Annotated in this window: 97 protein-coding genes, 1 tRNA gene and 4 pseudogenes (1 of these 102 only partly in view); 50 read left to right on the top strand and 52 right to left on the bottom strand. The window is 64.3% G+C overall.

Features of this window, described 5'->3' with window-relative positions:
* Both CupriaWKF_RS03175 and CupriaWKF_RS03170 read left to right on the top strand, forming a co-directional pair.
* Positions 1–147 carry the 3' portion of a hypothetical protein gene (locus tag CupriaWKF_RS03175; RefSeq protein ID WP_276099588.1) on the top strand. 396 nt of this gene lie to the left of the window's left edge, so only the last 147 of its 543 coding nucleotides appear in the window; its start codon lies beyond the left edge, outside the window; it ends in the stop codon at positions 145–147.
* A gap of 104 nt (positions 148–251) precedes the next feature.
* Positions 252–1,043, top strand: a complete 792-nt coding sequence (locus CupriaWKF_RS03170; protein ID WP_276099587.1) for an abortive infection family protein — start codon at positions 252–254, stop codon at positions 1,041–1,043.
* A 337-nt stretch (positions 1,044–1,380) separates the two neighbouring features.
* Here the strand turns inward: CupriaWKF_RS03170 and CupriaWKF_RS03165 are convergent, their stop codons facing one another.
* Positions 1,381–2,172: a hypothetical protein gene (locus CupriaWKF_RS03165; protein WP_276099586.1), complete on the bottom strand. Its 792-nt coding sequence runs from the start codon at positions 2,170–2,172 to the stop codon at positions 1,381–1,383.
* Between the two features lie 467 nt (positions 2,173–2,639).
* Positions 2,640–3,368, bottom strand: coding sequence for an SDR family NAD(P)-dependent oxidoreductase (locus CupriaWKF_RS03160; RefSeq protein ID WP_276099585.1), 729 nt, complete (start codon positions 3,366–3,368; stop codon positions 2,640–2,642).
* Between the two features lie 192 nt (positions 3,369–3,560).
* Between CupriaWKF_RS03160 and CupriaWKF_RS03155 the strand changes: the two are divergent.
* Positions 3,561–3,743: pseudogene (locus CupriaWKF_RS03155) on the top strand (alcohol dehydrogenase catalytic domain-containing protein); the annotation flags it as partial.
* A gap of 7 nt (positions 3,744–3,750) precedes the next feature.
* On the opposite strand, the gene CupriaWKF_RS03150 reads toward CupriaWKF_RS03155, so the two are convergent.
* From CupriaWKF_RS03150 to CupriaWKF_RS03085, 14 genes and pseudogenes are all read right to left on the bottom strand, one after another.
* Complete coding sequence (locus CupriaWKF_RS03150; RefSeq protein ID WP_276099584.1) at positions 3,751–4,818, bottom strand: phosphotransferase family protein; 1,068 nt, start codon at positions 4,816–4,818, stop codon at positions 3,751–3,753.
* 31 nt (positions 4,819–4,849) lie between these two features.
* A complete protein-coding gene (locus CupriaWKF_RS03145; RefSeq protein WP_276099583.1) occupies positions 4,850–5,662 on the bottom strand; it encodes an SDR family oxidoreductase in 813 nt (270 codons plus the stop codon).
* A gap of 17 nt (positions 5,663–5,679) precedes the next feature.
* Positions 5,680–7,149: an NAD(P)(+) transhydrogenase (Re/Si-specific) subunit beta gene (locus tag CupriaWKF_RS03140; RefSeq protein WP_276099582.1), complete on the bottom strand. Its 1,470-nt coding sequence runs from the start codon at positions 7,147–7,149 to the stop codon at positions 5,680–5,682.
* On the bottom strand, positions 7,149–7,460 hold the full coding sequence (locus CupriaWKF_RS03135; RefSeq protein ID WP_276099581.1) for an NAD(P) transhydrogenase subunit alpha: 312 nt from the start codon (positions 7,458–7,460) through the stop codon (positions 7,149–7,151). Before CupriaWKF_RS03135 ends, CupriaWKF_RS03140 begins: the two co-directional genes overlap by 1 nt.
* Positions 7,461–7,470: 10 nt before the next feature.
* The gene (locus CupriaWKF_RS03130; protein ID WP_276099580.1) at positions 7,471–8,589 is read right to left on the bottom strand and encodes a Re/Si-specific NAD(P)(+) transhydrogenase subunit alpha; all 1,119 of its coding nucleotides are present in this window, start codon (positions 8,587–8,589) and stop codon (positions 7,471–7,473) included.
* A gap of 102 nt (positions 8,590–8,691) precedes the next feature.
* A pseudogene (locus CupriaWKF_RS03125) lies at positions 8,692–9,070 on the bottom strand (TauD/TfdA family dioxygenase); the annotation flags it as partial.
* Between the two features lie 276 nt (positions 9,071–9,346).
* Positions 9,347–10,228 (bottom strand): SDR family NAD(P)-dependent oxidoreductase, encoded by an 882-nt coding sequence (locus CupriaWKF_RS03120; RefSeq protein ID WP_276099579.1) that lies wholly within the window; start codon positions 10,226–10,228, stop codon positions 9,347–9,349.
* 28 nt (positions 10,229–10,256) lie between these two features.
* Positions 10,257–11,276 (bottom strand): NADP-dependent oxidoreductase, encoded by a 1,020-nt coding sequence (locus CupriaWKF_RS03115; protein ID WP_276100651.1) that lies wholly within the window; start codon positions 11,274–11,276, stop codon positions 10,257–10,259.
* Between the two features lie 63 nt (positions 11,277–11,339).
* Entirely contained in the window at positions 11,340–12,605 is a 1,266-nt protein-coding gene (locus tag CupriaWKF_RS03110) for a serine hydrolase domain-containing protein (protein WP_276099578.1), read from the bottom strand.
* 97 nt (positions 12,606–12,702) lie between these two features.
* Positions 12,703–12,901: pseudogene (locus CupriaWKF_RS03105) on the bottom strand (TauD/TfdA family dioxygenase); the annotation flags it as partial.
* Positions 12,902–12,934: 33 nt separating this feature from the next.
* Positions 12,935–13,906 (bottom strand): zinc-binding dehydrogenase, encoded by a 972-nt coding sequence (locus tag CupriaWKF_RS03100; protein WP_276099577.1) that lies wholly within the window; start codon positions 13,904–13,906, stop codon positions 12,935–12,937.
* Positions 13,907–14,006: 100 nt separating this feature from the next.
* A complete protein-coding gene (locus CupriaWKF_RS03095) occupies positions 14,007–14,198 on the bottom strand; it encodes a hypothetical protein (protein ID WP_276099576.1) in 192 nt (63 codons plus the stop codon).
* A gap of 113 nt (positions 14,199–14,311) precedes the next feature.
* Positions 14,312–14,590, bottom strand: a complete 279-nt coding sequence (locus CupriaWKF_RS03090; protein WP_276099575.1) for an AraC family transcriptional regulator ligand-binding domain-containing protein — start codon at positions 14,588–14,590, stop codon at positions 14,312–14,314.
* A 388-nt stretch (positions 14,591–14,978) separates the two neighbouring features.
* Complete coding sequence (locus CupriaWKF_RS03085) at positions 14,979–15,146, bottom strand: hypothetical protein (RefSeq protein ID WP_276099574.1); 168 nt, start codon at positions 15,144–15,146, stop codon at positions 14,979–14,981.
* Positions 15,147–15,520: 374 nt separating this feature from the next.
* On the opposite strand from CupriaWKF_RS03085, the gene CupriaWKF_RS03080 reads away from it, so the two are divergent.
* Positions 15,521–16,489: a PDR/VanB family oxidoreductase gene (locus CupriaWKF_RS03080; RefSeq protein ID WP_276099573.1), complete on the top strand. Its 969-nt coding sequence runs from the start codon at positions 15,521–15,523 to the stop codon at positions 16,487–16,489.
* 295 nt (positions 16,490–16,784) lie between these two features.
* Positions 16,785–17,957 carry a porin gene (locus CupriaWKF_RS03075; protein ID WP_276099572.1) on the top strand — a complete coding sequence of 391 codons (1,173 nt, stop codon included), beginning with the start codon at positions 16,785–16,787 and terminating at the stop codon, positions 17,955–17,957.
* A gap of 697 nt (positions 17,958–18,654) precedes the next feature.
* Here CupriaWKF_RS03075 and CupriaWKF_RS03070 read toward each other — a convergent pair.
* The 10 genes from CupriaWKF_RS03070 to CupriaWKF_RS03025 form a co-directional block, all read right to left on the bottom strand.
* Positions 18,655–22,209, bottom strand: a complete 3,555-nt coding sequence (locus CupriaWKF_RS03070; RefSeq protein ID WP_276099571.1) for an indolepyruvate ferredoxin oxidoreductase family protein — start codon at positions 22,207–22,209, stop codon at positions 18,655–18,657.
* A gap of 193 nt (positions 22,210–22,402) precedes the next feature.
* Positions 22,403–24,148 (bottom strand): dihydroxy-acid dehydratase, encoded by a 1,746-nt coding sequence (locus CupriaWKF_RS03065; protein ID WP_276100650.1) that lies wholly within the window; start codon positions 24,146–24,148, stop codon positions 22,403–22,405.
* A gap of 178 nt (positions 24,149–24,326) precedes the next feature.
* On the bottom strand, positions 24,327–25,268 hold the full coding sequence (locus tag CupriaWKF_RS03060; RefSeq protein WP_276099570.1) for a 2-hydroxyacid dehydrogenase: 942 nt from the start codon (positions 25,266–25,268) through the stop codon (positions 24,327–24,329).
* A gap of 98 nt (positions 25,269–25,366) precedes the next feature.
* A complete protein-coding gene (gene fahA, locus CupriaWKF_RS03055) occupies positions 25,367–26,674 on the bottom strand; it encodes a fumarylacetoacetase (RefSeq protein WP_276100649.1) in 1,308 nt (435 codons plus the stop codon).
* A gap of 117 nt (positions 26,675–26,791) precedes the next feature.
* A complete protein-coding gene (locus CupriaWKF_RS03050; RefSeq protein WP_276099569.1) occupies positions 26,792–27,733 on the bottom strand; it encodes a tripartite tricarboxylate transporter substrate binding protein in 942 nt (313 codons plus the stop codon).
* 103 nt (positions 27,734–27,836) lie between these two features.
* A complete protein-coding gene (locus CupriaWKF_RS03045) occupies positions 27,837–28,301 on the bottom strand; it encodes a hemerythrin domain-containing protein (protein ID WP_276099568.1) in 465 nt (154 codons plus the stop codon).
* Positions 28,302–28,412: 111 nt separating this feature from the next.
* Positions 28,413–29,714 (bottom strand): Rieske 2Fe-2S domain-containing protein, encoded by a 1,302-nt coding sequence (locus tag CupriaWKF_RS03040; protein ID WP_276099567.1) that lies wholly within the window; start codon positions 29,712–29,714, stop codon positions 28,413–28,415.
* A gap of 472 nt (positions 29,715–30,186) precedes the next feature.
* Entirely contained in the window at positions 30,187–30,909 is a 723-nt protein-coding gene (locus CupriaWKF_RS03035; RefSeq protein WP_276099566.1) for a Crp/Fnr family transcriptional regulator, read from the bottom strand.
* Positions 30,910–31,626: 717 nt separating this feature from the next.
* Positions 31,627–32,835 (bottom strand): IS91 family transposase, encoded by a 1,209-nt coding sequence (locus CupriaWKF_RS03030; RefSeq protein ID WP_276099565.1) that lies wholly within the window; start codon positions 32,833–32,835, stop codon positions 31,627–31,629.
* Positions 32,836–32,843: 8 nt separating this feature from the next.
* Entirely contained in the window at positions 32,844–33,722 is an 879-nt protein-coding gene (locus CupriaWKF_RS03025; RefSeq protein WP_276099564.1) for a site-specific integrase, read from the bottom strand.
* A 1,464-nt stretch (positions 33,723–35,186) separates the two neighbouring features.
* On the opposite strand from CupriaWKF_RS03025, the gene ybaK reads away from it, so the two are divergent.
* The gene (gene ybaK / locus CupriaWKF_RS03020; protein WP_276099563.1) at positions 35,187–35,675 is read left to right on the top strand and encodes a Cys-tRNA(Pro) deacylase; all 489 of its coding nucleotides are present in this window, start codon (positions 35,187–35,189) and stop codon (positions 35,673–35,675) included.
* A 22-nt stretch (positions 35,676–35,697) separates the two neighbouring features.
* Here the strand turns inward: ybaK and CupriaWKF_RS03015 are convergent, their stop codons facing one another.
* The 4 genes from CupriaWKF_RS03015 to CupriaWKF_RS03000 are packed head-to-tail and all read right to left on the bottom strand — an operon-like array spanning position 35,698 to position 41,086.
* Complete coding sequence (locus tag CupriaWKF_RS03015; protein WP_276099562.1) at positions 35,698–36,108, bottom strand: hypothetical protein; 411 nt, start codon at positions 36,106–36,108, stop codon at positions 35,698–35,700.
* A gap of 1 nt (position 36,109) precedes the next feature.
* Complete coding sequence (locus tag CupriaWKF_RS03010) at positions 36,110–38,098, bottom strand: hypothetical protein (protein ID WP_276099561.1); 1,989 nt, start codon at positions 38,096–38,098, stop codon at positions 36,110–36,112.
* On the bottom strand, positions 38,095–39,822 hold the full coding sequence (locus tag CupriaWKF_RS03005; RefSeq protein ID WP_276099560.1) for a hypothetical protein: 1,728 nt from the start codon (positions 39,820–39,822) through the stop codon (positions 38,095–38,097). The genes CupriaWKF_RS03010 and CupriaWKF_RS03005 overlap by 4 nt, the downstream gene beginning before the upstream one ends.
* The gene (locus CupriaWKF_RS03000) at positions 39,812–41,086 is read right to left on the bottom strand and encodes a site-specific integrase (RefSeq protein WP_276099559.1); all 1,275 of its coding nucleotides are present in this window, start codon (positions 41,084–41,086) and stop codon (positions 39,812–39,814) included. The genes CupriaWKF_RS03005 and CupriaWKF_RS03000 overlap by 11 nt, the downstream gene beginning before the upstream one ends.
* 146 nt (positions 41,087–41,232) lie before the next feature.
* On the opposite strand from CupriaWKF_RS03000, the pseudogene CupriaWKF_RS02995 reads away from it, so the two are divergent.
* Positions 41,233–41,583 (top strand): annotated as a pseudogene (locus CupriaWKF_RS02995) (YbaK/EbsC family protein); the annotation flags it as partial.
* Positions 41,584–41,692: 109 nt separating this feature from the next.
* Positions 41,693–42,301, top strand: coding sequence for a glycerol-3-phosphate 1-O-acyltransferase PlsY (plsY, locus tag CupriaWKF_RS02990; RefSeq protein ID WP_276099558.1), 609 nt, complete (start codon positions 41,693–41,695; stop codon positions 42,299–42,301).
* Between the two features lie 398 nt (positions 42,302–42,699).
* On the opposite strand, the gene CupriaWKF_RS02985 is transcribed toward plsY, so the two are convergent.
* On the bottom strand, positions 42,700–43,968 hold the full coding sequence (locus CupriaWKF_RS02985) for an ATP-binding protein (RefSeq protein ID WP_276099557.1): 1,269 nt from the start codon (positions 43,966–43,968) through the stop codon (positions 42,700–42,702).
* Positions 43,969–44,025: 57 nt separating this feature from the next.
* Positions 44,026–44,757: a response regulator gene (locus tag CupriaWKF_RS02980; protein ID WP_276099556.1), complete on the bottom strand. Its 732-nt coding sequence runs from the start codon at positions 44,755–44,757 to the stop codon at positions 44,026–44,028.
* 324 nt (positions 44,758–45,081) lie between these two features.
* On the opposite strand from CupriaWKF_RS02980, the gene CupriaWKF_RS02975 reads away from it, so the two are divergent.
* The 5 genes from CupriaWKF_RS02975 (at position 45,082) to CupriaWKF_RS02955 (ending at position 56,089) form a co-directional block, all read left to right on the top strand.
* Entirely contained in the window at positions 45,082–46,539 is a 1,458-nt protein-coding gene (locus CupriaWKF_RS02975; protein ID WP_276099555.1) for an MdtA/MuxA family multidrug efflux RND transporter periplasmic adaptor subunit, read from the top strand.
* Between the two features lie 9 nt (positions 46,540–46,548).
* Positions 46,549–49,686: an MdtB/MuxB family multidrug efflux RND transporter permease subunit gene (locus CupriaWKF_RS02970; protein WP_276099554.1), complete on the top strand. Its 3,138-nt coding sequence runs from the start codon at positions 46,549–46,551 to the stop codon at positions 49,684–49,686.
* A complete protein-coding gene (locus CupriaWKF_RS02965; protein WP_276099553.1) occupies positions 49,683–52,991 on the top strand; it encodes an efflux RND transporter permease subunit in 3,309 nt (1,102 codons plus the stop codon). Before CupriaWKF_RS02970 ends, CupriaWKF_RS02965 begins: the two co-directional genes overlap by 4 nt.
* Before the next feature lie 11 nt (positions 52,992–53,002).
* Positions 53,003–54,472 carry an efflux transporter outer membrane subunit gene (locus tag CupriaWKF_RS02960; RefSeq protein WP_276100648.1) on the top strand — a complete coding sequence of 490 codons (1,470 nt, stop codon included), beginning with the start codon at positions 53,003–53,005 and terminating at the stop codon, positions 54,470–54,472.
* A gap of 348 nt (positions 54,473–54,820) precedes the next feature.
* Entirely contained in the window at positions 54,821–56,089 is a 1,269-nt protein-coding gene (locus CupriaWKF_RS02955; RefSeq protein ID WP_276098122.1) for an IS256 family transposase, read from the top strand.
* Positions 56,090–56,095: 6 nt separating this feature from the next.
* Here CupriaWKF_RS02955 and CupriaWKF_RS02950 read toward each other — a convergent pair whose 3' ends face one another.
* Positions 56,096–57,019, bottom strand: coding sequence for a LysR family transcriptional regulator (locus CupriaWKF_RS02950; protein WP_276100647.1), 924 nt, complete (start codon positions 57,017–57,019; stop codon positions 56,096–56,098).
* A gap of 106 nt (positions 57,020–57,125) precedes the next feature.
* On the opposite strand from CupriaWKF_RS02950, the gene CupriaWKF_RS02945 reads away from it, so the two are divergent.
* From CupriaWKF_RS02945 to CupriaWKF_RS02925, 5 genes are all read left to right on the top strand, one after another.
* A complete protein-coding gene (locus tag CupriaWKF_RS02945; RefSeq protein ID WP_276099552.1) occupies positions 57,126–57,593 on the top strand; it encodes a PACE efflux transporter in 468 nt (155 codons plus the stop codon).
* A gap of 122 nt (positions 57,594–57,715) precedes the next feature.
* Positions 57,716–58,327, top strand: coding sequence for a MarR family transcriptional regulator (locus tag CupriaWKF_RS02940; RefSeq protein ID WP_276099551.1), 612 nt, complete (start codon positions 57,716–57,718; stop codon positions 58,325–58,327).
* 63 nt (positions 58,328–58,390) lie between these two features.
* Positions 58,391–59,920, top strand: coding sequence for a D-alanyl-D-alanine carboxypeptidase/D-alanyl-D-alanine-endopeptidase (dacB, locus tag CupriaWKF_RS02935; RefSeq protein ID WP_276099550.1), 1,530 nt, complete (start codon positions 58,391–58,393; stop codon positions 59,918–59,920).
* Positions 59,921–60,088: 168 nt separating this feature from the next.
* Positions 60,089–60,907: an AzlC family ABC transporter permease gene (locus CupriaWKF_RS02930; protein ID WP_276099549.1), complete on the top strand. Its 819-nt coding sequence runs from the start codon at positions 60,089–60,091 to the stop codon at positions 60,905–60,907.
* Complete coding sequence (locus tag CupriaWKF_RS02925; protein WP_276099548.1) at positions 60,904–61,227, top strand: AzlD domain-containing protein; 324 nt, start codon at positions 60,904–60,906, stop codon at positions 61,225–61,227. Before CupriaWKF_RS02930 ends, CupriaWKF_RS02925 begins: the two co-directional genes overlap by 4 nt.
* On the opposite strand, the gene CupriaWKF_RS02920 is transcribed toward CupriaWKF_RS02925, so the two are convergent.
* Both CupriaWKF_RS02920 and CupriaWKF_RS02915 read right to left on the bottom strand, forming a co-directional pair.
* The gene (locus CupriaWKF_RS02920) at positions 61,210–62,373 is read right to left on the bottom strand and encodes a helix-turn-helix transcriptional regulator (protein ID WP_276099547.1); all 1,164 of its coding nucleotides are present in this window, start codon (positions 62,371–62,373) and stop codon (positions 61,210–61,212) included. The genes CupriaWKF_RS02925 and CupriaWKF_RS02920 overlap by 18 nt on opposite strands.
* A gap of 46 nt (positions 62,374–62,419) precedes the next feature.
* Complete coding sequence (locus CupriaWKF_RS02915; RefSeq protein ID WP_276099546.1) at positions 62,420–63,526, bottom strand: helix-turn-helix transcriptional regulator; 1,107 nt, start codon at positions 63,524–63,526, stop codon at positions 62,420–62,422.
* Positions 63,527–63,867: 341 nt separating this feature from the next.
* On the opposite strand from CupriaWKF_RS02915, the gene CupriaWKF_RS02910 reads away from it, so the two are divergent.
* Positions 63,868–65,064, top strand: coding sequence for a phosphoglycerate kinase (locus CupriaWKF_RS02910; protein ID WP_276099545.1), 1,197 nt, complete (start codon positions 63,868–63,870; stop codon positions 65,062–65,064).
* A gap of 38 nt (positions 65,065–65,102) precedes the next feature.
* Entirely contained in the window at positions 65,103–66,539 is a 1,437-nt protein-coding gene (gene pyk / locus CupriaWKF_RS02905) for a pyruvate kinase (protein WP_276099544.1), read from the top strand.
* Positions 66,540–66,544: 5 nt separating this feature from the next.
* Here the strand turns inward: pyk and CupriaWKF_RS02900 are convergent, their stop codons facing one another.
* On the bottom strand, positions 66,545–66,679 hold the full coding sequence (locus tag CupriaWKF_RS02900) for a hypothetical protein (RefSeq protein WP_276099543.1): 135 nt from the start codon (positions 66,677–66,679) through the stop codon (positions 66,545–66,547).
* Here CupriaWKF_RS02900 and fba point away from each other — a divergent pair.
* From fba to CupriaWKF_RS02860, 8 genes are all read left to right on the top strand, one after another.
* Positions 66,678–67,742 carry a class II fructose-bisphosphate aldolase gene (fba, locus tag CupriaWKF_RS02895; RefSeq protein WP_276099542.1) on the top strand — a complete coding sequence of 355 codons (1,065 nt, stop codon included), beginning with the start codon at positions 66,678–66,680 and terminating at the stop codon, positions 67,740–67,742. The two genes, CupriaWKF_RS02900 and fba, sit on opposite strands and share 2 nt — an antisense overlap.
* A 102-nt stretch (positions 67,743–67,844) precedes the next feature.
* Positions 67,845–68,753, top strand: a complete 909-nt coding sequence (locus CupriaWKF_RS02890; protein WP_276099541.1) for a phosphoribosylaminoimidazolesuccinocarboxamide synthase — start codon at positions 67,845–67,847, stop codon at positions 68,751–68,753.
* Between the two features lie 16 nt (positions 68,754–68,769).
* On the top strand, positions 68,770–69,267 hold the full coding sequence (purE, locus tag CupriaWKF_RS02885; protein WP_276099540.1) for a 5-(carboxyamino)imidazole ribonucleotide mutase: 498 nt from the start codon (positions 68,770–68,772) through the stop codon (positions 69,265–69,267).
* A gap of 39 nt (positions 69,268–69,306) precedes the next feature.
* Complete coding sequence (locus tag CupriaWKF_RS02880) at positions 69,307–70,551, top strand: 5-(carboxyamino)imidazole ribonucleotide synthase (RefSeq protein WP_276099539.1); 1,245 nt, start codon at positions 69,307–69,309, stop codon at positions 70,549–70,551.
* A gap of 39 nt (positions 70,552–70,590) precedes the next feature.
* Positions 70,591–71,577, top strand: a complete 987-nt coding sequence (locus tag CupriaWKF_RS02875; protein ID WP_276099538.1) for an L-threonylcarbamoyladenylate synthase — start codon at positions 70,591–70,593, stop codon at positions 71,575–71,577.
* A gap of 214 nt (positions 71,578–71,791) precedes the next feature.
* The gene (locus tag CupriaWKF_RS02870) at positions 71,792–72,292 is read left to right on the top strand and encodes a PAAR domain-containing protein (RefSeq protein WP_276099537.1); all 501 of its coding nucleotides are present in this window, start codon (positions 71,792–71,794) and stop codon (positions 72,290–72,292) included.
* Between the two features lie 2 nt (positions 72,293–72,294).
* The gene (locus tag CupriaWKF_RS02865; RefSeq protein WP_276099536.1) at positions 72,295–72,930 is read left to right on the top strand and encodes a type VI secretion system amidase effector protein Tae4; all 636 of its coding nucleotides are present in this window, start codon (positions 72,295–72,297) and stop codon (positions 72,928–72,930) included.
* Positions 72,931–72,940: 10 nt separating this feature from the next.
* Positions 72,941–73,255: a hypothetical protein gene (locus tag CupriaWKF_RS02860; RefSeq protein ID WP_276099535.1), complete on the top strand. Its 315-nt coding sequence runs from the start codon at positions 72,941–72,943 to the stop codon at positions 73,253–73,255.
* A 60-nt stretch (positions 73,256–73,315) separates the two neighbouring features.
* Here the strand turns inward: CupriaWKF_RS02860 and CupriaWKF_RS02855 are convergent, their stop codons facing one another.
* Together CupriaWKF_RS02855 and CupriaWKF_RS02850 are read right to left on the bottom strand one after the other, a co-directional pair.
* A complete protein-coding gene (locus tag CupriaWKF_RS02855; protein ID WP_276099534.1) occupies positions 73,316–74,320 on the bottom strand; it encodes a tripartite tricarboxylate transporter substrate binding protein in 1,005 nt (334 codons plus the stop codon).
* Positions 74,321–74,501: 181 nt separating this feature from the next.
* A complete protein-coding gene (locus CupriaWKF_RS02850; RefSeq protein WP_276099533.1) occupies positions 74,502–77,468 on the bottom strand; it encodes a DEAD/DEAH box helicase in 2,967 nt (988 codons plus the stop codon).
* Positions 77,469–77,705: 237 nt separating this feature from the next.
* Here CupriaWKF_RS02850 and CupriaWKF_RS02845 point away from each other — a divergent pair, with 237 nt between their 5' ends.
* From CupriaWKF_RS02845 to CupriaWKF_RS02825, 5 genes are all read left to right on the top strand, one after another.
* Entirely contained in the window at positions 77,706–77,900 is a 195-nt protein-coding gene (locus CupriaWKF_RS02845; protein ID WP_211948900.1) for a zinc-finger domain-containing protein, read from the top strand.
* 112 nt (positions 77,901–78,012) lie between these two features.
* Positions 78,013–79,035 carry a lipopolysaccharide heptosyltransferase II gene (waaF, locus tag CupriaWKF_RS02840; protein WP_276099532.1) on the top strand — a complete coding sequence of 341 codons (1,023 nt, stop codon included), beginning with the start codon at positions 78,013–78,015 and terminating at the stop codon, positions 79,033–79,035.
* Positions 79,036–79,052: 17 nt separating this feature from the next.
* The gene (locus tag CupriaWKF_RS02835) at positions 79,053–79,493 is read left to right on the top strand and encodes a nuclear transport factor 2 family protein (RefSeq protein WP_276099531.1); all 441 of its coding nucleotides are present in this window, start codon (positions 79,053–79,055) and stop codon (positions 79,491–79,493) included.
* A gap of 55 nt (positions 79,494–79,548) precedes the next feature.
* Entirely contained in the window at positions 79,549–80,616 is a 1,068-nt protein-coding gene (locus CupriaWKF_RS02830; RefSeq protein WP_276099530.1) for a hydrolase, read from the top strand.
* Between the two features lie 32 nt (positions 80,617–80,648).
* The gene (locus tag CupriaWKF_RS02825; protein WP_276099529.1) at positions 80,649–81,227 is read left to right on the top strand and encodes a DUF2946 family protein; all 579 of its coding nucleotides are present in this window, start codon (positions 80,649–80,651) and stop codon (positions 81,225–81,227) included.
* A gap of 24 nt (positions 81,228–81,251) precedes the next feature.
* Here the strand turns inward: CupriaWKF_RS02825 and CupriaWKF_RS02820 are convergent, their stop codons facing one another.
* Positions 81,252–82,889, bottom strand: coding sequence for a M48 family metalloprotease (locus tag CupriaWKF_RS02820; protein ID WP_276100645.1), 1,638 nt, complete (start codon positions 82,887–82,889; stop codon positions 81,252–81,254).
* Positions 82,890–83,108: 219 nt separating this feature from the next.
* On the opposite strand from CupriaWKF_RS02820, the gene moaC reads away from it, so the two are divergent.
* Positions 83,109–83,588, top strand: coding sequence for a cyclic pyranopterin monophosphate synthase MoaC (moaC, locus tag CupriaWKF_RS02815; RefSeq protein ID WP_276099528.1), 480 nt, complete (start codon positions 83,109–83,111; stop codon positions 83,586–83,588).
* 31 nt (positions 83,589–83,619) lie between these two features.
* On the opposite strand, the gene CupriaWKF_RS02810 is transcribed toward moaC, so the two are convergent.
* Complete coding sequence (locus CupriaWKF_RS02810) at positions 83,620–84,879, bottom strand: GGDEF domain-containing protein (RefSeq protein WP_276099527.1); 1,260 nt, start codon at positions 84,877–84,879, stop codon at positions 83,620–83,622.
* A 314-nt stretch (positions 84,880–85,193) separates the two neighbouring features.
* On the opposite strand from CupriaWKF_RS02810, the gene CupriaWKF_RS02805 reads away from it, so the two are divergent.
* Together CupriaWKF_RS02805 and CupriaWKF_RS02800 are read left to right on the top strand one after the other, a co-directional pair.
* Positions 85,194–85,649, top strand: coding sequence for a hypothetical protein (locus CupriaWKF_RS02805; RefSeq protein WP_276100644.1), 456 nt, complete (start codon positions 85,194–85,196; stop codon positions 85,647–85,649).
* Complete coding sequence (locus CupriaWKF_RS02800; RefSeq protein ID WP_276099526.1) at positions 85,646–86,176, top strand: YMGG-like glycine zipper-containing protein; 531 nt, start codon at positions 85,646–85,648, stop codon at positions 86,174–86,176. The genes CupriaWKF_RS02805 and CupriaWKF_RS02800 overlap by 4 nt, the downstream gene beginning before the upstream one ends.
* A gap of 9 nt (positions 86,177–86,185) precedes the next feature.
* Here the strand turns inward: CupriaWKF_RS02800 and CupriaWKF_RS02795 are convergent, their stop codons facing one another.
* The 8 genes from CupriaWKF_RS02795 to recA form a co-directional block, all read right to left on the bottom strand.
* Positions 86,186–87,982 carry a Wzy polymerase domain-containing protein gene (locus tag CupriaWKF_RS02795; protein ID WP_276099525.1) on the bottom strand — a complete coding sequence of 599 codons (1,797 nt, stop codon included), beginning with the start codon at positions 87,980–87,982 and terminating at the stop codon, positions 86,186–86,188.
* Between the two features lie 86 nt (positions 87,983–88,068).
* Positions 88,069–88,536: a prepilin-type N-terminal cleavage/methylation domain-containing protein gene (locus tag CupriaWKF_RS02790; RefSeq protein WP_276099524.1), complete on the bottom strand. Its 468-nt coding sequence runs from the start codon at positions 88,534–88,536 to the stop codon at positions 88,069–88,071.
* Positions 88,537–88,851: 315 nt separating this feature from the next.
* On the bottom strand, positions 88,852–89,547 hold the full coding sequence (locus tag CupriaWKF_RS02785; RefSeq protein ID WP_276099523.1) for a TerC family protein: 696 nt from the start codon (positions 89,545–89,547) through the stop codon (positions 88,852–88,854).
* 270 nt (positions 89,548–89,817) lie between these two features.
* Entirely contained in the window at positions 89,818–90,699 is an 882-nt protein-coding gene (gene sucD / locus CupriaWKF_RS02780; protein WP_276099522.1) for a succinate--CoA ligase subunit alpha, read from the bottom strand.
* A gap of 87 nt (positions 90,700–90,786) precedes the next feature.
* On the bottom strand, positions 90,787–91,956 hold the full coding sequence (gene sucC, locus CupriaWKF_RS02775) for an ADP-forming succinate--CoA ligase subunit beta (RefSeq protein ID WP_276099521.1): 1,170 nt from the start codon (positions 91,954–91,956) through the stop codon (positions 90,787–90,789).
* Positions 91,957–92,043: 87 nt separating this feature from the next.
* On the bottom strand, positions 92,044–92,718 hold the full coding sequence (locus CupriaWKF_RS02770) for a DUF2889 domain-containing protein (protein WP_276099520.1): 675 nt from the start codon (positions 92,716–92,718) through the stop codon (positions 92,044–92,046).
* A 283-nt stretch (positions 92,719–93,001) separates the two neighbouring features.
* Complete coding sequence (gene recX / locus CupriaWKF_RS02765; protein WP_276099519.1) at positions 93,002–93,472, bottom strand: recombination regulator RecX; 471 nt, start codon at positions 93,470–93,472, stop codon at positions 93,002–93,004.
* Positions 93,473–93,560: 88 nt separating this feature from the next.
* On the bottom strand, positions 93,561–94,619 hold the full coding sequence (gene recA / locus CupriaWKF_RS02760; protein ID WP_276099518.1) for a recombinase RecA: 1,059 nt from the start codon (positions 94,617–94,619) through the stop codon (positions 93,561–93,563).
* Between the two features lie 275 nt (positions 94,620–94,894).
* On the opposite strand from recA, the gene CupriaWKF_RS02755 reads away from it, so the two are divergent.
* The 6 genes from CupriaWKF_RS02755 (at position 94,895) to CupriaWKF_RS02730 (ending at position 101,283) form a co-directional block, all read left to right on the top strand.
* Positions 94,895–95,584, top strand: coding sequence for a response regulator transcription factor (locus CupriaWKF_RS02755; protein ID WP_276099517.1), 690 nt, complete (start codon positions 94,895–94,897; stop codon positions 95,582–95,584).
* A 70-nt stretch (positions 95,585–95,654) separates the two neighbouring features.
* Complete coding sequence (locus CupriaWKF_RS02750; RefSeq protein ID WP_276099516.1) at positions 95,655–97,208, top strand: sensor histidine kinase; 1,554 nt, start codon at positions 95,655–95,657, stop codon at positions 97,206–97,208.
* A complete protein-coding gene (locus tag CupriaWKF_RS02745; RefSeq protein ID WP_276099515.1) occupies positions 97,205–97,549 on the top strand; it encodes a DUF4212 domain-containing protein in 345 nt (114 codons plus the stop codon). Before CupriaWKF_RS02750 ends, CupriaWKF_RS02745 begins: the two co-directional genes overlap by 4 nt.
* A 240-nt stretch (positions 97,550–97,789) precedes the next feature.
* Complete coding sequence (locus tag CupriaWKF_RS02740) at positions 97,790–99,490, top strand: MFS transporter (protein WP_276099514.1); 1,701 nt, start codon at positions 97,790–97,792, stop codon at positions 99,488–99,490.
* 153 nt (positions 99,491–99,643) lie between these two features.
* Positions 99,644–99,720: transfer RNA gene (locus tag CupriaWKF_RS02735), tRNA-Met, on the top strand.
* Positions 99,721–100,077: 357 nt separating this feature from the next.
* Entirely contained in the window at positions 100,078–101,283 is a 1,206-nt protein-coding gene (locus CupriaWKF_RS02730) for a porin (protein WP_276099513.1), read from the top strand.
* Positions 101,284–101,346: 63 nt separating this feature from the next.
* Here the strand turns inward: CupriaWKF_RS02730 and CupriaWKF_RS02725 are convergent, their stop codons facing one another.
* Both CupriaWKF_RS02725 and CupriaWKF_RS02720 read right to left on the bottom strand, forming a co-directional pair.
* A complete protein-coding gene (locus tag CupriaWKF_RS02725; RefSeq protein WP_276099512.1) occupies positions 101,347–101,985 on the bottom strand; it encodes a response regulator transcription factor in 639 nt (212 codons plus the stop codon).
* 154 nt (positions 101,986–102,139) lie between these two features.
* Complete coding sequence (locus CupriaWKF_RS02720; protein ID WP_276099511.1) at positions 102,140–103,207, bottom strand: CaiB/BaiF CoA-transferase family protein; 1,068 nt, start codon at positions 103,205–103,207, stop codon at positions 102,140–102,142.
* Positions 103,208–103,573: 366 nt separating this feature from the next.
* On the opposite strand from CupriaWKF_RS02720, the gene CupriaWKF_RS02715 reads away from it, so the two are divergent.
* Complete coding sequence (locus tag CupriaWKF_RS02715; protein ID WP_276099510.1) at positions 103,574–104,011, top strand: universal stress protein; 438 nt, start codon at positions 103,574–103,576, stop codon at positions 104,009–104,011.
* 44 nt (positions 104,012–104,055) lie between these two features.
* Here the strand turns inward: CupriaWKF_RS02715 and CupriaWKF_RS02710 are convergent, their stop codons facing one another.
* Positions 104,056–105,105: a serine/threonine protein kinase gene (locus CupriaWKF_RS02710; protein WP_276099509.1), complete on the bottom strand. Its 1,050-nt coding sequence runs from the start codon at positions 105,103–105,105 to the stop codon at positions 104,056–104,058.
* Between the two features lie 20 nt (positions 105,106–105,125).
* Positions 105,126–106,631 carry a DEAD/DEAH box helicase gene (locus CupriaWKF_RS02705; RefSeq protein WP_276099508.1) on the bottom strand — a complete coding sequence of 502 codons (1,506 nt, stop codon included), beginning with the start codon at positions 106,629–106,631 and terminating at the stop codon, positions 105,126–105,128.
* Positions 106,632–106,915: 284 nt separating this feature from the next.
* Here CupriaWKF_RS02705 and CupriaWKF_RS02700 point away from each other — a divergent pair, with 284 nt between their 5' ends.
* From CupriaWKF_RS02700 to lnt, 7 genes are all read left to right on the top strand, one after another.
* Positions 106,916–108,607, top strand: coding sequence for a ClcB-like voltage-gated chloride channel protein (locus CupriaWKF_RS02700; RefSeq protein ID WP_276099507.1), 1,692 nt, complete (start codon positions 106,916–106,918; stop codon positions 108,605–108,607).
* Between the two features lie 175 nt (positions 108,608–108,782).
* Positions 108,783–109,172, top strand: coding sequence for a hypothetical protein (locus CupriaWKF_RS02695; RefSeq protein WP_276099506.1), 390 nt, complete (start codon positions 108,783–108,785; stop codon positions 109,170–109,172).
* Positions 109,173–109,255: 83 nt separating this feature from the next.
* Positions 109,256–110,608 carry a tRNA (N6-isopentenyl adenosine(37)-C2)-methylthiotransferase MiaB gene (gene miaB, locus CupriaWKF_RS02690; RefSeq protein ID WP_276099505.1) on the top strand — a complete coding sequence of 451 codons (1,353 nt, stop codon included), beginning with the start codon at positions 109,256–109,258 and terminating at the stop codon, positions 110,606–110,608.
* A gap of 23 nt (positions 110,609–110,631) precedes the next feature.
* The gene (locus tag CupriaWKF_RS02685; RefSeq protein WP_276099504.1) at positions 110,632–111,630 is read left to right on the top strand and encodes a PhoH family protein; all 999 of its coding nucleotides are present in this window, start codon (positions 110,632–110,634) and stop codon (positions 111,628–111,630) included.
* Positions 111,631–112,392 (top strand): rRNA maturation RNase YbeY, encoded by a 762-nt coding sequence (ybeY, locus tag CupriaWKF_RS02680; protein ID WP_276099503.1) that lies wholly within the window; start codon positions 111,631–111,633, stop codon positions 112,390–112,392.
* Positions 112,393–112,521: 129 nt separating this feature from the next.
* Positions 112,522–113,403, top strand: a complete 882-nt coding sequence (locus CupriaWKF_RS02675; RefSeq protein WP_276099502.1) for a transporter associated domain-containing protein — start codon at positions 112,522–112,524, stop codon at positions 113,401–113,403.
* Positions 113,400–114,974, top strand: coding sequence for an apolipoprotein N-acyltransferase (lnt, locus tag CupriaWKF_RS02670; RefSeq protein WP_276099501.1), 1,575 nt, complete (start codon positions 113,400–113,402; stop codon positions 114,972–114,974). The genes CupriaWKF_RS02675 and lnt overlap by 4 nt, the downstream gene beginning before the upstream one ends.
* Positions 114,975–115,343 lie beyond the last annotated feature (369 nt).

Genomic DNA, 115,343 nt, shown 5'->3' with positions numbered 1-115,343 from the left:
CGGTGGATCGTGTCGTACAACGAACACCCGGAGAAGATGACGACGTTCGTGCAGCGCTACGACCGTGTTGTGTCCGACGACCGTCGGGCCATCATTCCGATGCCATCCAAAGATTCATCCCGGCAAGACGCAGTTGAAGCCGGATGACCGCAGCCTTTGGCTCCATTCGGGGTCGCCGTTGCCAGATGCCAAGCCGAGCTACTGCTCCTCGGTACAATCGCTGACAGACCGACCTACCCAGAGCGAACAACATGGCAACCCTGTCCTCGATTGAAAAACGAAAACTCGAACGTCTGCTCGGCATGAACAACGGCTATGTTCTCGACTTCTCCGACCGCACGTTTTCCATTTTCTTCGAAGAGCACACAGGGCTCGACATTGACGAAGCCAAATACCGGACGAATATGAGTTCTGGTTCCAAAGCCAACCGAATGCGCGGCTTTTGGATGATTGAGCCGGACCACGTCGTCGCCAAAGTGCTCGTCGCGATGATCGAGCACGCGAGCGAGTATGAATGCTTGCCGGCGGACATGGACAACTCCCTGCTCGTCGACGTTCAAAAGATCGTCGACCGGCTCCACCAGAATTCGGCGAGCCCGCTCCCGGAAGTCGACGCGTTCACGGCCAGCGTCAACGACCTAGACTTTGAAGCCGCGGCGAAGCACATCCGGACGGCGATCGACCAAAACGAGCCGGCCACTGCGCTCGATCGACTGCATGTGTTCACGATCAAGTTTTTGCGTACACACTGCGAGCGCCGCGGCATCGAGGTGAACAGGGACAAGCCGCTGCACAGCCTGATGGGCGAGTACGTCAAAGCGGTTCGGGCGGCCGGTCTGCTCGAGTCCGAGATGACCGACCGCATCTTGCGCAGCAGCATCAGTGTCCTGGAGGCGTTCAACGACGTACGTAACAACAAGAGCCTGGCGCACGATAACCCGATCCTGAACCACAGCGAAGCAGTTCTGATCTTCAGCCACGTTGGCGCGTCAATCCGGTTCATCCGCGCACTGGAAGGTCGGGCGACCGCACGACAGCGCTAAATGGCATCGAACAGACTGTGGTTCGGCGAGGCCCATGATCGGTCGGTCGAATCATGTGTCATGATCTGACCGAGCCGAGAGCCGTTGTATCTTGGAAGCGGTCGTTGACGGACACCGGGTCAACGGGCAGAAATGGGTCGTTCAGAGAGACTGCGGTGCCCTGATGCCGGCCATGACCGAGGCCGGCTGCTTGAGACACTGTCCGATGTCACGTTAGCTACGGGGAGACCGTGAACACCGGCGAGGCGGCTTTTCTCAGGTCATAGTGGCCAGAGCTGCCGCTTTTCACGCGTCGTCGCAACGTGGGACTACCCCATTCATCGGGGAAAAGTCGATGCTATGGCTTGAACGAGCAAGCCACATTGAACCATCGACATATGCGATTGCGCTCCACGGTGGAGTCAATTGCCTGAGACGTCATCCTGACCTGTTCCCACGGATGAAACTTTGCGCTGCCGGCTGCCTCCTTCACCAAGATTCCCTTATCTAGCTGGCGTAGGATGGTGACTGGAATGACTTGCGATGAATCGGTCAAAATTAGTTGAACATTTGGTTTTTGTGCGAGTTGTTCGATTCCTTTTCCATACCCAAAGAAGTACATAAAGAAACTTATTGGTAACACCACGACAAGTGCGCGACGGAATTCCGGATGAAAACTGTCTGCCACTGCCGTATGAGAAAATGCCCACCGAATAATTTCAAATGTCATTATCGGCGCGGCAAACCACATACCTTTTGCGAAAGCATCGCCGAAAAGTGAGTGAGCGAATATTATTGCAATTGCAATGATCACAAAAAACTTATAGGGCAACCTCCGGAACCTAGCAACACGCTCCGGGTTCTTTGATGTCCTAACTATCTCTTCCTCAGTAAGTCCACCTTCGATACGACGAGTGAACAACTCCATATAGATGTATGTGATGAAAGCTGTGAGAGCCAAAGGGACCCAAAGCAACGCATCTCGGACATGGTCAGCCATCGTGGTCGGCACATCAGCGAAGTTAAGACCGAGTGCCTGTAGATAGCCGTAATCAAACAAGACAGATAGGCAGAATATTCCTGCGGTTAGAGACGCCACCGTTCCGCCAAGATCGTTCAGCGCGATCTTCGAGATTTCACTGCTTTTCATTCTTTGACCCCGGAGTTCCCGATCTCGCAGTGTACGCGATAGCAAACCGCCTCTCTAGCAAGCGGCTAAAGTACTCCCCGCACAAACGGCCACACTTTCCGGCTGTGTGGGTGATCCACAAGAGAAAGTTGTGACCAGATGACTGCTACAGCAAGGATTTGCTAGTGACCAGTCATCTCGAATGGCTGTAGTACTTTTGCTACCGGCCTATTGGTCAACGGTGGCACGGAGGGCCGCAACGGGTCGACTACGGCCCCACGTGGACAGGTCCGGGGCGAGCACCTGAGGGGGGCAGTGTCAGGCCGTAGTCGGCCAGTTTCGGCCATCCAGCCTTACACCGTCGGACGACCGAGTCGGCCGAAGCGCGGTCATTGGCTCAGGAAGGGTCAACGGCCGAAGCCGGCGCTGAACTGCCGTCTAGTTAGGGGATCCTCTCGATCTTGTGTAAGCGCGACTAATCCGCTCCCTCAGGCACGCCGCATCAGGCTGAAGCTCTGAGCACTCGGACCCCGATCGGGCAAGCTCGCCAGGAACAATGCAAGCGGGGCGACGTCTTCGGGCTCCTTGACCCATTCGTTTGGTATTAGAGCGAGGCCACTCGTCAAGTCTGTCTTGACCGGCCCGGGAATCAATTCATTGACGCTGATGTTGTCCTCCTCCAGTTCCACCGCCAAGGACTCAATCAACATCCACAGTCCGCTCTTCGAGCACGAGTATGCCGAAGAGTTAGGCCGAGGCCGCTTCCTGTGGCCGGAGCCGATCATGATGATCTTTCCCCCGCCACGCCGCCGCAGGTAAGGAATGGCGGCGTGCGCAGTATGGTAGGCGCCGATCAGATTGACATCGATGGTCTTGCGCCACAGCGCGGGGTCACTATCGGCAATCTTGCCCTGTCCCAAGGCTACACCCGCGCTCCCGACGACAATATCGACCCCGCCGAAGGCTTCCTCGGCCCGACAGAAAAGGACTGAGACGGAGGCGTAGTCCGCCACATCGGCGACATGAGCAATAGCCCGGCCGCCCGCTGCTTGAATCAACGCGGCGGTTTCTTGAATATCCGCTTCGCGTCGAGCACTGCAAACCACTGCCGCGCCGGCCCGGGCATAGGCCAGCGCAATGGCGCACCCGATGCCGCGGCCCGCTCCAGTGATCACTGCGACCTTGCCCTGCAGGAATTTGCCTTCGATCTGGCTCACTTAAGCTCTCCTTTAGGTTGCAATCTGGCTTGTCAAAGTTGGAAACACGTTCAGATCAGGGTTGAATATTGAACGTCTTACGATGTTGGCACGGCGGCCGAATTCGGCTTTCAGCGCGTGGCTAAGTTGCGGCAAGGTCTGGGACGGTACGGGTTCCATGCCCTGCATCACGAACCGCTTCTGCACCTGATCGTGGCGGTTGGCCTGAACTATTCCGACACCTATTTCCGCAACTGCGCGTACCCAGTACCGCTTCCCAATGGCATGGGCGTGGAAGCGTCCGGCATTGTCCATGCCGTCGCTCAGGATGTGACCAATGTGGCGGTCGGTGACCGCGTGACCTATACCGGCTTCATCAACACGCTGGGCCATTTTCGATTCGTCAGGCGAGGGATGCGCTAGCTTGGCGCATCGCGTACTTCCATCCGAGCTCCGCCAGTGGGATCGCCTTGCGGCCGGTTTCCACCGCGTCGGCTGCGGCAGCATTGCCGCTCCTTGCCCGCTGGGCAATGCCATGCATAATGGCGGCGAGCCGGAACAGGTTGTAGGCGAGGTAGAAGTCCCAATGCTCGATGCCTTGGGCGCCACAGCCGCGCCCGTACCATTGCAGGTAGGTCGCCTCGTCGGGAATACCCAGCGCCTGCAGGTCGAGGCCTCCGATGCCGCGCCAGAGGTCGGCGGGGATGTGCCAACTAATGCAGTGATAGGCGAGGTCCGCGAGGGGATGCCCGAGCGTCGAGAGTTCCCAGTCCAGCACGCCGAGCACGAGCGGCTCGGTGGGATGGAAGACGAGATTGTCGAGCCGGTAGTCGCCATGCACCAAGGAGGTTGGATCGTCCTCCGGAATGTGGTGTGGCAGCCAGTCGACCAGCGCCGCCAGCGCAGGATTGCCGTCCATGCCGGTCTCCCGGCATTGGTTCGTCCATCGCCGCACCTGTCGCGCAATATAGCCGCCGGTCTTGCCATAGTCGCCGAGCCCAGCGGCCCGATAGTCGACCCTGTGCAGGGCAGCGATGACGCGGTTCATCTCGCGGTACACATCGGCGCGCTGCGCGGAGGACAGGCCGGGCAGGGATTGGTCGAACATCACCCGTCCCTGCAGGAACTCCATAACATAGAACGGGCTGCCGACGAGGGACGCATCCTCGCAATAGAGGAACGTGCGTGGCACCGGCACGTCGCTGCCCTGCAGCGCTTCCATGACACGGTACTCGCGGTCGATGGCATGCGCCGACGATACCAGGTGACCTTGCGGCTTCGTCCGCAGGACATATTGGCGCGGACCGCAGGCGATCCGGTAGGTCGGATTGGACTGCCCACCGGCGAAGCGTTCGACACTCAGCACGGGACGGTCGATCAGACCGTGGGCGAGTAGGTAGTGAGCCAGGGCGCTGCTGTCGAATTGGGTCGGGCCGCCGGCATTCGCCGCCGGCGGGTCGGTGACTTGCATGGTCATTTCCTCGTAAAGGCGTGGGCGGCGCTCAGATTGAGCTGATGGAGTGGCCGCCATCGACGGCCAGGACAGTGCCGGTCATGTAGTCCGAGGCGCTGGAGGCGAGCAGCAGCAGGGCCCCGTCGAGCTGGGACGGACGCCCGAGACGGCGCTGCGGAATCCGCTTAATCCGCGCCTGACCCCTGTCGGTCTCGAAGAAGCTCCGGTTGATGTCCGTCTCGAAGTAACCAGGCGCCAGCGCGTTGATGCGGATGTCATGGCGCGCCCATTCCAGCGCCAGCGAGCGCGTCAGGTGAATAAGTCCCGCCTTGGCCGCCGTGTAAGCCGGCACCTGCTGGGCGACGCGCAGTCCGAGGATGGACGCGATATTGACGATGCTGCCGCCGGTGCCCGCCTCGCGCATCATCCTGGCGGCGCATTGCGCGACCCGCCAAGCGCCGTTGAGGTTGGTGTCGATGACGGTTTGCCAGTCGTCCTCGCTCACCTCCAGTGCCGGCGCGGTTGACGCGATGCCGGCGCTGTTGATAACGATCCCGATGGGTCCCAGCTCGCGCTGCGCAGCCTCGAAGGCGGCCTGTACCGATGCTGGGTTTCGCACGTCGAGTGCGACGACGCAGCCTATCGCGCCCTGCTCGCGCAGTTCTGCCAGCAGGGTTTCGCCCTCCGCTACGCGCCGGCCGGCCAGCGTGACATGGCAGCCGGCACGCGCCAGCGTCTTCGCGAAGTGCTTGCCGAGTCCACCAAATGCGCCGGTGACGAGGGCGACCTTGCCTTGGAGGTCGGCAAACGGATGGGGCGGGGTTGCGGGGCGCAGCATGTTGTCTCCCTGAATGTTTGGCATGAATTTCGGTTCCGTTGTCAAGCGGCCTTGAGCATGTCCTCGACTACCTTCTTGGCGTCGCCGAACACCATCATGGTCTTGTCCATGTAGAACAGTTCGTTGTCCAGCCCGGCGTAGCCGGCGGCCATCGAGCGCTTGTTCACGATGATGGTCTTGGCCTTGTAGGCTTCCAGGATCGGCATGCCGGCGATCGGCGAGTTCGGATCGGTCTTGGCCGCCGGGTTCACCACGTCGTTGGCGCCCAGCACCAGCACCACGTCGGCCTGGCCGAACTCGCTGTTGATGTCTTCCATCTCGAAGACCATGTCGTACGGCACTTCGGCTTCGGCCAGCAGCACGTTCATGTGGCCCGGCATGCGGCCCGCCACCGGGTGGATCGCGTACTTCACCGTCACGCCCTTCTCGTGCAGCTTCTCGGTCAGTTCCTTGAGTGCGTGTTGGGCGCGCGCTACGGCCAGGCCATAGCCCGGCACGATGATCACGGTCTCGGCGTTGCCCATCAGGAAGGCCGCGTCGTCGGCGGAGCCCGACTTGACCGGGCGCTGCTGCTGATCGCCCGCGCTCGCCGCCGCTGTCGCGCCGCCGAAGCCACCCAGCAGGACGTTGAAGAACGAGCGGTTCATCGCCTTGCACATGATGTACGAGAGGATGGCACCGCTTGAGCCCACCAGCGAGCCGGCGATGATCAGCATCGGGTTGTTCAGCGAGAAACCGATGCCGGCCGCCGCCCAGCCCGAGTACGAGTTCAGCATCGACACCACCACCGGCATGTCGGCACCGCCGATCGGGATGATGATCAACACGCCCAGCACGAAGGCAATGGCCAGCATCACCAGGAACGGCAGCCAGTCCTGCGTCATGAAGAACGCAATGCCGAAGCCGAGCATCGCCACCGCCAGCGCCAGGTTCAGCATGTGCTGGCCGGCGAACACCACCGGCGCACCCTGGAACAGGCGGAACTTGTAGCGCCCGGCCAGCTTGCCGAAGGCGATCACGGAGCCCGAGAACGTGATGGCACCGACGAAGCAGCCGATGAACAGTTCGATACGGTTGCCCGTCGGGATCTCATGCGAGCCCGCCGGCGCGATGCCGAAGGCCGAAGGCTCCGCCACGGCGGCCACGGCGATGAACACCGCGGCCAGACCGATCAGCGAGTGCATGGCCGCGACCAGTTCCGGCATCTTGGTCATCTCGACCTTCTTCGCCACGTAGGCGCCGATGCCGCCGCCGACCACCAGCGCGCCGAAGATCAGCGCCAGGCCCGAACCGACCGAGGACTGCGCCGTGCCGGCCGCCAGGAACTCGTTCTTGAGCTTGATGATCAGCACCAGCGTGGTGACCACGGCAATGGCCATGCCGATCATGCCGAAGGCATTGCCCTTGCGGGCCGAAGCCGGGTGCGAGAGCCCCTTGAGCGCCTGGATGAAGCAGACCGAGGCGACCAGGTAGAGCAGGGTGACAAGGTTCATGCTGACGAGTTCGGTCATCACGCACCTCCCTTGGTCTTGGGCTCTTTCTTCTTGAACATCTCCAGCATGCGCTGCGTCACCAGGAAGCCGCCGAACACGTTGACGGCGGCCAGGGCGACTGCCAGCGTGCCCATGATGCGGCCCGTGGCGCCCTCGGTCAGGCCGGCCGCCAGCATGGCGCCGACGATGATGATGGCCGAGATTGCATTGGTCACGGCCATCAGCGGGGTGTGCAGCGCGGGCGTGACCGTCCACACCACGTGGTAACCCACGTAGATCGCCAGCACAAAGATGATCAGGTTGATCACCGTGTGGTTCACCATTTCCATCGATCTCTCCTTAGCAGGCCAAGGCCTCTTCTTCGCGCCGCGTCATCAGGCAGGCCGCGACGATGTCGTCTTCGAGGTTGAGCGTGAACTGGCCTTCCTTGTCGATGATGAGCTTGAGGAAGTCCAGCACGTTGCGGGCATAGAGCGCCGAGGCGTCGGCCGCGACCATGCTGGCGAGGTTGGTGTGCCCGACCAGAATCACGCCATGGCGCTCGACCACTTCGTCGGCCACGGTCAGCGGACAGTTGCCGCCCTGCGCGGCGGCCAGGTCGACCACTACCGAACCAGGCTTCATTTGCTGCACGGTCGCTTCCTGCAGCAGCACCGGCGCCTTGCGGCCCGGGATCAGCGCGGTGGTGATGATGATGTCGGCCTGCTTGGCGCGCTCGTGGACCAGTTCGGCCTGGCGGCGCATCCAGTCCGGCGGCATCGGGCGGGCATAGCCGCCTACGCCCTGCGCGATCTCGCGCTCTTCGTCGGTGATAAACGGCACGTCCAGGAACTTGCCGCCGAGCGATTCGATCTGCTCCTTCACGGCCGGGCGCACGTCCGAGGCCTCGATCACCGCGCCCAGGCGCTTGGCCGTGGCGATGGCCTGCAGGCCGGCCACGCCGGCGCCGAGGATCAGCACGCGCGCGGCCTTGACGGTGCCTGCGGCGGTCATCAGCATCGGCATAAAGCGCTGGTAGTGGTGCGCGGCCACCAGCACGGCCTTGTAGCCGGCGATATTGGCCTGCGAGGAGAGCACGTCCATGCTCTGCGCGCGCGTGGTGCGCGGTACGGCTTCGAGCGCGAAGGCGGTGATGCCCGCAGCGAACATGCGCGCCTTGTTTTCAGTGTCGAAGGGATTGAGCATGCCCGCCAGCACGGCGCCGCGCCGGATTCGCGGCAGTTCCTCGACGTCGGGCGCGTGCACCTTAAGGACGAGGTCAGCACCCAGCGCTTGGGCGGCGGTGCCGATGCGGGCGCCCGCGGCTTCGTAGGCATTATCAGGCTGGCTGGCGCGCACGCCGGCGCCGGCCTGTACGATCACCTGGTGGCCCTGTGCGACATATTTCTTGACCGTTTCCGGGGTGGCGGCAACACGCGCCTCCCCCGGCCGGATCTCAGTCGGGATCCCTATCTGCATTGTCCAGTCTCCGATTGGCCCGGCCGGTCCCGCTGCGGGAACCCGGGCAGGTGGTCACATGCCAGCGCCCGAGCCAGCACGCGTTGTCATGCCATGGCGCGCTCAGACCGACACTTCGCCTTCGAGGGTGACGCGGTTCAGCACGCGCACGGCGTTGCCGTAGTCGTGCACGGGGTAGTGCATGGTGCAACGGTTGTCCCACATCAACAGCGCCTTCCTGCCACATGTGGCGGTAGACGATGTCGGGCGAGGTCGAGTGCTCGTACAGGAAGTCGAGCAGCGGACGGTTTTCGGCTTTGGTCATGCCTTCGATGCACTGCGCCCTGTGCAGGCGGCCGACATAAAGCGCCTTGCGGTTCGTTTCCCGGTCCGTGTGCGCGATCAAGTGAATCGCCGAGTGCACCTTGTCGTTGCCCGTCATCTTGGCTAGGCGGCCACCGCTGAAGCGGGCTCGCAGGCCCTCGATCATGCGTTGCATGGCGATCTACACCCCGGCGCCGCAAGATCCCGATCTTGTTACCTGTACCTGCCAGTGCAGACCTGCTGTAAGCCCCGCTGTGCATCAAGCGGTCGACAGCAGCCGCATCGTTAATCCAGATCTCGTCCACGCTGTCGTACTGCGGAGCTAGGCAGGGCACAGGTAACACGGTGTTCTGGACGTAGCGGCGCACGCCCGGCAGGCCTGCCGCCAACGGCGAGTGCAGGGACGCCTGGAGGTCCACATCGGCGCGCCGCTTGCACAGGAAGATGAGGTGAATCATGACGTGGCAGGTCCGTTGGTCATGGAGGGGGCGCGCTCCAGCGCATCGAGAATGCGCGCGAAACGTGCTTCCACGCGCGGCCGCATGCGCGTCGGCGTGAAGATGTAGAACTCGCCAGAACCGATCGCCTCCAGCGTCTGGCTGGCCACCAACTCCGGGGCTGCGCCTGCGGCAACACTGGCCTTGAACTGTTCGCTCGTATGACTTGAGCGTTCGGCGATGGGGGTCTTCACCGGGCCCGGGCAAAGTACCGAAACTCCGATGCCAGTGCCGCGGAGCTCCTGTTCGAGGGCTTCGGAAAGGGCCAGCACGCTGTATTTCGTGGCCGCGTAGGCACCCATCGGAAACGCGTGGTTCACCCAGAAGCCAGCGCCTGACGCCGTGTTGACGAAATGGGCTGGCTCGGCGTGGCGGCGCAGCAGCGGCAGGAAATGACGGATGCCATGAACTACGCCGAACACGTTGACTCCGAACACGCGCATCCAGTCCTGCTCGGATAGCGACGCCAGTTCGCCACTCATATCGATGCCAGCATTATTGAAGACAAGATGGACACGACCCAGCTTTGCTTCGAATTCCACTGCCGCGTCACGCACGTCCGCATCGGACGACACGTCGAGGACGCGCGTGCAGACGCGCCTGCCGGTCGGTGCGAGCCGGGCGCGCGCTGCTTCGAGCCCCCGCGCGTCGATGTCGGCAAGCGCGAGATCAGCACCGCGCGCCGCCAGTGCCTTGGCAAGTGCCAGGCCGATGCCCGACGCGGCGCCGGTAATGATTGCCGCCTTGCCCCGGAAATCGTGCAGGCGAGGCCGGGCGCCGCGATCGGCCTTACCGGTTGTGTCTTGCGAGTCGTGACTGTTGAGATCTGGGTGGATCATGGACGTTGGCATGTAAGGGTAGCCACACTCAGCCGATGATGGGTTCCGGCGACAAGCGCACGAGCTGCTTGCCAATGTTCTTGCCCGTGAACAGGCGGTTCAGGGCGGCAGGCGCCTGCTCGATGCCGTCGACAATGTCGACCCGGTATTTGAGCAGCCCGTCCCTGATCCATTGCGCCATGACTTCCAGGGCTTCCGGAAATCTCGAACGGTAGTCGGCGATGAGGAATCCCTCGATCCGGGCCCGTTTCATGATGACGTTGCGGAACATCTTCGGGCTCCACCAGTCACCACTTGCGTTATAGGTCGAGATCATGCCGCAAAGCGCGATGCGTGCGCCCGGATTGATGAGCGCCAGCACGGCGTCCATGGTGTCCCCGCCTACGTTCTCAAAATCGACGTCGATGCCGTTCGGGCAGGCCGTGCGAAGCCTGGCAAGCAGGTTGTCGCCCTTGTAGTCGATGCAAGCATCCAGGCCGAACTCTTCTGTGACGAGCCGACATTTTTCCTGCCCGCCTGCAATGCCCACAACGCGGCATCCGAGTATCTTGCCGATCTGGCCGGCGATCGAGCCGACGCCGCCCGCAGCGGCCGACACCACGATGGTGTCGCCGGCTTTCGGCCTGGCAATATCGAGCATGCCGAAGTAGGCGGTCATGCCGGAGTTGCCCATTGCGCTCGCGAATGCGTGCAGGGGCAGCCCGTACTCCACCGGGACGCGCCTGGCGGTCTTCGTCACCGAGTACTCTTCCCAGGCCATGCCACCTTCGACGATGTCGCCGGGCCTGAAGTCCGGATGGCGGGACTCGACGACCATCCCCATGGTGACGCCTCGCATCACCTCGCCCAGTGCCACCGGCGCCATGTACTGGTCGATTTCGCTCATCCAGACACGGTTGGTCGGCGCCACCATGAGGTAGATGTTGCGCACCAGGATCTCGCCGTCTTGCGGCTCTGCGATCGGGGCTTCAACAAGCTGAAGGTCGTCGTCGCCGATATCGCCGAGGGGACGCTGCTTGAGGATCCAGCGCCGGTTCATTTGCTTCATACGTGCTTCTCCAGAAATTGCGACCGGCGCCGCGCTGCCGGTCACCACAATGCGGCCGTACGCTCAGTCTTCGAGCGCACCGTAAACAACGTTGCGCAGCAGGGCCCGGTAGCCGACGCGTGTCGCGGGGTCGTTTGCCTGCAGCATCAGGATGGCGACCAATTGCTCCTTTGGGTCTGCCCAGAAATAGGTCCCAAGCGCGCCGCCCCAGTAAAAATCGCCGACCGAACCTGGCACCGGGCACAAGCCCAGCTCGGTGCGCACACCCACGGCCAGGCCGTGACCCTGACCCAGTTCAGGCAACGGCGCGTTGAGGCCAAGCCCTCTCGTTCTACTGCCGTAGTCCACGGTCGGGGGCAGGTGGCTGCTCAGCATCAGCTCGACGCTCTTTCGTGAGAGCAGGCGTACGCCATCGAGCACACCGCCATTCAGCAGCATCTGGCAGAAGCGCGCGTAGTCGCCGGCCGTAGACAGCAGGCCGGCACCGCCGGAGTGCCACCGGGGCGGATTGCTCTCGTCATAGTCGAACACCGGGTTGGGCGCGCCGGAATCGCAGAACGGCAACGCCAGGCCCGCACCGTCCTGCCGGACCAGCCGGAAGTCGGTCGCATGCATACGCAGCGGTCGCGTCACGCGCTCGGCCACGAAGCGGTCGAGATCCATGCCGGAGACGATCTCAATGACGCGGCCAAGCACGTCGGTGGACATGCCATACTCGAATACCGCACCTGGCTGGCATTGCAGTGGGATGGCCGCGAGCTTGGCGACCATCTCGGCGTTGGTCTGTCCGGGGTCCATTAATCTGTTTTCGCGATACTGGCGCTTCACCAGCGAATCGCCAAACTGCCCGTAGGTCAGGCCGGACGTGTGCCGGAACAGGTCGTGCACAGTCATGGCGCGGCGCACGGGCTCGAGCGCAAGGCGGCTCTCGCCAGTTTTTCCATCGACCGACTCGACGCCGACCTGCAGGCGGGCGAACTCGGGAATGTAACGTTCGACCGGATCATTCAGGGCTAGTCGGCCTTCTTCCAACAACGTCAGCGCCGCCACGCCGACGACCGGCCGGGTTAGCGCGGCAATGCGGAAGACCGAATGACGCTGCATCGGACGAGACGGCGCATCCGCCTGCTCGAATCCAATAGCTTCGAACCAGGCAATCCGTCCGCTACGCGCCACCAGTACCACAGCCCCTGGGATCTTGCGCCGGTCGACATCGGCGTTGAGCAACGACGAGAAAGCCTGCAGATGCCGCGTGGAAAGTCCCACCTCTTCGGGCGTGTCCGCATGGTCCAAGGGGTAGGTTGTAAGATGCAATGCAGGCTCCTTCATATCTCGATGGGATAGCACCCGGGAATCAGGTATTCAGCGATTGGCGCGGTGCCCCGTGCTGCGAGGGGCTTTGTACCAACTCTAAGCAAATGAGCGGCATAGTGCAGCGGTTGTCCCACATCGCGACATCGCCTTCCTGCCACATATGGCGGCACACGTTGTCGGGGCTGTTCAAGTGCTCGTACAGGAAGTCGAGCAGCAGGCGGCTCTCCGCCCCGGTCATGCCTTCGACGCCATTGGGCGGTATCCGGGTGGCCGACATAGAGCGCCTTGCGACCCATCTCCTGATTTGGATGGTCATGTTGACTTTAGGAGCTCTATACGAAGCATTAGTCGAGGGTCAACACGATCTTGCCGACGTGTTGGTCCTGGTTCATATAGGCATGCGCGGCGTGGATGTCCGTCATGGCAAAGGTGCGGTCGATCGGCAGGCGGATGCGTCCGGCGCGCAGGAAGGGGAGCATGTCGCGGGCGCAGGCCTGGATGCAGTCGAGGCGCTCCTGCGCCGAGCGCGTGCGGAAGGTGACCCCGATTAGGTGCAGGCGCTTCATCCATAGATGGGTCAGGTCGATCTGGGCGGTGGGAGCGCCAAGACGCGCGATGTTGACCAGCCGGCCCTGCACGGCGAGGCTCTTCAGGTTGGCCTCGAAGACCGGGCCGCCAACGGTGTCGATGATGATGTCGACGCCGCGCCCGTCCGTCGCGCGCATGATGGTCTCGACCTGGTCGTCACGGGACGAATCAATGGCCACGTCGATGCCATACTGGCTGATCTTGTCCAGCTTCGCAGCCGAGCGCGACTGAGCGAACACCGGCTTGGCGCCCATCAGCGAGGCGATCTGGATGGCCGCCATCGCCACGCCGCCCGAGGCGCCATTGACCAGCACCGACTCGCCGCCCTTGAGCCGGCCGTTGACCACCAGTGCGTCATGTGCGGTGATGAATACGTTGGGGAAGGCAGCGGCCTCAATCCAGGACAGGTCGACAGGAATCGGCATAAGTGCCATGGGGTCGGCCAGGACGAACTCGGCCTGGCAGCGGCGCCCGCGCCCCATCACGCGGTCGCCCTCGTGCCAGCCGGTCACGCCGTCGCCAACCACAGCGATCTCCCCGGCGAACTCGACACCGGTGGTGATGGTGTTGCCAGTACGCAGTTCCTTCGCCTGGATGACCTCGCCCCGGTTCAGCCCGGCGGCATGCACACGCACCAGTACCTGGCCGGGCCCGGCTACGGGCGCGGGGATATCCTCGATGACGACTTGCCCGCCATCCGGGCTTGAAATCACTCGCACTGCCTTCACGTCGTTCTCCTTGTTCGGTGGAGTGTGTTTGGGTGGTCGCCGCCCCGCAGGGCGGCGGGGGGCCGGCAGATCAAATTGAAACGTCATATGTCGTGCGAACTCACGCAACCTGCTTAAGTTCGAAGACTGCGCGGCTCGAAAGCTGTGCCACCGCATCATTCCATTTGGAATCCACTGCCTTGAAAATGCACTCCTTTACGTGACCGTATCCCCAAATCCTCTCGGCAATCGAAGCCGCACGCAGTACCGCTGCATAGTTGCGGGCGTTCCCTTGCGTGATGATCTCTTCCACAGCGCGGCCCCGGGTTCGACGTCAGTGAAGCGACCAGGCTTCACGCCGTGAAGGGGATCGGTTCCTGTAGCGGAATGCGCCTTCGCATGCTGTGGAAAAGCGCTGGGGCAATCTTACGGGAGGGCATAAATTAGTTCTGTCATAAAGACGACAGAAGCCCCCGCCCGCTCCGCAGATCCGCCGCGCACGCCAGCCAGTCCCGCACCGCCAATGCGCAAGCCTAAGTCTTCGACGCCGGATGCCGCCGCCGATACTTCGAGCAGCCGGTAGACAGCACTCGCCGAGACCGGCTTATTGCCGGCGTCCAGGCAGCTTCTGGGCAGCCCGACTTCGGCCAGGATCCGATGTGGATCCAGTCCCACCGAGCGGGCAACCTCGGTATAACCAGTCATGCGGGGCACTGCGGACTAAACGGCCCATAGTCCCTCCTTGCGCGGGCAGTGGCTGCAAGGCTTTTGCAGCCGTCGGTTATCGCTGGACCTGTATCTCTGCCCGGCCTGGCCTCAGGCGCGGCGCATCAGGCTGAAGCTCTGGGAGCTCAGGCCCCGATCCGGCACGCTGGCCAGGAACAGTGCAAGGGATGGCAGCGTGTGCAGCATGGTAGGCGCCGATCAAATTGAAATCGATGGTCTTACGCCAAAGCGCAGGGTCGCTGTCGGCGATCTTGCTCTGTCCCAATGCGACACTCGCACTGCCGACGACAATACCCACGCCACAAAAGGCTTCGCCGGCCTGACAGAAGAGATTCGTGCCCGACGCATAGTTCACTAAGTGCGGCATTCATGGCCCGCCCGCCGCCTCGATGAGCGCGGCGGTCTCGCGGATATCGGCTTCACGTCGGGCGCTGCACACCACGGTGGCACCGAGCCAGCGCAATGGCACGCCCGATGCCACGACCCGCCCCCGTGATGACCTCGACTTTGTCCTGAAGCAATCTTGCCTGTACATGGCTCACTGTGACTCTCCTATAACGTTGCAGCCAGTCATGAAAAGTTGGTCACTAGGATGCCGGCAACTTCTACGCGTCCCACCATCGACGACGATCAACTCACCACCGCAAAGTTCCTGACACCGTAGGACAGCGCACGCATTGGTTCTGTCAAAAAGACAAACATCTCGCGCTCTCTCCTGAAGACCGGAAGGCCCCGTCCCCGCATGTCACAGCGAAGCCACATGCGTGGCAGCTTCCGATTACTGTCACAAATATGACAGACACGCTCTGGGGCGCGACATATCCTCCGCTCATTACGACAGAGGCGCCTCCCACTTGCCCTGGCGACAGCGCTCCCCAGTCGAGTCAATTTCAGATTTCTCATTGGATCATGAAGAAACTCAACGCAATCCTGCACGCAATTGAACAGCTTGCCGACGGCATTCTGGGTTTCGAATTCCGTCCGACAGATGGTCAGGAATGGCCCATGCCCACCGCGGGCGCGCACGTTGACGTGCACCTGCCAAATGGCCTTGTGCGGAGCTATTCCCTGACCAATCGACCGGGCGATTCAAAGCGCTACCTGATTGCCGTCAATCGGGAAGCCTCGGGTACCGGTGGCTCACGATATATGCACGACTTGCTCAGAGTCGGCCAAAAGGTCCAGCTGTCCGAGCCTCGCAATAACTTTCCGCTTAGTGAATCGGGTGCTCCCTCTGTTTTCATCGCTGGTGGCATTGGCATCACGCCCATCTGGAGCATGGTGCAGCGTCTTTCAGAGATCGGCGCACCCTGGTGCGTGCACTACTCAGCACGAACAAGAGAGGGGGCCGCATTTGTGGATGAGTTCCTCCTGCTTGCATCCCGGTCGGGAGGAACTGTTCATTTGAATTTTGATGGTGGCATGAAGGAAAAGATGCTGGACTTGCAGGCCATCGTCGAGTCCAGCTCGCCGGACTGCGACTTCTACTGCTGCGGACCGGTTCCCATGCTCCGGTCTTTTACCGAAGCCTGCAAAGATCTGGACCAGGACAAAGTGCACCTCGAATACTTTGCCGCCCCCATTGCGCCAGCAGCAGAGGGCTGCGCAAACGACACCTTCAGCGTCGTTCTGTCGAAGTCCGACAAGGTTGTGGAAGTCGGGCCGGACAGCACCATCCTCGAGGCATTACTCGCTGCCGGCGTGGATGCACCTTACTCATGTATGGGCGGCGTGTGCCGGGCCTGCGAAACCGGGGTGATCGCCGGCACTCCGGACCATCGCGACTTTGTCCTCTCGGACGCCGAAAAGCTGGCCGGGGACAAGATCATTATCTGCTGCTCGCGCGCCAAGTCCCAGGACCTGGTGCTCGACCTGTAAGCGAGAGCGAGCGCATGGACACGCCGGTCCTCAAGCACATCATTGGATCGGGGAGTCCAACACACAGTATCGCTGTGTCGTCATCAACGCCGTACGCTCCGTCATTGCACCCCTCCTGTAGTCCTCGGCAACCAGATTCAGCAGCCTCCCGGACGCGTTCACACCGATCCGTCGCAGGAGTCTGCCTGCATAGCATCGCGTCCGTTATGGGCGCACGAATTGTCTCGGCGAAAAGGCCGGGGCGAAACCCCAATGACTTCCCAAAAAAATGAAAGGGACGAGGAGGAACTTGAATATGAGGATAAAACAAGTTGTCGCTGCTTCACTGCTGGCGTGCGCTGGTACCGCTTGGGCGGAGTCGAGCGTCACGGTGTATGGGGTAGCAGATGTGCCGGTTGAATTTGTCAATCATATGGCAATTGGCGCTCCGACAATCAACCCCACGACTGGCGTAATCACGCAGCAGGCTGGCGGCAACAGGTTCTCCTTGGCCAGCAGTGGCGGCTTGTCGGGGTCCCGCTTTGGACTGCGGGGGACAGAAGACCTGGGCACAGGCCTGAAGGCTCTGTTTGTACTGGAAAGCGGCTTCGGACTGGATACCGGGGCGCTTCAGCAAGGGGGGCGTCTTTTCGGTCGTCAGGCATTCGTCGGTGTGCAGAGTGACAGCGTCGGCAAGCTTACCTTCGGCCGCCAGTATTCCTCCATGTTTGATATGTTCGCCCACGCCTCGCCGCTTAGCTACGGATCAATGTATGAGCCGGTATTCCTTCAACTTGGCCCTAACGGTCGCGCTGATAACACAGTCAAGTACACCGGTGTATTCGGCGGCCTCACCGCAGTTGCCCACTACAGTTTTGGCGTAGGCGTGGCTGCTCTGGGCGTCACACCGCTAGCGAACGGAGGTGCCGGCGAGGTGCCGGGTCACTTTCGTGACAACACGGCCTATGGCGGGGGCCTGATGTACAGCTCGAATGGGCTCGGCTTGTCCCTCGCCTATGACCAGTGGAACGCCGCGGTAACGGCCGGCAGCCCAGGGACAGCGAAAAAGGCTGGCATCGCGGCAAGCTATGTCGTGGGCCCGGCCAAATTCGTGGCCGGCTACCGCTGGGGAAATGGCAAGAGCAATACCGACGCCACGCTTCTACGCGATGATTATTATTGGGTGGGGATAAACTACCAGGCCACCTCTGCCCTCGGTCTTACGCTCGCTTACTACTATGACGACCTGAAGACGCTGCGTGTCAGCTCGGTGGCTCCGTCGACCAATCCGGCCAATCCCTGGCAAATCAGCTTCGTAGCGGACTACAGCCTTTCCAAGCGCACGGATGTCTACCTGACCACCGCCTATGCCAAGAACTCCGGACTGAATTTCGACTCCTCGGCGAACGGCTTCGCCAGCAGCTACTTCCTGGCAAGCGGTAACACCAACCAGTTTGGCGCCGCCATCGGCATCCGTCATAAGTTCTGAGGTCCTTCGCCAGTCCGGCAGGCACCGCGCAATCGGCTACTCGGGCAGCATTGGGCCCGAGTAGCTCCTCCCCCTACTCCCACAGCCGACGCACCTTCGTGCAGGTGCGCGTCATCCCGCCTCTGCTGGGCACTCCATTGAGCCCGAGTACCCATTAGGCAAGTCCCCGTAAAAAACCCTGGCTGCAAGTTCAGTCCGACAGGAGCGCCGCAATCTCGCTCTCGGCGTAGCGAGCCACTCCCCGCGCGTACTGATCTCGCCGGTTCTGATACGCAACGCTCATAACGATCAGCCCAGCCCTCGTCCTCGACTGCAGTCTCCAATGCCACGCGCAGCCGCCTGCCCAGCAGCCTGGCCTTAGGCGAACGGATGGTGGCGAAACCAGCCAAGGGGTCCCCGGTCAATGGCTGTTCGCCCACGCTGGCCTTGCATTGACGGCTATCGGTAAACTCGTCACACCGTAGTCGGCATAGCCGGTCGGCCGCCTCAAACAGGTCCTGTCTGATTGCAGGCAGTTCAAGCGATTTTCATCTCGGAGTTGTCATCAAGACAACATCGCCGGGGGCGCAGGGTCGTCGGGTTGCCAGGCGCCACGCCGCGAGGGCAAAAAAAATGGCCGCCAGCGGTGTTTCCGCTGGCGGCCAAGTCCGGGTGATTCCCCCGGGCGCGGAGCCAAGTGCTATCCCTTGAATACCCCTCAGGAACTGGATCTCGATCCCGCCGCTGTACGCCACTGGCCCATGAGGCTATCCAGGCGCGGCAGGGCCGTCGCGAGGTGGCGCTCCTTCACGTGACCAAAGCCCCGGATTTCATCGGGCAGGTTCGCAATCTCGACAGCGACGGACAGGTTGTTCTTGCCAAGTGCCGCCAGGACTTCTTCGATCGTGGCCTGATAGCGGGTGATCAGCGCCCTCTCCATCTTGCGTTCGGCGGTGTAGCCGAACAGATCCAGCGGCGTGCCGCGCAAGCTCCTCATCCGCGCCAGCGCCTTCATTGCCGTGCGAACCCAGGGACCATACGCGCGCTTCACCAGTTCGCCTTTCGCGTTGCGCCGGGACAGCAGCGGCGGTGCCATGTGGTGGACCACGCGGTACTCGCCTTCGAAAGTCTGCGCAATCTGGTCAAGGAAGGCGCGGCCCGTGTGCAGCCTGGCGACTTCGTACTCGTCCTTGTAGGCCATCAGCTTGAAGAGATTGCGTGCGACCGCTTCACTCAGTCGCGTGCCGGCATTCAAGGACGCCTCGGCGTGCCGCACCTTCGCCACAAAGACGCGATAGCGGTCTGCGTACGCGGCATTCTGGTAGTCGGTCAGGAACTTGGCACGCGTGTCGACCAGGGCGTCAAGCGACGGCTTCCTGGTGAACGTGATCGTCTGGGCCGCCGTGTCGCCCGATTGCGCCCAGGCCGGGTCATGCGCGCAGCGCCGGCCCAGTTCAAATGCGGCCTTGTTTTCCTTCACCTTGACGCCGTTCATTTCCACAGCGCGCAGGATCGCCTCGCGTGGGAGCGGAATGCGGCCGCTTTGCCAGGCGTGGCCGAGCAGCAGCATGTTCGTGTACACCGACGAACCCAGCATGCGCGTGGCAATCGATTCCGCATCGAAGGCCGCCACTGCTTCCTTTCCGACGACGGACTCGAGCATCTGCTGGCATTCCGCATGGGGCGACTGCCAGTCGGGATTGCGCACGAAGGCCGCAGTCGGCGTTGCATGCGTGTTGAGTACCACAAAGCTGCGCGACGGGGCCAGCGTGGTCAGCGAAGTCTTGTGTCCGGCAACGATGGCATCGCACCCGATGAGCAGGTCCGCGTTTGCCATGGCAACGCATGCCCCATGGATCGCGTCCGGTTCGTCTGCGATCTGTACGTGGCTCCATGTCGCGCCCCCCATCTGGGCCATGCCGGTCGTATCCTGCGTGACGACGCCCTTGCCTTCCAGGTGCGCGGCCATGCCGAGCACCTGCCCGATGGTCACCACACCGGTGCCACCCACGCCGGCAATGAGGATGCCCCATGCACTCCGGGCAAGCGGCAGCGTCGGCTCAGGCAACGAGACCGGCGAGGCTTTGGCGCTGGCAGGCTTAGTGGGCTGCTTGAGGCTGCCGCCTTCGATCGTCACGAAGCTTGGGCAGAATCCATTGACGCAAGACAGGTCCTTGTTGCAGGTGCTCTGGTTAACCTGCCGCTTGCGGCCCAGCTCGGTCTCGCGCGGCTGTACTGCCACGCAGTTGCTTTGCTTCGAGCAATCGCCACAGCCTTCGCAAACGAGGTCATTGATGAAGACATGCTGCGTCGCGTCGGCACGGGTTCCGCGCTTGCGTTCGCGTCGCTTCTTGGTGGCGCACACCTGGTCGTAGATTAGCGCGGTCACGCCTTCCACTTCGCGCAGCTCACGCTGCACGGCGTCGAGCTCGCTACGGTGGTGGACCTTGACCCCGGGCGCGAGCCGCGTGGCATTTGCGTAGTTTTCCGGCGCATCGGTCACGACGTCGATGCGGCGCACCCCTTCCGCCTCAAGCTCGCGCGTCATCGAGGCGACGTCGAGACCACCGTCGATCGGCTGGCCACCGGTCATGGCGACGGCACTGTTGAAGAGGATCTTGTAGGTAATGTTCGCCTTGGCCGATACCGCCTGCCGGATGGCGAGGAAGCCGGAATGGTTATAGGTGCCATCGCCAAGGTTGGCGAACATGTGGCGGCGCGTACTGAACGGTGCCTGGCCGATCCACGGAGCGCCTTCTCCGCCCATCTGCGCCCAGGCGGTGGCGCGGTCCATCCACGCAGCCATGCCGTGGCAGCCGATGCCGGCCATCGCCTGCGAGCCCTCGGGCACATTGGTGCTGGTGTTGTGGGGGCAGCCAGGGCAGAACCAGGGCTGACGCTGCGCACCTGTGCCCTGCGGGACATTCAGCGCGCTTTCCTTCGCGGCGATGATCGCCAGCCGGACATCCATGCGCGCCGCAATGTCGGCCGGAACACCCAGTTGTTTCAGGCGGCGGGCAATGGCCTTGGCGATCAAGGCGGGGGTCAGGTCAGCGGGCGCGCGCAGCAGCCAATCCTGGTGCGCGTGGCTATGGCGCCATTCGCCACCCACATCGCCATCTCCGCTGGCAAGGTCAAACTTGCCGGCAACGCGGGGGCGAAGGTTGGGCGGGCAGTGATAGAGCTCGTCCTTGACCTGTGACTCGATGATGGGACGCTTTTCCTCGACCACAAGCACTTCACGCAGGCCCAGGGCGAATTCACGCAGGCCTTGCGGCTCGAGCGGCCATGGCACATTGACCTTGTGGAGGCGCAGGCCGATTTGCCGGCAGGTGGCATCATCGAGGCCAAGGTCCAGCAACGCCCGTCGGACGTCGGCAAAGGCCTTGCCAGAAGCAATGATCCCCACGCGGTCCGCGCGGCCTTCGATGACATTGTGATTGAGGCGGTTGGCCCGCACGTAGGCAAGCGCGGCGGGCCACTTCGCTTGCATCAGCCGCGCTTCCTGCTCCAGCGGATCGTCGGGCCAGCGGATGTGGATGCCGCCGTCCGGCATGCGAAAGTCTTCCGGTAGCGCGATCCGGACGCGCAGCGGATCGAGGTCGACCGAGGTGGCCGACTCCACCACTTCCTGGACGGTCTTCATGCCAGTCCAGATGCCCGCGAACCGGCTCATCGCAAATGCGTGCAACCCGAGATCGAGGATGTCCTGTACGTACGCCGGCGCGATCACGGGGATCCCTGCCGCGATGAACGTCTGGTCGCTCTGGTGGGCCAGCGTGCTGCTCTTGGAGACGTGATCGTCACCGGCCACCGCCATGACGCCGCCCAGCGCCGCCGTCCCGCTCAGGTTGGCATGCTTGAGGGCGTCCAGGCTACGGTCCACGCCCGGCCCCTTGCCATACCAGATGCCGAACACCCCGTCGAACTTGCTATGCTTGGCGTCATAGCTCAGTTGCTGCGTGCCCCACACCGCGTCCGCGGCGAGCTCCTCGTTCAGCCCGGGCTGGAAGACAATGTCGTGGGCCTTGAGCTCGACGCTGGCATTCCACAGCGCCTGATCATAGGTGCCCAGCGGCGACCCGCGATAGCCGGAAATAAAGCCCGCGGTGCGCCGGCCCGCCAGGGCATCGCGCTTTTGCTGCAGGAGCGGCAGGCGTACGAGTGCCTGCACGCCATTGAAAAAGGTGAAGGAGCTGGTTTCCCCAGATTGCCGGGTGTCTTCTGCAGACGGGGAGATATCGCGCACAGGTGTAGATGTCAGGACGCTCATTGCAATTCGTGTCGTCGTTAGGATCGATCAGGCGTGAGCGTCCGCTGCCACATGCACGCATGCGGCGGACAGTACGCCGAACTCGCCGGGTAATTTATGTTTGTGGGGTCGCGAGGCACCTGCCATCGCGGAGATACCACAGGAACACCCCCTCAGGGGCATGTTCCCGTGGCATCAGCCAGGCGGATCCGACTCAGCCCAGCGGCCACTCCATGGCGCCGGAGTGAGTCACTGCGCCGCGGCTGGAAGGGCCGACAAGCCGGACATACTTCTCGGTGACGCCTGCCAGGCGCACCGGCCGTTCGACGGGCTTCCATTCGGCGCGGCGACGCCGCAATTCCGCCTCTTCAACGAGCAATTCGATCTCTCCCGTACCAGCATCAATGCGGATACGATCCCCGCTCTTCACCAGTGCCAACGGACCACCTTGAGAGGCCTCGGGGGAAACGTGTCCCACGCACAGCCCGCGCGTGCCACCCGAGAAGCGACCGTCGGTCACCAGGGCCACGGACTGTCCCCGGCCCTGACCAACGATGGCCGAGGTCACCGACAGCATCTCCCGCATTCCTGGGCCGCCGTGTGGACCCTCGTTGCGGACGACCAGGACGTCGCCTTCATCGTAGGCCAATTGCTTGACCGCGGCGAGTGCATCATCCTCGCTTTCGAAGACCCTGGCCGGCCCTTCAATCGACAGCTTGGTCAGGCCGGCGATCTTGATAATGGCGCCATCTGGCGCCAGATTCCCGGTGAGCACTACCAGTCCACCACTTTCACGGAACGGCTGCAGGTGACTCCGCACGATGGTGCCATCCGGGTCCGCTACATCTTGAAGTGCCTCCTCAAGCGTGCGGCCATCCAGGGTCGGTACATCGCCATGCAGGTAGCCGCCCTTCAGCAGCGCCTTGAGCACCACGGGCACGCCGCCAATCCGATGCAGATCGTAGGGTACATGCGGCCCGCCGGGCATCAGGCTGGCCAATGTCGGCGTGCGGCGCAGGATCTCTTGCATATCGCGCAGACCAAAGGCAATGCCCGCTTCATGCGCGATCGCCGGCAGGTGCAAGCTCGCATTGGTCGATCCACCTGTCGCGGCAACGACCGCCACCGCATTTTCCAGACCCTTTCGTGTCACCAGATCGCGGGGCAATGGTCCTCCACCACTCTTGACGTTCCGCATCAGTTGCTCGGAGGCCCTGCGAGCCACGGCCTGACGAACAGAGAACGCAGCGGGAATGCTTGTAGATCCGAGCGGAGTGAAGCCAAGCACTTCCGCTATGCTTCCGGCAGTACCGGAAGAGAATTGCCCTGGGCACGCGCCACTCGTCGTCACGATATCGGTGCCCATCTGCTCCAGTTCTTGCGCGGTCATTTCACCAGCGTGAACCTTGCCCACACCTTCGAACATGCGTAGCGGGTTGACCTGCTCACCCTTGTGCCAGCCCACCAGCATCTGCCCACCGTGGAGGAGCAGGCTGGGCACGTTCAGGCGAACCATGGCCATGAGAAGGCCAGGAAGGGTCTTGTCGCAAGCACCGATACCAACCAGGGCGTCGTAGCCTTGCGCACGAACTACCACCTCCACGGAATCGGCGATGACTTCACGTGACATCAGGCTGTAACGCATGCCATCGTGCTGCTGCGCCAGGACATCCGAGACGGAAATCGTGGAGAACTCCCGGGCGGTACCGCCACCGACTTCAACGCCCAGTTTCGCGGCCTGGATCTGTGGCAGCAGTGACTGCGAGCAGGGACTTACCTCCCCGAATGTGTGCGCCACTGCTACAAAGGGTTGGTCGATGGCGGCATCGTCCAGTCCGGTCGCGCGCAGTTGCCATCGATGTGGAGCACGTTCCAGGCCGTGCTTCACAAGCCTTGAACGCTGCGAGGAATCAAAGTCCTCGCCACCGTGCTTTTCATCACTCAATTCATCGGGCTGCATCATGCTACTGCCTTGAATGTCATTCAATTTATGGAACGGGGAAACGGAGACACCATGTTAAAAGCCAACAATGCCACCCCGAAGTCATCTATCTGACAGTTCGCGCGTTTTTACCGGTTCTCTATCAGATGAAGCGTGTGCCGGGTCACGTCCGGTTGTGGCTGCCCCCTCGACCCGGCTAATCCAATGCCGATGCTTTCGGTCGTCCCGAGGAGAAAAAGCTGGCTAGGTTCTCGAGAAACAACTCGCCCATCGCCTGGCGCGTCTCCTCGGTAGCGCTGGCGACATGCGGCAGCAGTACTACATTGTCGAGCCCGAACAAGGCCTCCGGCACGTGTGGCTCGTTCGCGAACACATCCAGGCCGGCGCCGGCGATGCGACCGCTCTGCAGCGCGTCGATGAGGGCCGCGTCGTCGACCACGGTGCCACGCGCGATGTTGATGAGATAGCCCTTCTGGCCAAGCGCATCGAGCACACCGGCGTTGACGAGATGCTCCGTCTCCGGCCCGCCTGCGGTGGCAATCACCAGGAAGTCGGCCCACTCCGCAAGCTCCACGAGGGATGCCAAGTACTGGTAGGGAACATCGGTCACCGGTCGGCGGCTGTGATAGCGCACCGACATGTCGAAGCCGGTGCCGCGCCGGGCAATCACGCGTCCGATACGGCCCATGCCGACCAGGCCGATCCGCTTGCCACTGACCCGCGTGGAGAGCGGGAACGGACGGTTCGGCCATTCTCCTTTCCGGACGAAGCGGTCACCCGCGCTGATACGGCGCGCCACGTCCATCAGTAGTGCGAACGCCGTGTCCGCGACGCAGTCGTTGAGCCCGTCGGGGGTGTACCCAACGGCGATACCACGCTTGCGTGCGGCCTCGAGGTCGATCTTGTCCAAGCCCACACCCAGGCTCGAGATCACCCCCAGTGACGGCAGCGCGACCATCAAGGCTTCGCTGACGCCGCTGATCGCGCTGGTTGTCAGCGCCGTGAACTCGCCCCCACGCTCGGCGAGAAAGTCCTGTGGATCGGTCTCGGCCCACAACGGGTGGACGTCGTAGGCCTGAGCCAGCCTGGATTCGAGTGCAGGCGGCAACCGGCCGTGCTGAAGCAGCTTTGGTCTCATGGCAACGCTGAAATCCTGTGGAGGTGAAAATCAAGGCCGGCCGGATACCAGCCATGAGGGGACAGTCTGCGCACCGGGGTGCGGACTGCCGGTGTGGCTCAGGTGTTGGGCAGCACGGTGGAGCCGGCATCGCCGAAACCGATCTTGCGGAAGCCATCGGCCTTGCAGTACGCGCGGACAATCAGGGTATCGCCGTCTTCCACGAAGCCGCGGCGTTCGCCCGTCGGCATGTCGACCTCTGCCTGGCCGCCCAGCGTGAGCTCGAACATGCAGCCGGATTCTTCGCGTGCAGGGCCAGAGATGGTTCCCGTGCCGATCAGGTCGCCCTGCTCAAGGTTGCAGCCCGCCGACGTCTGATGAGCGACGAGCTGGGAGACAGTCCAGTACATGTCGCGCGTGTTGCTGAGGGAAAGCGATACGGGGCTGAAACCGCTTGCTTCGCCCTTTTCTGTCTGGAGCAGTACCTCGACATGCACATCGAGCGCACCGCGCTCCCGGTTCTGCGCCGAGTCCAGGTTCGGCAAGGGATCGGGATAGGGAGCCGAACGCACCGACGCGCGGCGGAATGGTTCGAGGGCTTCCATGGTCACGACCCACGGTGAAACCGTCGTGTCGAAGCTCTTCGACAGGAACGGACCGAGCGGCAGGCGTTCCCAAAACATGATATCCCGCGCCGTCCAGTCGTTCAGGACGGTCAGGCCGAAGATGGCCTCCTCAGCCTCATCAAGGCTCAAGGCCTTGCCGAAATCGGTGGTCTTGGCGATATAGATGCCCAGTTCGGCCTCGTAATCCATCTTTTCCGACGGGCCAAACACCGGCTTGCCATCCTTGAAATGCCCGAGCTGGCCCTTCGGACGCAGAAAGCCGTGCCCGTGCGGCCTAATGGTGGAAGGACGGTGGTGGTAGGCAATGGGGCTCCAAACCAGATTCGGGTCAAGCTCGGGGTTCTCGGGACGCGCAATCTTCGTGACCTTGGAGACGTGATGCAGCGACGCCGCGTAGTCCGAGAAGTTGCCGATCTTCGCGGGCAAGCCGAACTCGGCGTCGCGGATTGGAGTCAGGCATGCATTGATGGCGGTCACGTACTGGCTGTCATCCCGCAGGATGCGCGAAAGGCCCAGGCGCAAGGCGGACCAGTGCGACGGACCCAGGTCCATCAATGCATTCATGGAAGGCTCGCCGCACGCTCTGGCCGCTTCGCGCGCACTGCCATCGAACAGTTCCTGAACCGCCGCAATGTCGAGAACCTGATCGCCGATACCCGTGCCAACGCGAAATGGCTCATTGGCACCCCTGCGGCGGAATATAGCAAGCGGCAGGTTCTGAATCGGGAACTCCGTGGCTGGATCGTTCGCCGAGCTCACAAAAGACCTGAGGTCCGGGCCATGCGTTTCGTTAAGGCGCATCGCGCCAGCGCGATCATTAGATTGCGTATGTTTTTCCACGATTGAAATTCCAGAGATTTATCGAAGCGGTCTATCCATGTTCAGGGCGCAATGCCCCCCGGATCGCCACCGACCGAATTATTGAAGAGGCACTTTCGCCAGCCGAACGGCATCGCGCCACCTGGTCACCTGGCCTTCCATCAGGCGTTGGGCATCTGCCGGCTTCGTGCCCGCTGCTGGTGTGGCACCGCGACCGCGCAGCGCCTCCTGGACGTCACGCTGGCTCAGCGCCTGGTTCACTGCATTGTTCAGCTTGGCGATCACGGCAGGAGGCGTTCCGGCTGGTGTGGCGATCATGCTCAGGGTCGTCATTTCCGCGTTCGGGACGCCCGACTCCGCCAGGGTGGGGACATTCGGCAGGTCACTGTTTCTCTGGCTTCCCGCAGTGGCCAGGGCACGCACCTCGCCACCTTTGACCTGCGGCAGCATACCGGGGAGCAGCTCGAATGCTGCGTCAACCTCTCCGGATCGGACCGCCACTGTTAGCTTTGAGATTGAACCGTAAGGAACGATCAGGAAGTTTCCCTGTATCGAAGCTTTCAGCAATTCAGCGCCCAGATGCTGAATGCCGCCAACCGTGTCGCCAACGCCCACGGTCACCTGACCTGGCTTGGCCTTGACGGCCGCGACCAGATCCGCAACCGTCTTCAGCGGCGATTTTCGATCCACAACGAGGGCCAGATCGGTGAAGCCGATAAGCGCTACGGGAGTCAGATCCTTCGTCAGGTTATAGGGACGTGTCTTGAACAGGGATTCAGCGATGGCAGCCTTCGTTCCATAGACGAGAAGCGTATAGCCGTCCGGGTTCGCGTGAATGACTCGCCTCGTGGCCACAATGCCACCCGCTGCCGGCATATTTTCGACCACGACCGGAACACCAAGGAGAACGCCGAGCTTCTGGCCGACAATGCGCGCCGGCAGATCTGCTGCTCCGCCTGCCGCTGCCTGCACAACGAGGGTAATTGGCTTTTCCGGGAATTCGCCAGCTGAGGCGGTTCCGGCGCCGATGACAGCGGACACCAGCACGGTGGAAAGAAAACTTAGGAATCGTCTTCTATACGGGGGCACGTTGAGACCTCTTTAGATTAGTTTCGTACAGCCAATGAGTAGCTGCGCCTTCATGTTAGCCATCGAACTGCATGTTGCGACGCACGACAATGGGGGGGCCACCGTGGCTACGCTTGACGATCCATTGCGCAAGCGCGGCGTCGAGATAGTCCGCATGTGCGGGAAACCACCGAGCCAGTTCGGCGGCGAGCCGGCGTGCCACCTCAAGCGCCCCGCCACTCCGCAGTAGCGCCTGAACCTCTCGCACCGAAGCCACGACGGCTTCGTGCTCCTTGACATGGCAGTCCATGCTTGGGAATCCGCTCGTCTGCATCCACATCTCCTCTTGCAAAAAATGCGCCTCTGCATGCCTTTCGAACAGGTCCAGGCAGCGTGCTACGTCCTCGTCGGCGCAGGTGAGCATCTCATTGACGATCTCGACGAACTCCTCATGTGTGTCGTCCATGGCTGCCAGGCCCAGCTTCAGTTTGTCGTTCCATGCCAACGTTACTTCGTGGGCTTTTGCGTGTGCGAATGTCATGTGCTTGGTCGCCTGAAGGAGTGGGCCGCCGGGCCCGGGCCGCAAAAGCCCGGGCGTGCGAGCCAGTCGTCTGAATGCCTTGTCCGCCGCGGGATCGCACGGATTCCCGGATTATTTGGTTTCCATTGCCGCAAGGAACGCCTCGCGGGCAGCCGCGCGCTCTTCCCGGAGAACCCGATTGTGAAAATCCTTGGGATCCGTATCCGAAGAGATGAGCTCCGCAGTGCCTCGCATATCGGCGTACGGAATCCCGCTACCATCGCCTCGCGGCCCAAGACCCAGCGCCGGGCCGCCATTCTCGAACGCTTCCAGCCCCCGGAAGAACTGTTGACGCATCCGGGCGATCACGAGATCGCTGGCGCCAAGATTTTCCTTGGTTCGGTCGACCATCGGGACGCTGTCCGACACGGCCGCATCCTCTGCGCGCAGATGCTTGAATCCGGACCAGTGCCCTTGGGCCATGGCTTCGCGATCCTGGTCATAGTTCTCTTTGGTCCGGTCAAAGACATTGGCAAGGAAATCGTCAGGGTCCTCGAAGAACAACTCCTCCATGCCTTCGGCCTTTGCCTGCTCCACCCAATAGTCCTGCGTGTGGTTCAGATCCCATTCCATGCGCCAAAATGCAGCGCGCCGGTTATTGATCGGGACCATGTACAGGAGGCGTCCTTCCTCTTCCCGGGTGGCGCCATTGAGCACTGTGAATGGTGCCACGAATTCCGTCACCCGAAGCGAGACCGTGCCGTCGCCCCTATCACGCAGGGCATAGCCTTGAAGGCCATACGGCGTTTCCACAACTGAAAGCTTTGGCGTGTTGATACCAGCAGCCTGCTTGATGTTTGGGGCCTGGGTGGCTGCGCCGCTGGCGTGCAGGAGACCTATGTGAGAGGAGTCCAGCAAGGTCTCGAGGTTCTGCGTCCAGTTGGAATGGCAATAACCAACCCGCGCGCGGCGGTACTCGGGTGGGGCCTTGAAGTACTCGTAATCCGGGAAAACAGGCGGCTCGCCTTCGCCGAGGTACACCCAGCATACGCCGCCCGCTTCGCGCACAGGATAGGTCTTCACCTTGACGGTCTTGCAGAAGTTCGGATTGGCCTCGGAAGGCGTCTCCACACACTTGCCGCTGACATCGAACTTCCAGCCGTGGAAGATGCAGGTCAATGCGTTGTCGCCGCTGCGTGCCAACACAAGGGAAGCGCCACGATGAGGACACTGCTCGTCAAGGAATCCAAGCGTGCCATCCGCCGCTCGGAACGAGATGTAGGTCTCGCCCAGCAGTTCAACCTTTCTGGACTTGCCATTGGCCTCCAACGCCTCGGCACGTAGGTACGGCAACCAGTACCGTTTGGCCATTGAATGGAGAGCAGCCCCGGGTTCGACTTCGGTGAAGCGGATGTTATCTTCCTTCGAAAGCATAGTCTTTCCTCGATTTAACTCAGATTAGCCGGACCGCCTTTCCTTTAGCGCCGCGTGGCGTACGCGGCTCTCTGCCAGCGAGGTGCCGGAAGCAATGGAGAATGAGGGTTCCCTCCCGCGCGAGAATGGGTTCCGGTGCCGGAACCTGCTTTCTCTGGCCGTGGAAAAGCGATGGGGCAATCTTAGGGAAGGACACCAATTAGTTCTGTCATAAAGGCGACAGATCCCCCGTTCCCGAGCAGGGATTACCTGGAGGACACGCACTGCGGAGCCGGGAACTCAGCGCGTGATGGATGTACGTTGCGCCAGAGCGTCACGCACTGGGCCGCACGCCTGCGCAGAGCTTCTGCAAGCGATAGTCCCGTTGGGAGGCGGTTTCGAAGGGAATAGCCAGCCCTGACTCTGGCTAAGGGGTCTATCCGGGGCGGTCCGTCGCGCACGCCGGGAAATCGGTATGCCAGCGTCGAGGCGATCAGCTGGCAGCAATCCTGGCGAGGCGATCCGGGTCCAGGATAGTCAAGCTAGAACGCCCGAGGCAGATAATGCCATCTTTCTCGAGTTGCTTCAGGTGAGGATTAAGGTGTTGCCGGCTGACTCCCAGCCAATCGGCAATGTCGCCTTGTGACAGCTTCACATCGAGCACGATTTTCTCGCCGCGCCGCAGCCCATACAGGGTTGCCATTGTTTGCAGTGCCCATGCGAGCCGTATCGGCAATGGCACGCCCGGATCCAGGGTCACACGGCTATATTTGATCCTGGTACGGGGAGCCAGTTGACGCAACAATGCCAGGCAAAGTTGCGGCTGGTCCTGCATTTCCCGCATGATTGCCGCATTGGGAATCGCCAAGAGTACCGTCGGGACGCGAGCAATATGGTCGACTATGTGCTCGCCGCCGTCCATCAGGGATATTATGCCGCTGCAATCGCCCTGTCTCAGAAACCCGAATAGGTGTCGATGGCCTGATACGTAGGTGGCGCTGTGCTCCAACTCTCCTCTGACCACAAGCAGGAAATTTGTAGCGTGGGTGCCTCTCCGCACGACATACTCGCCTGCAGCGTAGGTGCGCAGAGTACCGGCGTCAAGTATCCTGTCGATCACATCTACCGGGCAATCGTGGAATGTGCGTCCCAACATGGCACGTGCAAGCAACTTGCTTGTGTGCTCATCTGCAAAGACAGGATCGTTGCTGGTCATGGGATCGTTCATTCTGTGAGTAGCAACCCGCCTTTGTTCCTTGACGTTGGGCGATTTGGCACTTGCTTTTTGTATCCTAGCATTGTTCGCTGTTCGCGCTCAGCGCGCCTCCGCCCATGCGATGGACACGCCGGTAGTGTCTGCACGACCTGGCCCCTTGTTCCCTTGTATCACCGTGGTACCGATAAAGTGACCCCGCTGGTTTGTGGAACTAGAGAATCGACTTGAGGTGGCCCCGGATGTACCCGCGCAGCCTGGCTAGCCTGCAGGCACTGCACGGCGCTGATGTCCGTTGTTCCTGGAAAGCCGCCGTAGGGTTGGCGGACTCGAATGGCCCAAATGGGTCGATATGTAAACCTCTGCAGAGCAGAGATTTTTTTGGTTGGCGATCGCGGCTACTGACGCGTGACCAGGCCGGTCTGGTCAGCCTGCGATCGGTAATCAAAAAAATGTTTGTGCTAAACCGCTCCGCAGGCGCTGGCGTTTATGGGCATTGAATGATCGTCACGGTGATTTGCGTTACCCGGGGCGTGGCCATGGCACGCCGGAAGCGGGCGGTCTGACCGAGCCGGTCGCGCGAAGATCGGGAGAATAGGGTTAGTAGGCAGATAGTGCTCTGTTTCGCGGCATTTTGATGGTGTGATGACGCAAAAGCATGAGTGGATTCGCATTGGCCGTGGGGAAAGACCAACGTACTCGGGGTGGTGGTGATGCTGGTCAGTGTCCATGGCTGGGGTCTGGCGGACCACGCGGAAGGACGCCAGGCATACCGCCTTCGATGCGGACCATGTGGCCCTTGCCGCAGACGGGGCAATCGCGCAGTGACTTGCCGGTGAGCCGCTGGTAACAGTCACGGTAATCTTCAGCAATGGGGGGGGACGCAGCGGCGGGCGGCTCGACACCGAGCAGCCGCCGGCAGGTGGCCAGGCGCGCCGCCAGGTGGCAGTTCGCGAGCCACCCGTAGCTGCGGATGCGCTTAAAACCGTCGGGCAGCACATGCAGCAGGAAGCGGCGGATGAACTCGTCGGCCGTGAGCGTCATGGTCTTGTGGCGGGCTTCGTGACGGTAGTCCTTCCACTGGAACAGGACCGAATCGCCATCAAATCGCAGCAACCGGTTATTCGAGATGGCGACGCGATGCGTGTAGCGACCCAGGTAATCGAGCACCTGTGCAGCGCCACCAAACGGTGGTTTCGCGTAGACGACCCACTCCGCGCGGGCAGCGGGCGCGAGCCAGGCGGCAAACGATGGCGGGTCACGCAACGGCTCGAGCTGGCCATAAAAACGCAGCGCGCCGGCGGCGAACGCGCGACGCAGCCGGTCGAGAAAGAGTCGCCGGAAGAGCCGCGAGAGGACCCGCACGGGCAGGAAGAAGCCTGGTCGACAGGCGATCCAGTGCTCGCGGTCCGGTGCAATGCCGCCGCCCGGTATCACGCAGTGCACGTGCGGATGGTGCAGCAGATTCTGCCCCCACGTGTGCAGGACCGAGAGGAAGCCGATCTCCGCGCCCAGGTGCTTCGGGTCGGCGGCGATCGTGTGCAGCGTTTCCGCGCTGGTGCGAAACAGGATGTCATAGAGCACCTTCTTGTTCTGGTACGCGAGCGCGGCGACGGGCTCGGGCAGCGTGAAGACGACGTGGAAGTATTCGATTGAAGGGAGCAGCTCGGCGCGCCGGCGTTCGAGCCATTGCGCGCGGGCGAGCGACTGGCACTTCGGACAGCAGCGATGGCGACACGAGTCGTAGGCAATGCGCTGATGTCCGCAGGCATCGCACTGCTCGACATGACCGCCGAGCGCGGCGGTGCGGCATAGCTCGATGGCGCTCATCGCACGGCGCTGGGCACGACTGAGAGAATCGGCATGGGTCTGCCGGTAGTGAGGGCCGCAGCGGCGGAAGATATCCGCCACCTCGAGCGCCGGCCGCATCGCAGGCTTCAGAAGTACTGGGGCGCAGGCGGCTGGGGTGGAACGGGTGCGGGATGTGGCAGCAGGTCGAAGGGACTGGTGGTGGCGCACACCGTGCTCGTCGCCAGCTTGAGGTACCGTGCCGTCGTAGCCATGCTGCGATGTCCCATGAGCAGTTGGATCCTGCGTACATCAGCACCGGTCTCCAGCAGATGAGTGGCAAATGCGTGCCTCAAAGAATGTGGTGTAACGGGTTTCGTGATACCGCTGCGGTCACGTGCAAGCTGGCATGCGTCGCCCACGGCATGGCGGCTGATGGGCCGCCCCGGAATGCTGCCTGGAAAAAGCCAATCCCTCGGGTGGGCGTCATGCCAGTACAGTCGCAGGACCTCGAGCAGCCTCGGCGAGAGCATTACGTAGCGATCCTTACGGTTCTTGCCCTGGCGCACGCGGATCATCATCCGCTGGCTGTCGATATCGGTGACCTTCAGATGCACGACTTCGGAGACACGCAGGCCGGCCGCATAGGCGGTCATCAGGATGGTGCGATGCTTCAGGCTGGGAATCGACTCGAAGAATCGCGTGACCTCCTCGAAGCTCAGGATGACCGGGAGCTTCATGGGCCGCTTGGGCAGCGGAAAGTCCTCGTCGGTCCAATCGCGCCTGAGCGTGATGCGGTACAGGAAGCGCAGCGCGCCGACGGACAGTTGCACACTCGCTGGCGCGAGCTTACGTTCGTTGGTCAGGTGAATGATCCAGGCACGGATCTCTTCAGGGCCGAGTACCTCTGGTGAACGCCGGAAGTACCGGGCAAAACTGGAAACCTGCAGGAGATAGGTCTTCTGCGTGTTGACTGCAAGGTTGCGGATCTGCATGTCGTGCAGCATGCGTTGGCGCAGTGGCGTCATGGCGAGCCTCCTGGAAGCAGTGGGTGGAATGCCCAACCGGGCGTTCACATACTGCTCCTGGCTTCACCGCTGCCCACCTCGGGGTCCAGCGCCAGACAACCTTCCTTATGAAACGTCAGCCACGGACCTGTGCCCACCTCCCACTACCGCGTCAGCGGTTTAGTACAACGACCCCTATGCTCAGGTCACAACTATGTGTAGGTCGCGGTGGAGCGTATGGTCGAGTCCGCCGGCGGCGCGGGTTTTGGGATGGTTAATCCTTGCAACCTGCGCATAGTTTCCGCTGCGGATCGACGGGGTGTCGCCACTGGGAGACGCTACGATGGCGGCCGAGGTTTGGCGTGCCGAACAAGGGCATTACACTCGCGCCCGGCCAGCAGAACACCACGGCTGCGTCACCGTTATGTTGATTCCAAACTTGGGAAAGGGACCACGGCCGTTGCCTGAATGAAGACTGCCGACACCACGATGCATCGATTATGGGCATGGGATACGCGCAGGCGGCTCAGACGGACGTTATAACTATGCGCATGCAGTATCGCGGCAAGTTCCCATCAGAGTGGCTCCAGCACCAAGGATTGCACGCCATCTGCGCATAGTTGTGACCTGAGCATAGGGGTCGTCTTCGGCCCTATGTGAACCGATCCTGAACGAGCACTCGGTCGTTTCAGCGTCGGGCCGCAGTCGGCCAGACGGACGCAGGTTTTGATGCTCAGGGCGGCAAGTTAACACACCGCTCGGCCATTCCAGCCTTTTCACCCTAAGCGTCATCTGCAATGAACAAAACCCGTGCAAGCCTTCCAGCCTGCAGGGGTTTCGCCGGCGTCGACGGTGCGGCCGCTGAGTTGGTTCATCAGGGAACAGGTATGAAGCCGCCCGTGATGCTCTTGGTCGAACTTCCCGAACAAGTCACCTCGATCGCGATAACGTCCGTCTTCCGCCGGTAGCCGTTCCGTTGATAGCGATTGCTTTCAACATACGCCGAGTCCATTTCCGATCGAAACTTAGCGTACCGTCGGAACTCAGTTGCAACCGCCCGGCACGAGTGGTATGCCCCTTGCGTAAGTCAAGCCTAATGCAACTCTTCGACACGGGCAGGTGCCACGACCTTGCTTTTCTCCGTCGTACGCGCATGTTCGGCGCACAGCTTCTTCCTGGCGACCCGAGTGACTTTATGGGCCATTTACGTCCCATCGAACGCGGTTATGTCCGTGGGATGCGGGGATCCACCTGTCCCAAATCGTCTTGTATTCTATACAATAAGAATTTGTAGCTCGCTCTCCAGTTTATCGTGCAGGGATGGCGGGCTTAATGCGTCGATGACGATCTGCCCGTCCAAGTCGACCGCATATATCAATTTGAAAAATGGTTTGAACGGATACTGCTACGCGCAAGTACTGTTCCCCCAACCGCAGATCCATGGCGGACCTAGCAGTTAGCCCCAGAGCAGCAGGAATACCGTTGATGTCATCCAATCTAACCACCGAAACTCCAGCCACCGCATTCCTACGCCAGCATAATATCAACTACACGAGCCATTTTTACAAATACGAGGAGCATGGTGGCACATCCGTCTCATCTCGTGAACTACAAGTATCAGAGCATGAGGTCATAAAAACCCTCATTATGCAAGATGAGAAAAAGCAGCCCCTTGTCGTTTTGATGCACGGGGACTGTCAAGTCTCCACCAAAGAGCTGGCTCGGCAACTCGGACGTAAAAAAATCGAGATCTGCGACCCGAGCGTTGCCAACCGTCACTCCGGATTTTTGGTAGGCGGAACGAGCCCATTTGGCACCCGAAAGAAAATGCCAGTGTGCATCGAAGAGTCTATACTGGCTCTTCCTTGGATATACATAAATGGTGGCCGTAGAGGTTTTCTCGTTTGCCTTGATCCTGCCGACATAGTGAAATCATTGGCCCCGGAAATTGTCAAGGCAGCGATAGTTTCGTGATCTCAAGATTATTTCCCATGGCTCAATTTCTGATTATTGGCGTAACATTCTGAACCGTCTTTACTGCACGGAGAGTCTCGAGTTCGGCAGTCAGTTCGAGAATAATGCGATCGGCCTCAACGAGAAGGGACAGCGCATTGTCTCTTTGAACCTGTAAGGTTTTTATCTTATCCCTTAACTCCTTATTTCGCGCACCTTGAATTAGTTCCGTCTGTCGAGCACTTGGTTTTTTCTCAATCGCGGACTGCGCCAACCACTGTTGTATCTCCGCGATGAATGTGGGGAATCTAGATTTCCGAAGAGCTGAAGGATCGTAACCCGCTTCTCTTGCAATATTGTTCTGGGAGACGACCGTGCCCTTTGGCAATCGTTGAGGCTGATCGGTCTGAAGCCTCTTAAAGGCATCTCGAAAGGCTGATTCTGCTCGATTCATACTACTCCTTTTGCAGATCGATAACACTCAATGCTGCTTCGGCTGCGGCTAACTGAGCGCTCAGTGCTGCCGCGTATGGACTTTCTGACTCGGCCGCCGCGAGTCGCATTTTAATTTGCGCTCGAAGTATTTCGATTTTGTCGCGTCGCCCTCTGTCAAAGAGCGCATCGGCGCACGCCGGTTTCCCATCTCCCCCGGCACATCGGACGATATTTTCCACGCCCCCGAAAGAGCAAGGACCTCGCTTAGTGCACCCACCGAGTAGCGTCTCCCGCCAAGCAACTTTCCCCTGTTTTCCCGCTTCCACTAGTTTAGCGTGGTCCTTCGTTTGAACCATTCGAATAATCTCGGACTTCCGCTTCTCCCCATGTGGGCTCACATAGCGCTCATCCAGCAATTTCGTGAACTCTAACGCCAAGGTCTCATACATCGTCCTGATAAAAGTCTTTTCAGCATCTTTGTCCAGACGCACGTGTGAATACCCTCGACCATAGTAATGGGTCATGGCCCGTCGAGAGTGCTTCAATAAGTATTGCATTGACCCGTCGGATACTATGCCGGACGCATGCATATTGACCGCTCCGGTCCGTCTAAGCTGATGCCAGGCCAGGGGCCATAGCGCCCCAACGCCAAATTGCTCGGCGTTGAGGCTTGGAGTCACTAGTCGCGCGATGTTGAAGTCTTCTTGAGTGACGCGTAATTCTTCTCGATCGAAAAGCAAAGGAAAGGATTCTGAAACCTGGCGGTACGTTAGGCCCTGTGGACGCACTGACATGGATTCCTGCAACTCCGCATGTGTCATAGACGACCAAGGAGCGTAGCTTCGCGATAAAAGGTAAGGGTTAGAGAGCGCCGCTTTATCTAGCGGCGTTCGGTTCGTATGCTTGACCCACTCCATACGAAGCCGAGACACAGATGCCATAGCGTCCACGGCCAATTTCACCGACGGCGCGGTCGGCCACACCGTGGAGAGACCTCGGTTCGCTTTGTTTGCCTTCCCCCTGATCATGTGAAACGTACCGAACCGGTCGTCATACTCGGTTTCCCAGCAATTCGCTTGCAGGCTCCAAGCCTCGCCAACCCGAAGCAACGAAAAGTTAAGGATATACGCCAGACCTACGTAGCTAATCAAGGAAGCATACGTTCCCAAGTTCTTAATCGACTGACGATTCAGATAGGTCTCATCCCCTATCCATTTCTTGAATAACCCCGCCGCATCATATCGGCGAGCAAAATCCATAAATTGTTCAGACAAACGAGATTCAGATGCAGCTATGCTTGGATTTTCGACATAAATTCGAACACAATCCCGATACATAGAATCAAAGCCGTTCTGATGGATTTGAAAATCATCGAGACATTCCCGCAAACGCAGAACTTGATACTTCCATATTCGCGGCGGAATATAAGGAGTTTGCCGATCGGATGTATCACCGACAGCAGCTCGCAAACGCATTAATCCAGGCCCATCCAATAAGATGAACCCAATTTCACTACTACCCTCTAAGAGTGCATGTCCTATATTAAGCAACCGCTCCTTCGCTCCCGTAGACATGATGGAAAAAATCTCGTCCTGAAGCGCTGGATACTTATAGAGCTCAGAAATTAGTAGATTGTACTTTGCACAAGTAACACCAATTCTCCTCCACTCGTAGAATCTATCTCGCAGAGATTTGACTGTTTCGATCGTCCTAGACTTAAATATCCACCATGCGCAGACTTGCCGAAGAAGCTGCGCATTGGCCTCGCTTAGCTGGCCCCGAGCTTTTGCACGCCCCTTTGGCTCGCCGAAATTCAAAATGACTGGATGATTTTCCCAACACCGAAAATCCCAAATCGAATCACCGTATCTACTGACGACGGCTCCCGCAGCATCGACAACGATCGGGAAATCTGGAGGTGGTGGCCACGTCGGAGGTTGGTGAGCGCGACGAAACGCAACGAATCCGTCATGGACGGTCGTATCGTCATGTTTGCGACTGTTCTTCACGAAGCTCCTTCCATGAGTTGTATGAATCCGTCCCACTTCGGATGAAAATCCTCTTCGTCAACACGGGCTAACGCCTCCCGTACCCAGTCGGCGCGCTTCACGCTACTAGCGGCAATTTGCCCAATTTTGAGACTAAGCCGCTCAATTGCCAGATGGGCCGGATGTACCGCCGAATCCCTCCTAGGATTCCTATATGAGCGAAACTCAAGAGCTTTGAGATATCTGTAACTAACGAGCGACCAGACGTGCTCTTCGCTATCGATATCCCGTTGTTGATTACAGAAAAGACAGCCGGCAGCATTGGTGCAATCTGGTTCTGAGGCCCCGATAGGTGTGCCAGGCATTTTTTCTGGAGCGCTCTGTGCGCAGCCGCCTGGGCCCGGGCATTCTGCCAAAGATTCCGCCGAGTTGTGATAGCGGCAAATTTCCACGAGCGCGATTTGTCGACTTGGTATCACATAAGATTCATTGAGAGTCCCTTCGGCGTGCCCATGCATTCTCGCTGTGAGCCTCGGGTCTTTGCTCTCCCGTAGAATCCAATTTATTCTCGCCTTGCGCAAGACTCGGCTGGCAAAATACTTGACCCCCACTTTACTGCAGAAGTCTTTTAAATTCTCGAATGCCACGACATTATGAGCCGCACGACCTTTTGTAATAAACGGGAAAAGCCGACCATCCTCTGGAAAATTACAATCGCGCCATTTCAAATACCTCTCAAATATCTCCCTATATTCTCTAAATATTTGAAACTCAACATCTCCATGCCGCCTATCTTTGTACGTTCGATAAACTTCGAAGTCTTCTCCTGCGGCGCGAAATTTGAATTTCCCAACAGGGAGCACGTGGGCTTGCTGTAGATTTATCCCAGTTTGAGCGATAAAAATCGAAAGTTCCGCGCCTATGCGCAAATTAAATATTGGCGCCCTAGCCTCCCGAGAGGTATCTGCTTCATAGGCTCGTCGTTTTTGAAGCGTTGACAAAATAATGCTTGGCTTGCGATCCGCACGAAGAGTTCTAAGTTCCTCCGCCGGCCCCCAAAGCTTCAACCAATTCTCGTATGTTTCACCGGTTCGCAGCGTTACCCTTATCGGGAGCTTCCCGAAAATAACCTCATCGGTAAGAGTACCAACGAGATCGACCAAAGCACGGCCATAGCGAAAAATATCCTCCAGATTTATATCTTCTCGTTCTTTTGCGGAACATAACCTATCCCATCGGCCTCGAGGCCTTCGAAGACGACTCTTTCTCAGAAGGCTTGTTTGTAGATCAAGCGCACTATCAATCACCTTCGCAACGGCGACAGCGCACTGGTATGCGTGTAGCTCACTGATACTGTGGATTCTGGAGGACTTGTATATCAGATACTCCGTCCACATCAAATACCCTTCCGCCAGATTTCTCAAGCATATGTTAGGAAAATAATCATCTACCCAGGAAAAAAATTCCTTTATTCGGCGGATGCTGGTATCCGCGGACCCACGGCTACCCCCGCGGGTCAAATTTGCCAGGATATACTCGTGCACCCTCTCTATTATCGCGACGCGATCCATCAGGGGTTTACCCAATTCCCCCGCCTCAATAAGACGCCCCACCTCTCGCGAATTTGCATGCGCGCCGCCCAAATAGAGAAATACTTTCAAATCCCATGGGATTTCATGTACACCAAACGCCACCATGGGAAAGGTGAAATTCGGGATCCGCGAACTAGGCCGATTACTTTTCATGACTGCGTTTTCGAATGATGCCTGTGAACTGCAAAGCGAACGCATTCCCCATCTTCACCCTAATGGAGTTCTCTTTAAGAAATCTAATATATTTTAGCGATGTAGATTCATTAGCATGAAGTAACGCCTCTTTTATAAATGAAATGGCAATTATCTCACCACCAACATTCATTGCGATTTCCGCAAGCGCTGTCGCGAAGCTACAGCGCGATTGGTGGAAATTGAAGTCGCCCAAACAACTCACCCCATTCTTCACACCGATCTGCCGCAGTCGATTCATCTCCACATTGATGGCATTACCGGAATTAGCCCCAAACCTTGCATAGCGGTTACCATATTTGGTCAGGAATACAAGATCCTTGTTCTCTGCTCGAGCCAAAGCCTCTCGATGAAGGCGGTGTGTATTACTCGCATAGGCACGAACTTCGTCGAGAAGGACCTTTGGAATTCGCACCTGTCCATTTACGCCAAATTTGGTGTGAACTGGAGGATCGGCATTTGGCCCCACTGATATTAGGTGAATTTCCTGAGAATAAGGATCAGGCACGGCTCTGTCCAAAGAGGAAATTTTAAGATCGCAGATAGTGCCGATCCTCATTCCAGTATAAAATCCAAGAGAAAGCATCAGAAAGATTTCATCACTACAAAAATTCCTGGCAATCATTAATATCCGATCTCTTTCCTCACTGCTAACCGGAAGAAGTCCGTCTTCGAGCAGCAGTCTATCGACTCTCCTGTTTGGGATTGCTAATTCTGAGCTTTGGACGGAAATCGATCGCTCGAAACCAGATTGATCTACTTTGGTAATTCGAATATTTTTATCCTTCCACATCGTTATTGCTGGATCGATTAACGCATTGGCGAGAATCCAGCGGTAAAACTGAATCACAGAGGCCATGTAATGCGAAGTTGTTGATGGCCGAAGCACGCCTTCCCTCCTCGCCTTAATTAGTGCACCTCTAAATCTATCAAGACACCGATCCGCCCGCCTTCTGGGAAAATGCCGCCAATCACATTTGGACTCCTCAAGCCACCTCGCATACCAAAGGAGTCCAGCAAAATTCGAACGAACGGTTTGGATGTCTATCCTGCCGTTTCCCAGCGCACGCTCTAATGCCCACAGATTGGCCTCTCGCCATGGCGTGCCATCTGCCCAGACTATCTGCGGCAATGTCTCGACGACCTCGCCGACAGCAGAGCGCAGCTTCTTGTCATCACCCTGGAGCCGCCGTGGGACGTACCGAATGAGTTCCAGCGTTGCCATGCATCCCCCTCGAAACCGTTCGCAAGCACGTGGGCTCGGCCCGCACCTTTCCCTCTGTGGCCGAGAAAAATAGCCAACCCACTAACGACCTTCGTCCATAAGCTAGTCCATGGAATGTGGATGTCAATAACCCCAAACTAACGTGTAATGACGTGGTCAAGACCCTGGTCATGGAAGACGAGCGCGCGCAGCCGCTGGTGGTGCTGATGCACGGCGACTGCTCCGTTTCCACCAAGAACCTGGCGCGCCAGATCGGCTGCAAGAGCGTGCAGCCGTGCAAGCCCGAGGTCGCGCAGCGGCACAGCGGCTACATGGTCGGCGGCACTTCGCCGTTCGGCACGAAGAAGCGCATGCCCGTGTACGTGGAAGCGACGGTGCTGGACCTGGAGCGGATCTATATCAACGGCGGGCGGCGCGGCTACCTGGTCAGCCTGGATCCGAAGCTGCTGACCGCGCTGGTCGATGCCAGGCCCGTGGAATGCGCGCTGCCTGACTGAGGCGGCCCGGTCCAGGCGGTATTGGGGAAGTCACGGTCGTGATGAGTCCGCCGCCGCGCTACAATCCCGCCAATTCCAGACAAGGCAGCCACTGCCCGCGCATCCCCTCATGGCCAACCTGCTATTCGCTCTCGCCGCCTACCTGATCGGGTCGGTTTCCTTTGCCGTCGCCGTCAGCAAGGTCATGGGCCTGCCCGATCCGCACAGCTACGGCTCCGGCAACCCGGGCGCGACCAATGTGCTGCGCACGGGCAACAAGAAGGCGGCCATCTTCACGCTGCTCGGCGACGCGCTCAAGGGCTGGCTGGCGGTGTGGCTGGCAACCCGCTTCGGGCCCGCCTACGGCGTCGATGACAACGGCCTGGCGATGGTGGCGCTGGCCGTGTTCCTCGGCCACCTGTTCCCGGTGTTCCACCGCTTTGCCGGCGGCAAGGGCGTTGCCACGGCGGCGGGCATCCTGCTGGCCATCGACCCGATCCTGGGCCTGGCCACGCTGGCCACCTGGCTGATCATCGCGTTCTTCTTCCGCTACTCGTCGCTAGCCGCGCTGGTCGCGGCGATTTTCGCGCCCTTCTTCCATGTGCTCATGGATGGCATCGACGCCATGGCCGGCGCCATCCTGGTGATCGCCATCCTGCTGATCGCGCGCCACCGCCAGAATATCGCCAAGCTGCTCGCCGGCAAGGAAAGCCGCATCGGCGAGAAGAAGAAGGTCTAAATGCAGCGCGGCACGCGCGCGGACGAGCAGAAAAACCAATAAGAGAAGCGCGCGCGCCCGCGACGTTGATGACAGGTGCCCTGCCCACTAGTGCGCCGCGCCGCAGCCGAAGGCGATGATGCGATACCGGTGTTAGCAGGCGGCCACCGCCCTACATGGGGATCGTACTAAAGCCGGTTATCGGAGGCACTGGTTCTGACTCACTATGCGTAGCAGGGTCGAACGGGCAACCACGTTTTGCGAGACCAAAGCCGCTTGAACACAAGGAGCGCATCGTTGATGGCCAGCCGCCAGGCGACGCGCTTTTCTGCTTACTTTTGTCGCTCGGACAAAAGAGTAAGTCGCCGGCTACGCCGGCGAAACAGCAGCGCCTGCCAAGCACGACGACCACCAAATCCCTACGCCCCCACCGCCCCCCCAAACAACATCTCAACCCGAAACCCACCCTGATCCGCATTCACCAGGTTGAGCTTGCCCCCAGCCTGCCGCACCAGCCGATCCACAATCGCCAGCCCCAACCCCGAATGCGCATTGCCGCCGCGCGCCGGATCCAGCCGCACGAACGGCAGCGTGACGCGTTCCTTGTCCGCCTCGGGAATCCCCGCGCCCTGGTCTTCAACCACCAGCAGGTAGCCATCCGCCGTGCGCGTAGTCGCGATGCACACCGGCGGTTTGCCGTAGACGTAGGCATTGTCGACCAGGTTGCCGATGATCCGGTCCAGCTGCGTGGCGATCATGCGGAATCCATCGCCCGCGCCAAGCGACAACACCACCTGCCGCTCCTGCTCCGCGAGCGAGGCGGCCAGCTCATTGACGCGGCGGTCCACCGACACCGGCCGCGCGGTGGGCTCGCTGGTTTGCGCAAAACTCAGGAACTGCTCGACGATGGCCGCCATGGAGTCGACATCGCGCGTCACGCCCGCCGCGGCCTTGGGGTCCGACAGCATCTCGGCGCGCAGGCGCAGCCGCGCCAGCGGCGTCTTCAAATCGTGCGCAATGCCGGCCAGCATGGTGTTTCGCTCCTGGTCGATGCGCGTCAGATCCGCCACCATGCGGTTGAAACGCTCGATCAGCTGGCGCAGCTCATGCGGGCCGCGTTCGCGCAGCGGCGCCACCGGCTGCTGCCGCGACAGTTGCTCGGCGGCCGCGGCCATGTCGCGCACCGGCCGCTGGATCTGCCACGCGATCAGCAAGGCAAAGATGATGGCCACCCCCACCACCAGCATCACGCCCGGCACCAGCCGGTTGTCGGGGGGCGGATTGTGGACCCACAGGATCGGCATCGCGATCCAGTCGGCGCGCGTCGGCAGCTTGATCCAGAGCCGCGGCGTGGCCTCGTCCTCGATACGGATCTGCGTGCCTTGCGGCAGGCGCGTGATGAACTGCTCCACCAGCCGCCGCGAGCGGCCCTTGGGCACGATGGTGTGTTCTTCGGCACTGGCCGCGCTGGCCACCTCGACCAGGCTCGGCAGCGGCACGGGCGGACGCGCATCGAGCGCCCGCTGGATGCTGGCGAACTGGAACAGCATCTGCTCGACCGAGTAGTCCACCTGCTGCTGGCGCCGGTCCATCCGCAGGATGGCCAGCCAGGAGAAATGGCTGATCACCAGCACGGCGGCAATCAGCAGCGCCATGCGGCCGAACAGGGTATCGATACGCAACTTCATGTCGGGACTCGTCGTTGCCACCCTGCCGTCAGACGGACAGCCCGGGCGGCATGGGCGTCACTGCGGAATATCTTCGGCTTCGTCGGGCACGAACGTGTAGCCGCGCCCACGCACGGTCTGGATGTAGCGCGGACGCTGCGCGTCTTCGTCGAGCAGCCGGCGCAGGCGCCAGATCTGCACGTCGATGCCACGGTCGCTGATGCCGCTGGCGGTGCCATACATCAGCTCGACAATGCGCTCGCGCGACAGCACCTCTAGCGGATGCATCAGCAGCAGCTTGAGCAGCGCGAACTCGGTGTCGCTGATCGACAGCACCTGGTCCGCGCGCTGCAGCGAGCGCTGGCGGAAATTCACGCGGAACGGCCCGAACGCGACCGCTTCGCGGTCTTCGGGCGCGGCCGCGGGGCGCGCCAGCTTGCGGCGCAGCACGGCATTGATGCGCGCCAGCAGCTCGCGCGGCGAAAATGGCTTGCCGAGATAATCGTCGGCCCCGATCTCCAGGCCGACGATGCGGTCGATCTCGTCGCTGCGCGCGGTCAGCAGGATCACCGGGATATCGTCGTTCTTCGCACGCAGGTTGCGCAGCGCCGTCAGGCCATCGACCTTGGGCATCATCAGGTCCAGCACGATCAGCGCCGGACGCTCGCGCTCCAGGCGTGCCTGCAGGCCGTCGCCGTCGTGCAGCACGGAAACGGCAAAGCCTTGCTGGGTCAGGTACTCGCGCAGCAGATCGCGCAGTTCAGGGTCGTCGTCGACGACAAGGATCTGGGTGGGCTGGTTCGTTCGCATAGGCACATGATAGTCAGGCTGGCCGCTCTGCTGCCGGATCTGGCTGGCGGCTTTGTTTCCGGAGGTTACACGGGCGGCGCTGGTAATCCTCTGTAATAAACCGGCGCCCCGCGGAAACACGTGCATCCGGCGTCTCACATTATCCTTGCGCCATGGCATGCCCTTGCGCTGCCCGGCCAAACCCACAGGCCGCTGCCCGCTAGGGCAGAACCCCACGCCAGATGGGGCTAGTGCCGCACCTGATGCGGCATACTGAAGCATCGCCGCGCCCGAGACCGCGCGAAGAACGCCGGCGCAAACCGCGCCGCTCCCAGGATTCCGGACATGTCCAACCCCGAACAAGGCCAACCACCCAACCCGCCGTCCCGCCCTCCTCAGGGACCCGCCCGCTCCCCGCGCCGCAAGCTGATTGCGGGGGCCCTCGTCGTGCTGCTTGCAGGAGGCGGCTGGTACTGGTACAGCCACCGCGGCGCCAAGCCGGACGTGCAGGCGGCCCGCGGTCCCGGTGGCGGTGCCAGCGGTCCGGGCGCCCCCGGGCGCGGCGGCCCCGGTGGCCCCGGCGCGCCGCGCTCGCCGGTGGTGGTGTCCACGGTCGCGCAGCGCGACATGGACGTGGTCCTGAACGGCCTGGGCAACGTCACGCCGGTGTCCAACGTCACCGTGCGCGCCCAGGTGTCGGGCCCGCTGCTCAAGGTGCTGTTCAAGGAGGGCCAGATGGTCAAGGCCGGCGACGTGCTGGCCGAGATCGACCCGCGCCCGTTCCAGGCCGCGCTGGACCAGGCCGTCGGCCAGCTGGCGCGCGACCAGGCGCTGCTGCAGAACGCGCGGCTCGACCAGAAGCGCTACCGGACCCTGCTGCAGCAGGATTCGATCTCCAGCCAGCAAGTCGATACGCAGGACGCGCTGGTGCGCCAGTATGATGGCGTGGTCAAGACCGACCAGGGCAATGTGGACAACGCGCGGCTGCAGCTGGGCTACACCAGGATCGTGGCGCCGGTGTCGGGCCGCATCGGCCTGCGCCAGGTCGACCCGGGCAATATCGTCAATACGTCCGACACCAACGGCATTGCGCTGATCACGCAGATCCAGCCGATTGCCGTGCTCTACACCATCCCCGAAGACAACCTGCCCGCCGTGCTGAAGAAGCTCAATACGGGCGAAAAGATGCCGGTGCAGGCTTGGGACCGCCAGATGCGCAACCAGCTTGGCGACGGCGCGCTGCTGACCACCGACAACCAGATCGACACCACCACCGGCACGGTCAAGCTCAAGGCGATCTTCCCCAACGCCGACGGCATGCTGTTCCCGAACCAGTTCGTCAATGTGCGCACGCGCATCGACACGCTGAAGGACGCCACGGTCATCCCGGTGGCCGCCGTCCAGCGCGGCCAGCAAGGCACCTTCGTCTACGTGGTCGACGACAGCAGCAAGGTCAAGGTGCAGGTGGTCACGCTCGGCCCCGGCGACGGCACCCGCATCGCCGTGCTCAAGGGCGTGGAGCCCGGCCAGCGCGTGGTGGTCGATGGCGCCGACCGGCTCAAGGAAGGCATGACCGTGGAAGCCGTAGACCCGGCGGCACGCGCGGCCCAGCTGGTGCCCGCCAGCCAGCCGCGCGGGCGCGGCCGGCGCCGCGACGGCAGCGGCTGGGGTGGCGCCAGCGGCGCCCATGCCGAGGGCGGCGCCAGCGCGCCGCAAGGCGAACACCGCCGCCAGCGCGAAGGCGCCGGCGCCGGCGCCAGCGGCGCCGCGGCCGAAGCCCCCGCCCCGCGCCGCCAGCAGTAAGGAATCCGCATGAACCCGTCTCGCCTCTTCATCGAGCGCCCGGTAGCCACGGCGCTGCTGATGCTGGCCATCCTGCTCTCGGGGCTGGTGGCCTACCGGCTGCTGCCGCTGTCCGCGCTGCCCGAGGTGGACTACCCCACCATCCAGGTCACCACGCTGTATCCGGGCGCCAGCCCCGACGTGATGACCTCGTCGATCACCGCGCCGCTCGAGCGCCAGTTCGGCCAGATGCCGGGGCTCAAGCAGATGTCGTCGTCCTCGTCGGGCGGCGCGTCGGTGATCACGCTGCAGTTCGAGCTGAGCCTGCCGCTCGATGTGGCCGAGCAGGAGGTGCAGGCGGCCATCAATGCCGGCAGCAACCTGCTGCCGTCCGACCTGCCGATGCCGCCGGTCTACAGCAAGGTCAACCCGGCCGACGCGCCGATCATGACGATTGCCATGACTTCGGACACGCTGCCGCTGCCCAAGCTGCAGGACATGGTGGACACGCGCGTGGCGGCCAAGATCTCGCAGATCCAGGGCGTGGGCCTGGTCACCATCAGCGGCGGCCAGCGCCCCGCGGTGCGCATCCAGGCCAACCCGGCCGCGCTGGCGTCGCTCGGCATGTCGATCGACGACCTGCGCACCGCCATCGGCGCGGCCAACGTGAACGGCGCCAAGGGCAGCTTCGACGGCCCGGCGCGCGCGTCGACCATCGACGCCAACGACCAGCTGCGTTCGGCCGACGAGTACAAGCAGATCATCATCGGCTACCAGAACGGCGCGCCGATCCGCATCACCGACGTGGCCGAGATCGTCGACGGCCCCGAGAACAGCCGCCTGGCCGCCTGGGCCAATGCCAACCCCGCCATCATCCTCAATATCCAGCGCCAGCCCGGCGCCAACGTGATCGAGGTGGTGGACCGCATCAAGTCGCTGCTGCCGCAGCTGCAGGTCGCGCTGCCGGCCTCGGTGCACGTGCAGCTCATGACGGACCGCACCACCACCATCCGCGCGTCGGTGCACGACGTGGAATTCGAGTTGTTCCTGGCCATTGCGCTGGTGGTGATGGTCATCTTCGTGTTCCTGCGCAATGTCTCGGCCACGGTGATCCCCGGCGTGGCCGTGCCGCTGTCGCTGGTCGGCACGTTCGGCGTGATGTATCTCGCCGGCTTCTCGATCAACAACCTGACGCTGATGGCGCTGACCATCGCCACCGGCTTCGTGGTCGATGACGCCATCGTCATGATCGAGAACATCATGCGCTACATCGAGGAAGGCGACTCCCCGATGGAAGCCGCGCTCAAGGGCTCCAAGCAGATCGGCTTCACCATCATCTCGCTGACGTTCTCGCTGGTGGCCGTGCTGATCCCGCTGCTGTTCATGGGCGATGTGGTCGGGCGCCTGTTCCGCGAGTTCGCCATTACGCTGGCGGTATCGATCCTGATCTCGGCCGTGGTCTCGCTGACGCTCACGCCGATGATGTGCGCGCGCTTGCTGCGCCATGTGCCCGAGGCAGAGCAGTCGCGCTTCCACAAGACTACCGGCCGCTTCTTCGACAACGTGATCCACCGCTACGGCGTCGCGCTCGAATGGGTGCTCGACCGCCAGAGGGCCACGCTGGTGGTGGCCATCGCCACGCTGGTGCTGACCGGGCTGCTGTATCTGCTGGTGCCCAAGGGCTTCTTCCCGGTCCAGGACACCGGCCTGATCCAGGGCATCACCGAGGCCGCGCAAACCACGTCGTTCCAGGCCATGGGCCTCAAGCAGCAGGCCGCGGCCAAGGTCGTGGCGCAAGACCCGGCGGTGGCCAGCGTGTCCTCGTTCATCGGCGTGGACGGCTCCAACACCACGCTCAACGCCGGGCGCATGCTGATCAACCTCAAGCCCAAGGGCGAGCGCGATCCGATCGACGTGGTCACGCAGCGGCTGCAGCACGCGGTGGAAAAGCTTGGCGGCATCTCGCTGTACACGCAGCCGGTGCAGGACCTGACGATCGAAGACCGCGTGTCGCGCACGCAATACCAGTTCACGGTGGAAGATCCCGATCCGCAGAACCTGGCAACCTGGGTGCCGCGGCTGGTCGAGCGCCTGCGCCAGGAGCCCGAACTGCGCGACGTGGTCAGCGACCAGCAGAACAACGGCCTGCGCGCCTATGTCGACATCGACCGCGATGCGGCCGCGCGTTTCGGCATCACCACCGCGGTGATCGACAGCGCGCTGTACAGCGCCTTCGGCCAGCGCCTGGTGTCGACCATCTTCACGCAGTCGAGCCAGTACCGCGTGGTGCTCGAAACCATGCCCGAGTTCCGCAAGGACCCGCAGTCGCTCGCGGAGCTGCGCCTGCCCTCTTCGTCCGGCGGACAGGTGCCGCTGGGCGCGTTTGCGCGCATCAGCGAGCGCACCGGCCCGCTCGTCATCAACCACCAGGGCCAGTTCCCGGCCGCGACCATCTCGTTCAACCTGGCCCCGGGCGAATCGCTGGGCGCCGCGGTCGACAAGATCAGCGAGGTCGAACAGGAACTGGGCCTGCCGATCTCGATGCAGACCGAGTTCCAGGGCGCCGCGCTGGCGTTCCGCGCGTCGCTGTCGAACACGCTGTGGCTGATCCTGGCCGCGGTGGTGACGATGTACATCGTGCTGGGCGTGCTGTATGAGAGCACCATCCACCCGGTGACCATCCTGTCCACGCTGCCGTCGGCGGGCGTCGGCGCGCTGCTGGCGCTGCTGCTCGCGGGGCAGGACCTGGGCATCATCGCGATCATCGGCATCATCCTGCTGATCGGCATCGTCAAGAAGAACGCCATCATGATGATCGACTTTGCGCTCGAGGCCGAGCGCGAAGGCGGCATGGCCCCGCGCGAGGCCATCTTCCAGGCTTGCCTGCTGCGTTTCCGCCCGATCCTGATGACCACCATGGCGGCACTGCTGGCGGCGCTGCCGATGATGCTCGGCACCGGCATCGGCTCGGAACTGCGCCGCCCGCTGGGCGTGACCATGGTCGGCGGCCTGCTGCTCAGCCAGGTGCTCACGCTGTTCACCACGCCGGTGATCTACCTGGCCTTCGACCGCATCGCCTATCGCCTCAAGGACTGGCGCAAGCGCCGCTTCGGCGACCCCGAAGAAGGCGGCGATGAAGGCGATGCGTCGGCAGCGGGGCCGCGATGAACCTGTCCGCCACCTTCATCCACCGGCCGGTCGCGACGGCGCTGCTCACCATCGGCATCCTGCTGGCGGGGCTGGCGGCGCTGCGCCTGCTGCCGGTGTCGCCGCTGCCGCAGGTGGACTTCCCGACCATCTCGGTATCGGCTTCGCTGCCCGGTGCCAGCCCCGAGACCATGGCTGCCACGGTGGCCACGCCGCTGGAGCGCGCGCTGGGCACCATTGCCGGCGTGACGGAGATCACCTCCAGCAGCTCGCTCGGCTCGACCCGCGTGACACTGCAGTTCGACCTGTCGCGCGATATCGACGGCGCCGCGCGCGACGTGCAGGCGGCCATCAACGCCTCGCGCGCGACGCTGCCGACCAGCCTGCCGAACAACCCCACCTATCGCAAGGTGAACCCGGCCGACGCGCCGATCATGATCATCGCGCTGACGTCGCCGACCATGTCGCGCGGCCAGCTCTATGACGCGGCCTCGACCATCCTTTCGCAGAAGCTGTCGCAGGTGGAAGGCGTCGGCCAGGTGACGATCGGCGGCTCGTCATTGCCGGCGGTGCGCGTTGAGCTGAACCCGACCGCGCTGAACAAGTACGGCATCTCGCTTGAGGATGTGCGCAATACCATCAGCGCCACCAACGCCAACCGGCCACTGGGCACGCTGGAGAACCGCACGAACAACTGGCAGGTGTATGCCAACGACCAGGCGATGAAGGCGAGCGACTACATGCCGCTCGTCATCCGCTACGCCACGCCGGGCACCTTCTCGTCGGCGTCGGCCGGCGCGCTGATCGCCAGCACCGCCAACGCCGCCGCCATGGGCGGCGTCAGCACCAAGGTGGTCAACGGCGTGACCGTGACCACCATCACGACCAGCAGCGGCACGACCACCGTCACCAGCGGCGCGACCGGCGGCAACAAGGCCACCAGCGGACCGAATTCATTCTCCGTGCCGGTACGCCTGCAGGACGTGGCCAGCGTGGTCGATTCCGTACAGGACATCCGCAACGCTGGCTCCGCCAACGGCAAGCCGTCGGTGCTGCTGGTGCTCAACCGCTCGCCGGGCGCCAACATCATCGAGACCGTCGACCGCGTGCGCGACATGCTGCCGACGCTGCAGAAGATGATTCCCGCGGCCATCTCGATGGACGTGATGATGGACCGCACCCCGACCATCCGTGCGTCGCTGCGCGAGGTGGAGCACACGCTGATGATCTCGGTGGCGCTGGTGATCATGGTGGTGTTCCTGTTCCTGCGCAATGTGCGCGCCACGTTCATCCCGAGCGTGGCGGTGCCAGTGTCGCTGATCGGCACGTTCTCGGTGATGTACCTGGCCGGGTTCTCGCTGAACAACCTGTCGCTGATGGCGCTGACGATTGCCACCGGCTTCGTGGTGGACGATGCCATCGTGGTGCTGGAAAACATCTCGCGCCATATCGAGGAAGGCATGAAGCCGCTCGCCGCCGCGCTGCGCGGCGCGCGCGAAGTCGGCTTTACCGTGCTGTCGATGAGCCTGTCGCTGATCGCCGTGTTCATCCCGCTGCTGATGATGGGCGGCATCGTCGGGCGCCTGTTCCAGGAGTTCGCCATCACGCTGTCGGTAGCCATCCTGGTGTCCCTGGTGGTGTCGCTGACCACCACGCCGATGATGTGCGCGCGCCTGCTGCGCCCGGCCGTGCCCGAGGAAGAGCGGGGCCGCTTCTTCCGCGCCAGCGAGCATGCGTTCCGCTGGCTGCATGATGGCTATGCGCGCACGCTGGCCGTGGCGCTGCGCTACAGCGCGGTGGTGTGGCTGGTCCTGCTGGCCACGGTGGCGCTCAACGTCTGGCTGTACGTGATCGTGCCCAAGGGCTTCTTCCCACAGCAGGACACGGGCCGCCTGATCGGCTTCATCCGCGCCGACCAGGCCACCTCATTCCAGGCCATGCGGCCCAAGCTGGACAGCTTCATCAGGATTGTCCAGTCGGATCCGGCTGTGGAGAACGTCACCGGCTTCACCGGCGGTTCGCAGCGCAACACCGGGCAGATGTTCGTCACGCTCAAGCCGCTGTCGCAGCGCAAGGAAAGCGCGGACGCGATCATCGCGCGGCTGCGCGTCAAGCTGTCCAAGGAGCCGGGCGCAAGCCTGTTCCTGCAGGCCGTGCAGGACATCCGCGTCGGCGGCCGGCAGAGCAGCTCGCAGTACCAGTTCACGCTGCAGTCCGACGACCTGCAGGTGCTGCGCGACTGGGAGCCGAAGGTGCGCGCGGCCATCTCCAATATCAAGGGGATCGAGGACGTCGACACCGACACCAACGACAAGGGCCTGCAGACTTCGATCATCATCGACCGCGACGCGGCGTCGCGCCTGGGCGTGACCGCGCAGCAGGTCGATGCGGTGCTCAACGACGCCTTTGGCCAGCGCCTGGTGTCGACCATCTACAACCCGCTCAACCAGTACCGGGTGGTGATGGAATTGAGCCAGGAATACCTGGAGGGTCCGCACGCGCTGCAGGACATCTACGTGGTCACGGGCAACGGCCGCCGCGTGCCCCTGTCGGCATTCGCCACGGTCATGCCGAGCAGCACGCCGCTGGGCGTGAACCACCAGGGGCAGTTTGCGGCGTCGACGATCTCGTTCAACCTCGCGGAAGGGTTCTCGCTGTCGCAGGCCACCGACGCGATCAAGCGCGCCATGGCCCAGATCGGCGCGCCCGAGACGCTGCAGGCCAACTTCCAGGGCGGCGCCAAGGCGTTCCAGGACTCGCTCAAGAGCCAGCCGATCCTGATCCTGGCGGCCATCATCACGATCTACATCGTGCTGGGCGTGCTGTATGAGAGCTATGTGCACCCGCTGACGATCCTGTCGACGCTGCCGTCGGCGGGCGTGGGCGCGCTGCTGGCCCTGCTGGCCTTCAAGACGGAGTTCAGCATCATCGCGCTGATCGGCGTGATCCTGCTGATCGGCATCGTGAAGAAGAACGCGATCATGATGATCGACTTCGCCATCGATGCCGAGCGGCGCGACGGGCTGTCGCCGCGCGACGCCATCCACCGCGCCTGCCTGCTGCGCTTCCGCCCGATCCTGATGACTACCATGGCGGCGCTGCTCGGCGCGGTGCCGCTGGCCATCGGCCGCGGCGACGGCGCCGAGCTGCGCGCGCCGCTGGGGATCTCGATCGTGGGCGGGCTGGCGGTGAGCCAGCTGCTGACCTTGTACACCACGCCGGTGGTCTACCTGACGCTGGACCGCTGGCGCCTGAAAGTGAAGGCCTGGCGTGAACGCCGCCGCGGCGCCCCGCACGGCTCCGCGCCGGCTGCCGGCACCGAATGATGAAGACGATGATGAATTCCCTCTCCCGCCTCCTCGCCCTTGGCGCGCCCGTGCCGCTCGCCTGCGCGCTGCTGCTGGCCGGCTGCGCCGTCGGCCCCGACTACAAGCGGCCCGATGCGCCGGTCTCGCCCGCGTTCAAGGAAGCGCCTGCCGATGCCGAAGCCTGGACCGGCGAGTGGAAGACCGCCGAACCGCGGGACACCCATGCCAGGCCGGAATGGTGGCAGGTGTTCGGCGACAGCCAGCTCGACGCGCTGATGTCGCAGGTGCAGATCTCGAACCAGAACATCAAGGCCGCCGAGGCGCAGTACCGACAGGCGCTGGCCTCGCTGCAGGCCGCGCGCGCCGGCTTCTTCCCGACGGTGGACGCGCAGGCCGGTGTGTCGCGCGCACGCGGCGCAAGCGGCAACACCATCAGCGGCCAGAGTGTCACCCTGAGCGCGAACTGGGAACTGGACGTCTGGGGCCGCGTGCGGCGCCAGGTGGAAAGCAGCGAAGCCAGCGCGCAGGCGAGCCAGGCGGATCTCGCCTCGACCCTGCTGTCCGCGCAGGCGACGCTCGCCCAGAGCTATTTCCTGCTGCGCGTGGCCGATGCGCAGAAGGCGCTGCTGGACCGCACGGTGGCCGATTACGCCAAATCGCTGCAGCTCGTGCAGAACCAGTACAAGGCCGGCACCGCCCAGCGCTCCGACGTGCTGCAGTCCGAAACGCAGCTCAAGAGCGCGCAGGCGCAGCAAATCGATATCCAGATCACGCGCGCGCAGCTTGAACATGCGATTGCGGTGCTGGTAGGCAAGCCGCCCTCGGAATTGACGCTCGGCCAGGCCGAATTCTCCAGCTCGCCGCCGCGCGTGCCGGTAGCCGTGCCTTCGCAGCTGCTGGAACGGCGGCCCGACATCGGCGCCGCGGAGCGCCGCATGGCATCGGCAAACGCGCAGATCGGCGTGGCGCAGGCCGCCTACTATCCCACGCTGTCGCTGTCGGCCAGCGGCGGCCTGACGGCGAGCACGCTGGCACGCTGGGTATCGCTGCCCGACCGCATCTGGTCGCTCGGCGCAGGGCTGGCCGGCACTCTGTTCGATGGCGGCCTGCGTAGCGCCGCCAAGGCGCAGGCCGTCGCTGCCTATGACCAGACCGTGGCCAACTACCGGCAGACCGTGCTGGGGGCGTTCCAGGAAGTCGAGGACAATCTCGCGGCGCAGCGGCTGCTCGAGCAGGAAGCGGTGGTGCAGAACGATGCGGTGCGGGCGGCGCGGGATGCCCTTTCGCTGGTCAACAACCGATACCGGGCCGGTACGGCCAGTCTGCTTGATGTGCTGGTCGCACAGACTACGGCTTACACGGCTGAGCGGACGGCGTTGACGCTGATGGGGCGGCAGTATACGGCTAGCGTGGTGTTGATCAAGGCGTTGGGCGGGGGGTGGCATCAGGAAGAGCCGGGATCGGGGGCGGCGCCGGCCGCTACGGTTGGGCAGCGGTGAATGGGTTGGGGTGGGATGGCGCTCTTGGCGGGCGTGGCTGTTTCGCCGGCGTAGCCGGAGAGTCACTTTTGTCTCGCGACAAGAGTAACCAAAAACGCGTTTTCGTGGCTGACGAACGGACCGTGGTGGTGAAGACGGTACAGGGCATAGCCAGACTGCCTGCCGCGTAGATGATCAGGATAGAGACGTCAGATGAGCGAACCCGGATTACTTGGTGGCCCCTCCTAACCATGCCGGTTGGACGCCTACGGCTGCGCTGCGCGCGGGTCGGAGTCTGGGTTTTTGGGCCGCGGGAGCCTGTCAGATTTTTAGTGTGCCGAGGTCATGAGACGATTACGGAAACGTCCAATGACCGACACGACAGTGAACAAGAAGAGCAAGAACCCGAAGGCACCGAAGCTGTTTCCCGATGAGCTGATCGATCAACTGCTGGCCCAGGTGCAGAGCAAGGATGCCGAGTCGATCCTGGGCGAATCGGGCTTGGCCGGCCAGCTCAAGAAGCAGTTGGCCGAGCGTATGCTCGCCGCCGAGTTGAGTCACCATCTGGATAACGAGGCCGAGCAAGGCAAGACCGGCAACCACCGCAACGGCACCAGCCCCAAGACGGTCCTGACGCCCAACGGTGAGCTGAATCTGGATATTCCGCGCGATCGGCAGGCGACGTTCGAGCCCCAATTGGTCGGCAAGTATCAACGCCGGCTGCCTGGCTTCGACGACCACGTCATCAGCATGTATGCGCGCGGCATGAGCGTGCGCGAGATTCAGGGCCATCTGCTGGAGCTGTACGGGCTGCAGGTATCGCCCGATCTGATTTCCACGGTCACCGACGAGGTGCTGGCTGACGTCGAGCAATGGCAGCAACGCCCGCTCGAGGCCATGTATCCGATCGTGTACTTTGACGCGCTACGACTGAAGATTCGCGACGAAGGCACGGTCAAGAACAAGGCGGTCTATCTGGCGCTGGGCATCCGCGCCGACGGCCGCAAGGAAGTGCTAGGTCTGTGGATCGAGCAAACCGAAGGCGCCAAGTTCTGGCTGAAGGTCTTCAACGAACTGAAGAACCGCGGCTTGCACGACGTCCTGATCGCGGTGGTCGACGGCTTGCGCGGCTTCCCCGAGGCGATCGAGGCGGTCTATCCGGCCGCGCAAATCCAGACCTGCATCGTGCATCTGATCCGCAATTCGCTGAATCTGGCGAGCTGGAAGGACCGTAAGCCGTTGGCTGCCGCGCTCAAGCCGATCTATCAGGCCGCCACGGCCGAGGCGGCGGCCGCAGCGCTCGACACCTTTGCGGGAAGTGAGTGGGGACGCAAATTCCCTACCGTCGCGGCCATGTGGCAGCGCCAATGGGAACAGGTGATTCCCTTCTTCGTCTATCCGCCTGAGGTGCGTCGAATCATCTATACGACAAACGCCATCGAGAGCATGCACATGCAGTTGCGCAAGATCGTCAAGAATCGCGGCCACTTCCCCAGCGACGAGGCCGCCAGCAAACTGCTGTATCTGGCCTTGCGCAACATCGAAAAGGATTGGAAGATGCCACCTATCACCTGGCGGCAAGCAGTCAATCAGTTCGCCATTCTGTTTGGCGAGCGATTCACCTCCGCCATGAGCTGAGATTTTTTAACCGACCTCAGCACACAAAATTCCTGACACCTCCGGCCGCGGCAATGCCTGGCCGCAAATCCTTTCCCGCAACCACCGAGCGGCTTTGCCAGGCGGGCGCTGTTTATGCCACACCAACTCGAGCGCTACCGGCCAGTCCTGCTCCTGGAACGCCAGCGGTGGCGACACCAGCTGCGCCGCCGCGGGTGAATTGGCCACTACGTGCCACGGAACGAATGCCCACCCAAGACCCCGCTTGACCAGTTCAACGATCACCCACTGGCTTTCAACCCACCAGACGTCGGACGCCACGCGCAGCCGCATCTTCTCCTCGCTGTCGGTGCGGGTCGCGACCATGAGCTGGCGGTGGCGCTTGAGCTCCTCCCAGTCGACGCGCTGGCCGCCCGCCAGCGGGTGATCGGGCGCGCAAAGGATCTTCATCGGTACCCAGCCCAGCGCGTGAAAACCCAGCGCCGGCGGCAGGATCTCCTGCCGCCACATGATGCCGAGGTCCGCGCTGCCTTCGAGCACCAGCCGGCTGACGTCTTCCATCAATGGGAACAGCAGCTCCAGCTCGACCGCGGGGAAACGGCCCGAGAATTCCTCGAGCAGCATCCCGAGCGCCTCTTCAGGGTAAAGCTCATCCACGGCAAGAACGAGCCGCGTCTCCACGCCCTCACTCAGGCTCATGGCAACACCACGGAAATGTTCGCAGCGTTCCAGGATCACGCGCGCTTCCGCCAGCAGACGTTCGCCGGCCGCGGTCAGCACGGGGTAGCGGCCGGAACGGTCGAACAGCGCGTTGCCGATATCGATCTCGAGGTTTGCCACCGCGGCGCTGATCACCGACTGGGCCTTGCCCAGCCGGCGCGCTGCAGCGGAAAAGGATCCCGTTTCGGCGGCTGCGGCAAAAGCCTGGAGTTGGTCGAGGGAAAGGGACATGGCGTGACTGGCCGGTGATGTATCGGTTTTGACGATACTACCTAACTTGGCATCCCCATCAAAGTCGATAGACTTCACGCCATCGAACACTTTGCAGGAGAGCCCCATGCGCAACACCCGTGACCGGATCCGCCACGCCGTCGGCTTTGAAGTCATCGGCCTGCTGGCGTTCGCGCCGCTTGCCAGCGTGGTGTTCGGCTACGAACTGCACCAGATGGGGCTGATCGGCGCGGTGGCCTCGCTGATCGCGGCGGGTTGGAACTACGTCTACAACCTGATCTTCGACAAGGCCATGCTTCGGTTCACCGGACAGCTGCGCAAATCGGTCGTCGTGCGCGCGCTGCACGCCGTCCTGTTCGAGCTTGGCCTGCTGGTGGTGTTCCTGCCGTCGGTGGCCTGGTACCTCGACATCAGCCTGGTCGACGCGCTCATCATGGACATTGCCGTGGCCGGCTTCTACATGGTCTACGCGCTGATCTACAACTGGCTCTACGACATCGCCTTCCCGGTGCCGTCGCTCAAGGCCGACCCGCTCAAGGCCGACCAGCGCGAGAGCGGCGCCGCGCTGGGCTGAACTTCCGGTCCCAACAAGACATCGTGTGGCATGCTCAGGGACGGTGCGCAAGACCACTATGGCTTTGACCAGCGCGGCGGCGTTATGCTGATAATCAAGAACAGCAACTGAAAACTGCTCAAATGAGCCCCGATCTGTCAGACGCCCCCGCCGCCATGCCGGCGCTTGCAGCAGCCGCCGCCGGTACGCCGAAAAGCACGCGTGCCGTGAGAACCCGGCGCAAGCCCCGCGAGCCGCTGGCGCCCGACCCCGCGGCATCCGGGACGGGGGCCGACGGCGGCTTCGACCCGCATGTGCCGGATATCGACTACGGCGTGCTCGACAGCCTGGTCGGCTACGCGATCCGCCGCGCGCAGATCCGCATCTACGAGGACTTCGTCGCCTCGCTGGCGCAATGGCAGATCACGCCGCCGCGCTTCTCGGCCCTCGTGATCATCTCGCGCAACCCGAAACTGAAGCTCACGGACCTGGCGCGCATCCTGGGTATCGCGCGCTCGGGGGCGGTCTTGCTGGTCGATGCCCTGGAAGAGATGAACCTGGTCGCGCGCCGCCCCGCCGCCGGGGATCGCCGCGCCTACAGCCTGGTGCTGACACCTGGCGGCAAGCGCACGCTCGAGGCCGCGAAGCAGGCCGTCATCGCGCATGACGCGCACGTGGCGTCGGCCCTGACCGAACAGGAACAGGCTACGCTCAAGTCGCTGCTGGGACGCCTGGCGCCACCGCGCACGCCATGATCGCCGGCCGGCGCAAGCCGGCCGGCGAGCGTGTCATCCGGCAGCCACCGGCCATGCGTTAACATGGCCGCCATGCCAAGAAGAATCACCCTGTTTTGCGCGGCCGCCGCCCTGCTGCTGGCCGCCGCCCAGCCACCCGTCCTGGCCCACCCGGCCAAGGCTGCCAGGACTTCCGCCACGACCTCCCCCAGCACGCGGGCCGATGCCACGCTGGTCCGCGCCGGCCTGCCGGCACAGGTCGCCACGGCGCTGCAGCGCGCGCATGTGCCGGCCAGCGCCGCCAGCTTCTACGTGGTCAAGATCGGCGCCCCGGCGGCGCGCGCGAGCTGGAACGCGCAGCAGCCGATGAACCCGGCCTCGACCATGAAGCTGGTCACCACCTTCGCCGGCCTGCAGCTGCTGGGCCCCGACTACCGCTGGCAGACTTCGCTCTATGCCGACAGCCAGCCGGACGGCTACGGCACGGTCAACGGCAACGTCTACCTGCGCGGACACGGCGACCCGAAGCTGGTGCCCGAGGAAATGGCCAAGCTCGTCGCCAGCGCGCGCACGGCCGGCGCCACCACCATCAACGGCGACCTGGTGCTCGACCGCAGCTATTTCGCCGATGGCCTGAACGGCAATGGCACCATCGACGGCGAGGTCCAGCGCGCCTACAACGTCGGCCCGGACGCGCTGCTGTACGCGTTCAAGACGCTGTCGTTCACGCTGACGCCCGACGACGCCAGCCGGTCCGTGGCGGTCTCGGTCACGCCGGCACTGGCGCAGCTGCGCCTGGACAATCGCCTGACGCTCACCAACGGCCGCTGCGGCGACTGGCAGTCGAGCGCCGCGCCGACCGTGTCGGCGCAGCCGGACGGCACGGTGCTGGCGTCGTTCTCGGGCGCCTATGCGAGCGATTGCGGCGAACACGTGCTCAATATCGCCGCGCTGTCGCACAGCGAATTCACCTGGGGCGGCTTCGTGGCCGAGTGGCAGGCCGCGGGCGGGCGCTTCACGCACCTGCCAGCGCTGCGCAGCGGCACTGTCCCGCGCGGCGCCGTGCTGCTGGCCCGGCACTATGGCCAGCCGCTGGGCACGATCGTGCGCGATATCAACAAGTTCTCGAACAACGTGATGGCGCGCCAGCTGTTCCTGACCATCGGCGCGGAAATGGACCGCGGCGGGCCTGCGAGCACCGCGCGCTCCACGCGCGTGGTGCAGCGCTGGCTGAGCCGCCAGGGCCTGGACATGCCCGGGCTGGTGCTGGACAACGGCTCGGGCCTGTCGCGCGAGGAACGCATCAGCGCCTATGACATGGCGCGGCTGCTGCAGCAGGCGGCGGCCAGCAATGTCGGCCCGGCCCTGCTCGATTCGCTGCCGATCCTCGGCGTGGACGGCACCCTGCGCAACCGGCTCACGCGCGCCAATGCCGCCGGCAATGCCTACCTGAAGACCGGCACGCTGCAGGACGTGCGCGCGCTGGCCGGCTATGTGGACGCGCTCAACGGCGAGCGCTACGTGGTGGTGAGCTTCATCAACCACCCCAATGCCTCGCAGGCGCAGGAAGCCCACGACGCGCTGATGCAGTGGGTGTATCGCGGCGCACCCTGAGGCACGCCTGGCAGCCGGTTCCACGGGCCGGCGTGGGGGCCAGCCAACGCTGGCCCGGATTTTGTTAAGTATCCGCTTACCTAAGCGACGTCCGCCCCTATAATGGTGCAATGCCGGCAGCCCCCCGCTGCGCCGGCGCCGTCCCGCGTTTCTCCCCCGACATTGCCCATGACTTCCCCCCAACCCTCGGCCTGGTTGCGACTCTGGCATCGCATTGCACCAGCCGAGCGCGCCGCGTTTATCGAAGGCGCGCGCTTTTTTGCGCCGTCGCTGCCCGCCGTGTTCTCGTGGGGCCTGGTCACGGGCGTGGCGATGAGCAAGTCCGTCATGACCGTACCCGAGGCCATCGGCATGTCGCTGCTGGTCTATGCGGGCTCGGCGCAGCTCGCGGTGCTGCCCCTGTTCGCGGCCGGCCTGCCTTTGTGGACGGTGTGGCTGACCGCGGCCATCGTGAACCTGCGCTTCGTGATCTTCAGCGCGGGCTTGCAACCGCATTTCAGCTATATGCCGCTGTGGCGGCGCACACTGCTCGGCTCCTTCAATGGCGACCTGCATTTCGTCTACTTCATGCAGCGCTACAGCACGCCGGGCTATGAACCGGGCAAGGAAGGCTACTTCTGGGGCATGGCGCTGACCAACTTCGCCATGTGGCAGACCTCGTCGATCATCGGCATCGTGCTGGCAAGCCTGTTCCCGGACAGCTGGGGCCTTGGGCTGGCCGGCACCCTGGCGCTGATCCCGGTGATGTTCGCCACCATCAATTCACGCTCGACGCTGCTGGCCGTGGTGGTGTCGGCCATCCTCGCGCTGCTGTGCTTTGACCTGCCCTACCGGCTGAGCCTGGTGGTGGCGGTGATCGGCGCTATTGCCGCCGGCATGGCCAGCGACGAACTGGCCGCGCGCGCGACGCTGCGCCGCATCCAGGACCGCAGGGCGCTGGCCCGGGCCGCGGTGGCCCCGCAGGCGGAACAGGGGGACCAGGCATGAGCCACACGGAGATCTGGATCGCGCTCGCCGGCATGGCCGTCCTCACCATTGTCACGCGCGCGCTGTTCCTCATGGCGGGCGAACACGTTACCGTACCGGACCGGCTCCAGCGCGCGCTGCGCTACGCGCCGGCCGCCGCGCTCGCGGCGATCATCCTGCCCGACCTGATGACCTGGCACGGCCATTTCACGCTGGCGCCTTCCAACTACAAGCTCGTCGCCGGCGTCAGCGCGGCGGTGTTCTACCTGTTCACGCGCCGCATGGTGGGCATGATCGCGGCGGGCATGGCGGTCTACACCGCGCTACGCCTGCTTGCCTGACGGCGGCTGCCCGGCGCCCAGCACCACACCAAGCCGCGTCAGCAGGTGCGCCAGTTGCGCCTGCGTGCCGGTGCCGGTCTTGGTGAAGATCGCCTTGAGCTGGGTGCGGCTGGTTTCGCGCCGGATGCCGAGCTGCTCGCACGCCTCCGGCAGGCCGATGCCTGTCGTCAGCAGCATGGCCAGCCGGATCTCGGCAGGCGTGAGTCCATATAGTTCGCGCAGCACGCCGGCAATCCCCATCGCCGGGGCGCCGGCCTCATGCACCGCGACCAGCACGGCCGGCTGCTGCCAGTCGACCGCAAGGTGGTGCGCCGCCGGCAGCGGCAGCACCACGACCTGGGCCTCGCGGCCATCGGGGCCGGTCGCGCGCAGGGCCTGCGCCGGCTGGGCAATGACCGGGTCTCCGGCTGCGCGCAGCACCTCGGGGAACGGTCGCGACAGGCGCCATTCTTCGGCCCTGGCAACGGTGGCGCCGCCACCGACGCCTAGCGCCGCAACGGGCAGCAGGCGGCGGCTCCACGCCTCGCCGGAATGGTTCGCGAGCAGGACCTTGCCGTCCTCGGCAAAGACGATCACCGCGAATGGCAAGCGCTCCAGCAACTCGGCCGAGACATGCGCAAGCGTCGACACCTGGCGCGTGCGGTCGCGCAGCGCGATGGCGTGGCGCACGTGCGGGATGGCCCAGTCCAGCGCGCGGGCATCTTCCGGCGAGTAGCGCTCGCCGCCTAGCGGCCGCTGCAACGACAGGAACACCTCATAGTGCGGCTGGCGCTCGATCAGGCAAGCCATCAGCGACGACAGGCCGTATTGCCGGAAGAATTCGCCATAGAACGGCAGGCTGCGCATGGCCTGCTCCCCAAGTTCGCGCGCGTCGATATACCAGTTGCCCACCGTGAGCTGCGACACGAACGGGATCGCCGGGTCCAGGGCCTCGTAGTAGTCGCGGTAGGCGGCGACCTCTTCGGCCACCGGGTTGACCACCTGGTTGACCAGCACGCGGTCGCGCACCGTGTCGCGCACCACCAGCGCCGCATGCACGCTGCCGCTGGACTGGCACAGCGCGGCGAGGCTGCGCTGCCAGGCATCGGCATCGAAGATGCCCTGGTAGAGCGCGCGAATGGTCTCGTGCATCTCGTCTTCGTTCATGCCTTCCCTTCTTGTTCTTGTCAGGGCATCTGCAATCCTGGCGGGGTCAGCCCCCTGCCAGCGCCGCCGCCAGCCGGGACAGCAGGTGCGAAAGCTGCGCCTGGCTGCCGGTGCCGGTCTTGTGGAACACGGCCTTGAGCTGGGTACGGGCGGTCTCGTGACGGATGCGCAGTTGCTCGCTGACTTCCGGCAGGCCCTGGCCGGTCGCGAGGGCGGTGGCAAGGCGGGTCTCGGCCGGCGTGAGGCCGTACAGCTCGCGCAGGACGGTGCCCAGCATCGGCGGCGCGGCGCCGTCCTCATGCACGACCACGAGCGCGGCGGGCTCCTGCCATTCGGCGGCAAAGGCGTGCGCTGGCGGTAGCGGCAGCACGATCACCTGCGCGCTGTTGCCGCGGCCGTCGGTGGCGCACGCGGCCTGCGCCGCGGTAGCGCGCTGCGGGTCGCAGGCGGCCTGCAGCATGTCGCCGAACGGGCGCGACAGGGTCCATTCCGACACCTTGCCGGCCGGGTCCAGGCGCCGTGCCCACTGTTCGCCGGCGCGGTTGCTCATCAGCACCTGGCGGCGCGGCGACATGACCAGCAGCGCGAAACTCAGGCGCTCCACCAGCTGCGACGACAGGCTGGCCAGCGCCGACAGGCTCTGCGTGCGGTCACGCAGGGCGATGGCGCCGCGCATGTGCGGGATCACCCAGGCCAGGCCGCGCGTATCGCCGGTCGAAAACACCGGCTGCGACGTGGCGCGCTGCATCGAGAAATAGACCTCGTAGTACGGCTGGCGCTCGACCAGGCAGGCCACGTAAGAGCGCAGGTCGAACCGGTTGAAGAACTCGCGGTAGAACGGATGGCGCGCCATGGCGCCCGGGCCGAGGTCGCGTGCGTCGATATACCATTCGCCAGGTTTCAGGCGCGGCGCGAACTGCTTGGCCGGATCGATGGACTGGAACTCGGCTTCGTACTCGGTAAACAGCTCGAGCACCGGATTGACGATCTCGTTGACGCTGACCTGGTCGCGCACCGTGTCCCACACCAGCATCGACGCGTGCGCGGCACCTGCCATCTCGGTCAGGGTGCGCAGGCTCCTCTGCCACGCACCAGGGTCAAGAATACCCTCGTACAAGCCACGGATCGCACCGTGCATGTCCGCTTCGTTCATCTGCTTCCCCTGCACTCTCGACGAATTGCCCGCCCGGCATGCTTGTGGCTTGCCCGGCAGCTTATTGTTGTTATGGCCGTTATAGACCGGCTCTGTGATTTCGCGTGTCTGACGGTGCAGACGTTATGTACATTACCCCACTCGGGGCACAAGGAGGATATACGCCGCACCCCGCTTTCGTGGGGGACGATGTCGACCATCAGACACTGCGCGGCGTGCTTGTGCGCAAGCATGCACATCGTTGGCGGGACACGGCCCGGAATCGGCTAGGCAATGACCACGATCAGGTAAAATGCTTGTTTCCCCGAAATCCAAGCGAAATCTCGCGCCATCACACCGTCATGACCACCGTCCTGCGTCTATCCGACCTCATCTCCCAAGGCAAACTCTCCGGCAAGCGTGTGTTCATCCGCGCCGACATGAACGTGCCGCAGGACGACGCCGGCAACATCACCGAGGACACTCGCATCCGCGCCTCGGTGCCCGCGATCGAGGCCAGCCTGGCCGCCGGCGCCGCGGTGATGGTCACGTCGCACCTGGGCCGCCCGACCGAGGGTGAATTCAAGCCGGCCGACTCGCTGGCGCCGATTGCCAAGCGCCTGTCCGAGCTGCTGGGCAAGCCGGTGCAACTGGTGCAGAACTGGGTCGATGGCGTGGAAGTCGCGCCGGGCCAGGTGGTGCTGCTGGAAAACTGCCGCGTGAACAAGGGCGAGAAGAAGAACAGCGACGAACTGGCGCAGAAGATGGCCAAGCTGTGCGACGTGTACGTCAATGACGCGTTCGGCACCGCCCACCGCGCCGAAGCCACCACGCACGGCATCGCCAAGTACGCCCCGATCGCCTGCGCCGGCCCGCTGCTGGCTGCCGAGATCGACGCGCTGGGCAAGGCGCTGGGCCAGCCGGCGCGTCCGCTGGTGGCCATCGTGGCCGGCTCCAAGGTCTCGACCAAGCTGACCATCCTGAAGTCGCTGGCCGACAAGGTGGACAACCTGATCGTCGGAGGCGGCATCGCCAACACCTTCATGCTGGCCGCCGGCCTGAAGATCGGCAAGTCGCTGGCCGAGGCCGACCTGGTCGCGGACGCCAAGGCCATCATCGACATCATGGCCGCGCGCGGCGCCTCGGTGCCCATCCCCGTGGACGTGGTCTGCGCCAAGGAATTCAGCGCCACGGCCGCCGCTACGGTCAAGGAGGTCAAGGACGTGGCCGATGACGACATGATTCTCGACATCGGTCCGAAGACGGCCGCGCAGCTGGCCGAACAGCTCAAGGCCGCGGGCACCATCGTGTGGAACGGCCCGGTGGGCGTATTCGAATTCGACCAGTTCGGCAACGGCACCAAGGTGCTGGCCGAGGCCATCGCCGACTCGAAGGCCTTCTCGATCGCCGGTGGCGGCGACACGCTGGCCGCCATCGCCAAGTACGGCATCGCCGACCGTGTCGGCTACATCTCGACCGGCGGCGGCGCGTTCCTGGAGTTCCTGGAAGGCAAGAAGCTGCCCGCGTTTGAAGTGCTGGAGCAGCGCGCGGCCGGCTGAGGCCAGACTCGTCCACGTCCGCACAAGGATCTCCCGCCATGACCCGCTCGACCAAGATCGTCGCCACCATCGGCCCCGCCTCCAGTTCGCTGGAAGTGCTTACGCGCATGATCGCGGCCGGGGTGGATGTGGTGCGGCTGAACTTCTCGCACGGCACCGCGCAGGACCATATCGACCGCGCGGCGCTCGTGCGCGAGGCGGCCCGGGCCTGCGGGCGCGAGGTGGCCATCATGGCCGACCTGCAGGGCCCCAAGATCCGCGTGGGCAAGTTCGAGAGCGGCAAGGTCACGCTCAAGCCGGGCGATTCGTTCATCCTGGATTCGGCCTGCCAGCTGGGCAACGAGGCGCGCGTCGGACTGGATTACAAGGACCTGCCGCGCGACGTCGGTCCGGGCGACCTGCTGCTGCTCAATGACGGCCTGATCGTGCTGGTGGTGGACCGCGTGCTCGGCAACGAGATCTTCACCACAGTGCGCATCGGCGGCGAGCTGTCCAACAACAAGGGCATCAACCGCCAGGGCGGCGGCCTGTCGGCGCCGGCGCTGACGGCCAAGGACATGGACGATATCAAGACCGCCATGTCGCTGGGCGCGGACTATGTCGCGGTGAGCTTCCCGAAGAACGCCACCGACATGGAGATGGCACGCCAGCTGGCGGCCGTGGCCGGCCAGCCGCACGGCCACAAGGCGCGCATGATCGCCAAGATCGAACGCGCCGAAGCCATCAACCCGGGCGTGCTCGAGGAAATCCTGCAGGCCTCGGACGGCATCATGGTGGCGCGCGGCGACCTGGCCGTGGAAGTCGGCAACGCCGCCGTGCCTGCGCTGCAAAAGCGCATGATCCGGCTCGCGCGCGAGGCCAACAAGCTGACCATCACCGCCACGCAGATGATGGAAAGCATGATCGTGAACCCGGTGCCGACGCGCGCCGAGGTCTCCGACGTGGCCAACGCCGTGCTCGACGGCACCGACGCCGTGATGCTGTCGGCCGAGACCGCCGCGGGCCGCTACCCGGTGGAGACCGTCGAGGCCATGGCCGCGGTCTGCATCGAAGCCGAGAAGTCAGAGGTGGTGCAGCTCGACACGGACTTCCTCAACCAGACCTTCTCGCGCATCGACCAGTCGGTGGCGATGGGTGCGCTGTTCACCGCCTATCATCTGCAAGTGAAGGCGATTGCCGCGCTGACCGATTCGGGCGCGACCGCGCTGTGGATGAGCCGTCACCGCATCCATGTGCCGATCTACGCGATGACGCCGAACGTGGCGTCCGAGCGCAAGATGCAGCTGTACCGCAACGTCGTGCCGCTGCCGCTGCAGGCGAGCACCGACCGCGACACCGCGCTGGAGCAGGCCGAAGAGCTGCTGCTCGCGCAGGGCGTGGTGCAGCGCGGCGATTTCATCGTGCTGACCATCGGCGAGCCCATGGGCCAGCCCGGCGGCACCAACACCCTCAAGATCGTCAGGGTGGGAAGTTGAAGCAGTTAGTGCGACGGCGGGCAGAAGCACGGCGGCAAGCGGTGCAGAATGGCCTGCCCGGCCAGTATGGCCAGCGCGACGGAAAGCGCCAGCAGAACAAGATTCAGAGACACACCATTTACCTTCAGGAGTTTTGACATGCCACTCGTATCGATGCGCCAGCTGCTCGACCACGCTGCCGAAAACGGCTATGGTCTGCCGGCATTCAACGTGAACAACCTCGAGCAGGTCCAGGCCATCATGCAGGCGGCCGACGAGGTCAACGCCCCGGTGATCATGCAGGCCTCGGCAGGCGCCCGCAAATATGCCGGCGAGCACTTCCTGCGCCACCTGATCGAAGCCGCGGTCGAGGCCTACCCGCACATCCCGGTGGTGATGCACCAGGACCACGGCCAGTCGCCGGCGATCTGCCAGGCCGCGATCGACCTGGGCTTCTCGTCGGTGATGATGGACGGCTCGCTGCGCGAAGACGGCAAGACCCCGGCCGACTACGAGTACAACGTCGACGTGACCCGCAAGGTCGTGCAGCTGTCGCACGCGATCGGCGTGACCGTCGAAGGCGAACTGGGCTGCCTGGGCTCGCTGGAAACCGGCGAAGCCGGTGAAGAGGACGGCATCGGCGCCGAAGGCAAGCTGGACCACTCCATGCTGCTGACCGACCCCGAGCAGGCCGCCGACTTCGTCAAGGCCACCCAGCTCGACGCACTGGCCATCGCCATCGGCACCTCGCACGGCGCCTACAAGTTCACGCGCAAGCCGACCGGCGACATCCTGGCGATCAACCGCATCAAGGAAATCCACGCGCGCATCCCCAACACCCACCTGGTGATGCACGGCTCGTCGTCGGTGCCGCAGGAACTGCTCGAAGAGATCCGCAAGTTCGGCGGCGACATGAAGGAAACCTACGGCGTGCCGGTCGAGGAAATCCAGGAAGCCATCAAGTATGGCGTGCGCAAGATCAACATCGACACCGACATCCGCCTGGCCATGACCGGCGCGATCCGCCGCTTCTTTGTCGAGAACCCGAGCAAGTTCGACCCGCGCGAATACCTGAAGCCGGCCCGCGAGGCCGCCAAGCAAGTGTGCAAGGCCCGCTACATCGCCTTCGGCTGCGAAGGCCAGGCCAGCAAGATCAAGTCGGTATCGCTGGCGGATATCGCCAGCCAGTACAAGTCGGGCAAGCTTGCCCAGGTTGTGCAGTAATGTCCCCTGACCGCCATCCGCACACGCGGACGGCGGTTTGACGTTCCGGCCGCCGCGGCAGCATTCCGTGCCCGGCGGCTTCGCCGTTTTATCGGAACCACCATGCCTAACGCTCTCTACCAGTCCTCCATCCAATCGCTGCCGCTGCTCGGCCACGGCAAGGTGCGCGACAACTACGCCGTCGGCGAAGACAAGCTGCTGATCGTTACCACCGACCGCCTGTCGGCCTTCGACGTCATCATGGGCGAGCCCATTCCCGACAAGGGCCGCGTGCTGAACCAGATGGCGAACTTCTGGTTCCGCAAGCTCGCGCATATCGTGCCGAACCACGAGACCGATGTCGCCGCGGAAACCGTGGTGAAGCCCGAGGAAGTCGCGCAGGTGCAGGGCCGCGCCGTGGTGGTCAAGCGCCTGAAGCCGATCCTGGTGGAAGCCGTGGTGCGCGGCTACCTGGCCGGCAGCGGCTGGAAGGACTACCAGGCGACGGGCAAGGTGTGTGGCATCGAGCTGCCGGCCGGCCTGCAGAACGCGCAGAAGCTGCCCGAGCCGATCTTCACCCCGGCCGCCAAGGCCGAGATGGGCGAGCACGACGAGAACATCTCGTTCGGCGAGGTCGAGGAACGCATCGGCGTGGCGCTGGCCCGCCAGATGCGCGATATCTCGATCCGCCTGTACAAGGAAGCGGCCGATTACGCGGCCACGCGCGGCATCATCATCGCCGACACCAAGTTCGAGTTCGGCCTGGACGAGAACGGCACCCTCACGCTGATGGACGAAGTCCTGACCGCCGATTCGTCGCGCTTCTGGCCGGCCGATTCATACCAGGTCGGCACCAACCCGCCGTCGTTCGACAAGCAGTTCGTGCGCGACTGGCTGGAAGCCGTGCGCATCGACGGCAAGCCGTGGCCCAAGACCGCGCCGGCGCCGAAGCTGCCGGACGACGTGATCGAGAAGACCGCCGCTAAGTATCGTGAGGCGCTGACGCGCCTGACCGGCGAGGAACTGCAGTAAGCCCGGAGGACAGGACGTGAGCAAGCAAGACAAGCCGGTCGTCGGCGTCGTAATGGGCAGCAGTTCCGACTGGGACGTGATGCAGCACGCCGTGGCCATGCTGAAGGATTTCGGCGTGCCGTTCGAGGCCCAGGTGGTCTCGGCGCACCGCATGGCTGACGACATGTTCCGCTATGCCGAGACCGCGCGCGGCCGCGGCATCCGCGCGATCATCGCCGGCGCCGGCGGTGCCGCGCACCTGCCGGGCATGATCGCCGCCAAGACCATCGTGCCGGTGTTCGGCGTGCCGGTGCCGTCCAGGTACCTGCGCGGCGAGGATTCGCTGCTGTCGATCGTGCAGATGCCCAAGGGCGTGCCGGTGGCGACGTTTGCGATCGGCGAAGCCGGTGCCGCCAATGCGGCTCTGCACGCCATCGCCACGCTGGCCACCACCGACGAGGCCCTGGCCAATGCCCTGGAAGCCTTCCGCGCGAAGCAGACCGAGGCTGCCCGCGCCATGACGCTGCCGCTGTAATCACCGAGCCGTAACCCCCGGAAACCACGGAACCGAGCAATGCCGACCGATATCCATCCCCACCTCTCCGAAGCCCATACGCCGGAGTCGCGCGCCGAGTTCGGCGTCGACAACCCCAGCGCGCCCATCCTGCCCGGCGCCTGGCTCGGCATGCTTGGCGGCGGTCAGCTTGGCCGCATGTTCACGCATGCGGCGCAGGCCATGGGCTATCGCGTCTGCGTGCTCGACCCGGACCAGGACAGCCCTGCCGGCTCCGTGGCCGACAAGCATATCTGCGCGCCTTACACCGACGAGGCCGCGCTGGCCGAGATGGCAAAGCTGTGCCAGGCCGTCAGCACGGAGTTCGAGAACGTGCCGTCGCTGTCGCTGGACCGGCTGGAACAGCTCGGCTCCTTTGTCGCGCCGCGCGGCTACTGCGTGTCGATCGCGCAGAACCGCATCGGCGAGAAGAAGTTCTTTGCCTCGTGCGCCGAGCGCACCGGCGTGCCGACCGCTCCGCACTGGGTGATCCAGCACGATGCGGACGTGGACCAGTTGCCCGACACGGTGCTGCCGGGCATCCTCAAGACGGCGCGCATGGGCTATGACGGCAAGGGCCAGGCCCGCGTGAAGACGCGCGAAGACGTGCGCGCCGCGTGGAAGGCCATGCAGCACGTGCCGTGCGTGCTCGAGCAGATGCTGCCGCTGGCCTACGAGGTCTCGGTGCTGGCCGCACGCGCCGCCGATGGCAGCACCGCAACCTGGCCGCTGGCCGAGAACGTGCACCGCGACGGCATCCTGTTCTCGACGACGATGCCGTCCACCAGCGTCTCGGCCGCGATCGCCGACCGCGCCCGCGCCGCCGCCGCGATCATCGCCACCGAGATGGGCTATGTGGGCGTGCTCTGCATCGAATTCTTCGTGCTCACCGATGGCTCGCTGATCGCCAACGAAATGGCACCGCGCCCGCACAACTCCGGCCACATCACCATGGACGCGTGCGAAACCAGCCAGTTCGAGCAGCAGGTGCGCGCCATGGCCCGCCTGCCGCTGGGCAGCACGCGCCAGCATTCGGCCGGCAAGATGCTGAACCTGCTTGGCGACGTGTGGTTCGAGTTCGGCCTGGAGCGCACGCCGGCTTGGGATGAAGTCCTGGTCCAGCCCGGAGCCAAGCTGCACCTGTACGGCAAGAGCGATGCGCGCCCGTCGCGCAAGATGGGCCACGTGAACTGCATTGGCGAAAACGCCGAGGCCGCGGAACAGGCATTCCGGGTGGCCGAGCAAGCGCTGCACATCCCGCTCTGAACACTCCGCAACACTGCCACGCCAGCCTCAAGGAACACGATGTCGCGCATGCCCACGGCCGCCGAACTGGACGAAGCGGTCCGCCTGCTGGAGGCCGGCCAGCTGGTCGCCTTTCCCACTGAAACCGTCTACGGGCTCGGCGCCGACGCCGAGAACCCGGAAGCAGTGGCGCGCATCTTCGCGCTCAAGGGCCGTCCGTCTAACCACCCGGTCATCGTGCACGTGGTGGACGGCGCCGACATCGGCTATTGGGTCGACGAGGTGCCGGAAGCCGCGAACAAGCTGATCGAAGCGTTCTGGCCCGGCCCGCTCACGCTGATCCTCAAGCGTGCCGCGCATATCGATGCGGCAGTGGCCGGCGGGCAGGACAGCATTGGCCTGCGCTGCCCGTCGCATCCGGTTGCGCAGGCGCTGCTGTCGCGCTTCAAGCGCGGCCGCGGCGGCATTGCCGCACCCTCGGCCAACAAGTTCGGCCAGGTCAGCCCGACCACGGCGCAGCATGTGCGCGACGAGTTCGGCGATGCGGTCTATGTGCTCGAAGGCGATGGCGTGGAAGTGGGGATCGAATCGACCATCGTCGACCTGTCGCGGCTGGACCAGGGCATCGGCCCGGTGCTGCTGCGTCCGGGCGCGATCACGCCGGCGATGATGGCTCAGGTGCTCGGCGAAGCGCCGCTGCCGCCTGATGCCGCCGCCCCGCGCGCGTCTGGCACGCTCAAGGCGCACTATGCCCCGCATACGCCGCTGGTGCTGGCTCATGCGGCCGAACTGGCGGCGCAACTGCCCGGCCTGGCCGCCGATGCACGCGTGGCATGGGTTGGGCGTGCGCCGGTCGAAGATCCCCGTTGCACGTGGGTGCAGGCGCCCGCCGATGCCACCACTTACGCCCGCGAGCTGTACCGCCTGCTGCGCAAGCTGGACAAGCAGGGCTACACGCGGCTGGTGTTCGAGCCGCTGCCGGATGGTCATGAATGGGCTGGGGTCAGGGATCGGCTGCAGCGGGCTGCGGCGGCGTTTGGAGGGTAAGCTCCCGTCGCTCTTCGCAGCAGCGATGTGCCGGCTTGTCGTGATCGCGCGAAGCCCCCTTCTCTTGCGGGCAGGACGGCCCGCGCGAACACGATTGCCTGCCCTGCGATAGAGCCGATTCCTCAACAACTTTAGGAATCCGCCGATTCCAATAGCGCCCTGTCGGCGCTATACGCATGGATGCGCCCCTTCTCGGACATTGAAGGACCATCCCATGCAGCGACACATCCGATACAACCTCGTACAAGGCGACAGGACCACCAGCAACGGTATCGTGGTTGGCGCCAACGACGCCAGAATGACCCAGATGGGCGTACCACTCGCGCTGGAGGGCGATGCCGTCTGGTGTCCCGCCTGCAAGACCACGGGTCATATTCTTTGTGTCGGACCACGGCACGCCAACTCGTTCCATGGGCGGAAGGATGCGCTCGACGGCGACCTCTGCATCTGCCGGTGCGATCCCCCGCCGCGGCTGATTCACTCCATGACGGGCATGCGCCACGTGCTGACGCATGACGAGCTTGTTGCGCAGGGCTTTGCAAAGCATCCTGTGCAAAGCGATTTTCAGGGGGAGGCCGGAGTCTATGACGAAGCGGTCTACGGACGCCGTTTCAGCGGCAGGCTCGACACGGCCGGACTGATGCCCCGCATCGCCACGGAGAGCCTCGGCAACTATGAGATCTTCTGGGGCGACGATGCCCTGGCGCGAGGTTGATCATGCCAGCGCAATCGCTTCCCGCAACCGGCAGCCGCACGGTCCGGACAAATCCCGTTGCAGGCTCGACCCTAAACCTGAAGATCTGGCCGGTCAGCTTCCAGCAACTCTGGGACAACTACGTCACTGGCAGGCCTTATAGCGATCCGGAAAGGACTCACTCCAACCAGTGCGCCATTCGCCTCAGTGCAACCCTGCACCGTATCGGCATCGATATGAAATCGTTCTCCCAGCAGAACGTCAGGCCAGGCCGGGGGAAATCAACGCTCGGCCGCATTCTTCTGAACGGGAAACCGACTGCGACGCGTGCGGACGAAATGGCTCAATGGCTTTGCCTGAAGCCGTTTGCAGGGTTGCCCCAGAAGCCGGATGTGGTGACCGGGCCGGACTGGCAGGACAAGGTGCGCGGCCGGACCGGAATCATCTTCTTTGGTGAGTATCGGCAGCGCGATGAGGATTCACCCGATGCCGCGACGGGAGGTCATATTGACCTGTGGAACGGTGCCACGCTCACGGCAAATGGCATCACTGGAGCCTTTCACAATTTCCTGAGATTCCGTTTGGGCATTAGCAGCATCCCGAAGCTCTACCACGACCTGAGCAGAGCCCGAACAATCTGGTTCTTCGAAATCAGCTGATCACGAAACCATGAAGACATTCATTACAAAGACCCTGCTTTTCCTCGTTGGCTTTGCCCTGGGGTGCGTGATTGACCTGTTGCCGGCGTTTGTCGCGGATACGTGGAGGATTTCCTCCTGCGCCGAAGATTGCCCGCCGTGGGTCACGTTCCACGCCCTCACGGCGTACCTGGTGACACCCTTTGCGGCGGGTGCCACCATGGCATGGGGTCGCTCCATCAGGCAGCGGGCAATCTGGCTACTATGCATCGCCTTTATCCCGCTCTCATTGTTTGCCGTGGACTTCTTGCTCCATAGCAAACACCTGAAGCAACTCTACTTCTAGTTTCACTAGCCGGCGCCCTTCACGCCCGCAACTCCACGGGCGCGCCCCTTCCAACCCCGATCAATCGATCGAAGCCCCCACCGTCTTCACCACCCCCGCCCACTTCTGCCGGTCCGCCTTCACCGTCGTACGGAACTGATCCACGCTTTCCACACGCGGCGAATTCCCCGCGTCGATCAGCTTCTGGCGGATGGCCGGCGTTTCCAGCGCGGCCTTCACCGCGTCGTTGATCTTGTGCGTGATCTTCGGGTCCAGCCCCTTCGGCCCGAAGAAGCCGAACCAGATGGTGCTGTTGAAGCCGGGCAGCGCGCTTTCAGCAATGGTCGGCACCTCCGGTACCACCGGCACGCGCTTGCTCGTGGTCACGCCGAGCAAGCGCACCTTGCCCGCACGATACTGCGGCAGCACGCTCTGGACCTGGTTGAAGATGCAGCAGACTTCGCCCTTGAGCACGGCCTGCAGCGCATCGGGGCCACCCTTGTATGGGACGTGGACCATGTCGAGACCGGCGCGCGCATTGAATTCGGCGAACGCCAGGTGCGTGCCGGTGCCATTGCCCGTGGATGCGTAGTTGTACTTGCCCGGGTTGGCCTTGACCTTCTCGATGAATTCCTTAACCGACTTCACGTCGATCACGGCCGGGTTGATGGTCAGCACGTTCGAGACTTCTACCAGCGGCGCGATCGGCGTGAAATCGGCATCGGCATCGAACGGCAGGCTCTTGTACAGCGCCGGGTTGATGCCATGCGTGGCGGCCGTGCCCAGCAGCAGCGTGTAGCCATCCGGCCTGGCATGGGCCACGACTTCCGAGGCCACGTTGCCGCCGGCGCCCGGACGGTAGTCGTAGATGATCGTGGTCTTGAGCGACTTCTGCAGCGATTCCTGCAGCGTGCGGCCCACCATATCCACGCCCGAGCCGGCGGTGAAACCCATCAGGATGGTCACCGGCTGCGTCGGCCACTCGCCTTGCGCGTGCGCGGGGGCGGCCATGGCGCACGCTGCGGCCAGGCCGGCAGTCAGCTGAAGAGCGGAGCGGAACGAGAAGCGCAGGGGCAGGCGGGACATAGGGGGCACCGTCGAAGGAAATGAATGACCAGGGCGCCGGAACCAGAACGACGCCGTCGCGGGCCAGGGTCTTGGCGCCCGGGTCCAAAGGTCACACGATAGCAATGTTCCGGCCAAAACCAAACGACCGAGTTCGCTTGAAGGTATGCCCGGCCGGCATATGGTCGTGCCGGAGCAACGTTCAGCGCCGCAGCAGCGCGACCAGTTCATCCACGTCCGGCAGTGGCGCGCCGATGCCGGACGTGGCTTCTTCGTCGGCTTCCAGCAGGCCGTCCGCCAGCGCCCGCTTGTCCTTGTGCAACTCGACAATGCGCTCTTCGATGGTCCCCGCCGTGATCAGCCGGTACACCGTGACGGGCCGCTGCTGGCCAATCCGGTGGGCGCGGCCCATGGCCTGGTCTTCGGCGGCGGGGTTCCACCACGGGTCGGCGATGATCACGTAGTCCGCGGCGGTCAGGTTCAGGCCGAAGCCGCCGGCCTTCAGGCTGATCAGGAAGACATCGCCCTCGCCGGCCTGGAAGGCCGCCACGCGCCGGGTACGCTCCGCGGCCGGCGTGGCGCCATCCAGGTACTGCAGCGCCAGGCCCGCGCGCTCCAGCCCCTGCCTGAGCAGGCGCAGGAAGTCCACGAACTGGCTGAACACCAGCACCTTGTGGCCGTTGGCCGCGAGTTCGCCGGCAAGCTCGACGAAGGTCCGCAGCTTGGCGCCCTCCTGTCCGATTTCAGGCGTGACCAGCCGCGCATCGCAGGCGGCACGGCGCAGCCGCATCAGTTGCGCCAGCACGTGGATGCGCGCCTCAGCCTGGAACTGTGCCTGTGCAACGGCCCTGGCGCGCGCGCCTTCCGGTGCGCCGCGCGTGGCCTTGCGCGCGGCTTCGACACGCGCCAGCGCGGCTTCAGCCTCGGATTGGGCCTGCCGGCGCAGCGCTTCGTAATGCGCAGCCTCTACGGGCTCCGGCTCCACGCGGATGACCAGCTCGGTGCGCGCCGGCAGATCGTCAAGGACCTGCGCCTTGGTCCGGCGCAGCACGAATGGCGCGATCATGCGCCGCAGCCGCTGCCGGACTTCACGCGCGCCGCTGCGCTCGATCGGATTGGCGAAGTGCTCGTTGAAGCGGACCAGCGAGCCGAGCAGCCCCGGATTGCAGAAGCGCATCACCGACCAGAGCTCGGCCAGCCGGTTTTCCACCGGCGTGCCGGACAGCGCCATGCGAAAGCCCGACGGCAGGTCGAACAGCGCCTGCGCGCGGCGCGATGCGGCATTCTTGATGGCCTGCGCCTCGTCGGCGACGACGGTGTGCCACTCGCGCGCGCAAAACGCCTGGCGCGCCTGCTGCAGCAGCGTGTAGGAGACGATCACCAGGTTGCCCGCCCCCGCCTGCGCGAGCATGGTCTCGCGCTCGCCCTCGGCATAGACGTGTACGTTCAGCGTCGGCGCGAAGCGCCGCGCCTCGGCGGCCCAGTTGCCGCAGACGGAGGTCGGCGCGACCACCAGGCCCGCGCCGCCGCCCGCGCGGGCCAGTAACACCGCCAGTGCCTGCAGCGTCTTGCCCAGGCCCATGTCGTCGGCCAGGCAGGCTCCGAGCCCGGCTGCGGCCAGCGTCATGGCCCAGCGGAAGCCGTCATGCTGGTACGGGCGCAGTTCCGCCGCCAGGTTGGCCGGCAGGGCGATGTCGGTCTCGCGCGCGGCACGCAGGCGGGCCAGCCGCCGGCGGAAGTGCGCATCGGGATCGACGCCCGCGCCGGCCAGCACGTCGTCGAGCCACGGCGCGGCCATCAACGGGACGCGAATACCGTCTGGCACGCGGTCGGCCACGCCCGCGAGGTCGCGCAAGCGGCCTCGCAAGGTGCGCGTGAGCGCCACGTACACGCCCTGCCCCATCGGCACGAAGCGGCCGGCGTGGCTGCCGGTCCAGTCGATCAGCTTGCCGAGCTCGAGCACCAGGCCCTCGGCCACGCGCAGCTCACCCACCAGCCGGTACCACGCGTTGCGGGTTTCGACGGTCACGCTGAGCTGCGGCAGATCCGCGGCCACCACGCGCATCTCCTTGCCGCGCGGCCACTCCAGCGCCAGCACGGCGGGCAGGCGCGGCAGCGCCTCCACGACGGCCAGCGCGTCTTCGGGATCGTCGAGCACCCAGCTGTGCTCGCCGCCGGGCGGGGCCAGCGGCACCAGGAACGGCAGCTCGGCGAAGATCTCGGCCACGTGGGCCAGTTCCGCTTCCAGGTCGCGCTGCGCCGCGAGCGTTTCGCCGCGCACGTTGGCCATCAGCCGTTCGCGGCCGGCGCCGGGCGCCACGCGCGGGCCGAGCGGCCCCAGCGGCGTCACCACCAGCCGCAGCGCGATGCCGCGGCCATGCGGCGCGACTTCGGCGCGCAGCCGCGATTCGGGCTCCAGTTCGCGCACGGCGCCGGTGGGATCCGCCTCGACCTGGAAATGCCCGGCCAGCGCGCGCAGCGTGCTGTCCAGTTGCGCGCGGCCGGCTTCCGGGATGGCGAGGCCGTCGGCAATCAGCCGCGCCGCGCCTTGTTGCGCCGGCGTGAAACGGATCACGCGCAAGCGCTGCGGGCCGTCGCGCAGCACCGTGACCTGGCGCAGGGCTTCGGCGTCCTGCCGTGCCGCGGCCGGCAGATAGGCGTCCATGGCGGGCGCTTCGCGCAGCGGGGGATAGATCCGCAGCACATAGCGGCCGTTGGTGTGCACGGCCTCGAGCGCGGGCGCCCCTTCGGTCACCTCCAGCACCTGTTCCGGCGAGCGGGCCAGCACGACCGCCGGATGCCCGATCAGTGCCACGATGGCTGCCGCCCGGTCCAGCATGTAGCGCCGGTTATGCGACTGGTCGCGCCGGATGGCTTGCGCGACGCGCGCATCCCATGGCGGCAGTTGCCCGTCCTCGGCCACGCGCGCCAGCGGCACCGGCCGTGGCTTGCCCCACCCGCGTGCGCCGCGCATCTGCTCGAGCGGCTCGATCGCGCCGACGGCGCCGTCCGCGTCCAGCGTCAGTGCCCACAGCAGGCGGCGATCGGGAGCGTTGCCGGCGGCCGCGGCCCCTCCTGCCAGCCCCTGCAGCGCTTCCAGCGCCTGCTGCCAGGCCGGCGAGCCGCTGTCGGGGTCCGCTTCGGGGCCGGGAGGGATGAAAGATGGCACGGGAACGGGTCCAGGGACAGGAATTTGGGGGAGAACGATGCGAAAGCGGGCATTTTAGACCGCCTTTCACGGTCTGCCGCGTTGGCACCCATGGCCCCGCAGCTTACAATATTGCCTTTGCCGCGGCCGGGATGTCCGGCGCAATCGGCAAACCAGACAAGAAGTGGCTGACGTCCATCCGGCCTTGCCGGCACGGCGCAAGCCCGACCCAATCCGAAGCACGACACCCGCAACACCATGACGCAAACCGCCAACATCGTCGAAATCGGCGCCGAAGACATTCCGCTGCATTGTCCCACCGCCAACACGCCGGCCTGGAACTACCACCCGCGCGTGTTCCTGGATGTGGTCGACACCGGCGAAGCCAAGTGCCCGTACTGCGGCACGGTGTACAAGCTCAAGCCGGGCACCGTGCTGAAGGGCCACCACTGAGCAGCCTGAGCCGCTTCCGCAGCACCCCGACGCTCCGGGCCGCCTGCCGGCGCCCCGGGGCGTTGGCGTTCCCGCCCGTCGCGCTGACGCGCGGGCAAGCTTCGCCCCACTCATGAAAAAAGCCCTCGTCATCGCCCCCGACCGGATCAGCGACGCCCTGATGGCCCAGCCGCTGTTCGCGCTGCTCAAGGCGCGCCATCCGCGGCTGGTCATCGACGCCCTAGCGCCCAAATGGGTGGGCCCGGTGCTGGCGCGCATGCCGGAGATGGGCAGGGTGTTCCCGAGCCATCTCACCCACGGCACGCTGCAGCTTTCGGCGCGCTTCATGTTCGCCCAGCAGCTCAAGAACGAAGGCTACGACATGGCCTACGTGCTGCCGGACACGCTCAAGTCGGCGCTGATCCCATGGCTCGCCGGCATTCCGCTGCGCGTCGGCTACCGTGGCGAGTCGCGTTTCGGCATGCTGAACGTGCGCCACGCCAACCCGCCGCGCAACGGCCGCCCGGCCATGGCCGAGCACTACGCGCGCCTGGCGCTGCGGCCCGGCGCCAAGCCGCCGGCGGAATTGCCCGAACCGCGCCTGCGCACCGACCCGAACCGTATTGCCGCTACGGCCGAGCGCTTCGGCATACCGCCGCAGACGCGCCTGATCGCCTTCTGCCCGGGTGCCGGCTTCGGCCCCGCGCGGCGCTGGCCGGCTGCGCATTTCGCCAGGCTGGCGCAGATGCTGCGGCGCTCGTATCCGTATGCCCAGATGATCACGCTGGGGGCCGCCGCCGACGCGGATGCCGCCGCCGAGATCGCGCGCGAAGCCCCGTTCGTGCGCAACCTGTGCGGCCAGACCTCGCTCGACGACGCCATCGACCTGCTGGCGCTGTCCGAGGCCGCGGTCTGCAACGATACCGGCCTGATGCATATCGCCGCCGCGCTGAACCGGCCGCAGGTGGCCGTGTTCGGCTCCAGCGATCCGCGCCAGACGCCGCCCCTGTCACAGGCTGCGAGTATCATGTGGCTGCAACTCGAATGCAGTCCGTGCCTCAAACACGAGTGTCCCCTGGGACACATGCGCTGCCTGAAGGACATCGAGCCCGAGATGGTGTTCGTTGAACTGCGCAAGCTGCTGCACCGGCCCTGACTCCTGACATCGCGACCATGCCCCGTTTTGCCCGTCTGTTCGATTCCGCGGAAGACATTGTCCAGGCCTTCCGCGAGGCCATGAAACTGCGCGACGCCGAGGGCGCGCTGCGACTGTGGCTCGACGAAGACTCGATCACCTGCGTCATGCCTGACGGGCAGCGCCTGATCGGCCACGAACACCTGCGCCAGGCGTTCTCGCAACTGCTTGAAGAACAGCCGGTGCTGATCGACGCGATCGAGACCAGCAGCCATGCATCGCTGGGCGTGTCGATCTTCGACGTGACCGAGGCCTTGCGCTTCGGCACGGGCCGGGTCGAAGCGGACCTGTACGTGCATACCACCTATGTGCTGATGCAGAACCACGAGGGCTGGCGGCTCGCGCATATCCACTGCAGCCCGGCCAATGCCGTGCAGGTAGCCTCCGTGGCCGCGGCGCCGGGGCAGGCGCTGCACTGAAGGCGGCCACCGGCCGCGCGCCTTCGCGCACGGCCCTTCGCATCATCGAGCCGGCATGACGCAGCTTCCGCACCATCGCCTGCCACCCACCACCCAGGCCAATCCATCCGTCCAGGCTTATGGCGAAGGCATCGCCATGCCGTGGTGGCTGCGGGGCGGGCACGCCCAGACCATCATTCCCGCGCGCTTTACGCAACGCCCGCCGCGTGTGCACTTTCGCCGCGAGCGCTGGGAAACGCCTGACCAGGACTTTATCGAGCTGGACTGGACCACGCACCCCGTGCGCGCCCACACGCCGCTGCTGGTGATGTTCCATGGGCTGGAGGGCGATTCCGGCAGCCATTACGCGCAGGCGCTGATGCACGCGCTGCAGCCGCGCGGCTGGCAAGGCGTGATCCCGCACTTCCGCGGCTGCTCGGGCGAACTCAATCGCGCGCCGCGCTTCTACCATTCCGGCGATTCCGCCGAGATCCGCTGGATTCTCGAGCGCCTGCGCCGCGAGCACTGCGCCGACGGCAGGCCGATGCTGGCGGTGGGCATCTCGCTGGGCGGCAACGCCTTGCTGCGCTACCTTGGCGAACAGGGCGGCGCGGCCGGATACCTGCGCGCGGCCGCGGCCATTTCAGCGCCACTGGATCTGGCCGCCGGCGGCGCGGCGTTGTCCGCCGGTTTCAACATGCTTTACACGCGCATGTTCCTGCAGACGCTCAAGCGCAAGTCACTGGCCAAGCTGGATCAGTATCCCGGTCTGTTCGACCGCGACGCCATGCTGGCGAGCCGTGACCTGTACGCATTCGACAATGTCGTGACCGCGCCGCTGCATGGCTTTCGCGATACCGACGACTACTGGAAACGCGCATCGAGCAAGCCCGTGCTGGGCGAGATTGCCGTGCCGACGCTCGTGCTCAACGCGCGCAACGATCCGTTCCTGCCAGGCCGCTACCTGCCGGGCCCCGCCGACGTCAGCCCGCAGGTCTGGCTGGAGCAGCCCGAGCACGGCGGCCACGTCGGCTTCATGACGCCACGGGCGGGCCTGCTGGGACAACTGCCGCTGTTGCCGTTCAGCGGGCATATCGAATGGCTGCCCGCCCGGATCCTGCGCTTCTTCGACAGCATGTCCTGAAGCCGGCACGTCAGCAACGAGGAGACACGATCATGGATGAATCAGTCCGGCAAGCACTGGCACGCTGGCCCGATGTGCCCCACTGCTACGGCTGGCTGGCGCTGGATCGCCGCGGCCAATGGCGCCTGCGCAATGAGTTCGCGCAGCAGCACGGCCTGTCGGGCGACCCGATCCGGCATGAAACGCTGGTCGCGTTCATCGAGCGCAACTACCTGCATGACGAGCGCGGCGCCTGGTACTTCCAGAATGGGCCGCAGCGCGTCTTTGTGTCGCTGGCCTATGCGCCGTGGGTCGTGCGACTGCATGAAGGCAAGCTACGCACGACCACGCGACGCGCGTTCGACGTGCAGGCCTGCCATGCCGATGAACAGGGCAATGTCGTGCTGGCTGGCAGGATTGAAGGCGAGGACGGAGATTCGCACGCCGCGCTGCTGCACGACCACGACCTCGACCTCTTCAGCGGCGCATGCGAATGGCATGGCGACGCGTGCGGCGCGGACCTCGGCGTGTTCCACCATGACGGCCGCGACATCCCGATCGAACCGATTGCCGCCAACGAAGTGCCGAAACGCTTCGGCTTCATCCGCGACCCGCGGCCGGCGGCCGCCTGAGCGGGCCGACAGGGCCGACCGGATCTAGTTGGGCATGCCCTTGTTGTCCTGCCGTTCCTCGCGGTACTGGCGCTGGAGCTGGTGCAACCGCGCATCGACCTCGGACAGCGTGTAGAAATCGCCATCGCCGGCCTTGCGCGCGATCTGCAGCTGTTCGATCGCGGCCTGGTAGGCGCCATCCATCGCATACTTCTCCGCCAGCGCCTGGTGCTGCTGCACACGCTTGCCTTGCCCGGCGTAGGCACGCGCCAGCATGTCCCACCATTCGCTGCGCCCGGTCTCCTGCCGCGTGCGTTCACGCAGGAACGTTACCGCCGCATCGTACTGGCCGGTACCCAGCAGCGTGTCCCCATAGGTGAGCGCCACCGCGTGCGACAGCGGGAAGGCCTTCATCGACGCCGTGGCCTGGTTCATCGCCTCGGGCACGCGGCCCTGCTGGCGCGCGAGTTCGATCGCCATCACATCCAGCATCGGGCTGCCCGAACTGGCGCCCGGAATATTGCCGTACAGGCGGCGCGCCTCGGCCAGTTCCTGCTCGGCAGCCGGGTAGCGGCCCAGGCGCTGCTCGATGAAGGCCAGGCCGTAGTGCAGCGCCGGCAAGCGCAAGGCGGATGCACCGGCCAGCTGAGCGCGCACGGCAGCACGCAGGTTCTGCAGATCGCTGGGCGAGGTTTCCTGGATAACGCGCGCTCGCGCGCGCGCAAACTCGTATTCCGGCGTATTGGACACCTTGCGTGCCGCCACGTGGCTGACGCGGTCCTGCATGTCGGCAATCCGCTCGGAGGTGAGCGGGTGGGTCCGGACATAGGAAGGCACCGAGTTCTCCGCCGTGCCCGAAGCGCGCTGCAGACGCTGGAAGAAGTCCGGCATGCCCTGCGGGTCGAACCCGGCCGCCGTCATGATCTGGAAGCCGACGCGGTCGGCCTCGCGCTCGGCGCCGCGCGAGAACGACAGCTGGTTGGCGATGGCCGCGCCCTGCCCGCCCATCGCGAGCGCGGCGGCGGCGTCGGGGCTGCGCGTGGCCGCCAGCCCGGCCAGCACCATCGAGGCCAGCGCGATCCACATTGACTGGTCCTGCTGGGTAATGCCGCGCGCGATATGGCGCTGCATCACGTGGCCGATTTCGTGGCCGAGCACCGATGCGAGTTCCGACTCGGTCTCGGACTGCACCAGCAGGCCCGTATGCACACCGATATAGCCGCCCGGCAGGGCAAAAGCGTTGATGCTGCGGTCGCGCACGCCGAACAGGTCAAAACCGGTGGCGAAGGTCCCGGCGCCGGTCGAGCCCGAGATGTTCTGGCGCCGCGCCGCCTGCACCAGCCGGTAGCCCAGCGCATTGAGGTAATCGGACAGCAGCGGATCCGGCACGTACTGCGGATCGCGCCGGATTTCGCGCATGATGCGGTCGCCCAGGCGCTTTTCCATGTCCGGCGAGAGTGCGGCGGTCGACGGGTCGCCCATGTCCGGCAACTGCAGGCCGGCGGCATCCACCACTGCGTTGTTGGTGCGCAGTCCGAACTCTGATTTCTGTCCCGCCTTCACGCTGCGGTTCAGGTTGTCGTAGACCTGGTCGCTGGTTTCCGCAGGCACCGTCGCCAAGGACTTGACCGCGGTACCGGGCGACGCCTGAGTGCCACCCTGGGGCCACGCAGGCGTCACCATGGCCAGCGCGATCAGCGCCACCAGCGAGCGGCGCCACGGCCTCGCATGCCGCACAGGGACATGTGAGGCCGGGCCGACAGGCGCAGCGCCTTGCCGTCCGGAAAGGCCGGCGGCGCCTGGCCTGCGAAGCAATGGGGTCTTTGGCATGTTGCTATGATAGCGGCCTGCGCAACCCGTTCCCACTGGCAGTTGCCGCACCTTGCCGCACAGGACCCAGCCATGACGCAGCTTACCCATTTCGATACCGCCGGACAGGCCCACATGGTCGATGTCGGCGACAAGGCCAGCACCCACCGGGTGGCCGTGGCCACTGGCAGCATTACCATGCTGCCCGATACGTTCGCGCTCGTGCGCGACGGCACTGCGAAGAAAGGCGACGTGCTGGGCGTCGCGCGAATCGCCGCGATCATGGCGACCAAGCGCACTGCCGACCTGATTCCGCTGTGCCATCCGATCGGGCTTAACAAGGTTGCGGTGGACTTCGCACTGGATGAGGCGAGCGCCAGCATTACCTGCACAGTGCGCACGGAAACGCGCGGCCAGACCGGAGTGGAGATGGAGGCGCTGACCGGGGTGCAGGTCGCGCTGCTGACCATTTACGATATGTGCAAGGCGGTGGACCGGGGCATGGTGATCGGCAATGTCCACCTGCTAGAGAAGCATGGCGGCAAATCCGGCGACTGGGTGGCTGGCTCCTAAGCTGAAGCAGGAGCCGAGCGTCGCTGGGAGTCTACTGCGCCTCTGCCCAATCGGCATGAAGCGGGTACCTGTCCGGCGAGCCGGAATCGTAAATCGTTAGTGGAAGAGAACCGACTACCCGCCCGGCGGCTGCATCGGACCATTCGCCACACCGGATACTGTTGCGGCCAGCTTCCTTGGCTTCATAAAGCAGGGCATCGGCAGCGGCAATCAAGGACTTTTCGGTTGCACCGTGCGCCGCAATCGAAAAATCGACGGCCAATACGCCAAAACTAGCCGTAGTCGGGATGCTCCCGCTGACGGCTTCGACCGTCGGATTGTCCACAATCGCCGCACGCAGGCGCTCCGCGGCGGACAAAGCACCGTCAAGGTCGGTCTGCGACAGGACCAGCAAGAACTCTTCGCCACCATAGCGCACCACGCTATCAACATGCCGGCGCGTCATCGCCTGAAGCAAGGCCGCGATATGTTGAAGCACGGCATCACCAGTCTGGTGTCCGAAGGTATCGTTGATCCTTTTGAAGTGGTCGATATCGCAAACCACGAGGGTCAGCCAGTGACGGCTCCTTTCTGCCCTCGCAATTTCCATCGGCAGTAGTGCTTCATGCAAATGGCGCCGGTTGTAACAGCCGGTGAGATGGTCCCGGATCGATTGATGCTTCAAATCCATCAACGCCCGATACTCGTCGCGCCAAAGCCGATGGTAGCGGCGGGCCGCCACCAGGCCGAAGCTGTTGGCAAGCAGCAAGAGCATGGACATCGTCAGGGCATCTGACCCGGTCAGGGTCCCCTTCTCCACCGCGATCAGGATGAAGGCCGCCGTGGCAGCGATAGCGATACCCTTTGCGATGACCAGGCGGTTAGGGATGAAGACATAGACCACCATCAGCATGATGCACAGTGACATCGCATGCCATGGAATTTCACTCGGACGGAACCAGACGATAAGCGCGAAGGTTGCCATGCCTACGACCTCGGCCGCGCTTGCCACGAACCAGTGGGCAACGATGGATTCTGATTGATCGCGCAGGAGATACAGGCCCATGACTGCCGTGATCGCGACCAGCATGCGGCCAACGAAAAGGACCAAAGTCACACGTCCATAGCCCAGAGCAGCCACATCCGTCATGGCAAAGGCCAGATAGAAGGCAGAACAGAAAAGCAGGGTCAAGTGAAGGGATGACCGGCTGCGTATCAAATGGTGGCGCTGGAATGCGCGTTCCGTTTCCACGTTGCGGAACTCGACGCGCACCGGGTCAATGGCAAATTCAGATGGGGATTCGGGGTTCACAGTCCTGAATGCGTGATTACGTTGAATCACTTTATTACAATTTTCGCGACTGCGCCGCGAAGGCCGAAAATGAAGGCGGATTTTTCAGCGGCGTGGGGCTCAGACGTCTGATTCAAAATACATTACGTCACGCGTGGACCAGTGTACGACCGGCGCATCGTGCCGTAATAAAGGTAACGCCGCATTTCACGACAACGTGCCCTTCCACTGGCGGGCGTAAATTGGTATTCAATATCAATCAGGCCAGCATGGCCGGACCGGCTGCGGCACTGCAGTGCCGGCACAGCCTGGCGCAATTGCTTAGGGTGAGTTCGATGAACGGGCGCAAGCTTTGCCAGTTGGCACTGGCTCTGGCGGCGATCACCACCAGCGGCGCGGCATTAGCCGGCCGGGCCTACTACCACGGCGGCTACTACCACGGTGGCTATTACCACGGTGGGCATGTGGGCGTGGGCGTGTATTTCGGCCCGGGATTCGTGTATGGCGGCTATCCCTATGGCTACTATCCGTACCCGTATTACTATCCGCCCGCGGTCATGGGCGCACCGGCGGCGCCAACGCAATACATCGAGCAGGGTCCCGACGGACCGGTCGCTGCGCCCGGACCTGAAGGCGCCGCGCCCGAAGCACCGGCCCAGGCATGGTGGTACCACTGCAAGCAGCCGGAAGGCTACTACCCGTATATCCACGCATGTCCCGGCGGCTGGCAGAGGGTGCCGGCACAACCTCCGTCAAGCTCCCGGGAGCCTGCCCCGGGGATGTCATCATGAAGATACCTGATCACTGCGCCAGCCGCCCTCTCGGCGTCGTTCTGGCTCTGGCAACGCTGACGCTGGGCGCCTGTGCCGTGATGCCGTCAGGTCCTTCCGTGACGGTGCTGCCTGGCACTGGCAAATCCTTTGACCAGTTCCGGGCCGATGACGGCAACTGCCGCCAATACGCGTTCGGGCAGGTAGGCGGGGTGAGTTCGGCCCAGGCGGCCAATACCAGCGCGGTGGGCAGCACCGTCGTCGGCACCGCGCTGGGCGCGGCAGCCGGTGCGGCATTCGGCGGTGGCGAAGGTGCGGCCGTGGGGGCCGGTGTCGGCCTGTTGACCGGCGCGGCGGTGGGCACAAGCAGTGCGGCGTATTCGGGCTATGGCACGCAACACCGGTACGATGCGGCCTATATGCAGTGCATGTACGCCAGCGGCCACCGTGTGCCGGTCTATGGCCACGTCGACACTGCGCGCCGGCCGGTAGCGCCGTATTACTACTATCCACCGCCTCCGCCGCCGGGATACGCGGTGCCTTACTGATCGACCACCCTACTCCGGCATACGCCGCGCCTGTTCGCGGACCCATCGGCAGAACTCGCGCGGCCGCGCCGAGTCGGCGATCTCGCCGCAGGCCTGATCCAGCGCGGCATACTGTGCCGGCTCATCGCCGAGATAGTAGTAGCGCAAGCGCTCCAGCCATGCGCGGCCTTGTGCGCTGTCGCCAGTCAGCGCCATCAGCCATGCCGTGCGGGCAATCATCGTGGGCGTGGGCAGCAGATGCACCGCGGCGACATGCGAAGGCAGCAGGTCCGCGGCATTGGCAGGCGTGATGGCCGCACGCTCGGCGACATCGGCCGACGCGTACTGACGGAACCAGTACGCTGGCATCGGCAGCGTGGCGCGGCGTTCGCGGGACGCATATTCACGGGCCTCGGCGCGCCGGTAGTCCTGCCACATTGAAGCCAGCACGATCGCGCTGACCGCTGCGAAGCCGGCGAGCAATCCCAATGATAGCCAGCCTGGCAGGCGCCAGCGGCCGAAACCACCTGGCTCGAGCCAGCCCAGCATGAAGCAGAACGGCAGGAAGAAGTACAGGTAGTGCAGCGGGTACTCGAGCATCGAATGCGCGCACAGCATGGCAAGCCACGCGAGAACGACGATGGTCTGCGCCCTTTCCTCGCCGTCTGCCTGCCAGAGCCGGACACGCACCACGCGCCACAACCATCCCGCAAGCGCCAGCGCCACACCCGCAGTGCCGAGAATTCCGGTCTTGGCCAGCAGGTCGAGTACGGCATTGTGCGCATGAAGGGACATCTCGACCTTCACGCCGACCTGCGGCAACTGCTGGAACTGGGCCCAGCCGAATTCGCCCCAGCCTACGCCGAGCCAGGGGTGGGCGCGGAACGTCGCCCAGGCATGCGCCCACAGGGCGCCGCGCGCGGAGACCTGGTCTTCGGCCCTCAGCTGGGCAATCGTGTCGAACAGGCGCCAGTCGAAGGCCTGGCCGGCCGCCTTGATGGCCGGCTGGAGGACCAGCAGCATGACCACCATCACGGTGGCTGCCGTGACCAGGCCGGTGGGCCTGGCCATCGGATCGGCATCGCGTCGGGCGTCACGTGCGAACCATGCCGCGATCAATGCGTAGATGGCAGCCAACCCGACATGCAGCACGCCGGTTCGCGAGCCGGATAGCACGATGCCGCTTTCCAGCAAGACCGTGGCGACCAGCCACACCGGGAAGCGCAGCCTGCCGCGTGAGGCCAGCCATACTGATGCGGCCAGCGCCAGGCCTTCCACCGTGGCCTGGTGGTTGGGCTGGTTCAGGTTGCCCCAGAGGCGGCGGTTGTTGTCGTAGAAGTAGGAGGAGACGAGGCCGAAGGCCTGAGGTTCGAGGTGGAACAGTTGCACCCACTGTGCGAGCGTGCCGAGGAGGCCGGCAACGAGCCAGGCGGTGGCAATGGCATCTGCCATGATGCGGCGCTGGTCGGGCGATGCGCACCGGCTGTAGCGCCACGTCGCAAGCATGACCGCTGCGCCGAAAGCAAGGGTGAGTTGTGTTGCCAGGCGACTGCCGGTCGGGTCAGTTAAGCCCGCGGCTGCCTGGACGAGCCCAACAGCAACGAGCCCGAGCGGGAGGAGTGCTATCCAGGGTATCGATCCCCTATTGGACGCCGCCAGGTTCGACCTGCTGTCGACGAGGACAAATGCGGCGATGAGAAACGTCAGTGCCCCAGCCCATTCGCCATAGAAAGTGGCAAGGGGAAGCGTATGTCGGGAGACCAGCAGCGGAATTACCGTCGCCAGGGCGATGGCGGATGCGGCAAAGGCGGTCCTGGAGGGCGGCATGCGTGGCGTTCGGAGGAAACGCGCATGATAGCGTGCGCGCAAACAAAAAGGCGCCCGAAGGCGCCTAAATCCAAGCCGCACTAAGTTTAGATGCCAGTCTGCGACTTAGTGCAGGCAGCCGCGCCACCAGTAACCCCAGCCCACGTCACAGCGTTGGTGCCAACGGTAGGCGTCAGCGTTACCGTACATCCCGGTGCAGCCAATGCCCCAGCACCAGTAACAACAATTGCTGCAGTCGCAGCGGTCAACGCCACAGTGCCATTGACCGGGTTTTGAATACCAGGATAACCCACGGTATTAGTGAGCTTGGCTACGGTATCGCACGAGCCCAGAGCCCCGCTGTTATTTTGAAGACACTCCGCAACCGCCATCTTAAGCGTGGAAACGGAGGTGATATTGTCGCTCCAGCGTGAACGGGTAACGTAGTCCTGATACTGCGGAATTGCGATCGCCGCCAAAATACCAATGATCGCCACCACGATCATCAGTTCGATCAGCGTAAAGCCCTTCTGAACCCGACGGCCCAGCTTCTTCATTTGTTGTACCCGTTGCATGAGATGACCCCTCGAAGAGATTTTAGGTTGATGCACTGCACGTCTTCGATTTGTGAAGTGCGGGGAGGATAGAGCAGAGACCGTGCCAGGGGGTGATACCCCACGATCAGGGGGAGAAGCGACAAATTTCGTCACCCCGCAATCGCGCCTCAATGCCTCATCGCCAAAAATTGTCAGTTCTCTCCCAATGTCTCCTGCCCGGCCGACAAAATGTGCGATAACTCACATGAGTTAGCTCCGCATCTGCCGTCCACCATCAACAGAAAGGGCAGCCACGCGGGCTGCCCTTCACTATGAGGCGTTGAAAACGCTTCGTCAGGCCGTCTGCGCAGCGCGGCGGCTCATCATCTTGCCGACCAACACCACCAGGATCGCCCCGGCAATACCGAACACCAGGTGGGCATGCGGCACATTGACTTCAAACCACGCGGCGTCCACCGGATCGCTCACCAGCATTTCACCCGCCAGGTAGCCCAGCAACGCGGCGCCCAGCACGATGATGACCGGGAAGCGTTCCATGACCTTGAGCAGCAGCGTGCTGCCGAACACGATCAGCGGAATCGACAGGCCCAGGCCCAGAATCAGCAGCATCAGCTGGCTGCCCTCGGGACCCTTCTGCGCCGCGGCGGCCACGGCCACCACGTTGTCCAGCGACATCACCAGGTCGGCGATCAGGATGGTGCGGATGGCCGCCCAGATATTGTCCTTGGCATCGTGGCCTTCCTCGTCGTCGTCGCCGTTGAGCAACTGCACGCCGATGTAGACCAGCAGCACGGCACCGATGATCTTCAGGTACGGCAGGCTCAGCAGCTTGACGGCTGCCACGGTCAGCACCACCCGCATGATGATGGCGGCGGCGCTGCCCCAGAAGATGGCCTTCTTCTGCTGCGCGGGCGGCAGGTTGCGCGAGGCGAGCGCGATGACCACCGCGTTGTCGCCAGACAGGACGATGTTGGTCAGGATGATCGATCCCAACGCAATCCAGAACGTGGTGGAAGACAGCAGTTCCACGGCAAGGCTCCTCGAGGTTTCTATCTATATAGCCGACTCTGCCCGACTGCGGCAGTTTCGGTTGTCTGTGGAAACAGACATGTATATCGTGCGAACCTTTCGATTCGGTTTCAAATCACGGGCAAATGGCTCGGGAGATACCCTAGGAAGCGCATCGCCACAATGACATTGCCCCCGCACATGGCAGGGGCAATTCCACTCCGACCTGGGCCGAAGCAGTTCAAAACGAGCCCTGCGCGCCTGATGACGCACAGGGCACGGGTGTGTTGCTTACAGCATTGCCTTCAGCAGGCGGCCCATCTCGGACGGGTTCTTGGTGACCTTGATACCGCAGGCTTCCATGATTTCCAGCTTGGCCTGGGCAGTGTCGGCACCGCCCGAGATCAGCGCGCCGGCGTGGCCCATGCGCTTGCCCGGAGGCGCGGTCACGCCAGCGATGAAGCCAACCACCGGCTTCTTCATGTTGTCCTTGATCCAGTTGGCCGCATTGGCTTCGTCCGGACCGCCGATCTCGCCGATCATGACCACGGCGTCCGTTTCCGGATCGTCGTTGAACATCTTCATGACGTCGATGTGCTTCAGGCCGTTGATCGGGTCGCCACCGATACCGACAGCCGACGACTGGCCCAGACCTAGCGCGGTCAGCTGGCCCACGGCTTCGTACGTCAGCGTGCCCGAGCGCGACACCACGCCGATGCGGCCCTTGCGGTGGATGTGACCCGGCATGATGCCGATCTTGATTTCGTCCGGCGTGATCAGGCCCGGGCAGTTCGGTCCCAGCAGCAGGGTCTTCTTGTTCTCGCGGCGCATGCGGTCCTTGACTTCCATCATGTCGCGCACGGGGATGCCTTCGGTGATGCAGACCACCAGGTCCAGGTCGGCGTCAACGGCCTCCCAGATGGCGGCAGCGGCGCCTGCGGGCGGCACGTAGATGACGGAAACGGTGGCGCCGGTCTGGGCCTTGGCATCCTTCACGCTGGCGTAGATGGGAATGCCTTCGAAGTCTTCGCCGGCCTTCTTCGGGTTCACGCCTGCGACGAAGCAGTTCTTGCCATTGGCGTAGTCACGGCAGCCACGGGTGTGGAACTGGCCGGTCTTGCCGGTGATGCCCTGGGTGATGACCTTGGTGTCTTTGTTGATCAGAATCGACATGCTTTAGTCCTTTGCTTGACTCTGGCAGCGCGGGCACGGAGCCACGCGCGCTGCCCAAGTTCGCTTGTATTGGTAACGGCGCCCGGCTTACTTCTTGCCGGCGGCAGCGGCCACGACCTTCTGGGCGGCTTCTTCCATCGTGTCCGCCGAGATGATCGGCAGGCCCGAGTCAGCCAGCATCTTGCGGCCCAGTTCTTCGTTGGTGCCCTTCATGCGCACGACCAGCGGCACCGTCAGGTGCACGGCCTTGGAAGCGGAGATCACGCCTTCGGCGATCACGTCGCAGCGCATGATGCCGCCGAAGATGTTGACCAGGATGGCCTGCACGTTCGGGTTCTTCAGCATCAGCTTGAAGGCTTCGGTCACCTTCTCGGTGGTGGCACCGCCGCCCACGTCGAGGAAGTTGGCCGGCTCGCCGCCGAACAGCTTGATGGTGTCCATGGTGGCCATGGCCAGGCCGGCGCCGTTCACCAGGCAGCCGATGTTGCCGTCCAGCGAGATGTAGGCCAGGTCGAACTTCGAGGCTTCGATTTCGTTGGCGTCTTCTTCATCCAGGTCGCGGTAGGCGACGATTTCCGGATGACGGAACAGCGCGTTCGAGTCGAAGTTGAACTTGGCGTCCAGCGCGATGACCTTGCCTTCGCCGGTCAGGATCAGCGGGTTGATTTCGGCCAGCGAAGCGTCGGTGTCGTAGAACGCCTTGTACAGGCCTTGCAGGGCCTGGCGGGCTTGCGCAATGCTCGCGTCGGGAATGCCGATCTTGCGCGCGATGTCGTCGGCGTCAGCGTCGGTCAGGCCGGTCGACGGCTCGATGATCAGCGTGTGGATCTTTTCCGGGCTGTGGGCAGCGACTTCCTCGATGTCCATGCCGCCTTCGCTCGAGGCCATCAGGGCGATCTTCTGCGAAACGCGGTCCACCACCAGCGAAACGTACAGTTCCTTCTTGATGTCGGCGCCTTCTTCGATCAGCAGGCGGTTGACCTTCTTGCCCTCCGGACCGGTCTGGTGCGTGACCAGCTGCATGCCCAGGATGTTGGTGGCGTAGGTCTTGACGTCGTCGATGCTCTTGGCAACCTTCACGCCGCCGCCCTTGCCGCGGCCACCCGCATGAATCTGCGCCTTGACCACCCAAACCGGGCCGCCAAGCTCTTCTGCGGCCTTCAGGGCCTCGGCAACCGAGAACGCGGGGATGCCGCGCGGAACCGGCACATTGTATTTGCGCAGGATTTCCTTGCCTTGGTACTCATGGATATTCATGCGTGTTTCCTTTCGGGTAGGCGTAAAAGGTAGAAGGGAAGAATCTGAAAGAAGACGAACTCTCTCGTCCGTGGCCGATCCTGAGGATCAGCCGGAAGTGCCGGTTGGCCGGTCGTACGGAACATTGCCGTTGCCGGCTGCCGCTTGCGCCTGAGGCGTGTTCGCAGCGGCCTGCTCCGCCTCGGCCCGAACCTTGGGCTTCGGCTGGTGACCATACCAGCGGGGGTAAAACTCCCGGACCACCTCGCCGTCGAAGCGCAGCGCGTGGCAGCCGTTCAACTGGTAAGGAGGTTCGGGATTGGGATCATCGTCGGCGCCATCGCGAATGCTGATGACTTCTCCGGCAAATGCCTGGATCGCGGCGCTCGGCAGCACGCCGGCCGCTTCGGTAAGGTGCGAGCAACCCTCGATACCGGACAGGCGCTCGCGTACCGCCTTGCGGAAGCCCTTGCGCAGGTTCAGCCCGATCAGCTTGCGGTAAGCCGGACCAATCTGGTCACAATGCGTCGGATAGGGCACCCAATCGGAGCAGGCTTCCGCGTCCAGCACGGTCAGTTGCTCGTCGATCGTCACGCGCAGCCACAGATCGTGCAGTGGCTGGCCGACCGGACGGACGCGGCCACCCGCCAGGGCAATATCACGCGGCTTGGTGTCGGTCAGGCGCACCTCGATATCCCACAAGCCGTCTTCCCTGAGGTAAGCCTGGGCCGTAATGGCACGGGTATGGCGCAGGGAGCGGTTGACGGGCTGGGAAAGAGGCATGGCCAGGCTGGGAATACGGGGGCAAGGTACCGCGCCAGGGCAGCGGCGCCGAAAAACCGGAAGAGTTTAACATGCCGTGCCGGTTTGCCCGGGAACATCCGCATGCGCCAGTTGTCGGCCCCCGATTGTCGGTCGACCGGAACTGAGAACCGGCGAATACCCGCCATATATGTCCCGTCCGGTGCCGGACCCGCCGCGCGACCAGCCCGGCATACGCCCGAATACACCTGTAGGCAGTACTGGTATTCGCCTGCAATCCGCCCCGCCTCGCGGCCCGGCAGGCTCATTCCATATCGTCGGGAAGCTCGTCCTCCGCGCCCTGGATGACCTTGCCGATCACCGAGCGCGAAAAACCGCGCGCCATCATGAAACGGATCTGCTTGGCGCGCTCTTCCGGCGTGGCGGGCGGGGCGCCAAAGCGCTTGCGCCAGACCTCGCGTGCGCGTTCGGGCTCGGTCTCGCGCAGGCGCTGCTGCAGTTCGCCCAGTTGCTCGCTGCCAAGCTGGTGGGTCTTGGCTTCCTGCATCACGCGCGCCGCGCCGTAGCGGCTGCCACGCCGGTGCAGCAGGCTGTCGGCAAAACGCTCGTTGGACAGCCAGTTCTCGCGTTCGAGGGCGTCGAGCAACTGTTCAAGCTGCTCGGGCGATTCCGCGTGCGGCGCCAGCTTGCGCGCAAGCTCGGCCCGGCTATGCTCGCGGCGCGACAGGTAGCCCACGGCACGGGCCTTCAGGGAAAGCGGGGGACGGGGGGCCATCAGCGCAATTCTGGGAAGCAAGGGGAAACAAAAAAGGCTGGCGCATCGGCAATGCGCCAGCCTCGGGAGCGTGCCTGCCGGCCGGCGCTCAGTCTTCCACGACCTCCGCCGCCGGAACGGCGTTGATCGGCGCCACGCCCAGCGTGGCGCGGACCTTGTTCTCGATTTCCTGGGCGATGTCCGGGTTCTCGCGCAGGAACTCGCGCGCATTGTCCTTGCCCTGGCCGATCTTGTCGCCGTTGTAGCTGTACCACGCACCCGACTTCTCGACGATCTTGGCATCCACGCCCAGGTCGATGATCTCGCCCTGGCGCGAAATGCCCTGGCCGTAGAGGATGTCGAAGAAGGCCTCGCGGAACGGCGGCGACACCTTGTTCTTGACCACCTTGACCTTGGTCTCGTTGCCGATCACTTCGTCGCCCTTCTTGATCGAGCCGATGCGGCGGATATCCAGGCGCACAGATGCGTAGAACTTCAGCGCGTTGCCACCGGTGGTGGTTTCCGGCGAACCGAACATCACGCCGATCTTCATGCGGATCTGGTTGATGAAGATCACCAGGCAGTTCGTGCGCTTGATGGTACCGGTCAGCTTGCGCAGCGCCTGGCTCATCAGGCGAGCCTGCAGGCCGGGCAGCGAGTCGCCCATTTCGCCTTCGATTTCGGCCTTCGGCACCAGCGCGGCCACCGAGTCGATGACGATCAGGTCGATCGAGCCCGAGCGCACCAGTGCGTCGGTGATTTCAAGCGCCTGCTCGCCGGTGTCCGGCTGCGAGATCAGCAGCTCGCCGACGTCCACGCCCAGCTTCGAGGCATAGTTGACGTCAAGGGCGTGCTCGGCATCGATAAACGCGCAGGTACCGCCGAGCTTCTGCATCTCGGCCACGACCTGCAGCGTGAGCGTGGTCTTGCCGGAAGATTCGGGACCGTAGATCTCGACCACGCGGCCGCGCGGCAGGCCGCCCACGCCGAGCGCGATGTCCAGGCCGAGGGAACCGGTGGACACCACCTGGATATCCTTCTCGACCTCGCCATCGCCCATGCGCATGATCGAGCCCTTGCCGAACTGCTTCTCGATCTGCGAGAGCGCGGCGGCAAGCGCCTTCTGCTTCTCGGCGCTCAGGCCGGCACCTGCCTTCTTGTCGTCCATGGTCGTCCTTGAGTCAAATGTTGAGTCAATGGTGGTATAAAGAGGTCGAATGTGGCGCGGCACCGGCATTTCCGGTGGTTGACCGACCGGTTTTCCGACCTGCGGCTTCCCGATCTGCGCGCCTCAACAAAAATCACCCGACTGCCTGCGCAGCCACCTTCTGCGGCGGCCTGCGCGGAATGTGCGGGTACTGTATAAAAAAACAGTATGCTTGGCAAGCCCTGTCCGCATCGTTTGCGTGGCGGCTGGCAATGCCGGCCGTGGTGGAGACAACCATGCGCATTCTGATCGCCGAAGACGACGACGTGCTTGCCGACGGCCTGACGCGCTCGCTGCGTCACTCGGGCTATGCGGTCGACCATGTCGCGAATGGCCTGGAGGCCGATTCCGCGCTGTCGACCCAGAATTTCGACCTGCTGATCCTGGACCTGGGCCTGCCCCGCATGCCAGGGCTGGAGGTGCTCAAGCGCCTGCGGTCACGCGGCGCCATGCTGCCGGTGCTGATCCTGACCGCCGCCGACAGCGTGGACGAGCGCGTCAAGGGCCTGGACCTGGGCGCCGACGACTATATGGCCAAGCCCTTCGCACTGACCGAACTCGAAGCCCGCGTACGCGCGCTGGTGCGGCGCGGCGCCGGCGGCGGCGCCACGCTGATGCGCCATGGCCCCCTCGCCTTCGACCAGGTCGGCCGCATCGCCTATATGAACGACCAGATGCTGGACCTGTCGGCGCGCGAGATCGGGCTGCTGGAAATCCTGCTGACCCGCTGCGGACGGCTGGTGTCCAAGGAACAACTGGTGGACCACCTGTGCGAATGGGGCGAGGAAGTCAGCAACAACGCGATCGAGGTCTACGTGCACCGGCTGCGCAAGAAGATCGAGGTCGGCGGCATCCGCATCGCCACCGTGCGCGGCCTGGGCTATTGCCTGGAGAAATTCCAGCCGGCCGTGGCCGCCCATAGCTGAGAACCGCACGCACCCTTCACGCCCACGCAGCCGATCACTCGACCGAAACCGCCCCACACCCTTTGCCGAGATGAGCCTGCTGCGACTGCCATGGCGGCATCCGCCCGCCAAGGATCCGACGCCTCCCGCCGCTGCCGACGACCCGGACGACCCGGACGACCTGGCCGACGCCCTGCCCCACCTGGAGGAGAGCACCGCCCAGCCCGCCCCGCGCTCGCTGTTCGGCGAGATCCTGGACTGGATGCTGGCGCCGCTGCTGCTGCTCTGGCCGATGAGCATCGCCGTCACGTACTTGGTGGCCAAGTCGATCGCCAACGGGCCGTTCGACCGCGCACTCGAAGCCAGCGCGATCGTGCTGTCGCAGCAGGTCCGGGAGGTGAATGGCCGGGTCACGCTGCAGCTGCCGTTGTCGGCGCGCGAGATCCTGCGTGCGGACGAGACCGACAACATCTACTACCAGGTCGTCGGCAAGCGCGGCGAGTATGTCGCCGGCGACCACGACCTGCCGTTGCCCTCTGAAGAGGATCAGGGCCATCCCGGCCTGGTATCGCTGCGCGACGACCGCGTGGTCGGCAACGACGTGCGCGTGGCCTATACCTATATCGATCTCAAGAACGTCAGCGGCACCCAGCCCGTGCTGGTGCAGGTGGCCGAGACCCTCGACAAGCGCGCGCGGCTCGCCAACGAAATCATCAAGGGCGTGATCCTGCCGCAGTTCGTGATCCTGCCGCTGGCCGTGGTGCTGGTGTGGTTCGGGCTCACGCGCGGGCTGGCGCCGCTCACGGCGATCCAGCAGCGCATCCGCGCGCGCAATCCCGGTGATACCAGCCCCATCGACGAGCGCGCCGCGCCGCAGGAAATCACGCCGCTGGTCGCGTCGTTCAACGAACTGCTGGCGCGGCTGGACCAGTCGGTGCAGACGCAGAAGCGCTTTATCGCCGATGCCGCGCACCAGATGAAGACGCCGCTGGCCGGGCTGCGCATGCAGGCCGAACTGGCGCAGCGCGAACAGTCGCCGGAGGAGCTGCGCCGGTCGCTGGCGCAGATCGCGGGCAGTTCCGAGCGCACGGCGCACCTGGTCACGCAGTTGCTGTCGCTCGCGCGCATGGAAAACCTGGCCGGTGCCGGCAGCATGGCCGCGCTGGACCTGGCCGCGCTCGCGCGCGAGGTGGTGAAGGACTGGCTGCCGCGCGCCTGGGCCCGGCAAATCGACCTGGGGCTCGATGCCGACGACCATCCGGTGATGGTCCAGGGCAACCGCCTGATGCTCACGGAAATGCTCAATAACCTGATCGACAACGCCATCCGCTACACGCCGCCCGGCGGGCATGCCACCGTGCGCGTCAGCGCCGATGCCTTCGAGCCGTTCGCGTATCTCGACGTGGAAGACACCGGGCCCGGCATTGCGCCGGCGGACCGCGAACGCGTGATGGAGCGCTTCTATCGCGTGCTGGGCACCAACACCGAAGGCAGCGGCCTGGGCCTGGCCATTGTGCGCGAGATCGTGCAGCAGCATGGCGGCGAAGTCCGGATCGACGACCATGTCTACCAGCAGGAGCCCCGCCTGGCCGGCGCACGATTCCGCATCACGCTGCGGCGGCCCGCACCGGAGCTGGCGGCATGAGCGCGCACCCGCCTGTCGATCCGGCAATCAAGCGTGCCTGGCGGCGCAACCTGCGCTGGATCGGCGCGCTGCTCGCAGTCTGGTTCGTCGTCACCTTCGTTGTGAGCTGGTTCGCGCGCGACCTGCGCTTTGACTTCTTTGGCTGGCCGTTTTCCTTCTGGATGGGCGCCCAGGGCGCGCTGGTGATCTACGTCCTGATGACCGCGCTCTATGCCTGGCGCATGAACCGGGCCGATGACGAAGCTGACGAGGCCGCCATTGACGTCCCCCCACCTGCGCAGGGCATGCCACCCGATCACGGCAAGAATGCCGCGCCGCACCAAACCGGTATAGCGCCATAGCACGGCGTTTGCCGCACATCCCCCCTCGCAATGCAGCAACAAAAGTGCCGGATCATGCCCGGCGCAGGCTAGCGTATACCCCGACGTTTTGCGCGCCAAACGGCGGAAATCTGTCAGAACTCAGTAAGTTTCGCCTCCCAAAATCCTTGCAGCTCCGGTGCCTATGGCTCCGCAGCGCGCCATGTCTTGCGGTGCGTCCGCGGCCTCGCCGGTGATCGATTTCAGACGGAGGGAGACAACATGGCAAACCCGCAGAACGTAGCGATGCCTGGAGGCAGCGCACAGCATGCACCGATGACCACCGAGGAGAGGAAGGTAATCCTGGCTTCTTCGCTCGGCACGGTGTTCGAGTGGTATGACTTTTACCTGTATGGCTCGCTCGCGGCCATCATCGCCAAGCAGTTCTTCGCCGGCCTCGACCCGACCTCGGCCTTCATCTTCGCCCTGCTTGCTTTCGCCGCCGGCTTCATCGTGCGGCCGTTCGGCGCACTGGTATTCGGCCGCCTGGGCGACATGATCGGCCGCAAGTACACCTTCCTGATCACGATCCTGATCATGGGCCTGTCGACCTTCATCGTCGGCCTGCTGCCCGGCTATGCCACCATCGGCTGGGCCGCCCCGGTGATCCTGATCGCGCTGCGCATGCTGCAGGGCCTGGCGCTCGGCGGCGAGTACGGTGGTGCCGCCACCTATGTGGCCGAGCACGCGCCGCACGGCAAGCGCGGCGCCTATACGTCGTGGATCCAGACCACGGCGACGCTGGGCCTGTTCCTGTCGCTGATCGTGATCCTGCTGTGCCGCAACCTGACCGGCGCGAACTTTGATACCTGGGGCTGGCGCATCCCGTTCCTGGTGTCGATCCTGCTGCTGGCCATGTCGGTCTACATCCGGCTGTCGATGAGCGAATCGCCGGCGTTCCAGCGCATGAAGGCCGAGGGCAAGACCTCCAAGGCACCGCTGACCGAATCCTTCGCCCAGTGGCGCAACCTGAAGATCGTGATCCTGGCGCTGTTGGGCCTGACCGCCGGCCAGGCTGTGGTGTGGTACACCGGCCAGTTCTACTCGCTGTTCTTCCTGACCCAGGTGGTCAAGGTCGACGCCACCACGGCCAACCTGCTGATCGCCGGCGCGCTGGTGCTCGGCACGCCGTTCTTCATCTTCTTCGGCTCGCTGTCCGACAAGATCGGCCGCAAGTGGATCATCATGGCCGGCTGCGCGCTGGCGGTGTTCACCTACTTCCCGATCTTCAAGGGCATCACCCACTATGCCAATCCGGCGCTCGAGCGTGCCCAGCATTCCGCCCAGATCGTCGTGACCGCCGATCCGAAGCAGTGCTCGTTCCAAGGCAGCCCGATCGCGCGCGAGATCGACTTCCGCAGCTCCTGCGACATCGTCAAGCGTACGCTGGCCCAATCCAGCGCGAGCTATGAGGTTGTCAATGCCCCGGCAGGCACCACCGCCTCGGTGAAGATCGGTGACAAGGAAATTGCCGCCTTCGATGCCAAGCTGGTTCCCGCCGGCCACAGCTTCGACGATGCCAGCAAGAAGCAGATCGCTGCATTCAAGAAGGAAGTGAGCGACTCCATGACTGCCGCCGGATATCCCACCAAGGCCGACCCGGCGCAGATGAATACCGTCATGGTGCTGGTCCTGCTGACCATCCTGGTCATCTACGTGACGATGGTCTATGGCCCGATCGCAGCCATGCTGGTGGAACTGTTCCCGACGCGCATCCGCTACACCTCGATGTCGCTGCCCTACCACATCGGCAACGGCTGGTTTGGTGGCCTGCTGCCCACGATCTCGTTCGCGCTCGTGGCCCAGAACGGCAACATCTACTACGGCCTCTGGTATCCGATCATCATCGCCGCGGTCACTTTCGTGATCGGCGCCCTGTTCGTGCGCGAAACCAAGGACGTGGACATCTACGCGAACGACTGAGCCAGGCAGTTTCAGGCAAGACCGATCCGGTAATCGGTCGCTCCAGCCGGCAGGCCGCAAGGCCTGCCGGTTTTCGTTTCCGGGTCTCTCACCCGCGCTTCCCGAAAAGGTGTTGACAGCCTCAAAAATCTCGGTAGAATAGCGGTCTCTGTTGGCGAATTAGCTCAGTCGGTTAGAGCGACGGAATCATAATCCGCAGGTCCGGGGTTCGAGTCCCTGATTCGCCACCATCATTCCCAAAGGGGGTCAGCGCAAGCTGACCCCCTTTGTCTTTTCCGGGTTCCGCGAAGCGAACCCTCATCAGGCCTGGCGGGCCGCCGGCACAACAATCACGTGAACAACGCCCGTGCACCGAGACACGGGCATACCGCTTGCGCCGAGAGATTGCGGTGTCGCAAACATCGTTCACTCCAGTCCAATCCCATACACCAACCTTGCTCCAGCGCAAGAAGGGCAAGTGACTGAACCCGGTCGCGATGGTGAAGTCGTGGCACAGAGGCGGGTCCACTCGCCCGTCCTCCCGGAACGGTGCGGGACAACATCGAGGCAAGCCGCCCCCACTCGGAATACAAAGACGTGGTGGAGCAATGAAAACCAGAATCAAATGTACGGCACTGGCTGCGCTGAGCGCGTGCGCGGCAGGCGTCCACGCCCAAAGCAGCCTGACGCTTTACGGCACCATCGATGCCGGGATCCAGTATGTGAGCAAGGTCGGCACGCTCGGACCGACAGGCGCGGTGGGCGAGCCCAGCGGAAGCCGGATCGGCCTCACGCCCGACGGCGGCCTCTTGGCATCGCGATGGGGCATTCGCGGCAGCGAAGATCTTGGCGGCGGCAGCAAGGCCATCTTCGTTCTTCAGAGCGCATTCGAGAGCGCCACCGGCAAGTTCGCGATCTCCTCGAGCAACCCCTTCAACCAGATCGCGATGGTTGGCCTTTCCAACAGCCAGCTCGGACAGGTCACGTTCGGCCGCCAGACCACGAGCTTGTCCGACGCCCTGCCGAACTTCATGCCGCTGCGGCTGGCACCGGCCTTCGAGCCCGGCCTCTGGGCCCTGGGCATCAACTACCGCGAAAACAATATGCTGAAGTACACGGGGACATTTGGCCCGGTGCAGGCCGTTGCGCACTATTCATTCGGGACCGGGACCCCCGTGCAAGTGGTCGGGTCCATTCCGCTGTATAACGGCGGCGCCGGTGAAGCGCCCGGTCACGCCAAGTACAACACCGCCTATGGTGCCGCGCTGTCCTGGGAACGTGCCGGCTTCGGCGCCATGGTGGCCTATGACCACTGGAATCCGACCGCCCCCAATCCGAGCCCCACGCCCGACGCACCGGGACGTACCGGGATGGAGCGCAAGGTGGCCGCCGCGGTCAGCTATGCCAAGGGGCCCGTGAAGGTCTTCGGAGGCTATCGCTGGCGCAAGTCCGACTTCGCCAACGGGGCCAGCCTGCAGCGAGACAACCTCTGGTATGCGGGGGTCGCCTATCAGGCGACGGCGGCGCTCGGGATCTTTGCCGGCTACTACTATGCGGATATCCGGGAGGGCCGCCCCTTCGCGGCAACGGGCTCGGCATCGCCCGGAACCAATCCAGCCAATCCGCAGCAGTACAGCCTCATGGTCGACTACAACCTGAGCAAACGCACGGACGTGTATGCCAGCGTGGACTACGCGCGCAACGGGAGCCTGAGTTTCGATGGTCCCTTCACGGGATTCCTCTATACCTACAACCAGGTTCCCGGCCAGAAAAGCATGACCGGCGTTGCGATGGGGGTTCGCCACACCTTCTGAGCCGATCGGCCACGGATCCCTTGGCCGATCGGCGGATTCGTGGCCCAGGCAGGACTTTCGCCGTCACAGCAAACGATGCCGTCGCGCATAGTCCACCATCTCCACCACGGAATCCACGTTGAGCTTGCACATGATGTTGGTTTTGTGGGTGCTCACGGTCTTGCTGCTGATGAGCAGCCGCGCGGCGATCGTCTTGTTGGAAAGTCCGCGCGCGAGGTACTGGAGCACCGTGAGCTCGCGCGCCGTCAGCCGCGCAAGCCGGCCGGCCGATGGCAGGCGCAGCTGGCGTGCGGCCTCCATCGTCTGCGTAGGAAAGACCAGGTAGCCCGACATCACGCCGCGCGCTGCGTGGACCATTTCCGCCAGGCTCCGCTGCCGGGGCACGAAGCCGTGGGCGCCCGCACGCAACGCCTGCACCGGCGCCATCGTCGCATCGCTGTCGGAGATCACCAGCAGCCGCACTGCCGGATGGCCGGCGGCCAGCCGCCTGATCAGCGTGATGCCCGCCGAGCCAAGCGTGTCCAGCTCGATCACCACCAGTTCCGGCTGGCGCTCCCGCACCATCTGCCGGGCCAGCCGCACGTTGTCGGCCAGCAGCGTTCGGCGCGCGCCAAGCGCATGGGGGATCTGCCACGACGCCTCGCGGGGCGGTGCCGGCCGTGCATCGACGACCAGAGCTTCATCGAACGGGGTGAAATCCAACTCGCGGCTCCTTGCTGAAGGGATACCGCGAAGGTTAGGTCGTGAGCCCCACGCCGGATCGACGAATCGGCTGCAACCGCGTGCGTAGTTGTCGAAACGGGGCCGCAGAATTTGCTCGCCCCGGCGGTGGGCGATGCGCCCGTCCGGCCGGCCCTCAGGCCGGCTTTGCAGGCGAAAAGCGCGGCGCCGGTGCGGAGCGGGCGACTTCGCGATCGCCCTGGCGGTACAGGCGGTACGTGCCGCGTGCCTGGTTGTGCGGGTGGCGCGCCGCCTCGTCCAGCGTCAGCACGCGGGCAAAGCAGACGTCGGTACCGCCGAGCAGCGATTCCCAGTGCGTGCTGGGCCGCGAAGCGATCAGCGCCGCAATGCGCGCCTTCACCGCCGGCCACTGGGCACGGTCGTACTGCGCGGCCGGATCGATGTCCGTGAGTTCGAGCCGCTCGAGCAGCTCGCGGTAGAACTGCGGCTCGAGCGCGCCGAGCGTGATGGCGCGGCCATCGGCACACGCGTAGACGTCGTAGAACGGGGAGTCATGGAAGGCGCTGGGCTGCGGCCCGCCCAGCGTGCCGGCCGCGCGCGACACCTGCACCAGCGAGCCGAGCATGGCAACGATATCGGTGATCGCGGCATCGACCACGCAGCCCTGCCCGCTCGCACGCGCGTGCAGGATGGCGCTGGTAATGCCGAATGCCAGGCCGAGCGCGCCGGTGGCATCGCCAACCACTGTGGGAGGCACCATCGGCAGTGCACCGTCGCGCGCGGCCATCGACAGCAGTCCGGTCAGCGCGATGTAGTTCAGGTCATGTCCGGCGCTCTGCGCAAGCGGGCCGGTCTGGCCCCAGCCAGTCATACGGCCGTAGACCAGGCGCGGGTTGCGCGCATGGCACTGCGCCGGGCCCAGGCCCAGGCGCTCCATGGCACCGGGGCGCAAGCCCTCGATCAGCGCGTCGGCACCAGCCACCAGCTCCAGCGCGGCGGCCACGCCCTCGGCAGACTTCAGGTTGAGCTGCATCACGGTCTTGCCGTGCTCGAGTTCCATCTCGGCCGGCACCTCCTGGCCGCGCAGGATCCGCCGCGCATCCGGAGCGACCGGACGGGTCACCAGCGTGACTTCCGCTCCCAGGCCGGCGAGCATGGCGCCGCACAGCGGCCCCGGGCCGATACCTTCGAATTCCACTATCTTGACGCCACGCAGGGGCAGGAGGTTGCCGCTTTCGCTCATGTTTGCTGTCTCCGTCGAAGCGACCTGCCGGCCGCGCCGGGCAGGATCGCCTGATGTTCTTGGGGATGGAAAGGCCGGGCGCCTAGTCGCGGCGACGCCATCCGGGCTGGGCACATGCTAAGCGGGCCTGCCCGCGGGCGGCAATGGCCAAATGTGTCAGTCGCCTTGACATATCCGCCAGTCTCACCGCGACGGCCCCGGGCAGAGGAAATTTCCGAGTCACTTGATCTATATCCGATTGTGACGAAGGACTTGCTGCGAAGATGGTGACGGACGGCTCGCCGCGCACCCGCCTGGCGGCGCCGATTGTGCCTATCCTATAACCTGGCGTATCCGTACAGCGCCCCCATCCAGGAGATTCCCGCCATGACCAATATCGTGCTCGCGACCGACGGTTCGGCCTTCAGCGACGCTGCCGCCCGCTTTATCGCCGACGGCAAGCTGCTGCAAAGCGGATTTACCGTGCATGTGGTGCACGTCGCGCCCGAAGTCAGCGGACAGGTCCGCGCCTTTGTCAGCAAGGAAACCATCGACGCCTGGCACCAGGACGCAAGCGACAAGGCAATGGCCGGCGTGTGCGAGATCCTGACCGCCGCCGGCATTCCGTTCGAGCGCCATGCGCTGCACGGCTTCGCGCCGGAGCGCATCGTCGCCTACGCGCGCTCGGCCGATGCGCAGGCCATCGTCATGGGCACGCATGGCCGCGGCTCGTTCTTTGATGCGGTGATCGGCTCCGTGGCGGGCCGCGTGCTGGCGCAGGCGCCGTGCCCGGTCCTGCTGGTCAAGGCACCCGAAAAGGCCTGAGCGGGCGCGGGCTGAACGCCCCGCCCACCGTTACGGTCAGTTCCTCAGGCGCCCCACAGGGGCGCTTCTTCCATCAGCGCGACCTGCTCGCGCAATTCCAGGATGCGGTCCTGCCAGTAGCGCCCCGTGCCGAACCACGGGAACGCGGCCGGAAAAGCGGGATCTTGCCAGCGGCTGGCCAGCCAGGCGCTGTAGTGGAGCAGCCGCAGCGTGCGCAGCGCTTCCACGAGCCAGAGTTCGCGCGGCGCGAACTCGGCAAAATCTTCGTAGCCCGCGACGATATCGGCGAGCTGGTCCTGCATGGCGGCACGGTCGCCTTCAAGCAGCATCCACAGGTCCTGCACGGCCGGGGCCATGCGGCTGTCGTCGAAATCCACGAAATGCGGACCCGCGGCGGCCAGGCCCGTGGCCCGGGCGCCGCCGTCGCCGTCGCCGTCGATCCACAGCACGTTGCCGCGATGGCAGTCGCCATGCACGCGCAGCAGGCGCACATCGCCGGCGCGGTCATAGCAGCGGCGCACGCCGTCCAGCGCCAGGTCCACGATCGCCCGCCAGGGTTCGCGCAGATCGGCGGGAATGCAGTCGTGCGCGAGCAGCCAGTCGCGCGGGGCCACGCCGAACGTCTGCGCGTTCAGCACCGGGCGCGCCTGGTAGGCGTTCGTCGCGCCCATGGCGTGGATGCGGCCGATGAAGCGGCCGAGCCAGGTCAGCGTGTCGGCGCGGTCAAGCGCCGGTTCGCGCCCGCCGCAACGGGCGAACACGGCGAAGCGGAAGTCCGCGTGGTATTGCAGCGTGCTGCCGCCAGGCCCGGCCAGTGCCGGCACCGCAGGGATCTCGGCGTCGGCAAGCTGCTGCACGAAGGCGTGCTCCTCGAGGATGGCGGCGTCGGTCCAGCGGCCAGGCCGGTAGAACTTGGCCACCACGGGCGCGGCATCCTCGATGCCGACCTGCCAGACCCGGTTCTCGTAGCTGTTGAGCGCCAGCAGCCGGCCATCGGGGCGCATGCCCGCCGACTCGATCGCATCGAGGATCAGTTCGGGCGTCAGCCCCGCGAACGGGATGCCGTTGTCGCCGGATGCGTGCGGGGCGCTCATGGCTGCGGGGCTGGGAGGGCTCAGCGTGCGGGCTTGGCCGGGGTGCCGCCAAGCAGTGCGGCCTGTGGCGCCGGACGGCGGTTGCGCGCCGGGGCGCCGGCTGCTTCCTGCGCCGGCCGCGGCTGGCCGCCGCTGCGTTGCGGGTTGCGCGGCTGGGCCTGCCCGGCATTGCGGCCTGCGCCGCCCTGCCCGCGGCCGGATTCGCCGCCGGCCTGGCTGGCGCCGCCACGCGGCGCGTTCTGGGCCGGACGCGGACGCGACTGGCCCTGCGCCGGCTTGGCCGCCGCCGGCTTTGGCTGGGCACGGCCACGTCCACCGCCTTGTCCGCCGCCGCCCTGGGCGCCACGCTGCTGGCGGCCCTTCTGGATCGGCTCCGCCGCAATGCTGGGGTCCACCTCGAACCCGGTCAGCACCGTCTGCTCGAGCTTGCGCTTGATCAGGCGTTCGATATCGCGCAGCAGGCCGTGCTCGTCCACGCAGACCAGCGAGATCGCCTCGCCCTCGGCACCGGCGCGGCCGGTGCGGCCGATGCGGTGCACATAGTCTTCGGGCACGTTGGGCAGGTCGAAGTTGACCACGTGCGGCAGCTGGTCGATGTCGATGCCGCGCGCGGCGATATCGGTCGCGACCAGCAGGCGCAGCGTGCCGGCCTTGAACTCGGACAGCGCGCGCGTGCGTGCCGACTGGCTCTTGTTGCCGTGGATCGCCAGTGCCGACAGGCCATCCTTGGTCAGCTGCTCGGCGAGCCGGTTGGCGCCGTGCTTGGTTCGCGTGAATACCAGCACCTGGTGCCAGTCGTTCTGACGCACCAGGTGCGCCAGCAGTTCGCGCTTGCGCTCGCGGTCCACCGGATACACACGCTGGGCCACAGTCTCGGCCGTGGTGTTGCGACGCGCGACCTCGATCGAAGCCGGGTTGTTCAGCAGACGGTCCGCCAGCGCGCGGATCTCGTCCGAGAACGTCGCCGAGAACAGCAGGTTCTGGCGCTTCGGCGGCAGCACGTTGAGGATCTTGCGGATGTCATGGATGAAGCCCATGTCGAGCATGCGGTCGGCTTCGTCGAGCACCAGCAGCTCTACGCTCGCGAGGTCGATCGTGCGCTGGGCCACGTGGTCCAGCAGGCGGCCCGGCGTTGCCACGACGATGTCCACGCCACGGCGCAACTGCTCGATCTGCGGGTTGATGCCAACCCCGCCGAACATGACCATGGAGCGCAGCCTCAGGTACTTGCCGTAGTTGCGCACGCTTTCCTCGACCTGCGCGGCAAGTTCCCGCGTCGGGGTCAGCACCAGCGCGCGCACCGCCGGCCGGCCCTGGCGCTGCGTGCCCGAGTCGGAGAGCAGCTGCAGCATCGGCAGCGTGAAGCCGGCGGTCTTGCCGGTACCGGTCTGGGCCCCGGCAAGCAGGTCGCCGCCCTTGAGGATGGCGGGGATTGCCTGGGCCTGGATGGGAGTCGGGGTGTTGTAGCCCTGTTCGGCCACGGCCCGCACAAGCTTGTCGGACAAGCCGAGTTCGGAGAAAGACATGAATGGATGCTTCGGCCGTCCGTTGCGCGCGAGGCGCGCCAGCCAACAGGCGACCTGGGTGATCTGAAACAGGACCGGTCGGGGACCGGCAAAGCGGGGCGAAGCGACCGCTGACGAAACAAAGGTCGGTAGTGTAACAGCCAAGGACGAACCTATTGAGCACATGGATATGCGGTGCCGGCTGGGGCACATGCTTGGTGGCGCTGTGCGAGTGGCGCTGCGCTATCATGCGGCCACCATCTGTTCCGGAAGGCCGCGCCACGGCGCCACCGACGCAAGCACCCATGCGGTTCCGTTTCCTCGAAGACCAGGAAGTCACGCTGTTCGCGGCGATCCCGGTCGGCATACTTGCAGCCATTGCGACGACCCTGTTCAAGGAAGCGCTGGAACGGGCCGGTGTCGTGCTCTTCTCGAGCAATGCCGATATCGTCGCGGTATTTGCCGGACTGGCGCTGGCGTGGCGCATCGTCGTGCCGGCGGCAGGCGGGGCGCTCGCCGGCCTGCTGCTCGCGGCCGCCAACCGGTTCGCCGGCAGTGGCGGCGCGACCGACTACATGGAAGCCGTGGCCAACGGCAGCGGCCGCCTGCCCGTGCGCGTCACGCTGCTGCGCTCGCTGTCGTCGTTCTGTTCGATCGTCAGCGGCAGCTCGGTCGGCAAGGAAGGCGCCATGATCCAGCTCGCCGCCCTGTGCGGCTCGCTGTTTCCGTCGACGCGCATCGGCCGGCCCGATGGCGCCTCGAACATGGGCCGCATGTTGACGGCCTGCGGTGCCGCCGCCGGCCTGGCCACGGTCTACCACACGCCGCTCTCGGCGGCCGTGTTCGTGGCCGAAGTGGTGTTCGGCGCACTGGCGGTGCAACGGCTGATGCCGCTGTTCCTGGCTTCCGTGGCCGGCGCGATGGTCAGCCAGTGGCATAGTGGCCTGCAGCCGCTGTATCCCGGCCTGCACATTGCGCCCGACCTGCGCCCGCAACTGATCGTGGCTGCAGCTGGACTGGGCGTGGCGGCCGGTGTCGTCGGCGCGCTGTTCCTGCGCGCCGCAAGCAAGGCGCGCGGGCGCTTCGCGCACGTGCCCGGCGGGCCGGTAGCGCGGCTGGCCCTGGGCGGCGCGCTCGTCGGCGTGCTGGCCATGGGCGTCCCGGAAGTGGTTGGCAATGGCTACTCCACTATCCAGACCATCCTGCAGGAGCAGCCGCTGACGGTCTCGGTCGGGCTGGTGCTGCTGGCCAAGCTGGCGGCCACGGTCATCAGCATGGGCTCCGGCGCTGTCGGCGGCGTGTTCACGCCGTCGCTGTTCGTCGGCGCCGCGCTGGGGCAGCTGCTGGCGCTGGCGATGCAGGCCGTGATGCCCGGCGCGCCGGCATCGCCGGTGCTGCCCCTGGTCGGCATGAGCGCATTTCTCGCGGCGACCAGCCAGGCGCCGCTGATGTCGGTGCTGATGGTGTTCGAGATGACGCTGGCGCCGGCACTGCTGCTGCCCTCGATGATCGGCGCCGTGGCCGCGTACTACACGGCGTCGCGCTGCCAGACGCTGTCGCTCTACAGCGTGATTGCCGAGCGCGCGCAGGCCTCGGCCGCGGCAGAGCACGCGCGCGCCATGACGCTGGCCGGGCTGTGCGATCCGACTGATACCACGCTGGCGCCCGATGTCTCGCTTGCCGCCGCGGCCGACAAGTTTGCCGAGACCGGCACGCGCTACCTGTACCTGGTCGGGGCCGATGGTCGGCTGCTGGGCGCCCTGTCAATCCATGCGCTGCAGCGCGCGCAGCGCGAAGGTTCCACTACCGGCGTGCTGGCGCTGGCCGAGCGCGATTTCCCCGCGCTGACGCCGGAATCGCGGCTGCGCGACGCGCTGGAGGTCTTTGCGGCCCATGGCATCAACCGGATTCCGCTGGTGCGCGATGCCGGCAGCCGGGAGCTGATGGGGACGGTGTCCAAGCAGCGTGTGCTGCAGGAGGCATCCTGCCTGTTTTAGGCGAGCGCGCGCGTTGCATGGGAATGGGGGAGAGGTTAGGGTTTGTTGTGCTTGGCAGGCCAAGCACAACAAACCCACCACCACCCATTCCCCGCAATCCTCCGAAGAACCGTAAAATAACAGGTTACCTTCCAGTTCCCCATTCAACCTAAGCTGCACCGCTTCCGGAGCCCATATGCCCGCTGGCCGTTCCCCGCGTCCGAGTGCTTCATCGCGTTTCCTCAAGCCGCTGCTGGCCCTGTCGCTCGGCACGGCGCTGTGGCTCGGCGCCGCCGGCGCCATGGCGCAGCCGATCCGCGTGATCCCGGTCGATGCGCCGCAGGCAAGGCTGGTTATCGCCGCGCCGTCCGCCGGCGCGCCGCAGACGGTCACGCTCGATGGCAAGACCATCGGCGTGGCGCCGGGCCTGCGCGTCTTCGGCACCGACAACCAGTTGCAGAACCTGACTGCCATCGCCGGCCAGAAGCTGCCGGTGCGCTACCAGCTGGACCTGTACGGCCAGCTCCTGACCGCCTGGGTACTGAGCGAACAGGAACAGAAGGAACTGAAGGCAAAAAAATCCTGACCCATCGAAGTACGGCGGCGCACGCGCGTCCCGTGTCGTTGCAACACCCTGATGCCCCCAGGTGAACCACTGAGACCGGCACCATGAAGAAAGTATTTGTGAAAACGTACGGCTGTCAGATGAACGAGTATGACTCGGACAAGATGGTCGACGTCCTGAACGCCAGCCAGGGGCTGGAACCCACCGACAACGTCGAAGACGCCGACGTGATCCTGTTCAATACCTGCTCGGTGCGCGAAAAGGCGCAGGAGAAGGTGTTCTCCGAGCTGGGCCGCATGAAGGCGCTCAAGGCCGTGAAGCCCGACCTCGTGATCGGCGTCGGCGGCTGCGTGGCCAGCCAGGAGGGCGCCAGCATCGTCTCGCGCGCACCGTATGTCGACGTGGTGTTCGGCCCGCAGACGCTGCACCGCCTGCCCGACCTGATCGCGCGCCGCCAGCGCACCGGCCAGTCGCAGGTCGATATCTCGTTCCCCGAGATCGAGAAGTTCGACCACCTGCCGCCGGCCCGCGTCGAAGGCCCGAGCGCCTTCGTCTCGATCATGGAAGGCTGCTCGAAGTACTGCAGCTACTGCGTGGTCCCCTACACGCGCGGCGAGGAAGTCTCGCGCCCGTTCGAGGACGTGCTGGCCGAAGTGGCCGGGCTGGCCGAACAGGGCGTGCGCGAAGTCACGCTGCTGGGCCAGAACGTCAACGCCTATCGCGGCGCCATGGGCGGCACCAGCGAGATCGCCGACTTCGCGCTGCTGATCGAGTACGTGGCCGAGATCCCCGGCATCGAGCGCATCCGCTACACCACCAGCCACCCGAAGGAATTCACGAGCCGCCTGGTCGATCTGTACGGCCGCTGCGACAAGCTCGTCAACCACCTGCACCTGCCGGTGCAGCATGCGTCCGACCGCGTGCTGATGGCGATGAAGCGCGGCTACAGCGTGCTCGAGTACAAGAGCATCGTGCGCCGGCTGCGCGCGCTGCGCCCCGACATGTCGATGTCGTCGGACTTCATCGTCGGCTTCCCCGGCGAAACCGACGCCGACTTCGACAAGCTGATGGCCATGATCGAAGAGATCGGCTACGACACCTCGTTCTCGTTCATCTTCAGCCCGCGCCCCGGCACGCCCGCGGCCAATTTGCATGACGACACGCCGCACGAGGTGAAGCTGCGCCGCCTGCAACACCTGCAGGCCACGATCGAGGAGAACGTGCAGCGCATCAGCCGCAACATGGTCGGCACGGTGCAGCGCATCCTGGTCGAAGGCCCGGCACGCAAGGACCCGACCGAACTGCACGGCCGCACCGAGAACAACCGCGTGGTCAACTTCGCGCTGCCGGGCGTGCCCCAGGCGCAGCGCGACCGCATGATCGGCCAGATGGTCGAGGTGTCGATCACGCAGGCGTTCCCGCACTCGCTGCGCGGTGAGATCGTGGTGCGGCAATGAGCGAAGGCACCTCTCGCGCCAGAATGAAGATTCCTACCGCAGAATTCGTCGCCCCGCGCGACGACAACACCCGGCTGCAGAACCTGTGCGGCCCGCTCGACGAGAACCTGCGCCAGATCGAACAGGCACTCGATGTGAACATCCAGCGCCGCGGCCACCGCATGACGGTGCGCGGGACCAACGCGCAGGATGCCGCAGCCGCGCTGGAGCGCTTCTACAACGAGGCGCGCACCGCGCTGTCGATCGACGACGTGCAGCTCGGCCTGGTGGAAACGCGCCAGATCTCCGCGCACGGCGGCTACCTGCCGCAAGCCGACGACGAGAATGCTCCCCCCGGGTTCGAGGACGATTCCCCGGTGCTGCACACGCGGCGCCCGGGCCTGCAGGGCCGTACCGTCACGCAGCGCGAGTACCTGCGCCACATCCTGTCGCACGACCTGACCCTGGGCGTGGGCCCGGCGGGCACGGGCAAGACCTATCTCGCGGTGGCGTGCGCGGTCGATGCGCTCGAGCGCGACACGGTCAAGCGCATCGTGCTGACGCGTCCGGCCGTGGAAGCGGGCGAGCGCCTGGGCTTCCTGCCCGGCGACCTCGCGCAGAAGGTCGACCCGTACCTGCGTCCGCTGTATGACGCGCTGTACGACCTGCTCGGCTTCGACCGCACGCAGAAGATGTTCGAGCGCCAGATGATCGAGATCGCGCCGCTCGCTTACATGCGCGGACGCACGCTCAACCATGCCTTCATCATCCTGGACGAGGCGCAGAACACCACGCCCGAGCAGATGAAGATGTTCCTCACGCGCATCGGCTTCGGTTCCAAGGCGGTGATCACCGGCGACACCACGCAGATCGACCTGCCGCGCGGGCAGAAGAGCGGCCTGGTCGAGGCCCAGCACGTGCTGCGCGAGGTGCGCGGCGTTGCGTTCACGCGCTTTTCCAGCATCGACGTCGTGCGCCACCCGCTGGTGGCCCGCATCGTCGACGCCTATGACGAATATCACGCCCAGCACAAGGACGCGTAAGTGAAATCCAAGAAAGCCAATGCCAATTCTTCCGGCGTCAGCCTGACCCTGTTCGATGACGAGGGCCGTGCGCGCAAGAGCGCAGCCCATGCCGTGCGCGTGCAACTGCCCGACGGCCGCAGCCTGACCCTCGACCTGTCGCAGGCCGCCGACGGCGTGGTGGCCCTGCTGGCCGAGCATACCGACACCCGCCAGCAGGCCGGCCTGCTGGTACGCCCGGACAATAGCGATGCGCTGTCGGTCGCCGTGACCGCCACGCCGGTCGTCACCACGACGGGCACCCCCGCCACGCCGCCCGCGCTGGACCTGGAGGTGCAGCAAGGCGACGGCGTCGGCAAGCGCGCCGGCCTGCCTGCACGCAGGCAGATCGAGACCTGGGTGACATCGGCGCTGTACGCCGACGCCGCGCTCACCGTTCGCTTCGTCGGCGAAGACGAGGGCCGCACGCTCAACCGCACCTACCGCGGCAAGGACTACGCCACCAATGTGCTGACCTTTGCGTACGCCGAGAATGAGGACGACCCGGTGACCGGCGACATCGTGCTGTGCTGCCCCGTGGTGGAAGCCGAAGCGCGCGAGCAGCGCAAGCCGCTCGAAGCGCACTACGCGCACCTGATCGTGCATGGCGTACTGCACGCGCAAGGCTACGAGCACGATGACGATGCCGAAGCCGAGGAAATGGAAGCGATCGAGACCGAAACGCTCCAGGCCCTGGGCTATGACGATCCTTACCGCAACGACCGCAAGCCGGTCGCGCACTGAAAGCCGGCCGCTTCGCCCCTGAAGTGAGCCTACCCGCACACAGCCAGCCGCATTGGCTGGCTGTGTCACGAGAGTTGCCGGGCTTTTAGTGTATCCTTCAGACGATCTCCACCACGCGCTTGCCGCGAAATGAACGACCCCTATCCCAGTTCGAAGCCTGCCCAATTCAAGCAGTCCGATCGTCCCCGATCGCTTCTCGAACGCCTGACAGACCTGATTTCCCCTGAGCCCGAATCCCGCGCGGAGTTGCTTGCCGTGCTCCAGGATGCGCACGAGCGCAACCTGATCGACGCCGATTCGCTCTCCATGATCGAGGGCGTGTTCCAGGTCTCCGAGCTGACCGCGCGCGACATCATGGTGCAGCGTTCGCAGATGGATATGGTCAATATCGCGGACGTGCCGCAGACCTTCATCCCCTTCATGCAGCATACGGCGCACTCGCGCTTTCCGGTGTACGAAGGCAGCCGCGACAACATCATCGGCATCCTGCTGGCCAAGGACCTGCTGCGCTACTACACCGACGAGCAGTTCGACCTGCGCGAAACGCTGCGCCCGGCGGTGTTCATTCCGGAATCCAAGCGCCTGAACATCCTGCTGCGCGAGTTCCGCAACAACCGCAACCACATTGCCATCGTCGTCGATGAATACGGCGGCGTGGCGGGCCTGGTCACGATCGAGGACGTGCTGGAACAGATCGTCGGCGACATCGAGGACGAGTTCGATCTCGACGAAGACCAGGACAACATCCTGCCGCTGCCCGACGGTGGCTGGCGCGTGCATGGCCTGACCGAGATCTCGCAGTTCAACGAGGTATTCGGCACGGCATTCTCCGACCATGACGTCGATACCGTGGGCGGGCTGCTGTCGAACCATCTCGGCCATGTGCCGCACCGCGGCGAGATCATCACCCTGCCGCCGGTCCGCTTCGAAGTGCTGCGCGCCGACGCGCGCCAGGTCCACCTGCTGCTCGTGCACCGCGAGTCGCCCGCGAACCACCTGGCCGACGCATGAAGCGCCAGGCCCCTGTGCTGGCCGGCACGCCCGGCACGGCGCGCGAGCGCGTCTCCACGGCAATCCTTGCGCGCCTGCTATTGGCGGGCATGCTCGGCATCGCCCACACCCAGGCCTTCGCCCCGCATGACTGGTGGTGGCTGCAGATCCTGTCGCTGGCCGGCCTGGCCGCGATGATCGCCGATGCGCCGCGCGCTCGCGTGGCAGCCGCTACCGGCTATGCCTTCGGCCTGGGCTGGTTCCTGTCCGGCATCTGGTGGCTCTACATCAGCATGCATGTCTACGGCGAGATGCCGGCCTGGATGGCCGCGCTGGCCGTGGTGCTGTTCAGCGCCTTCCTGTCGCTCTATCCGGCGCTGGCCGCCGCGGCATGGCACCGCCTGGCCACGCGCCTGCCGCGGCTGTCGATCTGGAGTCCGCTGGCCTTCGGCGCGGCGTGGGGACTGTCGGAGTGGCTGCGCGGCGTGGTCTTTACCGGATTCCCTTGGCTGTCGGGCGGCTATGCGCATACCGATGGCCCGCTGGCCGGCTTTGCGCCGTTGCTCGGCGTGTACGGCATTGGCGCGCTGGCGGCCACCGTGGCCGCACTGCTGGTGCTGGCCGTGCGCGCATCCGCGCGGCGCGCCGCCAGCCGCGGACTGGCTGCCGCCGTGCTCGGCGCGGCCCTGCCGGTCTCGGGCGCGGCCCTGGCGCCGCTGGCATGGACCACGCCGGCAGGCAGCCCGATCACGGTCAGGCTGCTGCAAGGCAACGTGCCGCAGGACATCAAGTTCGAGCAGGCCGGCGTGCAGCGCTCGATCGAACTCTATCGGGACATGATCACAGCCACGCCAGCCGACCTGATCGTGACGCCGGAAACCGCGTTTCCGGTCATCCTGCAGGACTTGCCGGTCGAGGTCGCCATGGCCATGCGCGACTTCATGGAGAAGTCCGGCACCACCGTGCTGTTCGGCGCCGCCGGCGCCGATTCGCCGGTCGACTTCACCAACAGCGTGTTCGGCATTGGCCCGCAGTCACGCGGGCTCTACCGCTACAACAAGCACCATCTGGTGCCGTTCGGCGAATTCATTCCGCTTGGATTCCACTGGTTCGTCGACATGATGAAGATGCCGCTCGGCGACTTCCGCCGCGGCGGGCTGGACCAGCCGCCGATGCCCGTGCGCGGCGTGCACGTGGCGCCCAATATCTGCTACGAGGATCTGTTCGGCGAGGAAATCGCCCAGTCGCTGCGACACCAGTCCGCGCCCGCGAACATGATGGTGAACCTGACCAACCTGGCCTGGTTCGGCGACACGATCGCGCTGGACCAGCATCTGCAGATCTCACGCATGCGCGCGCTGGAAATGCGCCGCCCGATGCTGCGCGCGACCAATACCGGCATGACGGCCGTGGTGACGCCGGACGGCAAGGTGCAGGCGCGCTTGCCGACCTTCACCGTCGATGCACTGACGGCCTCGGTGCAAGGCATGGAGGGCCTGACGCCCTATATTCGCTGGGGAAATGTGCCGGTGCTGGCGTGGATTGCAGCCGTGTTGGCGGTGGCTGCCTGGCGCGCGCGGCGCGCACGCTGAAGCGCCAGTCAGATCACAGGCTGCAGGTCTGCCGCGGCGCGTCCGTCACGGGTAGTGCGGTGCGCGTCGGGCCCCGGCATTGTCGCGGTGTTGCCTGGCAATGCCGTTTCGTCTTGCCGCTGCCTGGTGAATCAGCCGAGCAGGCTCGTCACAGCCGAAAGGGCTGCCGCGGCGATCATGACCGCGATGGCGAGCAGATAAGGTTTGCGAGAAAGTAGTGTCATGACCCATGTCCCCATTTGGTAGCAGGAAGCGGAACTCCCATCCGGCACATCACGCGCGCTGGCGCGGCGTCGGTGTCCGGTGTCCTTCGCAACTCTGACTCTGACTGCCGGTTGCTTACTCATACTGTATACAAAAACGTTATCG

The organism is Cupriavidus sp. WKF15 (assembly GCF_029278605.1).
In the GTDB taxonomy this organism is placed as follows: Bacteria; Pseudomonadota; Gammaproteobacteria; order Burkholderiales; family Burkholderiaceae; genus Cupriavidus.
This window is presented reverse-complemented; position numbering and strand designations above follow the sequence as displayed.

Excerpts from the sequence above, each read along its gene's own strand:
- CupriaWKF_RS03170 (WP_276099587.1), top strand. The coding sequence starts at position 252 with ATGGCAACCCTGTCCTCGATTGAAAAACGAAAACTCGAACGTCTGCTC.
- CupriaWKF_RS03165 (WP_276099586.1), bottom strand. The coding sequence starts at position 2,172 with ATGAAAAGCAGTGAAATCTCGAAGATCGCGCTGAACGATCTTGGCGGA.
- CupriaWKF_RS03150 (WP_276099584.1), bottom strand. The coding sequence starts at position 4,818 with ATGCAAGTCACCGACCCGCCGGCGGCGAATGCCGGCGGCCCGACCCAA.
- CupriaWKF_RS03145 (WP_276099583.1), bottom strand. The coding sequence starts at position 5,662 with ATGCCAAACATTCAGGGAGACAACATGCTGCGCCCCGCAACCCCGCCC.
- CupriaWKF_RS03140 (WP_276099582.1), bottom strand. The coding sequence starts at position 7,149 with ATGACCGAACTCGTCAGCATGAACCTTGTCACCCTGCTCTACCTGGTC.
- CupriaWKF_RS03135 (WP_276099581.1), bottom strand. The coding sequence starts at position 7,460 with ATGGAAATGGTGAACCACACGGTGATCAACCTGATCATCTTTGTGCTG.
- CupriaWKF_RS03130 (WP_276099580.1), bottom strand. The coding sequence starts at position 8,589 with ATGCAGATAGGGATCCCGACTGAGATCCGGCCGGGGGAGGCGCGTGTT.
- CupriaWKF_RS03120 (WP_276099579.1), bottom strand. The coding sequence starts at position 10,228 with ATGATCCACCCAGATCTCAACAGTCACGACTCGCAAGACACAACCGGT.
- CupriaWKF_RS03115 (WP_276100651.1), bottom strand. The coding sequence starts at position 11,276 with ATGAAGCAAATGAACCGGCGCTGGATCCTCAAGCAGCGTCCCCTCGGC.
- CupriaWKF_RS03110 (WP_276099578.1), bottom strand. The coding sequence starts at position 12,605 with ATGAAGGAGCCTGCATTGCATCTTACAACCTACCCCTTGGACCATGCG.
- CupriaWKF_RS03090 (WP_276099575.1), bottom strand. The coding sequence starts at position 14,590 with ATGACTGGTTATACCGAGGTTGCCCGCTCGGTGGGACTGGATCCACAT.
- CupriaWKF_RS03085 (WP_276099574.1), bottom strand. The coding sequence starts at position 15,146 with ATGTACAGGCAAGATTGCTTCAGGACAAAGTCGAGGTCATCACGGGGG.
- CupriaWKF_RS03080 (WP_276099573.1), top strand. The coding sequence starts at position 15,521 with ATGAAGAAACTCAACGCAATCCTGCACGCAATTGAACAGCTTGCCGAC.
- CupriaWKF_RS03075 (WP_276099572.1), top strand. The coding sequence starts at position 16,785 with ATGAGGATAAAACAAGTTGTCGCTGCTTCACTGCTGGCGTGCGCTGGT.
- CupriaWKF_RS03070 (WP_276099571.1), bottom strand. The coding sequence starts at position 22,209 with ATGAGCGTCCTGACATCTACACCTGTGCGCGATATCTCCCCGTCTGCA.
- CupriaWKF_RS03065 (WP_276100650.1), bottom strand. The coding sequence starts at position 24,148 with ATGCAGCCCGATGAATTGAGTGATGAAAAGCACGGTGGCGAGGACTTT.
- CupriaWKF_RS03060 (WP_276099570.1), bottom strand. The coding sequence starts at position 25,268 with ATGAGACCAAAGCTGCTTCAGCACGGCCGGTTGCCGCCTGCACTCGAA.
- fahA (WP_276100649.1), bottom strand. The coding sequence starts at position 26,674 with ATGCGCCTTAACGAAACGCATGGCCCGGACCTCAGGTCTTTTGTGAGC.
- CupriaWKF_RS03045 (WP_276099568.1), bottom strand. The coding sequence starts at position 28,301 with ATGACATTCGCACACGCAAAAGCCCACGAAGTAACGTTGGCATGGAAC.
- CupriaWKF_RS03040 (WP_276099567.1), bottom strand. The coding sequence starts at position 29,714 with ATGCTTTCGAAGGAAGATAACATCCGCTTCACCGAAGTCGAACCCGGG.
- CupriaWKF_RS03035 (WP_276099566.1), bottom strand. The coding sequence starts at position 30,909 with ATGACCAGCAACGATCCTGTCTTTGCAGATGAGCACACAAGCAAGTTG.
- CupriaWKF_RS03030 (WP_276099565.1), bottom strand. The coding sequence starts at position 32,835 with ATGCGGCCGGCGCTCGAGGTGGCGGATATCTTCCGCCGCTGCGGCCCT.
- CupriaWKF_RS03025 (WP_276099564.1), bottom strand. The coding sequence starts at position 33,722 with ATGACGCCACTGCGCCAACGCATGCTGCACGACATGCAGATCCGCAAC.
- ybaK (WP_276099563.1), top strand. The coding sequence starts at position 35,187 with ATGTCATCCAATCTAACCACCGAAACTCCAGCCACCGCATTCCTACGC.
- CupriaWKF_RS03015 (WP_276099562.1), bottom strand. The coding sequence starts at position 36,108 with ATGAATCGAGCAGAATCAGCCTTTCGAGATGCCTTTAAGAGGCTTCAG.
- CupriaWKF_RS03005 (WP_276099560.1), bottom strand. The coding sequence starts at position 39,822 with ATGAAAAGTAATCGGCCTAGTTCGCGGATCCCGAATTTCACCTTTCCC.
- CupriaWKF_RS03000 (WP_276099559.1), bottom strand. The coding sequence starts at position 41,086 with ATGGCAACGCTGGAACTCATTCGGTACGTCCCACGGCGGCTCCAGGGT.
- plsY (WP_276099558.1), top strand. The coding sequence starts at position 41,693 with ATGGCCAACCTGCTATTCGCTCTCGCCGCCTACCTGATCGGGTCGGTT.
- CupriaWKF_RS02985 (WP_276099557.1), bottom strand. The coding sequence starts at position 43,968 with ATGAAGTTGCGTATCGATACCCTGTTCGGCCGCATGGCGCTGCTGATT.
- CupriaWKF_RS02980 (WP_276099556.1), bottom strand. The coding sequence starts at position 44,757 with ATGCGAACGAACCAGCCCACCCAGATCCTTGTCGTCGACGACGACCCT.
- CupriaWKF_RS02975 (WP_276099555.1), top strand. The coding sequence starts at position 45,082 with ATGTCCAACCCCGAACAAGGCCAACCACCCAACCCGCCGTCCCGCCCT.
- CupriaWKF_RS02970 (WP_276099554.1), top strand. The coding sequence starts at position 46,549 with ATGAACCCGTCTCGCCTCTTCATCGAGCGCCCGGTAGCCACGGCGCTG.
- CupriaWKF_RS02965 (WP_276099553.1), top strand. The coding sequence starts at position 49,683 with ATGAACCTGTCCGCCACCTTCATCCACCGGCCGGTCGCGACGGCGCTG.
- CupriaWKF_RS02960 (WP_276100648.1), top strand. The coding sequence starts at position 53,003 with ATGAATTCCCTCTCCCGCCTCCTCGCCCTTGGCGCGCCCGTGCCGCTC.
- CupriaWKF_RS02955 (WP_276098122.1), top strand. The coding sequence starts at position 54,821 with ATGACCGACACGACAGTGAACAAGAAGAGCAAGAACCCGAAGGCACCG.
- CupriaWKF_RS02950 (WP_276100647.1), bottom strand. The coding sequence starts at position 57,019 with ATGTCCCTTTCCCTCGACCAACTCCAGGCTTTTGCCGCAGCCGCCGAA.
- CupriaWKF_RS02945 (WP_276099552.1), top strand. The coding sequence starts at position 57,126 with ATGCGCAACACCCGTGACCGGATCCGCCACGCCGTCGGCTTTGAAGTC.
- CupriaWKF_RS02940 (WP_276099551.1), top strand. The coding sequence starts at position 57,716 with ATGAGCCCCGATCTGTCAGACGCCCCCGCCGCCATGCCGGCGCTTGCA.
- dacB (WP_276099550.1), top strand. The coding sequence starts at position 58,391 with ATGGCCGCCATGCCAAGAAGAATCACCCTGTTTTGCGCGGCCGCCGCC.
- CupriaWKF_RS02930 (WP_276099549.1), top strand. The coding sequence starts at position 60,089 with ATGACTTCCCCCCAACCCTCGGCCTGGTTGCGACTCTGGCATCGCATT.
- CupriaWKF_RS02925 (WP_276099548.1), top strand. The coding sequence starts at position 60,904 with ATGAGCCACACGGAGATCTGGATCGCGCTCGCCGGCATGGCCGTCCTC.
- CupriaWKF_RS02920 (WP_276099547.1), bottom strand. The coding sequence starts at position 62,373 with ATGAACGAAGACGAGATGCACGAGACCATTCGCGCGCTCTACCAGGGC.
- CupriaWKF_RS02915 (WP_276099546.1), bottom strand. The coding sequence starts at position 63,526 with ATGAACGAAGCGGACATGCACGGTGCGATCCGTGGCTTGTACGAGGGT.
- CupriaWKF_RS02910 (WP_276099545.1), top strand. The coding sequence starts at position 63,868 with ATGACCACCGTCCTGCGTCTATCCGACCTCATCTCCCAAGGCAAACTC.
- pyk (WP_276099544.1), top strand. The coding sequence starts at position 65,103 with ATGACCCGCTCGACCAAGATCGTCGCCACCATCGGCCCCGCCTCCAGT.
- fba (WP_276099542.1), top strand. The coding sequence starts at position 66,678 with ATGCCACTCGTATCGATGCGCCAGCTGCTCGACCACGCTGCCGAAAAC.
- CupriaWKF_RS02900 (WP_276099543.1), bottom strand. The coding sequence starts at position 66,679 with ATGTCAAAACTCCTGAAGGTAAATGGTGTGTCTCTGAATCTTGTTCTG.
- CupriaWKF_RS02890 (WP_276099541.1), top strand. The coding sequence starts at position 67,845 with ATGCCTAACGCTCTCTACCAGTCCTCCATCCAATCGCTGCCGCTGCTC.
- CupriaWKF_RS02880 (WP_276099539.1), top strand. The coding sequence starts at position 69,307 with ATGCCGACCGATATCCATCCCCACCTCTCCGAAGCCCATACGCCGGAG.
- CupriaWKF_RS02875 (WP_276099538.1), top strand. The coding sequence starts at position 70,591 with ATGTCGCGCATGCCCACGGCCGCCGAACTGGACGAAGCGGTCCGCCTG.
- CupriaWKF_RS02870 (WP_276099537.1), top strand. The coding sequence starts at position 71,792 with ATGCAGCGACACATCCGATACAACCTCGTACAAGGCGACAGGACCACC.
- CupriaWKF_RS02865 (WP_276099536.1), top strand. The coding sequence starts at position 72,295 with ATGCCAGCGCAATCGCTTCCCGCAACCGGCAGCCGCACGGTCCGGACA.
- CupriaWKF_RS02860 (WP_276099535.1), top strand. The coding sequence starts at position 72,941 with ATGAAGACATTCATTACAAAGACCCTGCTTTTCCTCGTTGGCTTTGCC.
- CupriaWKF_RS02855 (WP_276099534.1), bottom strand. The coding sequence starts at position 74,320 with ATGTCCCGCCTGCCCCTGCGCTTCTCGTTCCGCTCCGCTCTTCAGCTG.
- CupriaWKF_RS02845 (WP_211948900.1), top strand. The coding sequence starts at position 77,706 with ATGACGCAAACCGCCAACATCGTCGAAATCGGCGCCGAAGACATTCCG.
- waaF (WP_276099532.1), top strand. The coding sequence starts at position 78,013 with ATGAAAAAAGCCCTCGTCATCGCCCCCGACCGGATCAGCGACGCCCTG.
- CupriaWKF_RS02835 (WP_276099531.1), top strand. The coding sequence starts at position 79,053 with ATGCCCCGTTTTGCCCGTCTGTTCGATTCCGCGGAAGACATTGTCCAG.
- CupriaWKF_RS02830 (WP_276099530.1), top strand. The coding sequence starts at position 79,549 with ATGACGCAGCTTCCGCACCATCGCCTGCCACCCACCACCCAGGCCAAT.
- CupriaWKF_RS02825 (WP_276099529.1), top strand. The coding sequence starts at position 80,649 with ATGGATGAATCAGTCCGGCAAGCACTGGCACGCTGGCCCGATGTGCCC.
- CupriaWKF_RS02820 (WP_276100645.1), bottom strand. The coding sequence starts at position 82,889 with ATGGTGACGCCTGCGTGGCCCCAGGGTGGCACTCAGGCGTCGCCCGGT.
- moaC (WP_276099528.1), top strand. The coding sequence starts at position 83,109 with ATGACGCAGCTTACCCATTTCGATACCGCCGGACAGGCCCACATGGTC.
- CupriaWKF_RS02805 (WP_276100644.1), top strand. The coding sequence starts at position 85,194 with ATGAACGGGCGCAAGCTTTGCCAGTTGGCACTGGCTCTGGCGGCGATC.
- CupriaWKF_RS02800 (WP_276099526.1), top strand. The coding sequence starts at position 85,646 with ATGAAGATACCTGATCACTGCGCCAGCCGCCCTCTCGGCGTCGTTCTG.
- CupriaWKF_RS02795 (WP_276099525.1), bottom strand. The coding sequence starts at position 87,982 with ATGCCGCCCTCCAGGACCGCCTTTGCCGCATCCGCCATCGCCCTGGCG.
- CupriaWKF_RS02790 (WP_276099524.1), bottom strand. The coding sequence starts at position 88,536 with ATGCAACGGGTACAACAAATGAAGAAGCTGGGCCGTCGGGTTCAGAAG.
- sucD (WP_276099522.1), bottom strand. The coding sequence starts at position 90,699 with ATGTCGATTCTGATCAACAAAGACACCAAGGTCATCACCCAGGGCATC.
- sucC (WP_276099521.1), bottom strand. The coding sequence starts at position 91,956 with ATGAATATCCATGAGTACCAAGGCAAGGAAATCCTGCGCAAATACAAT.
- CupriaWKF_RS02770 (WP_276099520.1), bottom strand. The coding sequence starts at position 92,718 with ATGCCTCTTTCCCAGCCCGTCAACCGCTCCCTGCGCCATACCCGTGCC.
- recX (WP_276099519.1), bottom strand. The coding sequence starts at position 93,472 with ATGGCCCCCCGTCCCCCGCTTTCCCTGAAGGCCCGTGCCGTGGGCTAC.
- recA (WP_276099518.1), bottom strand. The coding sequence starts at position 94,619 with ATGGACGACAAGAAGGCAGGTGCCGGCCTGAGCGCCGAGAAGCAGAAG.
- CupriaWKF_RS02755 (WP_276099517.1), top strand. The coding sequence starts at position 94,895 with ATGCGCATTCTGATCGCCGAAGACGACGACGTGCTTGCCGACGGCCTG.
- CupriaWKF_RS02750 (WP_276099516.1), top strand. The coding sequence starts at position 95,655 with ATGAGCCTGCTGCGACTGCCATGGCGGCATCCGCCCGCCAAGGATCCG.
- CupriaWKF_RS02745 (WP_276099515.1), top strand. The coding sequence starts at position 97,205 with ATGAGCGCGCACCCGCCTGTCGATCCGGCAATCAAGCGTGCCTGGCGG.
- CupriaWKF_RS02740 (WP_276099514.1), top strand. The coding sequence starts at position 97,790 with ATGGCAAACCCGCAGAACGTAGCGATGCCTGGAGGCAGCGCACAGCAT.
- CupriaWKF_RS02730 (WP_276099513.1), top strand. The coding sequence starts at position 100,078 with ATGAAAACCAGAATCAAATGTACGGCACTGGCTGCGCTGAGCGCGTGC.
- CupriaWKF_RS02720 (WP_276099511.1), bottom strand. The coding sequence starts at position 103,207 with ATGAGCGAAAGCGGCAACCTCCTGCCCCTGCGTGGCGTCAAGATAGTG.
- CupriaWKF_RS02715 (WP_276099510.1), top strand. The coding sequence starts at position 103,574 with ATGACCAATATCGTGCTCGCGACCGACGGTTCGGCCTTCAGCGACGCT.
- CupriaWKF_RS02710 (WP_276099509.1), bottom strand. The coding sequence starts at position 105,105 with ATGAGCGCCCCGCACGCATCCGGCGACAACGGCATCCCGTTCGCGGGG.
- CupriaWKF_RS02705 (WP_276099508.1), bottom strand. The coding sequence starts at position 106,631 with ATGTCTTTCTCCGAACTCGGCTTGTCCGACAAGCTTGTGCGGGCCGTG.
- CupriaWKF_RS02700 (WP_276099507.1), top strand. The coding sequence starts at position 106,916 with ATGCGGTTCCGTTTCCTCGAAGACCAGGAAGTCACGCTGTTCGCGGCG.
- CupriaWKF_RS02695 (WP_276099506.1), top strand. The coding sequence starts at position 108,783 with ATGCCCGCTGGCCGTTCCCCGCGTCCGAGTGCTTCATCGCGTTTCCTC.
- miaB (WP_276099505.1), top strand. The coding sequence starts at position 109,256 with ATGAAGAAAGTATTTGTGAAAACGTACGGCTGTCAGATGAACGAGTAT.
- CupriaWKF_RS02685 (WP_276099504.1), top strand. The coding sequence starts at position 110,632 with ATGAAGATTCCTACCGCAGAATTCGTCGCCCCGCGCGACGACAACACC.
- CupriaWKF_RS02675 (WP_276099502.1), top strand. The coding sequence starts at position 112,522 with ATGAACGACCCCTATCCCAGTTCGAAGCCTGCCCAATTCAAGCAGTCC.
- lnt (WP_276099501.1), top strand. The coding sequence starts at position 113,400 with ATGAAGCGCCAGGCCCCTGTGCTGGCCGGCACGCCCGGCACGGCGCGC.